Annotated in this window: 90 protein-coding genes, 8 tRNA genes and 2 pseudogenes; 59 read left to right on the forward strand and 41 right to left on the reverse strand. The window is 31.2% G+C overall.

Going from position 1 to position 100981, the window contains the following annotated elements:
- The 6 genes from N5E64_RS02280 to typA all read left to right on the forward strand — a co-directional run.
- Nucleotides 1-2745 (forward strand): AsmA-like C-terminal region-containing protein (locus N5E64_RS02280; protein ID WP_280035516.1); only part of this gene is annotated, 2745 nt, incomplete at its 5' end.
- 60 nt (nucleotides 2746-2805) lie between these two features.
- Nucleotides 2806-3657: a hypothetical protein gene (locus N5E64_RS02285; RefSeq protein ID WP_280035518.1), complete on the forward strand. Its 852-nt coding sequence runs from the start codon at nucleotides 2806-2808 to the stop codon at nucleotides 3655-3657.
- Between the two features lie 134 nt (nucleotides 3658-3791).
- Nucleotides 3792-4364 carry a DUF2306 domain-containing protein gene (locus N5E64_RS02290; protein WP_280035520.1) on the forward strand — a complete coding sequence of 191 codons (573 nt, stop codon included), beginning with the start codon at nucleotides 3792-3794 and terminating at the stop codon, nucleotides 4362-4364.
- Nucleotides 4361-5287: a YARHG domain-containing protein gene (locus N5E64_RS02295; protein WP_280035522.1), complete on the forward strand. Its 927-nt coding sequence runs from the start codon at nucleotides 4361-4363 to the stop codon at nucleotides 5285-5287. Before N5E64_RS02290 ends, N5E64_RS02295 begins: the two co-directional genes overlap by 4 nt.
- 185 nt (nucleotides 5288-5472) lie before the next feature.
- A tRNA-Lys gene (locus tag N5E64_RS02300) sits at nucleotides 5473-5545 on the forward strand.
- Nucleotides 5546-5807: 262 nt separating this feature from the next.
- Complete coding sequence (typA, locus tag N5E64_RS02305) at nucleotides 5808-7610, forward strand: translational GTPase TypA (RefSeq protein WP_280035524.1); 1803 nt, start codon at nucleotides 5808-5810, stop codon at nucleotides 7608-7610.
- A gap of 56 nt (nucleotides 7611-7666) precedes the next feature.
- Here typA and N5E64_RS02310 read toward each other — a convergent pair whose 3' ends face one another.
- From N5E64_RS02310 to N5E64_RS02320, 3 genes are all read right to left on the reverse strand, one after another.
- Nucleotides 7667-7987: a hypothetical protein gene (locus N5E64_RS02310; protein WP_180904948.1), complete on the reverse strand. Its 321-nt coding sequence runs from the start codon at nucleotides 7985-7987 to the stop codon at nucleotides 7667-7669.
- Nucleotides 7987-10281 carry a choice-of-anchor L domain-containing protein gene (locus tag N5E64_RS02315; protein WP_280035528.1) on the reverse strand — a complete coding sequence of 765 codons (2295 nt, stop codon included), beginning with the start codon at nucleotides 10279-10281 and terminating at the stop codon, nucleotides 7987-7989. Before N5E64_RS02315 ends, N5E64_RS02310 begins: the two co-directional genes overlap by 1 nt.
- A 93-nt stretch (nucleotides 10282-10374) precedes the next feature.
- A complete protein-coding gene (locus N5E64_RS02320; protein WP_038334509.1) occupies nucleotides 10375-10773 on the reverse strand; it encodes a hypothetical protein in 399 nt (132 codons plus the stop codon).
- 41 nt (nucleotides 10774-10814) lie between these two features.
- Between N5E64_RS02320 and N5E64_RS02325 the strand changes: the two genes are divergently transcribed.
- The 5 genes from N5E64_RS02325 (at nucleotide 10815) to N5E64_RS02345 (ending at nucleotide 13235) form a co-directional block, all read left to right on the forward strand.
- Nucleotides 10815-11411 (forward strand): NUDIX hydrolase, encoded by a 597-nt coding sequence (locus N5E64_RS02325; RefSeq protein WP_219033584.1) that lies wholly within the window; start codon nucleotides 10815-10817, stop codon nucleotides 11409-11411.
- Between the two features lie 11 nt (nucleotides 11412-11422).
- Nucleotides 11423-11989 carry a DUF4920 domain-containing protein gene (locus N5E64_RS02330; RefSeq protein WP_280035533.1) on the forward strand — a complete coding sequence of 189 codons (567 nt, stop codon included), beginning with the start codon at nucleotides 11423-11425 and terminating at the stop codon, nucleotides 11987-11989.
- A 54-nt stretch (nucleotides 11990-12043) separates the two neighbouring features.
- Nucleotides 12044-12493, forward strand: coding sequence for a hypothetical protein (locus N5E64_RS02335; protein ID WP_280035535.1), 450 nt, complete (start codon nucleotides 12044-12046; stop codon nucleotides 12491-12493).
- Nucleotides 12494-12546: 53 nt separating this feature from the next.
- The gene (locus tag N5E64_RS02340) at nucleotides 12547-12741 is read left to right on the forward strand and encodes a hypothetical protein (RefSeq protein ID WP_280035537.1); all 195 of its coding nucleotides are present in this window, start codon (nucleotides 12547-12549) and stop codon (nucleotides 12739-12741) included.
- A gap of 107 nt (nucleotides 12742-12848) precedes the next feature.
- On the forward strand, nucleotides 12849-13235 hold the full coding sequence (locus N5E64_RS02345) for a hypothetical protein (protein WP_280035539.1): 387 nt from the start codon (nucleotides 12849-12851) through the stop codon (nucleotides 13233-13235).
- Nucleotides 13236-13284: 49 nt separating this feature from the next.
- On the opposite strand, the gene N5E64_RS02350 is transcribed toward N5E64_RS02345, so the two are convergent.
- Both N5E64_RS02350 and N5E64_RS02355 read right to left on the reverse strand, forming a co-directional pair.
- Entirely contained in the window at nucleotides 13285-13887 is a 603-nt protein-coding gene (locus N5E64_RS02350; RefSeq protein ID WP_125348793.1) for a hypothetical protein, read from the reverse strand.
- Between the two features lie 4 nt (nucleotides 13888-13891).
- The gene (locus N5E64_RS02355; RefSeq protein WP_280035545.1) at nucleotides 13892-15115 is read right to left on the reverse strand and encodes a DUF1343 domain-containing protein; all 1224 of its coding nucleotides are present in this window, start codon (nucleotides 15113-15115) and stop codon (nucleotides 13892-13894) included.
- A 74-nt stretch (nucleotides 15116-15189) separates the two neighbouring features.
- On the opposite strand from N5E64_RS02355, the gene N5E64_RS02360 reads away from it, so the two are divergent.
- From N5E64_RS02360 to N5E64_RS02375, 4 genes are all read left to right on the forward strand, one after another.
- Nucleotides 15190-16419, forward strand: a complete 1230-nt coding sequence (locus N5E64_RS02360) for an ABC transporter permease (RefSeq protein WP_280035547.1) — start codon at nucleotides 15190-15192, stop codon at nucleotides 16417-16419.
- Between the two features lie 33 nt (nucleotides 16420-16452).
- On the forward strand, nucleotides 16453-17814 hold the full coding sequence (locus N5E64_RS02365; protein WP_280035549.1) for a pyridoxal-phosphate dependent enzyme: 1362 nt from the start codon (nucleotides 16453-16455) through the stop codon (nucleotides 17812-17814).
- A gap of 30 nt (nucleotides 17815-17844) precedes the next feature.
- Complete coding sequence (lptB, locus tag N5E64_RS02370) at nucleotides 17845-18573, forward strand: LPS export ABC transporter ATP-binding protein (protein WP_125348857.1); 729 nt, start codon at nucleotides 17845-17847, stop codon at nucleotides 18571-18573.
- Between the two features lie 161 nt (nucleotides 18574-18734).
- Nucleotides 18735-19514 carry a polysaccharide deacetylase family protein gene (locus N5E64_RS02375; RefSeq protein WP_038334520.1) on the forward strand — a complete coding sequence of 260 codons (780 nt, stop codon included), beginning with the start codon at nucleotides 18735-18737 and terminating at the stop codon, nucleotides 19512-19514.
- Nucleotides 19515-19545: 31 nt separating this feature from the next.
- Here N5E64_RS02375 and N5E64_RS02380 read toward each other — a convergent pair whose 3' ends face one another.
- The 3 genes from N5E64_RS02380 to N5E64_RS02390 form a co-directional block, all read right to left on the reverse strand.
- Complete coding sequence (locus tag N5E64_RS02380) at nucleotides 19546-19785, reverse strand: hypothetical protein (RefSeq protein ID WP_038334521.1); 240 nt, start codon at nucleotides 19783-19785, stop codon at nucleotides 19546-19548.
- Nucleotides 19786-19912: 127 nt separating this feature from the next.
- The gene (locus tag N5E64_RS02385; protein WP_115001357.1) at nucleotides 19913-20431 is read right to left on the reverse strand and encodes a nucleoside 2-deoxyribosyltransferase domain-containing protein; all 519 of its coding nucleotides are present in this window, start codon (nucleotides 20429-20431) and stop codon (nucleotides 19913-19915) included.
- A gap of 127 nt (nucleotides 20432-20558) precedes the next feature.
- Nucleotides 20559-20693, reverse strand: a complete 135-nt coding sequence (locus N5E64_RS02390) for a 30S ribosomal protein THX (RefSeq protein ID WP_084106891.1) — start codon at nucleotides 20691-20693, stop codon at nucleotides 20559-20561.
- 153 nt (nucleotides 20694-20846) lie between these two features.
- Between N5E64_RS02390 and N5E64_RS02395 the strand changes: the two genes are divergently transcribed.
- The 3 genes from N5E64_RS02395 (at nucleotide 20847) to N5E64_RS02405 (ending at nucleotide 25557) form a co-directional block, all read left to right on the forward strand.
- Nucleotides 20847-21002, forward strand: coding sequence for a hypothetical protein (locus N5E64_RS02395; protein ID WP_162835350.1), 156 nt, complete (start codon nucleotides 20847-20849; stop codon nucleotides 21000-21002).
- A gap of 2 nt (nucleotides 21003-21004) precedes the next feature.
- Nucleotides 21005-22210 (forward strand): exonuclease subunit SbcD, encoded by a 1206-nt coding sequence (locus N5E64_RS02400; protein WP_038334675.1) that lies wholly within the window; start codon nucleotides 21005-21007, stop codon nucleotides 22208-22210.
- 305 nt (nucleotides 22211-22515) lie between these two features.
- Nucleotides 22516-25557 (forward strand): SMC family ATPase, encoded by a 3042-nt coding sequence (locus tag N5E64_RS02405; protein ID WP_280035555.1) that lies wholly within the window; start codon nucleotides 22516-22518, stop codon nucleotides 25555-25557.
- 74 nt (nucleotides 25558-25631) lie between these two features.
- On the opposite strand, the gene N5E64_RS02410 is transcribed toward N5E64_RS02405, so the two are convergent.
- The gene (locus N5E64_RS02410) at nucleotides 25632-26711 is read right to left on the reverse strand and encodes a TerC family protein (RefSeq protein ID WP_280035556.1); all 1080 of its coding nucleotides are present in this window, start codon (nucleotides 26709-26711) and stop codon (nucleotides 25632-25634) included.
- A gap of 111 nt (nucleotides 26712-26822) precedes the next feature.
- On the opposite strand from N5E64_RS02410, the gene N5E64_RS02415 reads away from it, so the two are divergent.
- The 4 genes from N5E64_RS02415 (at nucleotide 26823) to lon (ending at nucleotide 33505) form a co-directional block, all read left to right on the forward strand.
- Nucleotides 26823-28571, forward strand: a complete 1749-nt coding sequence (locus N5E64_RS02415; protein ID WP_260391930.1) for a glycoside hydrolase family 3 protein — start codon at nucleotides 26823-26825, stop codon at nucleotides 28569-28571.
- Nucleotides 28572-28573: 2 nt separating this feature from the next.
- Nucleotides 28574-29704, forward strand: coding sequence for a serine hydrolase (locus N5E64_RS02420; protein ID WP_125348799.1), 1131 nt, complete (start codon nucleotides 28574-28576; stop codon nucleotides 29702-29704).
- A gap of 23 nt (nucleotides 29705-29727) precedes the next feature.
- On the forward strand, nucleotides 29728-30864 hold the full coding sequence (gene bshA, locus N5E64_RS02425; RefSeq protein WP_125348800.1) for an N-acetyl-alpha-D-glucosaminyl L-malate synthase BshA: 1137 nt from the start codon (nucleotides 29728-29730) through the stop codon (nucleotides 30862-30864).
- A 202-nt stretch (nucleotides 30865-31066) separates the two neighbouring features.
- Entirely contained in the window at nucleotides 31067-33505 is a 2439-nt protein-coding gene (gene lon, locus N5E64_RS02430; protein WP_280035558.1) for an endopeptidase La, read from the forward strand.
- Nucleotides 33506-33565: 60 nt separating this feature from the next.
- On the opposite strand, the gene N5E64_RS02435 is transcribed toward lon, so the two are convergent.
- The 4 genes from N5E64_RS02435 to rlmD form a co-directional block, all read right to left on the reverse strand.
- Nucleotides 33566-33847, reverse strand: a complete 282-nt coding sequence (locus N5E64_RS02435; RefSeq protein ID WP_125348802.1) for a GIY-YIG nuclease family protein — start codon at nucleotides 33845-33847, stop codon at nucleotides 33566-33568.
- A 205-nt stretch (nucleotides 33848-34052) separates the two neighbouring features.
- A complete protein-coding gene (locus N5E64_RS02440) occupies nucleotides 34053-34739 on the reverse strand; it encodes a DUF6048 family protein (RefSeq protein WP_280035559.1) in 687 nt (228 codons plus the stop codon).
- Nucleotides 34693-35310, reverse strand: a complete 618-nt coding sequence (locus N5E64_RS02445; protein WP_280035560.1) for a DUF6452 family protein — start codon at nucleotides 35308-35310, stop codon at nucleotides 34693-34695. Before N5E64_RS02445 ends, N5E64_RS02440 begins: the two co-directional genes overlap by 47 nt.
- An 18-nt stretch (nucleotides 35311-35328) precedes the next feature.
- A complete protein-coding gene (gene rlmD / locus N5E64_RS02450) occupies nucleotides 35329-36747 on the reverse strand; it encodes a 23S rRNA (uracil(1939)-C(5))-methyltransferase RlmD (RefSeq protein WP_221856669.1) in 1419 nt (472 codons plus the stop codon).
- Nucleotides 36748-37167: 420 nt separating this feature from the next.
- Here rlmD and cysD point away from each other — a divergent pair, with 420 nt between their 5' ends.
- Genes cysD through N5E64_RS02480 form a run of 6 tightly spaced genes read left to right on the forward strand, consistent with a single transcriptional unit; the run spans nucleotide 37168 to nucleotide 45000 of the window.
- Nucleotides 37168-38076: a sulfate adenylyltransferase subunit CysD gene (cysD, locus tag N5E64_RS02455; RefSeq protein WP_114999573.1), complete on the forward strand. Its 909-nt coding sequence runs from the start codon at nucleotides 37168-37170 to the stop codon at nucleotides 38074-38076.
- Nucleotides 38077-38127: 51 nt separating this feature from the next.
- Nucleotides 38128-39363, forward strand: a complete 1236-nt coding sequence (locus N5E64_RS02460) for a sulfate adenylyltransferase subunit 1 (RefSeq protein ID WP_280035563.1) — start codon at nucleotides 38128-38130, stop codon at nucleotides 39361-39363.
- Between the two features lie 42 nt (nucleotides 39364-39405).
- Complete coding sequence (gene cobA / locus N5E64_RS02465; RefSeq protein ID WP_280035564.1) at nucleotides 39406-40218, forward strand: uroporphyrinogen-III C-methyltransferase; 813 nt, start codon at nucleotides 39406-39408, stop codon at nucleotides 40216-40218.
- On the forward strand, nucleotides 40208-41866 hold the full coding sequence (locus tag N5E64_RS02470) for a sulfite reductase flavoprotein subunit alpha (protein WP_280035565.1): 1659 nt from the start codon (nucleotides 40208-40210) through the stop codon (nucleotides 41864-41866). The genes cobA and N5E64_RS02470 overlap by 11 nt, the downstream gene beginning before the upstream one ends.
- A 19-nt stretch (nucleotides 41867-41885) precedes the next feature.
- Nucleotides 41886-43538, forward strand: coding sequence for an NADPH-dependent assimilatory sulfite reductase hemoprotein subunit (locus tag N5E64_RS02475; protein ID WP_280035567.1), 1653 nt, complete (start codon nucleotides 41886-41888; stop codon nucleotides 43536-43538).
- Nucleotides 43539-43557: 19 nt separating this feature from the next.
- The gene (locus tag N5E64_RS02480) at nucleotides 43558-45000 is read left to right on the forward strand and encodes a TSUP family transporter (RefSeq protein WP_280035569.1); all 1443 of its coding nucleotides are present in this window, start codon (nucleotides 43558-43560) and stop codon (nucleotides 44998-45000) included.
- Nucleotides 45001-45084: 84 nt separating this feature from the next.
- Here N5E64_RS02480 and N5E64_RS02485 read toward each other — a convergent pair whose 3' ends face one another.
- Nucleotides 45085-45609, reverse strand: a complete 525-nt coding sequence (locus N5E64_RS02485) for a hypothetical protein (RefSeq protein WP_280035570.1) — start codon at nucleotides 45607-45609, stop codon at nucleotides 45085-45087.
- An 809-nt stretch (nucleotides 45610-46418) separates the two neighbouring features.
- On the opposite strand from N5E64_RS02485, the gene N5E64_RS02490 reads away from it, so the two are divergent.
- Together N5E64_RS02490 and N5E64_RS02495 are read left to right on the forward strand one after the other, a co-directional pair.
- Nucleotides 46419-48119, forward strand: coding sequence for a tetratricopeptide repeat-containing sensor histidine kinase (locus tag N5E64_RS02490; protein WP_280035571.1), 1701 nt, complete (start codon nucleotides 46419-46421; stop codon nucleotides 48117-48119).
- A gap of 14 nt (nucleotides 48120-48133) precedes the next feature.
- A complete protein-coding gene (locus N5E64_RS02495) occupies nucleotides 48134-48799 on the forward strand; it encodes a response regulator (RefSeq protein ID WP_280035572.1) in 666 nt (221 codons plus the stop codon).
- On the opposite strand, the pseudogene N5E64_RS02500 reads toward N5E64_RS02495, so the two are convergent.
- The 5 genes and pseudogenes from N5E64_RS02500 to N5E64_RS02520 all read right to left on the reverse strand — a co-directional run.
- A pseudogene (locus N5E64_RS02500) lies at nucleotides 48796-49329 on the reverse strand (LysR family transcriptional regulator); the annotation flags it as partial. The gene N5E64_RS02495 and the pseudogene N5E64_RS02500 sit on opposite strands and share 4 nt — an antisense overlap.
- 15 nt (nucleotides 49330-49344) lie before the next feature.
- Nucleotides 49345-49479 (reverse strand): hypothetical protein, encoded by a 135-nt coding sequence (locus tag N5E64_RS02505; RefSeq protein ID WP_280035573.1) that lies wholly within the window; start codon nucleotides 49477-49479, stop codon nucleotides 49345-49347.
- Nucleotides 49480-49569: 90 nt separating this feature from the next.
- Nucleotides 49570-50226 (reverse strand): SCO family protein, encoded by a 657-nt coding sequence (locus N5E64_RS02510; protein WP_219035054.1) that lies wholly within the window; start codon nucleotides 50224-50226, stop codon nucleotides 49570-49572.
- Nucleotides 50219-50515 carry a YHS domain-containing protein gene (locus tag N5E64_RS02515; RefSeq protein ID WP_038332307.1) on the reverse strand — a complete coding sequence of 99 codons (297 nt, stop codon included), beginning with the start codon at nucleotides 50513-50515 and terminating at the stop codon, nucleotides 50219-50221. Before N5E64_RS02515 ends, N5E64_RS02510 begins: the two co-directional genes overlap by 8 nt.
- A gap of 68 nt (nucleotides 50516-50583) precedes the next feature.
- A complete protein-coding gene (locus N5E64_RS02520) occupies nucleotides 50584-50889 on the reverse strand; it encodes a hypothetical protein (protein WP_125348816.1) in 306 nt (101 codons plus the stop codon).
- 254 nt (nucleotides 50890-51143) lie between these two features.
- Here N5E64_RS02520 and ppk2 (N5E64_RS02525) point away from each other — a divergent pair, with 254 nt between their 5' ends.
- The 6 genes from ppk2 (N5E64_RS02525) to N5E64_RS02550 all read left to right on the forward strand — a co-directional run bounded on the left by ppk2 (N5E64_RS02525) (nucleotide 51144) and on the right by N5E64_RS02550 (nucleotide 58942).
- Nucleotides 51144-51950, forward strand: a complete 807-nt coding sequence (ppk2, locus tag N5E64_RS02525; protein ID WP_312150877.1) for a polyphosphate kinase 2 — start codon at nucleotides 51144-51146, stop codon at nucleotides 51948-51950.
- Between the two features lie 17 nt (nucleotides 51951-51967).
- The gene (gene ppk2 / locus N5E64_RS02530; protein ID WP_125348818.1) at nucleotides 51968-52786 is read left to right on the forward strand and encodes a polyphosphate kinase 2; all 819 of its coding nucleotides are present in this window, start codon (nucleotides 51968-51970) and stop codon (nucleotides 52784-52786) included.
- A 17-nt stretch (nucleotides 52787-52803) separates the two neighbouring features.
- Nucleotides 52804-53607, forward strand: a complete 804-nt coding sequence (gene ppk2 / locus N5E64_RS02535; RefSeq protein ID WP_280035575.1) for a polyphosphate kinase 2 — start codon at nucleotides 52804-52806, stop codon at nucleotides 53605-53607.
- Nucleotides 53608-53722: 115 nt separating this feature from the next.
- Nucleotides 53723-54073, forward strand: coding sequence for a 50S ribosomal protein L19 (gene rplS, locus N5E64_RS02540; RefSeq protein WP_019975296.1), 351 nt, complete (start codon nucleotides 53723-53725; stop codon nucleotides 54071-54073).
- A 296-nt stretch (nucleotides 54074-54369) separates the two neighbouring features.
- On the forward strand, nucleotides 54370-57285 hold the full coding sequence (locus N5E64_RS02545) for a SusC/RagA family TonB-linked outer membrane protein (protein ID WP_280035605.1): 2916 nt from the start codon (nucleotides 54370-54372) through the stop codon (nucleotides 57283-57285).
- Nucleotides 57286-57295: 10 nt separating this feature from the next.
- On the forward strand, nucleotides 57296-58942 hold the full coding sequence (locus N5E64_RS02550) for a RagB/SusD family nutrient uptake outer membrane protein (protein ID WP_280035578.1): 1647 nt from the start codon (nucleotides 57296-57298) through the stop codon (nucleotides 58940-58942).
- Between the two features lie 67 nt (nucleotides 58943-59009).
- Here N5E64_RS02550 and N5E64_RS02555 read toward each other — a convergent pair whose 3' ends face one another.
- Genes N5E64_RS02555 through rlmH form a run of 4 tightly spaced genes read right to left on the reverse strand, consistent with a single transcriptional unit; the run spans nucleotide 59010 to nucleotide 61811 of the window.
- A complete protein-coding gene (locus N5E64_RS02555) occupies nucleotides 59010-59933 on the reverse strand; it encodes a ribonuclease Z (protein ID WP_125348822.1) in 924 nt (307 codons plus the stop codon).
- On the reverse strand, nucleotides 59930-60511 hold the full coding sequence (gene rdgB / locus N5E64_RS02560; RefSeq protein WP_125348823.1) for an RdgB/HAM1 family non-canonical purine NTP pyrophosphatase: 582 nt from the start codon (nucleotides 60509-60511) through the stop codon (nucleotides 59930-59932). The genes N5E64_RS02555 and rdgB overlap by 4 nt, the downstream gene beginning before the upstream one ends.
- A complete protein-coding gene (locus N5E64_RS02565; RefSeq protein WP_052217743.1) occupies nucleotides 60512-61345 on the reverse strand; it encodes a CPBP family intramembrane glutamic endopeptidase in 834 nt (277 codons plus the stop codon).
- A complete protein-coding gene (rlmH, locus tag N5E64_RS02570; RefSeq protein ID WP_038334530.1) occupies nucleotides 61338-61811 on the reverse strand; it encodes a 23S rRNA (pseudouridine(1915)-N(3))-methyltransferase RlmH in 474 nt (157 codons plus the stop codon). The genes N5E64_RS02565 and rlmH overlap by 8 nt, the downstream gene beginning before the upstream one ends.
- Nucleotides 61812-61837: 26 nt before the next feature.
- On the opposite strand from rlmH, the gene N5E64_RS02575 reads away from it, so the two are divergent.
- A complete protein-coding gene (locus tag N5E64_RS02575) occupies nucleotides 61838-62809 on the forward strand; it encodes a YihY/virulence factor BrkB family protein (protein WP_125348824.1) in 972 nt (323 codons plus the stop codon).
- Here the strand turns inward: N5E64_RS02575 and N5E64_RS02580 are convergent.
- Nucleotides 62806-63681, reverse strand: coding sequence for an ion transporter (locus N5E64_RS02580; protein ID WP_125348825.1), 876 nt, complete (start codon nucleotides 63679-63681; stop codon nucleotides 62806-62808). The genes N5E64_RS02575 and N5E64_RS02580 overlap by 4 nt on opposite strands.
- Nucleotides 63682-63726: 45 nt before the next feature.
- Here N5E64_RS02580 and N5E64_RS02585 point away from each other — a divergent pair, with 45 nt between their 5' ends.
- Complete coding sequence (locus tag N5E64_RS02585) at nucleotides 63727-64617, forward strand: TIGR01777 family oxidoreductase (RefSeq protein WP_280035582.1); 891 nt, start codon at nucleotides 63727-63729, stop codon at nucleotides 64615-64617.
- A gap of 70 nt (nucleotides 64618-64687) precedes the next feature.
- Nucleotides 64688-66556: a DUF3857 domain-containing protein gene (locus N5E64_RS02590; RefSeq protein ID WP_280035584.1), complete on the forward strand. Its 1869-nt coding sequence runs from the start codon at nucleotides 64688-64690 to the stop codon at nucleotides 66554-66556.
- Nucleotides 66557-66598: 42 nt separating this feature from the next.
- Here the strand turns inward: N5E64_RS02590 and N5E64_RS02595 are convergent, their stop codons facing one another.
- The 3 genes from N5E64_RS02595 to N5E64_RS02605 all read right to left on the reverse strand — a co-directional run bounded on the left by N5E64_RS02595 (nucleotide 66599) and on the right by N5E64_RS02605 (nucleotide 69856).
- Nucleotides 66599-67582 carry an acyl transferase gene (locus N5E64_RS02595; RefSeq protein ID WP_280035585.1) on the reverse strand — a complete coding sequence of 328 codons (984 nt, stop codon included), beginning with the start codon at nucleotides 67580-67582 and terminating at the stop codon, nucleotides 66599-66601.
- Between the two features lie 208 nt (nucleotides 67583-67790).
- Complete coding sequence (locus N5E64_RS02600) at nucleotides 67791-68180, reverse strand: hypothetical protein (RefSeq protein WP_115001331.1); 390 nt, start codon at nucleotides 68178-68180, stop codon at nucleotides 67791-67793.
- A 29-nt stretch (nucleotides 68181-68209) separates the two neighbouring features.
- Nucleotides 68210-69856, reverse strand: a complete 1647-nt coding sequence (locus tag N5E64_RS02605) for a Na/Pi symporter (protein ID WP_280035586.1) — start codon at nucleotides 69854-69856, stop codon at nucleotides 68210-68212.
- A 277-nt stretch (nucleotides 69857-70133) separates the two neighbouring features.
- On the opposite strand from N5E64_RS02605, the gene N5E64_RS02610 reads away from it, so the two are divergent.
- From N5E64_RS02610 to N5E64_RS02630, 5 genes are all read left to right on the forward strand, one after another.
- A tRNA-Thr gene (locus tag N5E64_RS02610) sits at nucleotides 70134-70207 on the forward strand.
- 17 nt (nucleotides 70208-70224) lie between these two features.
- A tRNA-Tyr gene (locus N5E64_RS02615) sits at nucleotides 70225-70305 on the forward strand.
- 7 nt (nucleotides 70306-70312) lie between these two features.
- Nucleotides 70313-70389 (forward strand) — tRNA-Thr (locus tag N5E64_RS02620).
- 41 nt (nucleotides 70390-70430) lie between these two features.
- Nucleotides 70431-70504, forward strand: a tRNA-Thr gene (locus N5E64_RS02625).
- A 32-nt stretch (nucleotides 70505-70536) separates the two neighbouring features.
- A tRNA-Tyr gene (locus N5E64_RS02630) sits at nucleotides 70537-70617 on the forward strand.
- Between the two features lie 98 nt (nucleotides 70618-70715).
- On the opposite strand, the gene N5E64_RS02635 is transcribed toward N5E64_RS02630, so the two are convergent.
- Entirely contained in the window at nucleotides 70716-71474 is a 759-nt protein-coding gene (locus N5E64_RS02635) for a 5'-methylthioadenosine/adenosylhomocysteine nucleosidase (RefSeq protein WP_280035587.1), read from the reverse strand.
- 218 nt (nucleotides 71475-71692) lie between these two features.
- Here N5E64_RS02635 and N5E64_RS02640 point away from each other — a divergent pair, with 218 nt between their 5' ends.
- The 3 genes from N5E64_RS02640 to N5E64_RS02650 all read left to right on the forward strand — a co-directional run bounded on the left by N5E64_RS02640 (nucleotide 71693) and on the right by N5E64_RS02650 (nucleotide 73591).
- Nucleotides 71693-72346: a YceI family protein gene (locus N5E64_RS02640; protein WP_115001325.1), complete on the forward strand. Its 654-nt coding sequence runs from the start codon at nucleotides 71693-71695 to the stop codon at nucleotides 72344-72346.
- A 74-nt stretch (nucleotides 72347-72420) separates the two neighbouring features.
- A complete protein-coding gene (locus tag N5E64_RS02645; RefSeq protein WP_038334569.1) occupies nucleotides 72421-72747 on the forward strand; it encodes a multidrug efflux SMR transporter in 327 nt (108 codons plus the stop codon).
- Nucleotides 72748-72766: 19 nt separating this feature from the next.
- A complete protein-coding gene (locus N5E64_RS02650) occupies nucleotides 72767-73591 on the forward strand; it encodes a helix-turn-helix domain-containing protein (RefSeq protein WP_280035590.1) in 825 nt (274 codons plus the stop codon).
- Between the two features lie 393 nt (nucleotides 73592-73984).
- Here the strand turns inward: N5E64_RS02650 and murC are convergent, their stop codons facing one another.
- From murC to N5E64_RS02665, 3 genes are read right to left on the reverse strand one after another with little or no spacing between them, the layout of a single operon-like run.
- Nucleotides 73985-75337, reverse strand: coding sequence for a UDP-N-acetylmuramate--L-alanine ligase (murC, locus tag N5E64_RS02655; RefSeq protein ID WP_125348833.1), 1353 nt, complete (start codon nucleotides 75335-75337; stop codon nucleotides 73985-73987).
- An 18-nt stretch (nucleotides 75338-75355) separates the two neighbouring features.
- The gene (locus tag N5E64_RS02660) at nucleotides 75356-76240 is read right to left on the reverse strand and encodes a 1-acyl-sn-glycerol-3-phosphate acyltransferase (RefSeq protein WP_038334575.1); all 885 of its coding nucleotides are present in this window, start codon (nucleotides 76238-76240) and stop codon (nucleotides 75356-75358) included.
- Nucleotides 76241-76259: 19 nt separating this feature from the next.
- Entirely contained in the window at nucleotides 76260-76904 is a 645-nt protein-coding gene (locus N5E64_RS02665) for a CoA pyrophosphatase (protein ID WP_115001319.1), read from the reverse strand.
- Between the two features lie 225 nt (nucleotides 76905-77129).
- Here N5E64_RS02665 and N5E64_RS02670 point away from each other — a divergent pair, with 225 nt between their 5' ends.
- From N5E64_RS02670 to N5E64_RS02685, 4 genes are all read left to right on the forward strand, one after another.
- Complete coding sequence (locus N5E64_RS02670) at nucleotides 77130-79238, forward strand: M3 family metallopeptidase (protein ID WP_280035593.1); 2109 nt, start codon at nucleotides 77130-77132, stop codon at nucleotides 79236-79238.
- A gap of 95 nt (nucleotides 79239-79333) precedes the next feature.
- Nucleotides 79334-80074, forward strand: a complete 741-nt coding sequence (locus N5E64_RS02675; protein WP_280035595.1) for a YebC/PmpR family DNA-binding transcriptional regulator — start codon at nucleotides 79334-79336, stop codon at nucleotides 80072-80074.
- Nucleotides 80075-80159: 85 nt separating this feature from the next.
- Nucleotides 80160-80567 (forward strand): hypothetical protein, encoded by a 408-nt coding sequence (locus tag N5E64_RS02680; RefSeq protein WP_280035596.1) that lies wholly within the window; start codon nucleotides 80160-80162, stop codon nucleotides 80565-80567.
- Between the two features lie 132 nt (nucleotides 80568-80699).
- Nucleotides 80700-80784 (forward strand) — tRNA-Ser (locus N5E64_RS02685).
- A 94-nt stretch (nucleotides 80785-80878) separates the two neighbouring features.
- On the opposite strand, the gene N5E64_RS02690 is transcribed toward N5E64_RS02685, so the two are convergent.
- From N5E64_RS02690 to N5E64_RS02710, 5 genes are all read right to left on the reverse strand, one after another.
- Complete coding sequence (locus N5E64_RS02690; protein WP_125348834.1) at nucleotides 80879-81766, reverse strand: Ppx/GppA phosphatase family protein; 888 nt, start codon at nucleotides 81764-81766, stop codon at nucleotides 80879-80881.
- Nucleotides 81756-83822 carry a polyphosphate kinase 1 gene (gene ppk1 / locus N5E64_RS02695; RefSeq protein ID WP_219034771.1) on the reverse strand — a complete coding sequence of 689 codons (2067 nt, stop codon included), beginning with the start codon at nucleotides 83820-83822 and terminating at the stop codon, nucleotides 81756-81758. The genes N5E64_RS02690 and ppk1 overlap by 11 nt, the downstream gene beginning before the upstream one ends.
- Complete coding sequence (locus tag N5E64_RS02700) at nucleotides 83819-84304, reverse strand: histidine phosphatase family protein (protein ID WP_038336593.1); 486 nt, start codon at nucleotides 84302-84304, stop codon at nucleotides 83819-83821. The genes ppk1 and N5E64_RS02700 overlap by 4 nt, the downstream gene beginning before the upstream one ends.
- 93 nt (nucleotides 84305-84397) lie before the next feature.
- A complete protein-coding gene (locus tag N5E64_RS02705; RefSeq protein ID WP_052217929.1) occupies nucleotides 84398-84829 on the reverse strand; it encodes a thioesterase family protein in 432 nt (143 codons plus the stop codon).
- 23 nt (nucleotides 84830-84852) lie between these two features.
- Nucleotides 84853-85887 (reverse strand): AI-2E family transporter, encoded by a 1035-nt coding sequence (locus N5E64_RS02710; protein ID WP_114999770.1) that lies wholly within the window; start codon nucleotides 85885-85887, stop codon nucleotides 84853-84855.
- 113 nt (nucleotides 85888-86000) lie between these two features.
- Between N5E64_RS02710 and N5E64_RS02715 the strand changes: the two genes are divergently transcribed.
- From N5E64_RS02715 to N5E64_RS02725, 3 genes are all read left to right on the forward strand, one after another.
- Complete coding sequence (locus tag N5E64_RS02715) at nucleotides 86001-87020, forward strand: isoaspartyl peptidase/L-asparaginase family protein (protein ID WP_114999768.1); 1020 nt, start codon at nucleotides 86001-86003, stop codon at nucleotides 87018-87020.
- A 37-nt stretch (nucleotides 87021-87057) separates the two neighbouring features.
- Complete coding sequence (locus tag N5E64_RS02720) at nucleotides 87058-87840, forward strand: hypothetical protein (RefSeq protein ID WP_114999766.1); 783 nt, start codon at nucleotides 87058-87060, stop codon at nucleotides 87838-87840.
- Nucleotides 87841-87924: 84 nt separating this feature from the next.
- The gene (locus tag N5E64_RS02725) at nucleotides 87925-88500 is read left to right on the forward strand and encodes a hypothetical protein (protein ID WP_125348839.1); all 576 of its coding nucleotides are present in this window, start codon (nucleotides 87925-87927) and stop codon (nucleotides 88498-88500) included.
- 70 nt (nucleotides 88501-88570) lie between these two features.
- Here the strand turns inward: N5E64_RS02725 and N5E64_RS02730 are convergent, their stop codons facing one another.
- Nucleotides 88571-89452, reverse strand: coding sequence for a NifU family protein (locus N5E64_RS02730; RefSeq protein WP_125348840.1), 882 nt, complete (start codon nucleotides 89450-89452; stop codon nucleotides 88571-88573).
- Nucleotides 89453-89511: 59 nt separating this feature from the next.
- On the opposite strand from N5E64_RS02730, the gene N5E64_RS02735 reads away from it, so the two are divergent.
- Nucleotides 89512-90024: a gamma carbonic anhydrase family protein gene (locus tag N5E64_RS02735; RefSeq protein WP_125348841.1), complete on the forward strand. Its 513-nt coding sequence runs from the start codon at nucleotides 89512-89514 to the stop codon at nucleotides 90022-90024.
- 442 nt (nucleotides 90025-90466) lie between these two features.
- Nucleotides 90467-91723 carry a DUF3748 domain-containing protein gene (locus N5E64_RS02740; protein WP_280035598.1) on the forward strand — a complete coding sequence of 419 codons (1257 nt, stop codon included), beginning with the start codon at nucleotides 90467-90469 and terminating at the stop codon, nucleotides 91721-91723.
- 172 nt (nucleotides 91724-91895) lie between these two features.
- On the opposite strand, the pseudogene N5E64_RS02745 reads toward N5E64_RS02740, so the two are convergent.
- Nucleotides 91896-93406, reverse strand: a pseudogene (locus N5E64_RS02745) (GNAT family N-acetyltransferase).
- Between the two features lie 104 nt (nucleotides 93407-93510).
- On the opposite strand from N5E64_RS02745, the gene N5E64_RS02750 reads away from it, so the two are divergent.
- On the forward strand, nucleotides 93511-94548 hold the full coding sequence (locus N5E64_RS02750) for a hypothetical protein (RefSeq protein ID WP_280035600.1): 1038 nt from the start codon (nucleotides 93511-93513) through the stop codon (nucleotides 94546-94548).
- A gap of 50 nt (nucleotides 94549-94598) precedes the next feature.
- On the opposite strand, the gene N5E64_RS02755 is transcribed toward N5E64_RS02750, so the two are convergent.
- From N5E64_RS02755 to N5E64_RS02765, 3 genes are all read right to left on the reverse strand, one after another.
- The gene (locus N5E64_RS02755; protein ID WP_280035601.1) at nucleotides 94599-94847 is read right to left on the reverse strand and encodes a hypothetical protein; all 249 of its coding nucleotides are present in this window, start codon (nucleotides 94845-94847) and stop codon (nucleotides 94599-94601) included.
- Nucleotides 94848-94854: 7 nt separating this feature from the next.
- Nucleotides 94855-97827 carry a hypothetical protein gene (locus N5E64_RS02760; protein ID WP_280035602.1) on the reverse strand — a complete coding sequence of 991 codons (2973 nt, stop codon included), beginning with the start codon at nucleotides 97825-97827 and terminating at the stop codon, nucleotides 94855-94857.
- A 181-nt stretch (nucleotides 97828-98008) separates the two neighbouring features.
- Nucleotides 98009-99448 carry a glyceraldehyde-3-phosphate dehydrogenase gene (locus N5E64_RS02765; protein ID WP_280035603.1) on the reverse strand — a complete coding sequence of 480 codons (1440 nt, stop codon included), beginning with the start codon at nucleotides 99446-99448 and terminating at the stop codon, nucleotides 98009-98011.
- Nucleotides 99449-99787: 339 nt separating this feature from the next.
- Here N5E64_RS02765 and N5E64_RS02770 point away from each other — a divergent pair.
- Nucleotides 99788-99872 (forward strand) — tRNA-Ser (locus N5E64_RS02770).
- Between the two features lie 326 nt (nucleotides 99873-100198).
- Nucleotides 100199-100492 (forward strand): hypothetical protein, encoded by a 294-nt coding sequence (locus tag N5E64_RS02775; protein WP_280035604.1) that lies wholly within the window; start codon nucleotides 100199-100201, stop codon nucleotides 100490-100492.
- The last annotated feature ends 489 nt before the right edge of the window (nucleotides 100493-100981 follow it).

A 100981-nucleotide genomic window follows, 5' to 3' on the forward strand; every position in this document is an offset into this window, starting at 1 on the left:
AATAATTTTGATATTGTTAAGCCTTCTGATGAGGTTGAAAAAGAAGAAGAATCGAGTGTAGGATTAGCGTTGAATAATTTTAAAATTGCTAATTCTAACTTTTTATACGATGATCAATCATCTAAAACCTATTTAAAATTAGATCAATTTGATTACGATGGACTGATAGATTTTACAGAAAATCAGTTAACATTAAATGCAAAAACGGATATCAAAAATGTCAATTTTAGTTTTGATGAGCAGAAATATGTTAAGAATTTACCTTTAAAAGGAAAAATCAATTCGAAAATTGATTTAAATAATTTATCTTTTTATTTTACTGAAAATAATCTCGAATTAGGTCAATTTCCTTTTTCGTTGAAAGGTTCTTTGTTGATGCCAAATGAAAGTAAAGTTTTTGATTTAACAATTTCATCAGAGAAAAATGATTTGCAATATATTCCTGCGATTATTCCAGAAGCGTATCAAGAATGGGCAAAAGACGTGGAACTGAAAGGTTCTTCGACGATTCTTTTCACGATGAAAGGGGTAATGAATTCGATGACGAATCAGAATCCAGATATTCATATTGATGCAAAAATTGATGATGGATGGATGAATTATAAGAAATCATCTTCTCCAATCAAAAATATAAATCTTGTTTCTACTGTTGATTTACAAGCGTTAGATCCTGATAAAATGCGTGTGAAAATGGATAATCTTGATTTCAAATTGTTAGATGGAACAACTAAAACTAATTTCACGTATTGGGCGGGAAAAACAATGTTTTCGGAAGGAATTATCGAGTCAAGTATTGATTTGGAAGCCTTGAAAAATGCAACAGGTTTCAATCAATTTGACGCAAAAGGAATTCTTGATATGGAAGGAAGTTGGAAAGGTTCAATCGTTCAAAATGCGAAAAATCCTTTAAAAAAAATTCCAACGTTTTATCTAAAAGCTAATCTTGAAAATGGTTATTTCAAAATGAATGAAATGCCTGCGGCTTTGGATCACATTAATTTGGATTTGACGATGAAAAATACAGATGGAAATATCAAAAATACGTCTGTTTTGGTTCATAAAATTGATGCAAAAGCGATGGATAATTATATGATTGGACGATTAGAATTGAAGAATCTGAATAATTTTCCGATTAATGCAGATTTTGGTGCTAAAATTCATTTAGAGGATATCTACAAAATTTATCCAATAAAGAATATTGATATGCGAGGCGATTTGCTTGTGAAAATGAAAGCAAACGGGACGTATGAGCCAAAACGTAAAAAAGTTCCGGTTTCTAATTCGGTCGTTATTTTGAAAAATGGTTACATCAAATTACACGAATATCCGAATTTACCTTTAGAAAATATTACGGTAGAAACGCATATAAAATCGGGTAGAGGTTCGTTTAACGATTTGTCAATAGATGTTTTGCCAATCAAATTTACGTTGGCAGGAAAACCATTTATGGTGAATGCAAATCTGAAGAATTTAAACAATTTAGATTATCGAATTCATTCAAAAGGTGAATTGAATTTAGCGAATATTTACAAATTATTTCCAATTGAAGGTTTAGATGTTGATGGATTAATTGAAACTAATTTTGGTGTAAAAGGAAATAATGGAGCGCCTTTGGAGAGTTTTCAAAACAAAGGTTTTGTGAAAATTCAGAACATTAAGATTAATACAAAATTCTTTCCGAGCAAATTTGTTATCAAGCAAGGAGATTTCCGATTTGAAGGAAGTCATTTGACTTTTAAAGATGTAAAAGCGCGTTATAAAAAGAATGTTTTTGTATTTGATGGAGATGTTTCGAATTATATCAATTATGCGTTAAAAGATAATGAAATGCTAAAAGGAACGATTAATTTCAAAACAAATCGTGTCAATATTGATGATTTTATGGCATTTAATACCGAATCGACAGCGACTAACTCGATAGCTGCGGAAGAAGGTGTGGTTTTGTTGCCGGAAAATGTAGAATTATCGATAAAAGGTCAAGCAAAAGAGGTTTTATTTAAAGATATTACGTTGCAAAATTTCGAAGGAGATTTAGGTTTGAAACAAGGGAATCTTGAACTTCAAAATACTAAATTTAATTTGATTGGTTCTGAATTTACAATGAACGGAAATTATGTGCCAACAAATGCGAAAAAAGCGAAGTTTAATTTTACTGTAAAAGCCAATAATTTCGATATTCAGCGCGCTTATCACGAAATTACGTTGTTTAGAGAATTGGCAAGTGCAGCGGAAAAAGCGCACGGGAAAGTTTCAATGGATTATCAGCTCGAAGGTGATTTGGGCGCAGATATGTTCCCGAAATTGAAAACCATAAAAGGTGGAGGGGATTTTACGTTAGAAGAAATTAAGTTTTTAGGATTTAAAGTATTCAATTCGGTTGCAGAAAAAACGTCGACAGATGCGTTGCATGATGCGAATGTGAAGAAAGTGACGTTCAAAACGAAGATCGAAAATAATGTAATTACGATAAACCGTACGAAATTCAAAATTGCAGGTTTTCGTCCACGAATAGAAGGTCAAGTGACGTTAGACGGTTATATGAATCTTGGTATGCGACTTGGTTTGCCTCCATTTGGAATTATCGGAATTCCGATCAAAATTACTGGTCCAGCGGATACGTTTGAGGTTGAAGTGGGGAAATATCATAAAGAAGATTTAAATGAAACGGATGACGAATTCGGTGAATATCAAAAATCATTAGAAGAAGAAAAAGCGAAACAGGAAGCTGCTCAAGTCAAACAATAAATATAAAATCCTTCAGAATTTCTGAGGGATTTTTGTATTTTAGGAGATTATATTTAAAAGATGAAAGACTATTCTAATTTATTTAAAGATACCTTCAATAAAATTTTAAAAGAGAGAATACAAGCTCAATTTGTAATGAAGAGCTTAGAGATAAAAATAGACGAGTTACATTTTGATGGTCATGCATTATCAATAAGAGACCCTTTTATATTAATTTATGATGAAAAATCTAATACTAATTTTACAGATAGTTTTCAAATTGAAGGTGCTAAAATAATAATAGAAAAAGGAGATAAATTTGGTTTTTACAAAAAAGTAGTTTCTGATATTTATTGTCAACAAATAGCTATTGTTTTTGAGAATTTAATTAATTTATTTTTAAAAATATTTAAACAATTCAGAATTGAAAATAGGGATGAGTTTGAATTAATTTTAGATGAGTATGTATCAAATCTAAATTTTGTTAAAGAAAAGATTGATGAAGGTTGTTTTGACTATAAAAAAATAATTCTAAAAAATTATAGAAATGATATTAAAAAAGAAAATCTAAAATCACATCAGTGTTTAGAATTATTAGAACTTTATCTTAGTTCTGAGATTAAAGAAAATAATTTAAGAGTTTTAACAAATAAGTTTTTAAGTCAGAATATTTTTGAGTTTTTAACTTTTATGAAAGATTGTAGAAATTCTATTATTCACAATGATAATATAATTAAGCGAAATCAAAATACTCATTTCAAAAAGTATTTTATAATTGAAGATTTAGAAAATGGTTCTGAAAAGATTAGTTTAAATTTTGAAAAAACTAAGAAAATACTTGAGGATTACTCCTTTGTAGTTTATTTGATATATTGTGCGTTAAATTCAAAGTATAATAATGAAGATGTCTTAAAGGTTATTCATCAAAAATAGAGATTGTAAATTTTCAATAAAAAGTGTATTTTTAGATTCAAAATCAACTAAATCTGAAACTTGCAACTGCAATAAAAAATACCTCGTGGTGGAAAATACTACTTTTCCTTGTTTGGCTTTACTTCTTCGGATTAATGCTGCAAATCACGTTGCGTTATATTCCGATTTCGTCGGATGTTTCTTTTTTAGCCATCAAACAAGATGAGGTGACAACAATTCCAAGTTATTTAACCATTTTTTACATTCACGTTTATTCAGCAATATTTACATTGTTTTTTGGAATTGTTCAATTCATTAAAATTACCAATCAACAAATCAGAAAAACACATCAGTTTTTCGGTAAATTTTATTTTTATATTACTGTTTTATTTGCTGCGCCGAGCGGAATTTATATTGGGTTTTATGCAAATGGAGAATTAATTGCGAAAACTGCTTTTGTAATTCTCGGTATTCTTTGGTGGATTTTTACTGTGATTGCAGTTGTTAAAATTAAGCATAAAGATATTCAATCGCACCGAAATTTTATGCTTCGTAGTTATGCGTTGGCTGTTTCTGCACTTACGTTACGCGCTTGGAAAGTGATTTTGGTTTATTTTTTTCATCCTGCGCCCATGGATGTTTATCAAATTATAGCATGGTTGGGATTTGTACCTAATTTATTGCTCGTAGAATATTATATTTATAAAACTAAACAATCTAAAATATGAAAAAAATAGGACTACTTATTTGCACTACGCTTGTTGTTTTTAGTTGTAAAGAAGACAAAAAAGATGCCGTTAAAAATAATGATATTAATGATACAATTTCATCGATTCATATCGAGCCAACGCAAGAAGATATCGGGCTTTGGTCTGGAATTTTTGAAGCAGATTCTGTTGATTATGATAAAGGTAATAATTGGTCGCTTCGAAATCGAATTAGTATTGTTATTCAGAAAATAAATAATGATAATACGGTTGAAGGTTATAGTGTTTCAGCGGGAAACATCAGACCATTTAAAGGTGATTTGGTGAAAGAAGGAAATTCACGTTATGTGATGGCGAATGAACCTGGCGATCAAAAATATGATGGAACTTTTAAGTTTAATATTTCTGAAAAAGATGATTCAATTTATGGAACTTGGATTTCGAAACGTACTGATTTACCTGTACTTTCTCGAAAATTTAGTTTGAAAAAAACAATGTTTAACTATGATCCTAAAAATATTTTAATTCAGCCAAAATATGGTGTAGATGAAGAGTATGCGGATGAATATGATAATGTAGATTGGGTGAATTCTAAAAAGAAAAAATACGACGAATCAGATGGGGAAGAGTATTTTGTAGATGTGCAACGTGCTGCTTCGGATGAAATTTATAAGATAAATGGATCAACGCAAAAGTTGACGGAAAAACAATTGAAAAATCTACATAAGTTAGATTTAGAGATTATTCGCAATACAATTTATGCGCGTCATGGCTATTCGTTTGCGAATCGTGGCGCACGACAATTTTTTGATTATGTAGATTGGTATGTGCCGTTGTATACAAATGTTGAGGATAAATTGTCGCCAATCGAGAAAGATAATATTGCGTTATTGAAGCGTTTTGAGAAATATGCAACCGATAATTACCAACAATATGGACGTTAAAATTTAGAATTTTGATTAAGATAGAATGAGTTAAAACTCAATCCGAAAATAAGATAGTAGGATTATCATTTTGCTTTATAGGTTAAATTTAATAATACAATTGTTTTTATTCGATAAAACCTCTGGTCTGAAAGAACTTTGCAGAGCAAATCAAGATAATTTTGTTTGTTGTGTTTATTAATTTTGGCTCGTTAGCTTAGTTGGTAGAGCACGAAACTCTTAATTTCGGGGTCCTGAGTTCGAGCCTCAGACGAGTCACGAAAAATCTGTTACACAAAAGTGTAGCAGATTTTTTTTGTTTTTTGTAATTATGATGAAGAATTATAAGTGAAATCATTAAAATCTTTCAATGAAAAAACTAGTTTTTCATTAATCAATCTGCAAATAAATCAACGTTTTAGTAAAAAGTATTCAGTAATATTAAATTTTTCTAAATTAATTATTGCTAAAATTAAATAAAATAAAAAGTATAGTAATAAAAAATAAATTTGTCGTAAATTTGCACCCATAATTTTCAAGGATGCAAAACATTAGAAATATTGCGATTATCGCACACGTTGACCACGGTAAAACTACATTGGTTGACAAAATTCTTCACAGCGGAAACGTTTTTAGAGAAAACCAAGAGTCTGGTGAATTAATCATGGATAACAATGATATCGAGCGTGAGAGAGGGATTACGATCTTTTCTAAAAATGCTTCGGTAGATTACAAAGGTATAAAAATCAATGTGATTGACACTCCTGGTCACGCGGATTTCGGTGGAGAAGTTGAGCGTGTATTGAAAATGGCTGATGGGGTTATCTTATTAGTTGATGCTTTCGAAGGACCAATGCCACAAACGCGTTTTGTTTTGAGTAAAGCATTAGAATTAGGATTAAAACCATTAGTTGTAATTAACAAAGTTGACAAAGAAAACTGTCGTCCTGATGAGGTATATGACAAAGTTTTCGAATTATTCTTCAACTTAGATGCAACAGAAGAGCAATTGGAATTCCCAGCATTCTATGGTTCATCTAAACAAGGATGGTTCAATACAGAAAATGTACGTGTAGACGATATTTCTCCATTAATGGATGGTATTCTTGAACATGTTCCTGCTCCAGAAGCTTACGAAGGTTCTTTACAAATGCAAATTACATCTTTAGATTATTCTAAATTCTTAGGACGTATTGCAGTTGGTAAAGTAAGCCGTGGTGTTATTAAAGAAGGGGATTGGGTTGCTTTAACAAAACCTGATGGAACGTTCAAAAAACATAAAATCAAAGAATTATATACATTTGCTGGTTTAGGTAAAGTAAAAGCTACTGAGGTAAAAGCGGGTGATATTTGTGCTGTTGTTGGTATCGATGGTTTCCAAATTGGAGATACAATTGCAGATCCAGAAAATCCAGAAGCATTACCAGTTATGCATATCGATGAGCCTACAATGAATATGTCTTTCGGAATTAACAACTCTCCATTCTTTGGTAAAGATGGTAAATTTGTTACTTCTCGTCACTTAGTAGAACGTTTAGAAGATGAGTTAGAGCGTAACTTAGCTTTACGTGTAGAACCAACAGAAGATTCTAATACACAATTAGTTTACGGACGTGGTATCATGCACTTATCTGTATTAATCGAAACGATGCGTCGCGAAGGTTATGAGTTAACAGTTGGACAACCACAAGTAATCTTAAAAGAAATTGATGGTGTAAAATGTGAACCATATGAAACATTAGTAATTGATGTTCCAGATGATTATTCTTCTAAAGCAATCGACTTAGTAACTCAACGTAAGGGTGATTTATTAGTTATGGAGGCGAAAGAAGGAATGCAACACTTAGAATTCGAAATTCCATCTCGTGGATTAATCGGATTACGTTCTCAAATGTTAACTTCTACTGCTGGTGAAGCTGTAATGGCACACACTTTCTTAGAATATAAACCATTCAAAGGAGCAATCGCTGGTCGTTCTGCAGGTGTAATTATTTCAAAAGATCAAGGTACATCAACTCCTTATTCTATTGATAAATTACAAGATCGTGGAAAATTCTTTATCGAGCCAGGTGAAGAAGTTTACGAAGGAATGATTATCGGAGAGCATTCTCGTAACAATGATTTAGTAGTAAATGTTGTTGAAGCTAAAAAATTAAACAATATCCGTGCAGCTGGTAAAGATGATTCATCTTCTATCGCTCCAAAAACAGAAATGACTTTGGAAGAATGTATGGAATATATCCAAGCTGATGAATGTATCGAGGTAACTCCAAATTTCATCCGTTTACGTAAAATTCACTTAAAAGAAGTAGATCGTAAACGCTTCGAAAAATCAATGAGCTAATCATTTGAAATTATATATCACAAAAAAACCAGAAGTTAATCTTCTGGTTTTTTGTTTTAAATAGATTCGATTTTATTTTTAAGCGCTTCAATTGCGAAATTTAATTCATCTTTAGAAGCGTTATATTCTACTATTTCACCTTTAATTTTGAATCTTGAAACATTAAAACCTTCTTCAATATCATTGTACCAAATCAAATAATTTTCGTATACAGCAACTACCCAAAAATTATCCTCAATAACATCATCACATTTCCATATTTCAGGAGAAATTTTAATTTGATTCCAAAATAATAAAGTTTTGTCCTCCATATTTTGTTCAGAAAAATAAATTTCGAGCATCAAATCCTTTTTAGGAAAATTTATCCAATTATTCATTAATAAGTACTTTTTAATAAAATCCAATCTTCAAATTTTTGAGTTTGAGTTGAATTTGGTTCAGTCCATTCGATAATATACCAATAACTATCGGAAGGTAGCGCTTTTCCATTCAGTTTTCCATCCCATGTATAATTGTTTGCTTCCGAACCAGTAAATAATAATTTTCCTTTTCGATTATAAATGATAAATTTCGGATTGATTTTACTTTTTAATTGCGAATAATCCAACACATCATTTTTACCATCACCATTTGGAGAAATAAAATTGATTAGTTTAATCAGCGAAAATTCTTTCGAAATAGGCAAACAATTATCTGCCGATTTCACAGAAATTGTATGAGTTCCTAAAGTTACATTTGTGAAAATATTTGAAGATTGAAAAGTGCCATTATCCAATGAATACAGATATGGAAGCGTAGATCCAGTGACTTTTATGGTCACCGTAGAACCTTGAATTTCGATAGATTGAATAGTTGGATCTTCGGCTTCAATAACTTTTACTTCTTGTGTATAAAAACAACCATTCAATCCTAATTTCACATAATAAGTTCCAACAGGAACATTTGTAATTGATTGATTTTTGTCGCCATTATGTAACCATTCGTAAGTTTTAAATCCTGGACCTGCGTCTAAAGTCGTTGTTGTTCCTTTGCAAATTGTAAGATCTTTTAAGGTTGATGATTTTCCAGATTGTTTGAAAATAAAATGCAATGGAGCAACGTTTTCGCATAATCCATTTTGTTTAAATCTTACCCAAAATGTTTGATCTGAATTTATAATTTGTGTTGTGTTGATATTATTTTTTTTATTTTTAGCATCAATTTCATTTAAGTAATATGTCGGTGAGCCTTCAAGATTTGTAACCAAGTCATCAACATAATCGGATAAAACAATTTCTTCATCATTGCTTAAATTCTCATCACAAATTTCTATTGGAGGAATTACGTTTGCAACACTTAAATGATTTAATGTAAAAGTAATTTCTTTAATAACAGGCTTACAAGTTCCGATTTGGACACGAATCCAAACTTCTTTAGACGTCTGAATTTCATTTAATTCGAAATTTGTTATCCCAGCAGAAATATTATTATTTGCATCTAGTTCGGTTTCAAAATATTTCACTTGATGAGCAGAATAATAATCTTCTACAATTCGATCAGTATATTCGTCTAAATTTATTTGTGTTTTTCCATCTAAATCATCATCACAAATAGAAAAACGATCTTGATATATTTGAGGTTCTTCTTGTACAGAAACATTAATATGACCTTTCAAAGAACAACCAGTATTCAATGTGATTTCTACTTCGTAATAACCTGTTTCATCTACCACTAATGTTGCATTTGTTTCACCACTAATTTCCACACCATCTTTGTACCATTTATAGGTTGTAGCATTTGTCGTTGTCGCATCTATTGTTTCAGATGTTCCAGGACATAATACAACATCAGAACCTAAACTTTTTGAACCTATAAAACTTCCAGCTTTCAAGAAAACAGCAGAATCATAACGACCTTTTGAATCTCCATGATCAGCAATTACCAATTTGATATGATATTTTGTGTCAGCTTCTATTTGTGCATTTGCTTTCAAAACTTTTGTTTGTCCATTGAAATTCGTTGGACTATTCCTAGTATTAAAACTTCCAAAATATGATGTGTTTCTCGGACAATCTCTTGCGCCATTTATGGTTAATGAAGTAACAGGAATAGTTGTATTTGGAACTAATGCGATATTTTGATAGGGTTCAGAATTATCTGCTTTTTTGATTAAGAAGGCAAAAGCATCAGAGTATTGGCAATTACTTGATTGATATTCTTCTGAAAGAAACATATATTCGAAACTAATTTGATCTGTTGTTAGATTTGATACAAAATCAAATTCAAGATAAGTTGCATTTAAAATCTTGTCATGAGGTAAATTAGATTGTATCAAAATATCAATTAAATCTTGATCTCCTCCCCAATTAGTTCCATAAAAACTTTGTAAAGTAGCATTTGGACCTTCAGCAGCTTTTGCTTTTCCAGTAGATAAAATAATTCCTTCAGAAAGATCAAAATTACTAGTTCCTTTTGTAAAATAACCATAGCTTATTTCATCATAAGCTCTATTGTATCCTGAAATATTAATATTAGAAATAGTAATACAACCTGTGTTTGTTCCAATAAATTTATCAATTAATTCTTCTTTCGGTAAAGATGTATCTACCTGAATATATTGACCAAATAAAAAACTATTTAGTGTAAAAGTAAAAAAGAGTAGGAGAATTATTTTTGAGTAAAAGTGTTTCATAAAAAATAATTTAGATAAAAAAACTGCTAAATAACTTTAAAATATAAAGTTTATTTAACAGTTTTAGAAATTTTATTTACCGAAAAAATGGTTTTACCCTATTTTTCCTAAATTTTCTGCAATAGTTTCAATGAAAGATGTCAATGGTTTTTTCGCCATCATTTCGATCATCATATTGAAATTTCCATCAAAATCTAACGTAACATCAGACGAATTCTCATCAACAGCATCAATAGAAATTGTCAAAGTATATTCAAAAGCAGGTGCAGGAGATTCGAAAACAATTTTCGATGGCTCAACTGTCTCTTTCAAACGCATTCCAACCTTTGGTAAAGCACCAACACCAACCGTAAATCCTTTTCCAGATTCGTGAATTTCAAACGATTTTGTATCCTCTGGCATCAATTGCTCATAATTCTTCATATCCAACAAAAAAGTGTATGCTTCTTGTTGATTTTTTGCAAAACGGACTTTATTTGTATTTACCTTCATATCCTTGTGAGTTTTTTATAAATTTGTAACAAATCGTTCAAATGTACAAAGTTTTTTTTAATGAAAGTTTGTTAACTTTCAGCAACCAATCTAATCCAGAAGCAAAAAATATTTTGTTTCAAAATGAAGCTCAATTTGATGAATCTTTTCATTTATTATCATCAAAAGCAGCCGCTTTAGTCAATATTTTTAGTGAAGATATTGATGTTGTTTGGACGAAATTCTTAAAATATTACAAACATATTCAAGCCGCGGGCGGAATTGTTCGTAATCCGCAAGACGATTATTTGTTCATTTTCAGACTTGGGAAATGGGATTTGCCAAAAGGTAAAATGGAGAAAGGAGAATCGAGAGAAGAATCTGCAATTCGCGAAATTGAAGAAGAATGTAGTTTGACAAATTTAGAGTTGAAACGATTTTTGATGCCTACTTTTCACATTTATTTTTTGAGAGAATATATTATCAAAGAAACATTTTGGTTCGAAGTTTTTTATGACGGTGTTGAATTGCCTTTGCCGCAAACTGAGGAAGGAATTGAATCGGTTGAATGGAAAAAAGAGAATGAAATTCCTCAATTATTAGAAAATTCATATCCAAATATAAAATTGTTAATGGACAATTATTTAAATTTGAACTAAATAAGACTCTTATGAAAAAATATATTTTAACTCTTTGTGCTTTAACTTGTTTTGTATTGACAACAAATGCACAAACAAGAAAAGAAACGAAGGCTAAAACTGAAAAAGCTTCTAAAGTTCAATCAAAAATTTTAGATAACGGAACGGCTAAAATAGATGATTTATACGCGTATCAAGTGTATGGAGAATCGTTTGATATCAAAAATACATTGACGAAAAGCGAACTTGGAAAGTTATACGATAACATGAAAAGTGGTGATTCTTTGGAAAATGTTCAGTTTGTTTCGACGATAGAATCTGTTTGTAAAAAGAAAGGTTGTTGGATGAAAGTTGATCTTGGAAAAGGCAATGAACAGTCGTTTGTGCGTTTCAAAGATTATGGTTTTTTTATGCCTTTAGATGGTGAAAAAGCGAATGTTGTCGTGCTCGGAAAAGCTTTTGTTAGTGAAATTTCCGTTGAGAAATTGCGCCATTATGCAGAAGATGCAGGACAATCGAAAGAAGAAATTGCGAAAATTACAAAACCTCAGTTGCAATATAATTTTGAGGCAGATGGAGTTTATTTGAAAGAAAACTAAGATTTTTAAATCAATAATTAATCAAAACCTTTCTATTTTTGGAAAGGTTTTTTTATGAAATCAATTCTATACAATATGACAAACTTATTTCAAGCCAATCCAAATCAGTATTTTTCATTGATCGGAAAATCGATGAATGATGAATTATTTCAATCATTTCAAACTGAATTTGAATCTAATATTTCAGAGCAGAATATCGCTCAAGGAAAAATTGTGTTGTACAAGGAAAAAGGCATTTCTGTGAAAATTGTTGATGAAATGATTACTTCGATTAAGTTTTATCTTTCTCCAAATCCAATTTGTAAGGTTTATGAAGGTCAAAATATTTTTGATTTAAATCGAAATGTTGATGAGACGCATGTTCGTAAAAGTAATGATTATCAAAGAATTATTAATAATGATCCAAATCGTTTGGCAAATGATTATAGTCGTCTAAACTGTTTATTTTCTTTTGATTCGATGACTGGAGAATTCTTAACAATTGAAATATTAAACGAATTATAAGATGTTTTTCTGCTGAAAATTTTAGATATTTATCGTTTAATAATAAACCTTAAATGAAAAAATCTTTAAGTATTGTTCTGTTTATGTTAACTCTTTCAGCTTTTGCGCAGTTGAAAGTTAATAATACAGTATCTTATTATTCGATGAAAGCAACTTTTAATCTAGATAATCAAGAAATTGTAGATAAAATTAAAAATCTTGGAGACAAAATTCTTGCGACAAAAAATATAAATAATACAAATACGTAAAAAATGAGCTACAATTATTTTGTAGCTTTTTTTGTGTTAACGCTTCGTTAACCGTTCATTAACCTACGCAAATTAATCTTTTTCAGAATTTTATAAAAAATAAAAATATGAAAAAGATACTATTAATTGGAGCTATTTTGATAACAGCTTTTACTTGTCAAGCCCAGACTGCAACTGCGGTCACGAAAACAAAAACATCGGGGACAACAACTCATTCTACAGTTTCGATAAATGTGAGCGATAGCAACGAAGTTTATTCGTATTCGGCAATTTTTGATAAACCAAAATCTAAAGCTGCAATAAATGAAATAGAGAAATCTTTTGGAAAGCCAACGACTGAAGGAAAAAACTATGTTTGGCGAGAAGGAGATTCTTTAGAAATAAAGGCACGTGAAGGAAAAATTACAATTGAATTTGAAAAAGGTTCAACAAAATTATATGAAAAAGTAAAAGAATTAGGCGAATCTATTTCTGCTGTTGTAGGAGAAAAATAATCATTCTAAAACATAAAAACGGAAGTCAAATTTGACTTCCGTTTTTTTATTATTTTAATTCTCTATACTTAAAATCTTTTCCAAAAAAGTAATTCCATATCAAGCTAATAAGAATCAAATTTGCTATTCCACGAATTGTTATAAATATCCCGAAATTACCAAAACGTTTGTATTTAATATGTGATAATTCTTCTTGATGATTAACTATATATTCGTATAAATAATAATCAAAAACTAACATCGAAAGGCTAAAAAGAGCTAAAATAACATAATGAAAGCGTATTATGTCTTTAATTTTTTTTAGATTTTTATAGAATAATACAGCTCCAATAAAAGAAAAAAATACGCTTGAATGAAAAACAATTTCAGTTTTAGTATGAAGTTTTGGAACTTCATTATTCTCCTCAATGTCTTCAACTAAATTTGGTTCGAAAGAATTTTTCTTTTTTTCTTTTTCATGATAAATAATTTTAGATGAAATTAAATTTTTAATTCGAGTTGTTTCAATTTCAGAAAACTGAACATTTCGTTCATTTTTTAAAATTTCGAAAGCCATTTCTATTGCTTCAGGAACAAATCTAGAATCATCTTTGATATAAGAATTTAATTCATTTGTAGACAGTTTTTGAAGAACGCTTCTTTTAACTTGCATTAATTTAATTATAAATCAAATATTTTGCTCTTATCTTCTTGAAAGCTTCTAAATCTTTTTGCCAAGTTGCTTTTATTTCTTCTTCTGATAAACCTGCTTCTATTTGTTTGCGCAATTCATCAGTTCCAGAAAGTTGATCAATCCACAATTTTTTACCATTCATCGTCCAAAAAGGTTGCTTCGTATTGTTTTTATACGCATTGATTAACCATTTCAAATTGATGGAAGATTGATACGGAACATCCGATAAATCCTCGCCATAACAAACATCATCTTTGAATTTTGGACTTGTTGCACCAGGTTTTGAAGTTGGCGTATATTGATAAGGCATATTTTTTAGGAATGGTGAACCATAAACCTGAAACTGAATATCTGTTCCACGACCTTCGTTAACGTTTGTCCCTTCAAACAAACAGGTACTTGGATATAAATTAATCGCGTGAGCATTTGGTAAATTTGGCGATGGTTTTACAGGTAAATTATACTTGGATTGATGCGTATAATTGATCAATGGAATAATTTCCAAATCTGCTTTTACACCATTTGCTAGCCAACCTTCACCGTTTATCATTTGTGCATATTCGCCAATCGTCATTCCATAAACAATCGGAACATTGTGCATTCCAACAAATGATTTGTACTCGTTTTTCATTACAGGTCCGTCCACATAATGTCCGTTCGGATTTGGTCTATCCAATACAATTACTTTCTTACCATTTTCAGCCGCAGCCTCCAAAACATAATGCAAAGTAGAAATGTAAGTGTAAAAACGCGCACCAACATCTTGCATATCAAAAACCAAAACATCTACATCAGCAATCTGATTTGCTTTTGGTTTTTTATTATCACCATAAAGCGAAATAATTGGCAAGTTAGTTTTAACATCAACACCAGATTTTACCTTAGCGCCAGCATCAGCATCTCCACGAAAACCGTGTTCTGGGGAATAAAGTTTAACCACATTGATGTTATTTTTTAATAACAAATCAACTGTATGCATCGTAGTTCCATTAATGGTTACAATTCCTGTTTGATTAGAAATTAATCCAACTTTTTTACCTTTTAATTTCGAAAGATAGTTAGCTGTATTTTCTGCTCCAACAAGAATAGTTGAATGATTTTCTATCGTTTTTGATGTATTATTTTGAGCTAAAATTGGAGTAGAAAAGCCGAAAAAAATAACTGAACTAAGTAAACCAATTGATGTATATTTGACAAAGTTTTTCATTTCGTTTTGAATCATTTGAATTTAGACGAATTTAAAGCCTAAAGTTAGTTTTAATCTTATAAAAAATATATAATTTGAGTTTTTCTTGGTGGTTTTCAAAAAAAATTGCGCTTGGTAAAAATACTAAAAATAACTTATCGAGTATTATTATTCGAGTAGGTCAAATTGCGGTAGCATTAGGGTTGATTGTTTCTTTGGTGACGATTTCGACTGGTGTTGGAGCAAGAATGGCAATAAAAGAAAAATTGGCCGATTTTAATGGTCATATTACGATTAGAAACTACAATAGTAATACGTCATTAAATTCTGATTCATTATCACTTCATCAAGCTTTTTATCCAAAGTTTAAATCGATTCCAGAAATAGAACATGTACAAGCAATTGCTAATAAAAGTGGTGTAATCCGAACGGATGAAAACTTTAGTGGTGTTGTGTTCAAAGGAGTTGGAACAGATTATGATTCGGTTCGTTTCGAGAAATTTATGGTAAAAGGACATTTTCCACGAATCAATAAAGATTCGATTATGGATGAGGTTTTATTATCGAAAAAGATTGCGGACGAAATGAAATTAGATGTGGATAGTTCGTTTGTGATGTATTTTATTCAAGAAGATACAAAGCCTATTTATCGTCGATTTACCATTTCTGGATTGTTCAAAACAGATATCAAAAATTTTGACGATCAAATTATGTTTGGTGATATCAAGCATGTACAACGTCTTAATCGTTGGGATTCGACAACTGTTGGTGGATTTGAATTATTTGTAAATGATGTCGAAAATATTGACCCAATTGCAAAGCGTGTGCAAGAAAATATTCCGTATAATTTATATGCAGAATCAGCAACAGCATCTTTTGCTCAGATCAACGATTGGATTTCAATTTTCGATAAAAATATTGTCATTATTCTTTTTATCATGCTTTTTGTGGTGTTAATTAATATGGTGATGGTTTTATTGATTTTAATTTTAGAACGCACACATTCAATCGGAATTTTAAAAGCATTTGGTGCAACAAATTGGCGAATCCGAAAATTATTCATCAATTACGCATTATTTATTATGCTGCCAGGATTAATTGCTGGAAATGCAATTGGACTTGGATTATTATTGATTCAGAAATATTTCGGAATTATCAAACTTCCGGCAGAAAACTATTATTTATCAACAGCTCCAGTTTATTTAGATTTTGGCACAATTGTTTTATTGAATGCAGGAGCGTTATTAGTTTGTGCAATTGTATTACTTTTGCCATCGTATATGATATCTAAAATTACACCTGCAAAAGCGATTAATTTTAGATAAAATTTAATGTTTTAATTTAAAAGTTAGAAAAAAATGAAATACGCAAACAATATATTAGAAACGATTGGGAATACACCTTTGGTTAAAATTAATAAGATTACAAAGGATTTGCCATGTACAGTTTTAGCAAAAGTTGAATATTTTAACCCTGGTCATTCTTGTAAAGATCGTATGGCATTGAAAATGGTCGAAGATGCCGAAAAAGATGGTCGTTTAGTTCCTGGAGGTACAATTATCGAAGGTACTTCTGGTAACACAGGAATGGGGTTAGCTTTGGCTGCTGTGATCAAAGGTTACAAATTAATTTGTGTGATTACAGACAAACAATCGAAAGAGAAAATGGATATTTTGCGCGCTGTTGGAGCAAAAGTTGTCGTTTGTCCTACAGATGTTGAGCCAGATGATCCACGTTCTTATTATTCAGTTTCGAAACGTTTGGCACAAGAAACGCCGAATGGTTGGTATGTCAATCAGTACGATAATCCATCGAATGCACAAGCGAATTATGAGCAAACTGGACCAGAAATTTGGGAACAGACAGAAGGAAAAGTAACGCATTTTATTGTTGGAGTAGGAACTGGAGGAACAATTTCAGGTGTTGGAAAATACTTGAAAGAAAAAAATCCTAACATTAAAATTTGGGGAGTTGATACGTATGGATCAGTTTTCAAAAAATATAAAGAAACTGGAATTTTCGATGAAAATGAAGTGTATTCTTATGTAACAGAAGGAATTGGTGAAGATATTTTACCTGAAAACGTAGATTTTGATATTATTGATGGATTTACAAAAGTGACTGATAAAGATGCAGCGGTTTATACGCGTCGTTTAGCTTTAGAGGAAGGTTTGTTTGTCGGAATGTCTTCGGGTTCTGCGATCAAAGGATTATTACAAATGAAAGACGAATTCGGACCAGATGATGTTGTAGTGGTTTTATTCCACGATTCAGGTTCTCGTTACGTAGGAAAAATCTTTAATGATGATTGGATGCGTGACAGAGGATATTTGGACGAAGAAATCAAAACGGCTGTGGATTTGATTAAAGAACATGTCGATAAACCTTTGGTAACGGTTCGTACAGAGGAATTGGCTTCTCATGCAATTGATCGTATGCGTCGTTTCAAAATTTCTCAAATTCCAGTAATGGATGTAAATGGAATTGTTGGTTCTTTGGATGAATCAGATTTGTTTCAAGCATTTTTAGAAGATAGAAATGTTGCTGAAAAACCTGTTCATGAAATTATGGGAAAACCTTATCCAGTTGTTAAAGCAGGAACATCTATTGAAGAAGTTTCGAAGTTAATTACAAAGGATAATCAAGCTGTTTTAATAGAATTAGAAAACGGAAAATATCATATCATCACAAAATATGATATTATTAACTCGATTAAATAACAAAAATCCTATCTTTGAAGCGATATGGGAATTGTATTAAAAGGTCAGAATTTAGTAAAAGATTACGGTAAAAAACACGTCGTAAAAAATGTGTCTTTTCAAGTAGAACAAGGAGAAATTATTGGATTATTAGGACCAAATGGTGCTGGTAAAACGACTTCTTTCTATATGATTGTTGGTTTAGTAAAGGCTACGCAAGGAAAAGTTTTTTTAGATAAACAAGATATCACAAACGATGCGATGTACAAACGCGCGCAAAAAGGTATTGGATATTTGGCGCAAGAAGCCTCTGTTTTTCGTAAACTTTCTGTAGAAGATAACATCAAATCTGTTTTACAATTCACGAAACATTCCAAAAAAGAACAACAAATGCGTACAGATGCTTTGATTGAAGAGTTTTCGTTAGAGCATGTTCGTAAAAATCGTGGAGATTTACTTTCTGGAGGTGAGCGTCGTCGTTGCGAAATTGCACGTTGTTTGGCAACAGAACCTAATTTTATCTTATTAGATGAGCCTTTTGCTGGAGTTGACCCAATTGCGGTTGAGGATATTCAGAAGATTGTACGTTCGTTAAAAGATAAAAATATCGGAATCTTAATTACCGATCATAATGTATCGCAAACGCTTGCAATTACCGATAAAACGTATATTATGTTCGAAGGTAAAATCTTGAAAGAAGGTTCGCCAGAAGAATTAGCAAATGATGAAGATGTTCGTCGCGTTTATTTAGGTGAAAACTTTATGTATCAGCAGATATAAATTACACTATAGTATTTTCTAAACCACTCAATTTTGAGTGGTTTTTTTGTTTTAAATCACTTCAAAATGATCTAAAATTAAGATTTGCTTAATTTTAAAAATTTCTCATTTTAGCAGTTACTTTTTCGATATATTTAAGTACTAAAACTTACTGATAAAGAATGCTAAAACTTAATTATTATTTTATTTGCTTAATTTCAATTTTTGTGTTGAATAGCTGTACACACGAAGAAGATGCGATAAAAGAACCAAAAAAATCTACAAATAGAGCAGGAGTGGTGCTTACGTTTGATGATGATTATGTGGACGAATGGTTCAATGCGAATATAAAATTGAAACAATACAATTGGAAAGGAACGTTCTATGTAACGCATTTTGATAAGCTTTCGGAGAGTCAAATACGTGAGTTAACTTATCTGCAACAAAACGGAAATGAGATTGCTGCGCATGGTTTAAATCACGTTCATACAACAAAGTATATAAAAGAATTTGGAGGAAAAGAATTTATTGATAAAGAAATCGCTCCAATGCTAACTTTGATGAAAAACAAAGGTCTTGATGTAACCGATTTTTCTTATCCTTATGGCGATCGAAGTGTAGAATCGGATCAATTACTTTTCAATCATTTTAAAACATTAAGAGGAACAACTTATGGAAACGAAGCGCCTAATTTTCAGAACTGTTATTATCAAAATAAACCGTTATTTTTTGGTTTAGGAATCGATAATAGTTACGCGCATTTTAGTGTACCTTATTTTATTTCGTTGTTGCAATACGCAAAGGATAACAATAAGATAGTCGTTTTTTATGCGCATAAAACAGTTGCAAAAGCAACTAATAATTATGAAACTGAATTTAAAACCTTAGAAGAGATTTGCAAGTTTGTAAAGAACAATGATATGAAGTTTTATACGGTTAATGACTTACAAAAATTGAAATAAAAAAATGCTCAAATTCTTGAGCATTTTTCGTTTATTCTATAAAAAGTAAATCTCCTTTTTGGTTAACAGCTTCTTTGAAATAAAGATAAACATCTTGTATATCAAAACGTCTAAAATTGATTGCATTAGAAATATTTTGTTCAGGAAGTTGATAAATCATTTCAAAATTTAACATGCTACCAAAACCAGAACTCTCGATTTTTTCGACCAAAATTCCTAAAGATTCTAATCGTTCAATCAACCGATTAATTTCCAAATCATTATGTTTCATAATCTCTAAAACTTACTATTAAAGCGGTCTCAAAGCTAAAACATAAATTTTTAAAATAAGATTTTGAGAAATAAAATTATATGTTAAACCTTTCATGTTTCAACTTAAATCTCTCTTTTTTAATTATTTATTTTAGATTATTTTTTAAATAATCTAACACATTTTCTATTGAATCAAATTGTTTTACACCATATTTTTCTGCTGTAATATCAACATTCCCTTTTCGCCAAAAACCATCTGGACAAATCACCAAAAGTTTTCCACTTTTTGCATACAATCCCATTTCCAACAAACTAATCGGACTTTTAGAATCTTTTCCAAAAAACATAATAATATAGTCTGCTTTTTCCAATGCATTCAATTCCCACTCCACTTGTTTGCGAAATTCGGGCTCTTCTTTCACAGGCTTCCAAGCAGTATTCCAATCATCACGACGAGGATTTAGCAGGATGACTTTTTCATTTTTCAGTTCTTTTGAAACTTTCGCTTGCCAATCTTCAGAATTTCCCATATCAATCGTTCCTCCTAAAAATATCTTTGTACGTTGATCATTTTTAGGAAGTTCATTCGGTGATTTTATTTCAAGAGATTGAGCAAAAATTGTAGTATTCAATAATAGAAATAAGGCAAATAAAATTGCTTTCATGTTATTTTTGTTTCGGCAAATATAATGAGGTTGTTGATTTTGTATTCAATGACTTTTGTTAGAATGTCTAAAAATTCAATAAAATAAAAAAGCTGAAAATCAATCGTGATTTTCAGCTTCAAAAAAATTACTTTTTAGCTTTTTTGGTTGGTTTTTCTTCAACCACATCTTCCTCATAATAATACTTATGTCTCAGACGTTTTACACCATAAGAGCCATTCACAATTTTTCCTCTTCTCGATTTTTTATCGCCTTTTCCCATTATAAATGTTTTAAAATTAATAAATTCGATTACTTTCTACCCAAGTTAATAATTTCAATTTAGTTAGACAAAAGTTTTACAATTCTTTATCATTTAATCTAACTTTGCGACATCATTTGGCGTGGAGAATAATTAATTTTAAACCAAATAGAAATGAGTAGAAATACAGACGCAAATAAAAAAGCGCACAAGAAAAAGTTAGATCAAAAGAAGCGTAAAGCGCAAGAAGCTGAGGCCGAACGAAAAGCTCGATTGAAAGCAATTAATCAGCAATTTAACGATAAAAATAAACCAGAAACGGAAGAATAATGATAAAAATTCTACATACAGCCGATTGGCATTTGGGTAAAAAATTAGATAGTTTTTCGCGATTAGAAGAACAAGTTTTAGTGATGAATGAAATTGTCGAAATTGCAGATCAACAACAAGTCGATTTGGTACTTATTGCGGGCGATTTATTTGATAATTTTAATCCAAGTGTAGAAGCTGTAGAATTATTTTATAAAACATTAAAAAGACTTTCGAATAACGGAAAACGTCCTGTTGTAGCGATTTCTGGTAATCACGATTCTCCAAGTTTGATTGATGCGCCAGATCCGTTGGCACGTGAATGTGGAATTATTTTGATTGGTTATCCAAATGCAAAAATTCAGGAATTTGAATTAAATGATTTCAAAATTTCGAAATCTGTAGAAGGAATGATTGAATTGAAATTAAATTCTTTCAATTTTCCGATTCGAATTATTCATACGCCTTATGCAAACGAAATCCGTCTGAAACAATATTTTGGAGAGAATAAAGAAGAAGCTTTGAATGAAGTTTTAGCGACAAATTGGAAAAATATTGCGAATGAATATTGTGACGAAAATGGAGTTAATTTGTTGATGGCGCATTTGTATATGAATCAAAAAGGTGCTGAAATCTTAGAAGAACCAGAAGGCGAAAAACCGATTAAAATTGGAAATGCAGATATGATTTTTTCCGAAGCTATTCCGCCTCAAATTCAATATACAGCGCTTGGACATTTGCATGGTTTTAAGAACATCGGAACGAAAGAAAAGCCTGTTGTGTACAGTTCTTCGCCTTTGTGTTATAGCTTTTCCGAAGCTGGTCAAACGAAATATGTTTCGATAATAGAAGCAGAACCAAATCAAACTATTTCTTATCATAAAGTTGAATTAAAGAACGGAAAACCACTTATTCGAAAAACTTTTGATGATATAAATGTGGCTGTAGAATGGTTAAATGAAAATCAAAATGCATTGGTTGAATTGACTTTAGAAAGTGATTCTTTTTTGAAAGTTGATGAACGAAAATTGATTTATCAATCACATGATGGAATTATTCATTTGATTCCGAAAGTTAAAAATCAAGAGATTGAAACAGTCGAATATAAGTTTGCAGATCAAACAAAAGATATGAAAGAATTGTTTGCAGATTATTTCAAATCGAAGAATGGAAATCAAGAACCAAACGACGAAATAAAGGATTTGTTTAACGAAATTTTGAATTCGTAATTTAACGAAATTGTCATTCCGACGTTAATTTAGCTATTTTAAGAGAAGACAAATAAAAGGTTGGAATAGAGAAAAGAAAGAATTGTTAATAAATAACTTTAATTCAGAATGGAAATTTTTGATTGATGAAATTGAATAAATACATTAGTGAAATTGTCATTCCGACGTTAGGAGGAATCTAAGATTCTTCATTTTGCTGAAGCTGCATTCAGAAAGACAAAATAATGTAACTATCATTGTGAGCTTGTTGAAGAATCAAAAACTTATTTTATCCTCAACCTAAATTTTAATTTAAAACTTTAAAAATGATTCCAGTAAAATTAACCATAGAAGGACTTTATTCGTATCAAGAACGTCAAACAATTGACTTTTCTGAATTAACAGAAGCAGGATTATTTGGAATTTTCGGGAATGTAGGTTCCGGAAAATCGTCAATTTTGGAAGCGATTATGTACGTTTTGTATGGCGAAACAGAACGTCTAAATTCCAAAGATAAGCGTGCTTACAATATGATGAATTTGAAATCGAATTTGGCATATATCGAGTTTGATTTCTATAATTTTGAACAAAAATTATTCAGAGCAACACGTGAATTTAAAAGAAATTCGAAACGTTTTGAAGATGTAAAATCGCCAATAGTTGTTTTTTATGAACAAAAAGACAATGAATGGATTCCGCTTAATCATTCGAAAGCAGAAGAAATAATTGGGTTGAGTTACGAAAATTTCAAACGAACAATTATTATTCCGCAAGGGCAATTCAAGGAATTTATTGAGTTGGGTGCAAAAGATCGAACACAAATGATGAAGGAAATTTTTGGACTTCATCGTTATGATTTACAAGATAAAGTTGCAGCTTTAAATTCTCAAAACTTAACGAATTTGAATCAACTAGAAGGGAAATTATCTGGATTTGAAGAAGTTTCGGAAGAAAAAATAAAAGAGCTTGAAGAAAATTTGATTGAGCAAACAAAAGTTACCAATCAAGTTCAAGAAGAATATAATCAAATGAATGAATCATTTCAACGTTTAAAAGCGTTGAAATCAGATTTTGAGACTTTAAAACAAAAGAAAATTGATTTTGAAAAAGTTTCAGTTCAGAAAAATGAAATGGATCAACGAAAACTTGAAATTGAGCGCTATGAATTGATTTTTAATGCGTTTTCTCAACTTTTAGAAAATCATAAAAAACTTTCAAATCAGATTGAAGAAAAGTCAATTTCAGTTGAAAATCAACAAAAACAACTGACTTTAATCGAGAATCAAATCAAAGAAATTTCGAACCAAATTGAAGCGATTAAAACTGATTATGAAACTTTACCAATAAAACGAAAAGAAGAAACAGATTTAGAATTAATAGTTCAAATTTTAACTTTTTCAGAGGAGATAGAAAAGTTAAAAGTAAGAACAGCAAAAGGTTTGAAAGAAGTTGAAGAGGTTCAGAAAAATGAACAGAAAATTGAAGCTTCAATCAAATTATCTGAAAAAGAAGTCAAAACTTTAGCTGAGTCAAAAATAGATGCGCAAACATTGATGGAGGTTGGAAATTGGTTTGTTCAGAATCAAAATTTGCAACAATCTATTCAGAAACAACAAACTAAAATAGATGAGCAAAAGCAACAAATTAATGTTTTCGAAGCTCAATTCAAAACAGATAATATTGAAATTTCAAGTTTTGAAAATTGGTTTAGTTCTGAATTTGAAAAGCTTGAATCAACTAAAAAATCAATTCAAAAACAGAAAAATGAATTAGAAGTTCAGCAAAAGTTGGCTCATTTTGCACATAATTTAAACGAAGGTGAATCTTGTCCGCTTTGTGGCGCTTTAGAGCATCCGAATATTGTTGAAATTGATGATATTTCCACGAAATTTGAAGTTGTAAATAATGAATTAAATCAAATTGATGAAAAGTTAAAATCGCTTCAGAAAAAACAAAATGAAGTTCAGAAAATGATTGATCAAAAACAGTTTATTGAAAAACAAATTGCACAAGAAAATCAAGTTTTGAATGATCTGAAAATTGAACAAGAAAATCATCTGAATTTGTTTGTTTGGAAAGATTTTGATTCGAAAAATGTTGAATTATTTGAAGAAAAAAAGAAAGCAGCTATTGCTTTGGACAAAACAATTTCGAATAAAAATAAAGAGATTGAAACTTTTCGTGAAACTTTAGAGAAAGAACGTGAATCTGTTGAAAAATATAAAAATGCTTTAGAAAAATTTAGATTAGAAGAAGCTGAAAAAGCTTCTCAAATCAAGCAAAATCAAGCAAATTTGAAAGTCTTGAAATTTGAAGATTTTCAAAATCAAACAACAGAAAATGTGCTTCAAAATTTGAATGATTTAAAGTTAAATAATACAAAAATTGAACAAGATTATATTCAATTTACAGACAGTTTAAATCAATTGAATCCAAAATTAGCTTCTCAAAAAACTTCAATTGAATTAGTTGAAAAACAACTTATTGAGTTAAAAGAAGAGTTGGCTATTAATCAAAATCAAATAGAAAAAGCATTAGAAAAATATCAAATACAAAACATTGAAGAGGTTCAATTTGTTTTAAATCAGAAATTTAATGTTTCTCAAATCAGAAAAGAGTTGGAAGATTTTCGAATTTTGTATGAAACGTTGAAAAATTTAATTCATGAATTAGAGCAAAAATTATCGGAAGTTTCTTTTGATGAAACGATTTATAAAATACAAGAAGAAAAATTGATTTTTGTGATAAATCAATTGAAAGAAGCTACTGAAGTTGTTACTAAAATAAAAACTGAAATTGAGCGATTGAATAAATCTTTTACAGAAAAGAAAGATTTGTTAATTGAATTGGAAAAGTTGAAAAAGCGAGCGGCTAATTTACAAACGATGCGAAATTTGTTTAATTCAGCAGGATTTGTGCAATATGTTTCGTCAATTTATTTGAAACAATTATGTGATAACGCAAATGTGAGATTTCATCGAATGACGAGAAATCAATTGAGTTTACAAATGAATGACAACAATGATTTTGAGATTATAGATTATTTGAACGAAGGTCGTTCACGTAGTGTGAAAACGCTTTCTGGAGGACAATCTTTCCAAGTTTCGTTGAGTTTGGCTTTGGCTTTGGCAGAAAGTGTGCAAACAAATGCGAAGTCGGAAAAGAACTTCTTCTTTATTGATGAAGGTTTTGGAACGCAAGACGCAGATGCGGTAAATATCGTGTTTGAAACGTTGATGAGTTTACAAAAAGAGAACCGAATTGTCGGAATTATTTCTCATGTTGACGAATTAAAAGATCGAATTCCAGCTGCGCTACAAATCACAAAAGATGAAGAAAAAGGTAGTTTGATAGAAGTTGTTTCGTAAGGTATAATGATTATAAAATAAACCCCAAGATTAATTCAATCTTGGGGTTTATTCATTATATGATGATAATAATCTTATTCCGTAACCTCTGATTTATTCGAAATTAACGACCAAATAATTGTTGTTAATAAAACTCCACCAATTATTGACAATGAGATAGTCGATTCAAAATGATAGAATGGCATAATAATCATTTTAATTCCGATAAAACTTAAAATAATCGCTAAGCCGTAATGTAGTTTATTGAATTTATCCATTGAATTTGCCAACAAGAAATACAACGATCGTAGTCCTAAAATTGCAAAAATATTAGATGAATATAGAATAAAAGGATCGTCTGGAGCAACAGCGAATATAGCGGGAATACTATCTACAGCGAAAACCAAATCAGTTACTTCAATTACCATTAAAGCGACGAAAAGTGGTGTTGCCATTTTAATTCCGTTTTGTACAGAAAAGAATTTATCTCCATCAAAATTTGGTGTAACTTTAAAGAATTTGTGTACCAATTTAACACCAAAATTTTGTGATAAATCTTGATTTTCATCATCATCACTTGATTTCCAAGATTTGATTCCGGCGACAATTAAGAAGAAACCAAACAGTGTTAAAACGACATTTGGACGGAAGAATTGTTTTGCTTCAAAATTTGCATGAGTTGCTTCATCACCAAGATTAAAGTGCCAATCTCCAATAGAAAAAGCTGGTAAATAAGTCATTTTAATTAATTCAACTCCTGCAAAAATAAAGATTGCTCTAAAAAGAAGAGCACCTAAAATTCCCCAAAAAAGGACTTTATGTTGATATTCTTTTGGAATTTTAAAGAATCCAAAAACGAGTATGAAGACGAATAAATTATCTACGGATAAGGCTTTTTCTATCCAATACGCCGCCTGGAATTGCGAAAATTTATTGATGGCAAATGCATGTCCATCTGCTTCTTTAAAAACGAAATAAATCACTCCACTAAAAATCATCGCCAAGGAAATCCAAACGATGGTCCAAGTAAGCGCTTCTTTGTTCGAAACCACGTGCGCATTTTTATTAAAAACACCTAAATCAAGTAGTAACATAATAATTACTGCAACCCCAAAAACAGTTATTAGTCCAGGATGATTCAACATGCTATCCTGTACAACACTGAAAATACTCATATAAATTTATTTAATTTGACAATTTACTATAAATTTACCAATCCTAACTTGATTGGCCTTTAAAAAATGTTTCTAAAAAAGAAAAAACAAGCAAAATTAATTTATTCCGGAATGAAAAGAGTAATCGCATACGTATTCTTAACAATTATTTTACCTATAGCTTCGAAAGCGCAACACGTTTCGCCATTGTACAAAGATTCTATTCAGATGAAATGGGTGAATGAGAAGTATAATTCAATGTCATTGGAAGAAAAAGTAGGTCAGTTATTTATCGTTGCAGCCTATACAAATAGAGATGTGGTGCATGAAAATGATATTCAAAAATTAATTGAAGAAGAACATATCGGAGGATTAATTTTTATGCAAGATCAAGCGGCTCATCAAATTGAGTTGACAAATAAATTTCAATCTATTTCTAAAATTCCATTGTTAATTGGAATGGATGCAGAATGGGGATTGGCAATGCGTTTGAAAGGAGTGGAGCGTTTTCCTTGGAATATGACGCTTGGTGCTCTACGCAATAATAAGTTGGTGTATCAAGTTGGAAAACAAATTGGTATACAAGCGAACAGAATGGGTGTTCAGTTTAATTTTTCACCTTCAGTTGATGTCAATGTTAATCCAAATAACCCAATTATCGGGAATCGTTCTTTTGGTTCAAATCCAGATCGAGTTGCAGAAAAAGGAATTGCTTATATGGATGGAATGCGTGCGCAAAACGTATTATCGTCTGCAAAACATTTTCCTGGACATGGAAATACAGATCAAGATTCGCACAAAGTTTTGCCGTTGATTCCAGATAATAAAGCAGATTTAGAGAAATATCACATTGCACCTTTCAAGAAAATGATTGATGAAGGTGTACAGTCAATTATGGTGGCGCATCTAAATGTTCCAGCTTTAGAACCAGATCCAAAAATACCTTCAACTTTATCTAAAAATATTATTACAGATTATTTGAAAGGAGAATTACAATTCAAAGGAATTGTGATTACAGATGCGTTGAATATGGATGGTGTAGCAAAAATGTTTCCTGCTGGTGATGTAGATTATAGAGCATTTGTAGCGGGAAATGATATTTTATTGTTTTCGCAAAATGTACACGTTGGGAAACAAAAAATTATTGATGCAATAAATAAAGGTCAGATTTCTGAAGCACGTTTAGAAGAAAGTGTGAAGAAAATTTTGATGGCAAAATATATTACAGGTTTAAATGAAATAAAAACTTTAAATTCTGCAAATGTTTTAGAAGATTTAAATTCTCCTGAAAATTTAGCGTTAACAACTAAAATTTTTGAGAAAGCTTCGACAGTTGTAAAGAATGAACACAAACTTTTACCAATTAAAAAATTGAATCAAAAAATAGCTTTTGTTCCCCTTGAACAAACAGATTATGATCAATTTTTGAGACATTTACAAAAATATACAAATGTTGAGTTGGTGAAGATTTCAAATCCAAATCAGATCAATTTATTGAATGATTATGATGTGATTATTTCGGGAGCGTTTTTATCGAATGAAACGGTTTACAAACCATATAAATTGTCAGATAACTCGAAAGCAATTTTGAAAGCATTACCAAAAGATAAAAAGAAAATCTTCTCATTATTCACAAGTCCTTATGGTTTGAAAGATCTTGATTTATCAAATTTAGATGCGGTTACAGTTCATTATCAAAATACAAAAGATGCGCAAGCAGCTGCTGCGCAAGTTATTTTTGGAGCAATTGATGCAGATGGAACATTTCCGGTAGATATCAATCAAAACTTGAAAGAAGGGCAAGGAATTGTAACAAAACACATCAAACGTTTAGGATTTACTGCACCTGAAAATGTGAATTTAGGAAAAAAAAACTCTTAGAAATAGATAAACTTGCCGAAGAAGCAATTGCAAATCATTACACGCCTGGAATGCAAATTTTAGTCGCAAAAGACGGGAAAATCGTGTATGATAAAAGCTTTGGAACTCAAGATAAAAATTCTTTAAAAAAAGTGAAGTGGACAGATTTATATGATGTCGCTTCTGTAACAAAGGTGACGGCGACGTTGCCTTTGTTGATGCTGGAGGTAAACGAAGGAAAATTAAACCTTGAGCAAACAATTGGAGAAATTGATAATGATGCAAAAAACTCGAACAAATCTTCCTTAAAAGTTCGTGAAGTATTAGCGCATCAAGCTGGTCTTAAGCCATGGATTGGTTTTTACAATGAAACTGTCAATGTAAAAAATGCGCGATTATATTTAGATTTCTATTCGAGAAAGCAAGATGAGGAACATCAGATAAAAGTTACAGATAACATTTATATTATCAACTCTATTAAAGATACGATTTACGAAGATATTTATAAATCATCTTTAGGCCGTAAATCATACGAATACTCAGACTTAGGCTATTATATTTTCAAGAAGAAATTAGAAAAGGATTTTGGGAAAGATTTGAATCAACTGACACAAGAAAAATTTTATCAATCATTGGGAATGTATCGCACAACTTTTAATCCAAAAGAAAAATTTAGTTTAGAAGATATTATTCCAACCGAATACGACAAAACCTATAGAAATCAATTGGTACATGGTTTTGTACACGATCAAGGAGCTGCGATGATGGGCGGAATTGCTGGTCATGCTGGTTTATTCTCTAACTCGATTGATTTGGCAAAATTGATGCAAATGTATTTGAATGGTGGAGAATATGGCGATGAGGTTTATTTGAAGCCAGAGATAGTTGCGGAATTTACAAAACAACAATTCAAAGGAAATCATCGTGGAGCTGGTTTTGATAAAATGCAACATATTTCTAAAGTTGGCCCATCTGTCGAAAGTTTTGGTCATACAGGTTTTACTGGATCTATGGTTTGGGCTGATCCTAAATATAATATAGTGTATATTTTTCTTTCGAATCGTGTCAATGAAACCGTCGAACCAAATTATCTTTCCATTAAAAAAGTGAGAGAAAATATTCGACAAGTAATTTATGAAGCAATTTTACCTTAAATTTGTCTAAATAAAAATCGCGAATGAAAATAGGAATTGTATGCTATCCAACCTATGGAGGGAGTGGAATTGTGGCAACAGAACTGGGAATGGATTTAGCGGAAAAAGGTCATGAAGTACATTTTTTTAGCACAAATGTTCCTGCGAGATTAAACATCAAATTACCAAATATATACTTTCATCGAATTCATGTCGAAACGTATCCATTGTTTCAATATCAGCCATACGATTTGGCGTTGAGTACAATTTTGTATGATAAAGTTTTGCATTACGAATTAGATTTGGTTCATGTACATTATGCGATCCCGCATGCGTATGCGGCGTATTTTACGAAACAAATGTTGGCTCGAAAGGGGTATAAATTACCAATTGTAACAACGTTGCACGGAACAGATATTACGTTGGTAGGGAAACATCCTGTGTATAAAACGGCTGTTGAGTTTTCGATCAATGAATCGGATGCTGTAACGTCAGTTTCCGAAAGTTTGAAACAAGATACTTTACAAGCATTTGACATTACAAATGAAATAGAAGTAGTGCCAAATTTTATTGATAATGATCAATATTTGCCAGAGAAATGTGTGTGTTGTCGTGATAATTTTGCGCAACCAAAAGAGAAGGTAATTTTGCACACTTCAAACTTGAGAAAGGTAAAACGTATTGAAGATGTAATTGGAACGTTTAATTTGATCCAGAAACAAATTCCATCGAAATTGATTATTGCTGGAGAAGGTCCTGAATGGGATATGGCGGATCAAATGATTCAAGAATTTGGAATTCAAGATAAAGTGAAAAGTCTTGGAATGGTAAGTGACTTGAATGATGTTTTGAAAGCGGCAGATTTATTCCTTTTACCGTCTGAACAAGAAAGTTTTGGATTGGCAGCACTTGAAGCTATGGCGGCAAGTGTTCCGGTTATTTCGTCCAATGCAGGCGGAATTCCAGAAGTAAATATTAACGGAGTCACTGGTTTTGTTTGCCCAGTAGGAGATATCGAAATGATGGCAGAAAAAGCGATTTATATTTTAGAGGACGAAAAGCGTTTGGCAGAGTTTAGTTATCAAGCAAAAGAACAAGCGATACGATTTGATAAAACGAATATTCTTCCGCAATATGAAGAATTGTACCGCAAAGTAATTGCAAAATCTAAAATCGGGTAAATCCCGATTTTTTTTATTCATCCTCATTCAAAACCTTTATTGAAAAACTGACAATATATTTTATTGGCATAACGTTTGACTTATTTATACTCGCTTTTCTAAATGCTTTAGACAAGATTCAAATCTTAATAATGTTGTTATTATGAAAGGCTTTCGTCAGTTAAAAATAGTTTTACTGACACTTTGAACGTATAAAAAAATTATGAACATAGACAATTTGTCATTAGCACAAGTAATGGAAGAAGAAATCGAATTAATTCCTTTGATGAGTAAAGACGAAGAAAGTAAGCTAAATAAGCAAGATATTTCTTCGGTATTGCCTATTTTATCGTTAAGAAACACTGTCTTATTTCCGGGTGTGGTTGCGCCAATTACCGCGGGTAGAGATAAATCTATACAACTTTTAACACAAGCTTACAAAGAAGATCGCATTATTGGAGTGCTTTCGCAGAAAGAAATTGCTGTGGAAGATCCTACACAAGACGATTTGTATACAGTTGGTACAGTTGCGAAAATCATGCGAATGATAAAATTGCCAGATGGAAACATTACGGTGATTTTACAAGGGATGAAACGCTTCAAAGTTAAAGAATTTGTTTCAAATGATCCTTATTTTAAGGCAGAAGTAGAAATTCTGACAGAAAAAGTTCCGACTTCACGCAACAAAGAATATCCAATTATTATTGAATCAATTCGTGATTTGGCTTTTCAGATTGTAGAAGAAAATCCGATGTTGCCTTCGGAAGCTGCAGGAGCTATAAAAAGTATTGAAAGTAATACGTTTTTAATCAACTTTGTCGCGTCTAATTTGACGTTGAGTTTAGATGAAAAACAATTGTTGTTAGAAATTTCTGATATGAAACTTCGCGCAATGGAAGTGATGCGTTTTATGAATGTTGAGCTTCAGAAATTGGAGTTGAAAAATACAATTCAGAATAAGGTTCGCAAAGAATTAGATCAACAACAAAAAGAATATTTCTTAAATCAACAAATCAAATCGATTCAAGAAGAATTAGGAGGAAATTCGACAGAAGAAGAAATTAATGAAATGCGCAAACGTGCTTTAACGAAAAGTTGGAGCGAAGATGTAGCAAATCATTTTGATAAAGAAATCAACCGTCTTTCTCGTCTAAATCCGCAAATGCCAGAACATAATATTCAGCGTAATTACCTTGAATTTATGTTGGATTTACCTTGGAATACCTTGACAAAAGATAACTTTGATATCAAGAATGCAAAGAAAATTTTAGATCATGATCATTATGGTTTAGAAGATGTGAAAGAACGCATTTTGGAGCATCTTGCTGTGTTGAAATTGAAAGGAGATATGCGTTCGCCAATTCTTTGTTTGTATGGACCTCCGGGTGTTGGTAAAACATCGTTGGGGAAATCTATTTCAGAAGCGATTGGGCGCAAATATGTACGTATGTCGTTGGGTGGTTTACACGATGAATCTGAGATTCGTGGTCATCGTAAAACCTATATTGGAGCGATGCCAGGAAGAATTTTACAGTCAATCAAAAAATCTGAATCGTCGAATCCGGTTTTTGTTTTAGATGAGATTGATAAAATGTCGGCTAGTGCGCATGGAGATCCTTCATCAGCAATGTTAGAGGTTTTAGATCCAGAGCAAAATTCAACTTTTTATGATAATTTCTTAGAAATTGGCTACGATTTATCGAAAGTATTTTTCATTGCGACAGCTAATAATATTGGAGATATTCCAAGTCCGTTACGCGATCGTATGGAGATGATTAATATTGCAGGTTATACAATCGAGGAAAAATCTGAAATCGTAAAACGTCACCTTCTACCAAAACAATTAACAGAACATGGCTTAAAAGAGAAAGATGTTGTGTTAGGTAAAAAAGAAATCGAATATTTGATTACGGGTTATACGCGCGAATCGGGAGTTCGAAAATTGAATCAGAAAGTTGCAAAATTGGTTCGTTCAGCTGCAAAACATATTGCGTTGGAAGAAGAGTTTAATGCTAAATATTCAATCGAAGATATTTCTAAAATTTTAGGACCTTCTATTACACCAGATCAATATGAGAATAATGAGGTACCTGGAGTTGTAGTAGGTTTAGCTTGGACAAGTGTTGGTGGAGATATTTTATTTATCGAATCTATTTTATCAAAAGCGAAAAATGGAGGACTTTCGATTACAGGAAATCTTGGAACTGTGATGAAAGAATCTGCGACAATTGCGTTAGAATATATCAAATCGCATGCGGATGAATTGGGAATTAAACCAGAAGTTTTCGAGAATTATAAAGTTCATATTCACGTTCCGGAAGGAGCAACGCCAAAAGATGGACCATCTGCCGGAATTACAATGTTGACGTCTTTGGTTTCGTCTTTTACACAACGAAAAGTAAAAGCAAAATTAGCAATGACAGGTGAGATCACACTTCGTGGAAAAGTGTTGCCAGTTGGCGGAATTAAAGAGAAAATTTTAGCGGCAAAACGTGCAAATATCAAAGAAATTATTTTGTGCGAAGATAACCGAAAAGATATTGAAGAAATTAAAGCAGAATACGTAAAAGGAATGACTTTTCATTTTGTAAAAGAAATGAAAGAAGTTTTGGATATTGCTTTAACGAATCAAAAAGTAAAAGGAGCAAAGGTTTTGGATTAATCTATAAATCTTTTTAGAACATATAAAAAGGAACTCAATTTAGAGTTCCTTTTTTGTTTATTATAGAATACTAATATCTTCTAAATTTGGATTTTTAGATTTAATTAAATTAATTTTCCATTCCCGTTTCCAATTTTTCAATTGCTTTTCTCTTAACATATCTTGACTAATTGAAGTAAAATCTTCAAAATAAATTAATGATTTTACATTGTATTTTTGAGTGAAAGCTGAACCAATTCCTTCTTTATGAGCTTCTATTCTTTTAATTAAATTGTTGGTAACTCCAATATAAAAAACAGTTCGATATTTGTTTGTAAGTATATAAACATAATATATTTTCATAAGAATTCCTTATATGATATGTTCCTGAAACGAGTTCAGGATGACTTCGTTAGATAAACTAATTTAAGGATTATTAATGATAATGTAGAGAAAGAATGTCAAGCTGAATTCATTTCAGCTTCGCATCAACATAAAAGGAACTCAATTTAGAGTTCCTTTTTTTGTATACTTTATCTTAACTTTAGTCTAAATCTTAACCTTAGTTTTACTTTATCTTATAAGCAATTCCCCAAAAAACAGGCATATTAAAAGGACCACTATATTTCCCATAACCAGGAATAACCAAAGGATCAATTCCTTGATCTTTTTTACCACCAATATAAGCTGCAGGATGTAAGGCTAATTCACCATAAAAATTCTTAAAAATCTCTACACGTCCACCGACAACAGCTTCTATCCAATAACTACTTACATTCGCTTTTGGCAAACTTCCTGTCCCTATAATCTCATTTGATTGTAAATCTCTAATCGGATAACTATTGATGGTTTGCGAATATTTAGAATACGCAATTCGTCCACCAATGTAAATTCCGTTCGATTGATTTTCGATATCTTGCGTTATAAACCAGTTTGCACCAAGTTTTGCAAAAACGCCGTCAACATCAACATCCCAATTGATTTCATTGAAATTATTTTTCTCGAAACCAGCTTCTACAACGGCATGCCACTTATTATTGATTTGATAAGAAGCATAAGCGCTAACTCCTTTTTTATCGTTGAAAGCAGAAACAATTGGATTGAAAACGTCTACACCGATAAAAATATCGTGGTATTTTTTTTTGAGAATAGAATCTGTAACCGAAACTTTTGTTGAATCAGTTTTATTTTCTTGACCAAATGCAAAATTAATTGCGCTCGTCAGCAAAAAGCTTAATAATAGTTGTCGAACCATCTTTAATTTCAGTATTTACAGTTTCTATTTTCTTTATCCAATTTCCAGCTCCATTTCCAGTTTTTGTTACCAATTTTACATCAACTCCTTTAAAAGTTAATCCAAAACCACAAGCTTTAGAAGTATAGCCATTTCCAAGCGTATCGTATTTTAAAATCAATCGATCACGTTTTGCAGGAATTGTTCTGATGACTTTACCCGTTATAGAATCTTTTACATCTATATCTGGACCTTGCGCTATAGTATAGTAAATCTCTTTTTTACTATTTTGACGCAAAGCAATTCCGAAACTTGTTTTCCCTAAAGCAGAATTTTTTTCGATTAAGACAGTATCTTTACTCGTTCCTGTAGCTTCTCTAATTCCTTTCGTAATCGAATCATTATAAACATACGCCCAATAATAAATAGAATCTTCCAAAGGAACATTAGTTCCATCATAATACATATCAGCAACCATGCGTGGAACATCACCTTCGTCGGTACAAATATCATCATCTTCACAACTATAAAATGCTAAAGAAATTATAGAAGCAAAAATTGAGTAGGCTAGAAAACGTTGAATATTTTTCATTTTTTTTTTGATTGAATTTTAAATTCGCTCTAAAAGTACAATATTTTCTACATGATGTGTTTGTGGAAACATATCAACTGGCTGAACTTTAACAATTTTATATTGATCTTTCATCAATTCTAAATCACGCGCTTGAGTAGCAGAGTTACACGAAACATAAACAACACGTTTTGGATTCATGAACAAAATATTTTCAACCACTTTTTTATGCATTCCATCACGTGGAGGATCAGTAATAATTACATCTGGAATTCCGTGTTCGTTAATGAAATCTTGATTCAATACATCTTTCATATCACCACAATAGAAATCACAATTATCAATTCCATTAAATTTTGCTGCCGCTTTTGCTGCATCAATTGCTTCTTGAACAGATTCTACACCAACTACTTTTTTCGCTTTTTTCGAAACGAATTGCGCAATTGTTCCAGTTCCAGTATATAAATCGTATACTAATTCATCTCCAGTTAAACCTGCAAAATCACGTGTTAATTTATATAATTCGTAAGCTTGTTCTGGATTTGTTTGATAGAAAGATTTTGGACCAATTTTGAAGTTCAAATCTTCCATCTTTTCCATAATATGATCATCTCCAGCAAAAACTTCGATATCTAAATCATAAACAGAATCGTTTTGTTTTGGATTGATTGCATACAATAAAGATGTGATTTCAGGGAATTTATCTTTCAAGTTTTGTAAGAAAGCTTCACGATTTTCTTTCTCTTCTCGGAAGAATTGAACCAAAACCATTACTTGTCCATTCTGAGAAGTACGAATCATTAATGTTCTTAATAAACCTTCTTGATTTTTTAAATCGAAGAAATCTAAATGATGCTCTAATGCAAAACGTTTTGCTTCGACACGAATCGCATTAGAAGGATCACGTTGCAAGTGACATTTTGTAACATCCAAAACTTTAGACCAAGCACCAGGAATATGGAATCCAACTACGTCACGGTCGTCAAATTCTTTCCCTGATTGAATTTCTTCTAACGTTAACCAACGTGCATTAGAAAAAGTAAACTCTAATTTATTACGGTAAAAATATTGTTCTTTAGAACCTAAAATTGGAACAATTTCAGCATCTAAATCTTTGAAACCTCCGATACGAACCAAATTGTTAACCACTTCGTCATGCTTAAATTTTAATTGCGCATCATAGCTCATATCTTGCCATTTACAACCACCGCAAACACCAAAATGCTCACATTCTGGCTGAACGCGATAAGGAGATTTTGTGTGAATTTCGATTGCTTGTCCTTCTAAATAGCTGCTTTTTTTCTTCAAAACGTGTACATCTACAACGTCTCCTGGAATTGCGCCTTTTATCAGAACCGTTTTCCCTTCCTCTGTTTTACCAACCGATACACCTTTTGCACCAGCACGTAAAACTTCTATATTATTTAATATGATTTTTTGTTTCGCTTTTCTTGACATTTTGCAAAGGTAAGGAAGTCCCCGAAATATTCAATTTTTTATCTTTTTTTGGAATCAATCTTTGTATTTTAAATAATATTTTTATTTTTACAATATAAAATCTATCGGTTTTATAGGTTATTATTTTGTTTGATAAATTTATTTAGAATAATTTTCATAAAATAGTTTAAAAAATAGGTTTGTTATTTAAATTATTCTATTAATTATATTTATTTAGAAAAATAATATAATTTTGAAATCAGAAATAAAACAAGAAAAAATGAAAAATTTAGTATTTAATATGTCAATGTATATGTGCCACTCGTTAAAAGAGGAGGAATATATTGTGACGTATTAATTACGAAAATAATAATTCATGAACTCCTCCAAAATTTTGAGGAGTTTTTTATTGTCAAAAAATAAGTTAGAAAGTTAGAAAGAATGTCAAGTCAAGAAAAAAATTATTTAAATCAACTAGAAGACGAAGCAATCTACATTTTGAGAGAAACAGCTGCTCAATTTGAGCGTCCAGCATTGTTATTTTCAGGAGGAAAAGATTCTATTGTTTTGATTCATTTAGCTTTGAAAGCCTTTCGTCCAGGGAAATTTCCTTTTCCTTTAGTACACGTAGATACAGGACACAATTTTCCTGAAGCGATAAAATTTAGAGATTATTTAGTCAATAAAATTGGCGAAAAATTGATTGTTGCTTCTGTAGAAGATGCTATAAAAAAGTATAATCTGAAAGAAACTGCTGGCCGTTTTCCTTCTCGTAATGCCTTGCAAACGTATGCGTTGTTAGATGTAATCGAAGAAAATGAATTTGATGCATGTATTGGAGGAGCACGTCGTGATGAAGAAAAAGCACGTGCAAAAGAACGTATTTTCTCGGTTCGTGATGATTTTGGTCAATGGGATCCTAAACTTCAGCGTCCAGAATTGTGGAATATTTTGAATGGAAGAATTGAAAAAGGACATAATGTACGTGTTTTTCCGATTAGCAATTGGACAGAATTAGATGTTTGGAATTACATAAAACAAAATAACATCGAATTACCAAATTTATACTTTGCCCACGAGCGCGAATGTATTGTTTACAATGATAAATTAATTGCGACTTCAGATTTTATTCAGCCAAATGCAGACGATGAGGTTGTCGTAGAAAAAGTACGTTACAGAACGGTTGGTGATATGACGTGTACAGCGGCTGTACCTTCGGATTCTTCTACGATTGACGATATCATTACTGATATTATTAATACAAGAATTAGCGAAAGAGGACAAACTCGTTTGGATGATCAATTATCAGAATCGGCAATGGAAGACCGTAAAAAACAAGGTTATTTCTAAGTCAAAATTTTTTTAAACAAAACTCTATAATATCTATAGGAATTAAGTAAAATGATTACATTAAAATTTATAACAGCAGGAAACGTAGACGATGGTAAAAGTACTTTAATAGGACGTTTACTTTACGATTCGAATAGTATTCACACCGATCAATTGGGTGTTTTAGAAAAACGTAAATCAAATGAAGACGACGAAATTGATTTGTCTTTGATCACAGATGGTTTACGTGCCGAGCGCGAACAAGGAATTACAATAGACGTAGCGTACAAATATTTTTCGACTGCAAAACGAAAATTTATTATTGCAGATGCGCCTGGACATGAGCAATACACGCGAAATATGATTACAGGTGCTTCAAATTCAGAGTTGATTATTATTTTGGTTGATGCACGTAAAGGAATCACTTCTCAAACAAAACGTCATGCAAGTATTGGATCGTTAATGGGAATTAAAAAAGCAATTATCGCCATTAATAAAATTGATTTGGTTGATTATTCACAAGATATTTTCGAAAAGATAAAAAATAATTTTCAACAAATTCAAGATCAATTGAATTATGATGAAGTAACTTTTATTCCAGTTTCTGCTTTGGTTGGCGATAATATTGTCGAAAAATCTGCAAAAACGCCTTGGTACAATGGAGAAACATTATTGCATCAATTGGAAACAATTTCGATTGAAACAGATAAAAATTTAGCAGCTCGTTTTCAGGTTCAATGGGTAATTCGTCCAAAAGATGAAGAGCATCACGATTATAGAGGTTATGCGGGGCAAATTTTGAGTGGAGCCTACAAAGTTGGGGATTCTATTAAAGTTTATCCATCAAATATCGAATCAAAAATTGTTAAAATAGAACGTCATTTGGAAGAAGTACAACATGCTGAAGCAGGAGAAAATGTTGTGATTCATCTCGAAAATAATATAGATATCAGTAGAGGAGACACAATTGTAAAAACTTCCGAAGAACCGCAAACTACAAATGTGCTAAAAGCGTGGATTTGTTGGTTAGACAATAATGCATTACAACAAGGAAAAACGTATGTGTTGCAACATCGTTTTCATTCGGTTCGTGCAAAAATCAAAACAATCGATCAACAATGGGATATTAATAATTGGGAATTTATTCCATCTGAAGAAATCAAGTTAAATGATATTGGACAAGTGGTTTTAAAAACAAATCAACCTTTATTTTTTGATTCTTTCAAAGAAAATATTCATACAGGAAATGCCATTTTGATTGACGAAACAACAAAAAATACAGTCGCAGCTTTGATGTTTATTGATTAAAACATCAATTAAATCTTATCAATCAACTAATTTATTACAAACATGCAAACAACAATAGGAAAAGTAATTTTGGCCGGTGCTGGTCCAGGAGATCCAGAATTGGTGACACTCAAAACATTAAATTATATCAAAAAAGCCGATGTTATTTTGACAGATCGTTTGGTTTCTCCAGTGTTAATAGATGTATATGCGGCGAAAGATGCGTTGGTTATTTATGTCGGAAAACAATGTTCGAAAGGAATTCACACGCCTCAAAAAGATATCAACGACTTGATGATTGAGTTTGCAATGCAAGGAAAATTAGTGGTTCGATTGAAAGGAGGTGACGCTTCGCTTTTCTCTAATATTTTGGACGAATTAGAAACCTTGAAAAAAAATCATGTTCCGTACGAAATAATTCCAGGGATTTCGGCTGCTTTTGGTGCTGCTGCTTACACGGGAATTCCGTTGACAGCACGAAATCATTCGAAAGGAGTTCGCATGTTGACGTTGTGCGATTTGAAATCTATTGACGATAAACAATGGAAAGATTGGGCAAAAACGTCAGATACATTGGTTTTTTATATGAGTGGACAACGTTTACAAACTTTAGCCGATCAGTTAATTTTGAATGGAATTGATACCGAAAAAGGTTTAGCAGTTATTCAACAAGCGACAACTCCAGATCAGAAAACGCAAGTGTTTACTTTTGAAAATATTGTAGAAAATCATTTACCAACCTTTGATTTTGTACCAACTTTAATTATCGTTGGTCATGTTGTCAATTTGCATCAATCATTCGCTTGGTTAGATGAACAACCAACTTCCAATTCATATTTTGATAACTATAAAACAACAATTTCTTATGCTAGCTAACGAAAAATTGAACTTAGTAAAAAGTTTAGTCAAAGAATTATCACGTGACGAAATTATTTGGACAAATGGTTATTTGGCTGGATTAGTTGCAAATCAAACACAAGAAGTACCGCAAGAACAAAGAGTTTTAACCTCAATCAAACCTACAATAATCTATGGAACTGAAACAGGAAATGCGAAGAAATTAGCTAATCAATTACTTGGAATTTTTAAGAAGAATAAAATTCAAGCCAAAGCGATTGATGCGTTTCAATATCCACTGGAAAAAATTGAAAAAGAAGAATTTTTAATTCTAATTTTTAGTACGCAAGGAGATGGAGATTTACCTCAAAATGCACAAAAATTTTATGATAATTTGAGCAATTCTGACCTAAAATTAAATCAAACAAAGTTTGCTGTTTTTGGTTTGGGCGATACGTCTTATCCGTTTTTTTGTAAATCAGGAGAAGAAATTGATGAATTATTCGAAAAACTTGGTGCGCAACGCGTTTTTGATTTGGTAAAAGTAGATTTAGATTATCAGGAAATTGCCGAAAATTGGTTTGCTGAAATTTTAAAAACTATTCAATCAGAAAGAAGTTCAACAAATGTTCAACCTCAAAAATTACAAAGTTCTTCTACGCAGAAAAAATCGTACGAAGGAATTGTAAAGCATAAAATTGTTTTGAACGATAGAGGTTCAAACAAAGAAACATATCATATCGAAATTGCAGTTGATGAGCAAGTAGATTACGAACCTGGCGATGCTTTGGGTGTTTATCCAAAAAATAATCAAACCGAAATTTTAACGATTGCAAAATTTTTCAATGAAGAAAATCGCGCAAAAGAACTTGAAGAAAAAAATATTAGAGCACTTTCTAAAAAATCAATCGATCAATTTGCAACAATTTTGAATGTAGAAATTCTTGAAACTAAGATTGATTTAATTGATTTATTATCAAAATATTATTCGTCAGAATCTACAATGAAATTTGATGATATTTTAGATCTTTTGCATCCGATTGCGCCACGTTTATATTCGATTTCATCATCGAATGAAGCACATGATAACGAAATTCATTTAACGGTTAGTCTGAATACTTTTTCAGTTTCAGATCAACAAAAAACTGGATTATGTTCTCAGTTTTTAGCAGATTTTGAGCAAGATAAATCCATAGAATTTTACATTCATAAAAATATAAACTTCAAACTTCCAGATGAAAATCAGTCGGTGATTATGATTGGTCCGGGAACTGGAATTGCGCCTTTTCGTAGTTTTTTGACACATCGCGATGCAATTGGCGCAGAAGGTAAAAACTGGTTGTTTTTTGGTGAGCAACATTTTGTTTCGGATTTCTATTATCAAACTGAAATTCAGGAATGGCTTTCAACAGGAGTTTTAAGCAAATTAGATACAGCTTTTTCGAGAGATCAAAAACATAAAATTTATGTGCAAGATCGAGTGAAAGAACGAGGAAAAGAACTTTACAATTGGTTAAACGAAGGTGCGTATTTGTATGTCTGCGGTCAAAAAGACGGAATGAGTACAGATGTAGAAAGTGCTTTGATCGAATTAATAGCAAAAGAATCAAATCAAGATGAGGTTTCAGCGAAAAATTTTCTGGAACAATTGGAAGAAGAAGGTCGCTACCAAAAAGATGTTTACTAATCAACCAATAACTAATAAAATGAGTATAGAAAAACAATCTCCTATAGAAGGAATTAAAATAAAAAGTGACGGACTTCGCGGTACGTTAAAAGAAAGTATAGAGCTAGATAATCACACTGGAAATGTACGTGCAGATGACGAAGCTTTGGTGAAATTTCACGGAATGTATGTGCAAGATGATCGCGATAGACGAGAAGAACGCGCAGAAAAAAAGTTAGACAAATTGTATTCGTTTATGATTCGTTTGCGTATTCCGGGTGGAATTATTGACGCTGATAAGTGGTTGGCAATTCATGAAACTTCTGAACAATATGGAACAGGCGTTTTGAAAATTACAACGCGTCAAACCATTCAATTGCACGGAATTTTGAAACATCAATTGCGCCCAACTTTACAATCTTTTGACCAAGCAAAGTTAGATTCTATTGCGGCTTGTGGTGATGTGAACCGAAATGTAATTGCGAGTTCTCATCCGTTGGTTTCGTCTATTCATGCTCAAATTCATGCATATGCAGATAAATTATCAAAACATTTGTTGCCTAAAACACAAGCTTATTATGAGATTTTTGTGGATAATGAAAAGATTTACGAACGCGAAACAGAGAAAGATGATTTGTACGAAGACCGCTATTTACCCCGAAAATTTAAAATTGCAATTGCTATTCCGCCAACTAATGATGTAGATGTTTTTGCAAATGATTTGGGACTGATTGCGATTATCGAAAATAATGAATTGAAAGGTTTCAATATCGCTGTTGGTGGAGGTTTGTCTACAACTCACGGAAATCCAAATACATATTCGCGTTTAGCAACCGAAATTGGTTTTGTTGATTCTGAAGAAAAAGTGTTGAAACTGGCTTATGAAGTGTTGACAATTCAGCGTGATTTTGGGAATCGTGGAGATCGAAAATTAGCGCGATTAAAATATACAGTTGATAAATTAACGGTTGATGGTTTCAAGTCTGAATTAGAAAAACGTGTTGGTTTTAAATTAGAGCCTTCTCAGTCCTATCAATTTACGGAGCGTTCTGATATTTATGATTGGCGACAAGTGAATAACGGAATGTGGTATTACACTTTGTTTGTGGAGAATGGAGTTGTTCAGCCAAATCAGAAAGCATTTTTACATGAATTGGCTTTATTAAATATCAATAATTTCATTTTTACAGCGAATCAAAATTTATTGTTAGGTGAAATTTCAACTGAAAATAAAGCTAAAGTTGAACAGCTTTTAGAAAAATATTCTATTCACAAAGATATTAGTGAACTTCGAAAAAATTCGATGGCGTGCGTGGCTTTACCAACTTGTCCATTGGCTTTGGCAGAAGCACAGCGTTATTTACCAGAATTAGTGACTAAAATAGAACCTTTGCTAGAAAAACATCAACTTCAAAATGATGATATCTCGATTCGTATGACGGGCTGTCCAAATGGTTGTGGTCGTTCGTATGTTTCGGAGATTGGTTTTGTCGGAACTTCTGCTGGACATTATAATTTGATGTTGGGAGGAGATCGATATGGTGTTCGTTTGAACAAAATTTACAAAGAAAAAGTAAATGAAGCAGAGATTTTGAATGAATTAGATCAAGTTTTCGAAAGTTATACAAATGAAAAAATAGACAATGAAACATTCGGAGATTTTACCTATCGAAAATATTTTTCGGTTAATTAGTTAAATCGCTTTAAGAACAATGAAAAATAATTTATTCCCGATATTTTTAAAAACAGAACATTTGCGCTTCCTGATTGTTGGAGGAGGAAATGTAGGATTAGAAAAGGTTTCGACGCTAATCAAACAAAATCCTTCAGTCAATTTGAAAGTTGTAGCAAAGGAATTTAAACAAGAATTGAAAGATGTTTTTTTGCAATATCCATCAATTCAACATGAAACTCATGCGTTCGAATCGAGTGATTTGGAAGATGTAGATTTAGTGATTGTCGCAACCGATAATAATGAAACTTCGAGAGAAGTGAAGCAAAAAGCAAATGCAAAAGGAATTTTGGTTAATGCAGCTGATCAGCCCGATTTGTGCGATTTTTATTTAGGTTCGATTGTGAATAAAGGTCATCTTAAAATTGCGATTTCCACAAATGGACAATCTCCTGTTATGGCAAAACGTTTGAGAGAATATTTTTCTGATGTTATTCCAGATTCAATTGATGAAAACATTGAAAGTTTAAATAAAATTAGAAATAATCACAAAGGAGATTTTAATCAAAAACTAACCGATTTGAATCATTTAACTTCTTCATTTGAAGGAAAAAAATCGACTAAAAAATACAAACGTTTAGTAACCGAAATTACATTGATATTTTTTGCATTATTCTTAGGATATGCTTTGTCATCAATCGTAAGTTTTTCGGAAGCGAAAGATTTTGTGATTCACATTCCAAATGTTTTTTACATTATGTTGGCTGTTGGTTTTTTCGCTCAAATGGTCGACGGAGCCGTTGGTTTGGGATATGGTGTAACCTGTTCCACAAGTATGATGTTGTTTGGCGTTAATCTGCCTTCAATAAGTGGTAGTATTCATACTGCCGAAATGTTTTCGAGCGGAATTAGTGGTTTTTCGCATTATAGATTTGGAAATGTAAACAAAAAATTATTGGTTGCTTTGGCTATTCCAGGCGTTATTGGAGCAGTTTCGGGATCATTATTATTGGTTTATTTGGGAAACAAATACGAAACCATTACTTACGGAATATTGGCTTCGTACACCTTAATCATCGGAATTCGATTAATTATTTTAGCATTCAGAAAAAAAATCGAACGCAAAAAAGTAAAACGAGTTGGATTTTTAGGATTTGCCGGAGGTTTTTTAGATGCTTTTGGTGGTGGAGGTTGGGGACCTGTCGTGACATCAACTTTATTAGCAAAAGGAAAAAAATCAAACTTAGTAGTAGGAACAGTTAGTTTAGCCGAGTTTTTTGTGACACTTTCTGCATCGTTGACTTTTTTTGCAGCTTTGGGTGTAAGTCACGGTTTTATCATTGCAGGTTTAATAATTGGAGGAGCTTTAGCAGCGCCAATTGCAGCGAAATTAGCAGGCAAAATACCTCAGAAAGTTGCTATTTTGGCTGTAGCTTTTTTAGTTATCACATTTAGTATTCGTATTCTTTTTAAAATTTTCTAAATTTTATATATCATTTCTAACAATCAAAACACTCTTCATCTCGCATGTTGAGTGTTTTTTTATTGTTCATTATTTAAGACATATTTAGTTAAAAATATATTTTGTGACAGGTTTCAATGTTTTGCCATTTTCAGGATGTAAACCGTAATTTGTATAAAATTCTACTTCACTATTTTTCTTTGTATACCAAACTTTATCAAGTGCATTTTCAAAATTTAAAGTATCAGGTTTTGTGATTTTCTTCAATTGAAAAACAGTTTCGTTATATGGAACAGCATTCATTTGAGGTGAAGTTTCTTCGCATTCGATTTCTTCATAATGATTTTCTTTCCAAACCATACAAGACGAATTTTGATTGATTGAATTAAGAAATAATCCTCCGCTAGCCAAAATCATAGCAATACCACTTCCAGCAATTACTTTATTTCGTTGAAGTTTTATTTTCTGAAAGAAATTATTCTTTTTTGATGGAAGATTAATTATTGATTCTTCTTCAGAAATATTATTATCTATTATTGGTTCTACGGATGCGATTTCTTCTACATTAACTTCTTTTTCTTCATTTTTTTGTCTGCTGATTTTTTTGATTAAAATCTCCAAAACTTTCATAACCGATATAATGAGCAAGAATGTTTAATAAATCAGGACTTATTTCCTTCTTTAAATTATTTTCTTTCACGAAATCATCAAAATATCTTGAAAAAGATTTGCTTGTTATAGGATAATTATAATCATCTGAAATTACTTTTTCTAAATGCACAGACATTCCATTTTTACTTCAACTCCCAAATTCATTTTTTGCTTTCTCAAAAACTTTTTCGAATAGATATTTTTTCGTAGACATTTCATTTTTAATTCTTTTACAAAGTAGACAAATTTTGGACAAAATAAATTACGGTTTCCCGTAAAACGGGCTGTCCAATAATTGTCCAAAACTTGTCCATTGTTTGTCTAACAGCGACTTTGTGTTCTGTATTTACTTTGCAATAGAAATCAAAACAAAAACAAAAAACTTGATTTCTGAAAACGTAGTCTCGAAAATAGTTGAGGTGATTTGAAGGGAAGCATTTTTCCTGAATTGTTCTCAAGGCTACAAAAAACTTCCCACTAAAGAAGCGCTTCTTTTTTTCTCGTGTACACTACTTGCAATCTGTTTTGTGAGGAAGAGCACCTATATCAAAAAATTAAAAATTTAAGCTATGTTACAATTATTATTCGCTTTATTAGGATTCTTTTTTCCAAATCAAAATGCAAACACAATTTAACAAGATCAACATCCAGTTGTACAAACTTCATCAGATAGTATAGATGGTGATACAAATGGTGAAACAGGAAGTACACCTCCAAAAAAATAAACTAAATGCGGATAGAGAAATCTATCCGTTTTTTATTTAGCTTTATTGAGTAAATACAATGATTTGAGAAAAATTTTATTTTTTTATTTTATACTTTTTATTATTTCATGTCAACAGTCTAAAAACAAAGAGATTGAGCAGGATAATTTAGATAATAAAGCTTATGATAAAGCATGGAAGTTTTATGAAAAACAAGAGAATGATAGTGCTTATGTTTATTTTAATAAAGCATATTCAGAATTTATAAAACTGAATAACAAACATCAAGCATCAAAATGTTTGATAAATATGGCTTTTATTTCTAAAGATCAAGGAGATTGGTTTGGAAGCCAAGAATTAATTATTTCTTCGGTAAAATTATTAAACCCTAAAATAAGTGAAGAAAAAGAAACACTTTCTAGTGCATATAATATTTTAGGGCAAACTTCTCATGATTTAGGAAATTTTAATGATGCTATAGATTATTATCAAAAAGCAATTGATTTTTCTAAAGAAAAAGATGTTTATATTATCAATCAAAATAACATTGCAAATAGTTATCGTTACGATAAGCAGTATGATGAAGCGATAAAGATTTACCAAGAATTACTAAAAGATAAGAATACAATTGAAAATCCAAAAGAATATGCGCGAATTACTGATAATTTAGCATATACCAAATGGTTAAAAGACAATAAGTCCAATGTTATAAATGAATTAAATAAAGCGTTAAATATTAGATTAAAGGAAAATGATTTGTGGGGACAAAATGCAAGTTATGCGCATTTAACAGATTATTTTTCAAATTTAGATCATAAAAAAGCCTTGGACTATGCTTATAAAAGAAAACAAATTGCTTTCGAAAATAAGAGTGTGGGCGATAAATTAGAAGTTTATCAACAACTTATTTTATTAGAAAATCCTACAAATGCAAAACAATATTTTGAAGCTTATCAAAAGCTAAACGATAGTATTCAGTTAGAACGTAACAGAGCGAAAAATCAATTTGCGTTGGTGCGTTATGATTCGGAGAAAAATCGTGCAGATTTTTTGAAAGCTGAAGCAGAGAATGAAAAGAAGAAAAATGATATTTTAAAACTTTATATTCTAATCGGTTTATTGATCGTTTTGTTTGTTTTTGGATATTTTTTGTACAGAAAAAGAAAGCAAAAATTAGAGCAAGAGAAAGTTTTGTTGCAACAAGAAAAGGTTTTGGAAGTCAAAAAAACAGAATTGAAATATTCTAAAAAAGTACACGATAAAGTGGCGAACGGAATTTATCATGTGATGTCTGATATTGAGAATAAATCAGAATTTAATCGTGATCAAATTTTAGATAAATTGGAAGTTGTTTATGAAATTTCGCGCGATATTTCTTATGACAAAATCGATGAAAATCAACAAGAAAATTTTGCAGAAAAATTAGCACAATTGATAAGTTCTTATGATTCGGAACAAGTCAAAATATATTTGATTGGAAATGAAAAAGAACTTTGGAGAAACGTAAAAGATTATGCTAAAACAGAGGTTTTTTTGGTGATGCAAGAATTGTTGACGAATATGAAAAAACATAGCGAAGCTTCACGAGTTATATTAAATTTTAAAGAAGAAAATCAGCAAATTATCATCAATTATTCGGATGACGGAATTGGAATTTCGGATTTAAAACCTAAAAATGGTTTGCAAAATACGGTTTCACGTATTTCTAATCTAAACGGAGATGTTATTTTTGAAACTGAAAATGTGAATGGTCTAAAAATTAAGATCAAATTTCCAATTCAATAACCTAAATAAAAAGTATGTTTAAAAAAGTATTAATTGCAGAAGATTTTGAGAGTTTTAATATTTCGGTTCAGAAAGTTTTAAAAGATTTACATGTAGAAAATCCTGATTATGCTTTTTATTGTGATGATGCATTCTTGAAAGTAAAAAAAGCATTACACGACAATCAACCTTATGATTTATTGATTTCTGATTTGTCTTTTGAAGAAGATCATCGCGAGCAAAACTTGAAAGGAGGAAGAGATTTAATTGAAGCAGTAAAAGCGATTCAGCCAAATTTGAAAGTGATTGTTTTTTCGGTAGAAAAGAAAGCGGATATGGTAGATAATCTTTTCAAAGAATACCATATAGATGGGTTTGTGGCGAAAGGAAGAGAAGATTCGAAAGAGTTGAAAAAAGCGATACAAACTGTTTTTGCGGGCGGAATGCATTTGGAATTGGACATGAAACGTAGTATCAAACAAAAAAATACGTATGAAATAACTTCGTATGATGTTACGTTAGTTTCTTTGCTTTCGAATGGAATTTTGCTAAAAGATATTTCAAATCACTTAAAACAAAATAATATCAAACCTGCAAGTCTAAGTAGTGTAGAAAAGAGATTGGGCTCATTAAAAGAGTCGCTACAAATTACAAGTAATCATCAATTGGTTGCGTTTTTCAAAGATTTGGGAAGTATTTAACCCAAATCTTTACACCATTTATCTACAAAAATCTGTTGCAATTGCTCAATTTCTTTTTCGTAAATCGTATTTTTTCGTGAACCAAAATAGAGTGTATTTTCCAACGGTTTTTCACCTTGCCAAACCAATTTTATTTTACCAGAATTTAGTGCTTCTTGACATAAAAAGTCGGGAACAATAGAAAAGCCATTTCCATCGCTCAAACAACGAATAATAGAACTGATATTTGGGACAATATAATTTGGTTTGAAATCTGGATGTTCTTTAAAATTTTCTTTCCAAAAATGTTGCTCCGCAGCAGCTAATTTTTGAATCGGTTCTAAAATAAAATTATACAAAATTTTTCCTTTTTCAGTCGGAACCATTTTTCGCGCCGATCGATCAAATAATTTGTAGCCTGTATAGGCTTCTAACGAATTGAGATGTAAGATAACACCAGGTTGTGAAATAAATAATTGTTGTGCAGCAGCAGATAAAGTTCCAGTTTCGTAAATTGCTTTAAACGTTCTGAACCATTCAAGATTTGATTGCTTAACTTCTAAATTTTAATTTTCATCATAAGGTAAATCGTCAGGATCTACATCAATATAATCGGGGTTTGGTAAGGTCGAAAGTCGATACGCTTTTATTGTTTTCAAATCCAATAAATTTGCTTTTACAACATGATGCATTCCGTCCATCAATTTTCCATAAGGACAAACAATAATTTGCTGTGATTTAGAAAATTATAATTAAAACAAAACCCTCCATTTTTAGGAGGGTTTTAAATTTTATTCTGCAAGAAGTTTTTTTATATCTTCTTTTAAAAATTCTATTTCAGGATGATATTTTCCAGCTAGAGAAGGTTCTTTTCCTTCAGGATCTTTGTAATTCAGTCCCGAATAAAACAGTATTGGAACACCCATTTTATCATATCGACTTCTGATATTTCCTTGTTTATCAACCAATGCAAGTTTTCCGCTGTGATTTAGACCTTCGGCAGTTGTTTCGTCTTTTCCAACATAAATATTGAATTTATCCGAAAGTTGCTCAATTTCTTCTCGATCCGAAGTCAAATAATGCCAATTCGGTGATTTTACACCAATTTGTTTTGCATATTCTAACAATCGTGCAGGTGTATCTCGTTTTGGATCAATTGTAATCGAAATAAAACCAAGGTTTGCATCATTTATTTCATCTTCTATTGTGCGTAAATTGTTACTCATTACTGGGCAAATCGTTGGACAACTTGTAAAGAAAAATTCTACAACGTACACTTTTCCTAACATATCACGATTTGTAATCGTTTGATTATTTTGATTTGTCATCGAAAATTCCGGAACTTTCATTACCGTGTAAAGTTCATCTTTAGGCTTATTTTTTAGCCAAAAAACAGTTCCTATAACGCCTAAAATAATAACAATAACGGCTATTAATTGTTTATTCATGGATATGTTTTTCAGGATTTTTTAGAAACTCTTCTTTGCACATTGTCGAACAAAAACCATACGTTTTTCCTTGGTAATTAGCTGTGTCACTCAAATGATCTGCAGTTTTCATTCCGCAAATTGGATCAACTTCGTTCACAACCGCAATATCCAATTTAGTTACAGCTTTCATTTCTTCGTGAGAAACATGCTTTACTTCAAAATTCTCTTGTTTTGTTTGCTCTTTATTACAAGAAAATAATGCAAACCCTAATACTATTAAAGAGAATATATTTTTTAAATTTTTCATTTTAAATTGTTTATTTGTTTTTAATTAATTGTTATCTGATTCTATAGTTTAGATTTATTAAAGAAAAATTAAACAATTGGAGGATGAAAAACTAAACGAATAATATAGTTAGAATTAATATCTTGATAATGATCAGTTGATAATTTATTTTTTTGCGTAAAATACTTTTTTGGAGAAATAATTTGTTTTTGAGGAACAATCGCATCTAAAATTTTGACCGAATTTTTGACAAAATGATTTTCTGGCTGATTCTTTTCACTTTTCGAAATTTCTTCTTTCAAATAGCAAAAACCATTACAAAGTAATTCGGGTTTTTCTCGATTTTCACAAAGTTCATTTGCGATTTCTTCATAATTCAAAACATAATCTATCATCGGCATTAAAGGACGAAATGCGATAGAAAATATGAGTGATATGAAAAATAGTATGCGCAAAAAACTAATTTATTGTCAAATTTAACCAAATTGATTGAGGTTGAATATGATAAAATTTATGATTTTAAAAGAAAGATTTATCATAATCTTCACTTTTATGTTCTGTAAAATTTTTACCTTAAAAAAGATTTTACAATCTATAAATATTTATGAAAAAAAGTAAGATTTTAGATTTTACAACAACCGAAGAACTAATGCATTTTTTGGTCGAAAATCAAGAAGAAAATCCTCTCTATAAAAATGTGATAAAGAAGTTTGAATATGAAAATGAGTTACTAAAACTGCAATCAGAGTTAGTAAATCTTCAAAATTGGATTTCGACAGAAAAGAAAAAAGTTGCAATCATTTTCGAAGGACGAGATGCTTCAGGAAAAGGAGGTACAATTCGCCGTTTTCGCGAGCATCTTAATCCGCGTTCTATGCGTGTTGTTGCATTGAATAAACCTACAGAAGTCGAACAAAATCAGTGGTATTTTAATCGTTATATCAAAGAGTTACCAAATGCTGGTGAAATTGTTTTTTTTGACAGAAGTTGGTACAACAGAGCAGTTGTAGAGCCAGTTATGGGATTTTGTACCGAGCAACAATATGAGCAATTTATGGTGCAAGTTTCAGAATTTGAACATATGTTGTACGAATCAGGGACATATATTGTCAAATTGTGGTTTTCTGTGACTAAAGAGGAGCAGCAAACACGTTTTGATTCGAGGTTAAATAATCCGCTTAAAAAGTGGAAATATAGTCCAGTCGATGCAAAAGGACAAGAGCTTTGGGATGAATTTTCGCATTATATCAATCAAATGTTTACGCGCACGCACAACTCTTTTTCGCCTTGGATTATTGTCAACGCAAATGATAAAAATACGGCAAGATTAGAATCTATTCGTTATGTGCTTTCTTTGTTTAATTATAAAGGAAAAGAGGATGCCGAAGTAAATTTAATGGTAGATCCAAATGTGATTGAACGTTATTATCGAATGGTAAAAGAATTGAATCATTAATTTTAAATTGTAAGAAAATGGAGCTAAAACCGAAAGATTTAAAATTAATCGAAACCAAAAAAGGTCTTGTTGGACTTTTACAATCTGATCATGGAAAGTTGAATTTTGCGAAAGCCTTGCGTACTGTAAAATATGAAAATAGGATAGAGCAATTACAAGAAGAATTGATAAAATTACAAACTTGGGTAGCCGAAAATAAACGAAAAGTTGTGATTGTTTTTGAAGGTCGAGATGCAGCTGGGAAAGGAGGTGCAATTCGTCGAATTGTAGAACATCTAAATCCTCGTGAACATAGAATTATAGCACTGCCAAAGCCTAATGAAGTAGAACGAGGACAATGGTATTTTCAACGTTATGTTCGTCAGTTACCACGTGCAGGAGAAATTGTTTTTTTTGATAGAAGTTGGTACAATAGAGCTGTTGTAGAGCCTGTAAATGGGTTTTGTACACAAGAGGAATATGAAACTTTTATGAACGAGGTAAATGATGTCGAGAAAATGTGGATTAATTCGGGAATATATTTGATTAAAATTTATTTTTCGATTACAAAAGAACAACAAGCAAAACGTTTTGCAGATATTGTAAATTCACCAACCAAACGATGGAAGTATAGCTCTGTAGATCAAAAAGCGCAAGATTTGTTTGATGTTTATTCAGCTTATAAAGATGTAATGTTTACGAAAACAAATACAGATTTTGCTCCTTGGAAAATCATTGATGCCAACAAAAAGTACAAGGCTAGAGTAGAGGCGATGGAATATATTTTGTCTAAAATACCTTATGATGATAAAAATAAACGTATTTTGAAACATCAAAACTTAGAAGAAGAAAATTAATTATCAAACCTAAAACTATGGCTGAATTTGATTTAAATGATTTAGAAAAAATAAATAATAATCAAGAAATCATTGATTTTTTGGTTAGACATGATATTATAAAAGAAAAGAAGTTCAAAGAACAACTCGCTTATGAGAAAGAATTAAAAGAACTTCAAGAAAAATTGTTAGAAATACAATCTAAAGTTATTCAAGAGAATAAACGTGTGTTAATTATTTTTGAAGGTCGTGATGCAGCTGGAAAAGGAGGAACAATTTCGAGAATAACAGAATTTCTAAACCCTAAAAAATATCGTGTTGAAGCATTACCAAAGCCGACTGAAATAGAACAAGGACAATGGTATTTTCAGCGATATTTTAAAGAATTACCAAATGCAGGTGAAATTGTATTCTTTGATCGTTCTTGGTATAATCGTGCTGTTGTAGAGCCTGTTTTCGGATTTTGTACGGAAGAACAACATACAAAGTTTATGAAACAAGTAGTAGAAGTAGAAAAGCTTTTGCAAGATGATGGAATTATTTTGGTTAAAATTTTCCTGTCGATTTCGAAAGAAGAACAAGCAGAACGATTACAAGATCGGAAAGATGACGAAATGAAACAATGGAAATTAGGAACATTGGATCAAAAGGCACAAGAGTTATGGGATGTTTATACCAATTACATTGACAAAATGTTTCAGCAAACAGGAACAGAAAGTTCATCTTGGCTAGAAATTGTGACAGATGATAAAAAAACTGCTCGACTTTTAGCGATGAAATCAGTCGTAGCACAATTAACAAATCAATCTTTTGAAAATGATTTAATAAAAATTCATTCATAAAAGAAAGAGAATCATTTGTATAATCAAGATTTTTGATTAATTTTGCACCCACATTGTTCAACCTCTGACGAAAGACGTTTAAGTTGCTCAATTCAAATAAATTGAAATTATAATAATGGAAAATTTAGTAAAATACGTACAAGAGAAATACGTAGCTAAAAAAGAGTTCCCAGCTTTCGCAGCAGGTGATACTATTACAGTTTATCAAGAAATTACAGAGGGTGGAAAAACTCGTGTTCAGTTCTTTAAAGGGGTTGTTATCCAAAGAAGAGGACAAGGAACTACAGAAACTTTCACAATCCGTAAAATGTCTGGAGATGTTGGTGTAGAGCGTATCTTCCCAGTTAACATGCCAGCGTTACAAAAAATTGAAGTAAACAAAAAAGGTAAAGTTCGTAGAGCTCGTATCTTCTACTTCAGAGCATTACGTGGTAAAAAAGCTCGTATCAAAGACGCTGCTTACTAAAAACTGCTTTTTTAGGAAAAATATAAAATCCGTTCGATAATCGAACGGATTTTTTTTGGCTGATTTTGAAAGTTTAATATAAAATATTAAATTTTACCATTTCTTAACATTCTATTAAGAGTTGAAAAAATAGTTTAATATTTTATTGAAACAAGTAATTCCTAAAATTATTCTATATATTCTTTTATTACTTGGTTTATTTTTGTATTTGAATTGTAGAGTAATTCTTAAGTGTTTTTTTTAAATACTTTTATTATTAACAATTTTAACACAAGAGATGAGAAAAAAAAATTAGAATTTTTAGTCTTCTTTTTGTTCTTGGATCGTTTGCTTATGCTCAAACTACAGGTCATGTAAAAGATTCTGTTGGTTTTCCAGAAGCAGATGTAGAGGTAAAAATAAAAGGGACTGATAAGGCAGCTTACACAGATGAAAATGGAGATTTTAATATTGATGCCAAAATCGGTGATATTTTAATTATTAAAGGCAAGGAAATTACTGTTACTTCTGGAAATTTAGGAGATTTATCTAGTTATTTTCAACAAGATAAAGTTGTAGATTTAGGAACTGCAGTTGTAATTGGATATTCTACACAGCGTAAAGAAGAAGTAACCACAGCAGTTTCAGTTGTAAGTGCAAAAGATTTAGTTGATACAAAATCTCCAAATATTACAAATTTATTGCAGGGTAAAGATGCGGGATTAACAATTATAAATAACTCAGGAAAACCTGGCTCAACAGGAAGTCTAAAAATTAGAGGAAAGTCTTCTATTTATGGAAATCAGGATGCACTTTGGGTTGTTGATGGAGTTATTTATCATAAAACGCCTGTTTTAAATCCAAATGATGTTGAAACGATTTCTATTCTAAAGGATGCTGCAGCGACTTCTCAATATGGTTCTCGTGGAGCAAATGGAGTTGTTATTGTAACAACAAAGAGAGGACGTGGAAAAGGGCTAACAATTAATGTTGATTACGCTTCTAGTTGGAATAAATTTAATCCAGGAAAATTTGAAGTGATGAATAGTCAAGAAATGTATGATAATTTCTTATCTATGAGTAAAGTTCCTACAGATCAGATTCCTTCAAAGGAGTTAGCTACTCAAAATTTTGATTGGGTAAAAAATGGAACAACTGTAGGTGTTGTACAAGATGCTTCAGTTAGCATTGCTTCTAATACAGAATTAACAAATCTTTATTCAACGATTAATTATTATGATGAGAAAGGAACTGTAAAAGGCTATGAATATGAACGATTATCTGCAAGAATTAATCTTGATCATAAACTTTCTGATCGTTTAACTTTCAAACCAAAATTAAACGCTACCTATACGACAGAGAAAGATCGTGAGCATTCATTGTATGATATGTATCTAAATATGCCTTGGGATAGTCCTTATGATAAAAATGGTAAGTTAATTAATCCAAATACTTGGGACGGAGGTACTTGGTATGGAAGAGATTATTCGAATTATTATTATGATTTGAGTACTAATTATGGTGAAGGAAATAAATTTGATATTCAAGCAAATATGGATTTTGAATGGAAAATTTCGAATTCATTAACTTTTCAATCAACAAATAATGTACAGTATTACTCAGAAACATCTATGTATTATGTAGATCCTAAATCTATCTCAGGAGCAGATTATGATGGATCTATTTATCAATATTCAGACAGAAGAATTGTACGCTTGTTTAACCAAATGTTACGTTATAACCGCAAATTTGGTTTACATAGTTTATCTGGATATGTAGCTTATGAGTATTCTGATTATGATTATAAAAATTTAGGAGCTACAAAACAAGGTGTTCTTCCTGGAACAACAGTTTTAAATAATGGTGTTACTCCGTTTAAATCTGAAGGTTTAAGAAATGATTATGCATTCCAAGCTGGTTTAGCACAAGTGAATTATGGTTATGATAATCGTTATTATGCGCAAGCTTCTTATCGTTATGATGGATCATCTAGATTTGCAAAAGGTAATCAATACAAAGGTTTTTATGCAATTAGTGGAGGATGGAATGTTAGCAATGAAGCTTTTTTGAAAGATTCTAATACAATTTCGAACTTAAAATTAAGAGCTTCTTATGGTATTGTAGGTAATGTTGGTCCAGACAACAATCTATATATGTATTATCAATTATATTCTAACTCAGGGCAATACAATAGTTTGCCTGCATTAACACAAGGGCAGTATGGAAATAATGCAGTTTCTTGGGAAACATCTAAGGATACAAATATAGGTTTAGACATAGGTTTATTTAACCGAATTAATATGACTCTAGATGTGTATAATAAGAACACAGATGGATTATTGTTCTTCGTTAAATTCCCTGATACATCTGGATGGTCAGGCTATTGGGATAATGTAGGGGTTGTAAATAATAAAGGTATAGAATTCTCTATTAATGCTAACTTATTTAAGCCTTCTAGCGAATTTCAATGGAATTTAGCCTTCAATATAGCGAAGAATAAAAATAAAGTAAAAGAGTTGTATGGTGGTACTCCAATATTTGTAGATGCTACTGCAAATGGATACATGAAACGTATCGAAGAAGGATACGATATGGATACTTGGTATATGCGTAAATGGGCTGGTGTAGATGTTGCAACAGGTAAGCCAATGTGGGAAAAAATAGATGAAAAAACAGGAGAAATAACAACAGTTACCAATTATAATCAAGCAAGTCTACAAAGAATAGGAAATACTACTCCAGATTTTAATGGAGGATTTTCTTCAACAATGTCATACAAAGGATTTACATTAAGTGCAGATTTTGTGTATTCTAAAGGAGGATTAGCCTATAATGTTGGTAGAGAATTATTTGATTCTGACGGAGCATATCCATATTATAACCAAATGAAAATGCAAAGTGGTTGGAAACGTTGGACTGCTGCAGATCCAAACAATGCAACTCATCCAGAATTGGTCTACAATGGTAATGCTAACTCAAATAAAATCTCTAGTCGTTATTTAGAAGATGCTTCATTCTTAAGAATGAGAAGTTTAAGATTAGGATATAATTTTGATCAAAAAGATATTGAATCAATTGGTCTAAAAGGATTAGGATTATATATTTCAGGAGATAATTTGTGGACTGCTACAAAATATACAGGAGCTGATGTAGAAGCTGTTATTTCAGGAGATAGAACTTCAAATTATCCAAATCCGAAACGTTTCACATTTGGTTTAAATCTAACTTTCTAAAAAATTAAAAATGAAAAAAATAGTATATATATTGGCATCTGTAACTTTTTTGAGTTTAACATCATGTGACTTAGGTTATGAGCCTTATACAAGTATACCTGAAGGAGAAATTGATCATATTGATGGTTCTCCTAAAAACCTAACGTTAGGTAACTATAGCTTAATGAAGAATTGGGTAGAAAATTGGCATAGAATTACTGAATATCCAGGAGACAATGTTGCATTGAGTGGTTCTACAACAGATAATTTAATGAATAATTACAATTATCAACGAATTGTAAATAATAGTAGGGTAAATAACTATTGGGCATATTCTTACAAGATTATTGCTGGTGTTAATAGTACCTTGACGAAATTAGAAGAAGGTAAATCGCAAGAGGATGATCAATTAATTGCGGAAAATTTATATATCCGTAGTTTAATGTACTTTTATTTAACAAATGTATTTGGACGTCCTTATAATCAAGGTGCAAGTACAAATTTAGGAGTGCCAATTAAATTAAAAGATGATCCGTACGAAAATTTACCAAGAAGTACTGTAAAACAAGTATATGATCAGATTTTAACAGATTTAGATAAAGCAGAAGCTTTAATTAATGATGAAAGTCGTGATAAAGTGTACGCATCAAAAGAAGCAGTTTATGCATTATTGTCTCGTGTTTATCTTTACATGGAGAATAATCAAAAAGCAATTGAATATGCAAATAAAGTAATTGATTCAGGAAAATTTACATTAATTTCTAAAAATGAATATAAGAACTTTGCAGTTAATGCTCCTGAAAAAAATCCAGAAAATATCTTTTCAATCAAGTTTGTAAAAAATATTGATTACCCAGATGGAGGATGGTATACAATTGGTTCTATGTATGCAAATATTAATGGTTCTGGTTGGGGAGAAATGTATGCTTCACGTAAATATTTAGAGTTAGTTCGTAAATATCCACAAGATGTTAGATATTCTTTAATTAAACCAGTCTTAGATGCTGAAAAACCTAATGAATTACATGCATATTATGTAAAAGATAATTATCAATACGCTAGTGTAGTGGTAACTAAGTCAGGAACTGATTATAACTATACTGAATCTGGAGTAACGAAAACATTAATTAAAAAATCGAATGGAGCAGATGCTTTCCAATATTTTATTAATATTGAAGGAAAAGAAAGAACAGTTTTAGTCGATAATAAATTAGCAAATAGAAATGGATATTTAAAATATTATATTTTAAAATGTTCAGGCCAAGAAGATCAATCTCATTTATGGTCTCCAGTTATTTCTCGTTTAAGTGAAATGTATTTAATCCGTGCAGAAGCAAATGCAAAATTAGGAAATACAAATGCAGCTTTAACAGATGTTAATGTTATTCGTGAAAGAGCAGGCATTCCTACAGGAGGATTGTGGACTACAGCTAATTTAGGAGGTCTTTCCGCATTAGATGTTGTGATGCAAGAGCGTCAATTAGAATTGGCTTGGGAAGGTCATCGTAAATTTGATGTTTTCAGAAATGGATTAACAATGGAACGTCAATATCCAGGAACTCATTTATCAGGAAATAATCCATTTTATACAATTGCACCAACGGCAAATGAAATTGTAGAATATATTCCAGAACAGCAAATAAACTTATCTAAAGGAGTTTTAGTTCAAAATCCTTAATAGGTAAAACATTTATAAAACAAAAAAAATCCGTTCGATTATTCGAACGGATTTTTTTATATTTTAATTACAAACTTTTTATTTTTATTGTTTTCAACAATTCAGGTAAAGCGGTATTCGTAAATTCTTCTTGGGCTTCGATTAATAAAGGTTTATAATCGTGATAACGATTAGAAAAATGACCTAAAATTAATTTTTTTACATTGGCTTGTTTCGCAATCATTCCAGCTTCTTTTGCAGTTGTATGTCCAGTGTAAACTGCTAAATCTTTCAATTCATGCAAAAATGTTGATTCATGATACAACAAATCGACATCTTTTATAATAGGAACAATATCCGGTTTATATTTTGTGTCTGAACAAAACGCGTAACTCAATGATTTTTGAGCATCAAACGTTAAATAATCATTCGGAATTATTTCTCCGGATTCTAATGTAAAATCTTTTCCATTTTTTAAATTTTGATAATCGCAGATTTCAATTTCAGGAAATTCCTCGATTGTATCCATATTCAATTTTCGAGGTTTTGGCTTTTCTCGAAAAAGATAACCATTTGTATAAACTCGGTGATTTAGTGGAATAGAATAAACTTCAACTTTATCATCTTCAAAAACTAAAACAGATTCTTTTGTATGTAATTCATTGAAAATAATCTCGAATGAATTATTAGATTCTGTTAAGCGCAATTGTGTCGTAATAAATTCCTCAATTCCTTTCGGACCATGGATATGCAAAGGCATATCGCGACCAAGCAATTGAAGTGTAGAAATTAATCCAATCAATCCAAAAACATGATCACCATGCAAATGCGATATAAAAATGTGATTTATTCGGTTGAATTTAGCCTTCGCTTTTCGCAATTGTACTTGTGTTCCTTCGCCACAATCGATCAAAAAATAGCGTTCTGCTATATTTAATAATTGAGCGGTCGGATGCGTAAAAGCTGTTGGTAATGCCGAATTAAATCCTAATATTGTTAGTTGTAAACTCAATTTACGTTTAGATTAGTTAAAAAATCGTTTAATTTTTCGACAGCTTTTCCTCGGTGGCTAATTGCATTTTTTTCTTCAGGAGACATTTGTGCAAAAGATTTTGAAAAACCATCAGGAATAAAAATCGGATCGTAGCCAAAACCATTGTCACCCATAATTTCAGTTGCAATAGTTCCGTTCACTCGTCCTTCGAAAAAATATTCCTTTCCATCTAAAATTAAACAGAAAATAGAAATAAAATACGCTTTTCGATTCGTTTTTCCTTCCAATTCTTTCAACGCTTTTGCGATATTATCTTCGTCTTTTCCAGTACCTGCATATCGAGCAGAATATACACCAGGCGCACCATCTAACGCTTCTATCACTAATCCAGAATCATCTGCAAAGATATTTTTACCCGTTTTATCGAAAATAGTTTTCGCTTTTAATTGCGCATTTTCTTCGAAAGTTGTTCCAGTTTCTTCAATTTCATCAAAGAAATTAATATCAGTCAACGATTTCATCGATAGGTAAGAAGGTAACATTTTTGTAACTTCTTTTACTTTATTGTTGTTATGTGTGGCAAAAATTAATTCCATTTATATTGTTTTTGTTCTGTTTTTTTTGATTAATAAATAGACAGATAAAATTCCGATAAGTGTCATTCCTCCAATTAATAAATAATCTCTTTGCGCAAAAACTTCGCCTTCCATATCGCCTTGCATTAACATTAACGAGTAGGAAAGTGTATTGTTTAAGAAATGTAATAACATAGGCAAAAACAACGATTTTGTGCGGTAATAAACTATTCCAAAAATGATTCCTAAAAGTCCGGCGCCTATAAATTGCCAAGGATTCATGTGTGCGCATCCAAAAATAAAACCATTGATTAAGATTGCAGTGGTAGGATTTACATTGAAATTTAGCATTCCTTTCAAGATTATTCCTCTGAAAATAATTTCTTCGAAAATTGGAGCTAAAATACAAATCATAATAAACCCTGCGATTTTATAATCTAACATCATTTCAAAAGAAGCTTGAAAAATTTTATAGATTTCTTCTAAAGGTCCAGTTGTTGGGATTAAACTTGTTGCAACTTCGGCTAAAGGCAAAAGAAATAACCAACAAGCTATTGATAATATAAGCTGAATTGGTGTAAAAGAGTGTTTGATATCTTTTAAAATTGATGCAAATTTAGTTTGTGTCAACATCAATAAAATAACAATTGCACAAACCGTTCCTGTTAAAAATCCTAATGGTAAAAGAACGTGATTAAGCGGTTTGTAAAAAAGTGCAGGAGCAGAAACAAGTCCGCCAGCAAATTGCATCATAATCACTGCAATCGCGCTATACAAAAGTGCTTTTCCAATGCCAAAACTTAGTTTATTTTCTTGCTTTGGAACAAATTCTTCAAACGGAGAGGTGTTATTCATGATGATAAGGTTTACCCTGCAATATACTAAATCCTCGGTAAATTTGCTCTGTTAAAAATAAGCGAACCATTTGATGCGTAAATGTCATATTGGATAAAGACATTTTTTTATTTCCACGATTGTAAACAGATTCGTCAAAACCATAAGGACCACCAATCACAAAGACAAGATTTTTGACAGATTGATTCATGTAATTTTGAATATCATCTGCAAATTGCTTCGAAGTAGGCTGTTTTCCTTTTTCATCCAAAATGATCACAAAATCTGTATTGACGATTTTACTCAAAATTTGCTCAGCTTCTTTTTGTTTTTGTTGAATTTCGGACAAATTTTTACGATTTTTGATGTCAGGAATTTCAATTCTTTGATAATTAATGTGCGAAGGCAATCGATTTTCATACTTTTGTAATAGCATTTCGATGGCTTTTTCGTCTGTTTTACCGATACAAATGGTCGTAATATTCATTCAAAATTATTTATTGAGACAAAAATATGCGCATTCTACAAGATTTTAAAACATATACAGGAATAAATTATTTTCGAGCTTGGTCGAAAACAAAATTGATGAACAAAAATACAGGTATCACGGTATATGATTTCTTGAAAGTTTTTTGGATTCGCGTCATGAAAGGTAATTTTCCGTTGCGTTCGGCAGCAGTTTCATGGATTTTATTTTTTAGTATGTTTCCATTTTTGCTTTTTTTGTTTAGTATTTTACCGCATTTGGTTTATTACCAAGAGATAAAAAACTTGTTATTTACACAACTTCTTCCGCAACTTTTGCCTAAACATGTGAGCAATGAAGTGATTTCGTATATTGATAAAACGACGGCTGTACAAGGAAAACGTAAAGTGAATTATTTCTTGATTTTGATTACAATTTTTATGTCATCTAACGGAATACAAGGAATTATAAATGGGTTTAATGTTTCGTATCAAGATGTTTATGTAAAGCGAAAAAACTCAAAATCGAGAATGATTTCGATAATTTTAACCTTGTTTTTTACAGTTTTTATTGTGTTACAAGTGTTTTTATCTTATTCGACATCAATTATTTGGAAATACTTAACCAACGTTTCATTTTTAAGTAAACTTGGACAGTTTTCGTATCTAATCAACTATTTTTCGGTATTTCTTTTCTACTTTGTTTCGATGTGTATGTTGTATTATTTCGGACCAAATCACAAAAAATCGCGTAGCACAGTTTTACCTGGTGCTATTTTGACATCAGTTTTGTTCTTGTTAACTGTGATAGGTTTTAATTCGTATTTAAGTTATTTTACAAACATTGATTTGTTGTATGGATCGCTTGGATTAGTAATGATTATGATGATTTTTGTATACATCAATGTGATTTTGATGTTAGTTGGTTATGAATTGAATATGTCAATTAATTACACCAAAAATTACGAATACGTTAATCATATTGACAATAATCGATTCATTAATTTGGATAAATTTTAAGGTTCATTTAAAAGATGCCCGCAGGTTTTGCAATAAATAGCACCATCTAGGTGGTAATCATCGCCACAATTGCGACATCTTTGCGTGTTTGTAGGAATATCTTCCTTATGTTTAGCCGCTTTATTCATTTCCATAGTTACAATACTTGTGGGAACAGCAATTACACCATAACCTATAATCATTACAACAGAAGCTAAGAATTGTCCTAAACCTGTAACAGGAGAAATATCACCATAACCTACAGTTGTTAAAGTGACAATTGCCCAATAAATACTGATTGGTATACTTGTGAAACCAGATTCAGGATGATCGTGTTCGACCATATACATGATAGATCCGATAACGACAACAATTAAGAGAACAAATGATAAAAAAACAATGATTTTATCTTTACTTTCTTTCAGTCCAAGTACCAATACATTTTTTCCTCGTGTGAATCGTGTAAGGTTAAAAATTCTGAAAATACGTAGCAATCTTAAAATACGAATACTTGCTAGGTATTTACTTGTAGGTAAAACTAAACCAAGATAAAACGGTAAAATAGACAATAAGTCAATAACTCCATAAAAACTAAAAATATATCGCCAACGATTTTTAACACAATAGATTCTTAATAAATATTCTATAGTAAACAAAAAGGTTAAAATCCATTCTAAAGATACTAAAACTGTATGGTGTCTCGCATTAATTGCTGGAATAGACTCCAACATAACCAAACCTACACTTAATAAAATTAAAAGTAATAACGAGATATCAAAAAGTTTTCCATAAGGTGTATCAGCTTCAAAAACTATATCGAATATTTTTTGTTTTAGCTTCTTTTCTTCATCAGCCCCCATTCTTTTTAGATAAGGAAATCTACCTTTAAACATTGGTTTATATTTTTGGAATGAGCTAAATTAGGAAAAAATTTTAGTATGAATATTCTATTGACTGGTGGAAGTGGATTAATTGGTTCAGAATTAACGAAGATTTTAATTGAAAATGGTCATCAAGTTCGCATTTTGACAAGAGAAAAACAGATTGAACATCCTTTTTATCATTGGGAGAAAGATACAATTGATGAAAAAGTTTTTGAAAATTTGGATGGAATTATTCATTTGGCTGGAAGCTTAATTGCGAAAAGATGGACAAATTCTTACAAAAAAGAAATTTTTTCGAGTAGAGTTGATACAGCGAATTTACTTTTTGAGTATGTCAAAAAATTAGAAATCCCGCTAAAGTTTTTTATTTCAGCCTCTGGAACTGCTTATTATGGACAAATTACTTCGAACAAGATTTTCAAAGAATCTGATGAACCGAACATTGATTTTTTAGGTAAAGTTTGTGTTGCGTGGGAAAATGCAGCTTATCAGTTTGAAAAAATAGGTGCAAGAGTGGTTTGTCTTAGAACTTCTTTGGTTTTGTCAAAGAACAGCGAAGGTTTCAAATTATTAAAAAAACCTATTCAACTTGGTGTAGGAGCAAATCTAGGTAACGGAAAACAATGGATGCCTTGGATACATATTACAGATTTGATACAAATGTATGCGGAAGCTGTAGATAATGATAAAATAAAAGGAAGTTATAACGCATCTTCACCGCAATATATAAATCATTCGGAATTCAATCATAGGTTAGCGAGAAAAATGAATAAACCTTTTTTTATTCCTAATATTCCTGCTTTTGTTATGAAATTAGCGTTAGGTGAGATGAGTAGTTTAGTCCTAAATGGATCTAGAATTGATGCAACTAAAATTCAAGAAACAGGCTTCGAATTTCAATATCCTACTTTAGAAAAAGCGTTAGAAGAATTGATAGAAAAGTAACGAAAATTTTATTTAGATTATTCTTTATGTATTATTGTGTATTGTACTTTTGCAGGAATTACAAATTGAAATGAAATTAAAAATTACTTTACTCTTTTTATTTATTGCATTATATACAAATGCGCAATCGAAAGATTTAAAATTCGGAAAAATTTCGGAGCAAGAAATTAACTTAACTCAAGTTCCTTTTGAGAAAAATGTAGATGCTGTTATTCTTTCGGAAGAAGGAAAAATGGATTTAACTTCGTCTAATTATTATTTGACTGTAAAACGAAGAATCAAAATACTGACTGATAAAGGACTTGATGAAGCAAATATACAACTGAATTATTACAGCAAGAATAGAAATGAATCTATAAGCGGAATCAAGGGAAGTACGATAAATATTGTAAATGGAGTAGAGCAAATGACTCCGATTGATGAGAAAGAAATTTTTGATGTTTCTTTAAATGAATTGTATGCTGTAAAACGTTTTACTTTTCCAAATGTAAAAGTTGGTTCTATTATCGAATATACTTATATCAAAAGTAGCGAACACAATTTTTCTATTGATGCGTGGAATTTCCAACATGATATACCAACGCTTTCGAGCAAGTTTCGATTAAATAATCAGGCTTATGGTACATATTCGATTATTACAATTGGTGATGGTTTGAATACAAAGTATAAAGGCAAATCAAGTTCAACGGAGTGGTTATTACATAATATCCAAAGTTATAATCAATTAAAATACGTTTATAATCCTGAAGATCAGAGTGAACGTATCAAAATTCAGGCTGCTACTTATCATACAGATGGAGCGAAAAAAACTACAATGAGCGCGTGGAGAGATTTGATTCAAGATATAAATGCACAATATGATTTGTATCGAAATCCTTCTGCAATCAGAGATTTAGCGCAAAATATTCCGAATGGAAAAGATGAGGTAGAAACCTTGAAAAATGTGATTGAATATATTGATTCAAATGTAAAATGGAACAGATTTTATGGAATTATTCCAACGCGTTCAAACAAAACTTTATTGAAAGAAAAGTCTGGTTCTACGGCAGATATGAATCTTTTATTGAATGAAATTTTAACAGCCAAAGGTTTCGAAACTTCGATGGTTATGTTTAGTAGTCGTCATCATGGACAAATTTTGTTTTCTTATCCAATTGTCAATCAATTCAATTCTGTTTTAACAGTTGTGAAAATAAATAATGGCGCTTCAAATATTATTTTGGATGCTTCGAAATTAAATAAAGAACAAATAGAATTTGGACCTTTAGATGTATTTAATTATCATGGAATTGTCATCAAAAAAGGTGATGCTTCGTTTGTAAAGTTGAATCAAAAATTGTCTTATTATGAATCATCATTAAAGTATGATTTTATGAGTAATGGAAATTTAGTTCTCTATCGTAAAGACAAATTCAATGGTTATTTTTATGATGATGATGTAGACGAAAAAAATGTTTTGAATAGGTATTTGACTGAATCTTTAGATGTGCGTTTGGACGAAGAAATTAATGATAAAACGTTTTTTGATACTGATTCTTACGTTAAAAATTATAAAGCAAAAGCTGTAATTCCGAATGCTCCATTTTATACATTTATTAATCCTTTGCGCGAATTTCTAAAACAATATACTTTTGAAGATAAAAATCGTCAGCGCAAAATAGAATTTAATTATCCTTATTTGTTTAATATTCAGGTGAAATCTAAAATTCCAGAAGGTTATGAAGTGATAATTGATGAAAAATACAAAGCGCATCACAAAACTGAGCTTGGTTTAGAGTATTATCAGGAAGCAAAAGTGAAAGATGGACAATTGATACTAGCAATTCAATTTTTATTGCCAGAAGGTGTTTATGAAGCGGATAAATACAATGAATTGAAACAATTTTTTGAGAAAATAAAAACAGAATCTCTGAAAGAAGTTTTAATGAAAAAGAAATAAACAAAATCCCGCACTGAATTTTTCAGTGCGGGATTTTGTTTATTATTCAATCACCATCAAATTACAACCTCGCACATCCGAATGATCGAAACGTCCTAATATTTCAAATTGATTGTGAGTTATTTTTTTACCTAAATCATCAGTTGCAATAAAACTAATCGAATTGTAATTTGCTAAATCAATCACATTTACGCCACCTGTTTTTCCTTCTTCAACATACTGGAAAGGATCTTCGGTTTCTCTAATCAGAATTCGCATCCAATTTGGCGATTTAAATGTCAAATCTCCTCTAGAATATCCTTGCGAAAGCAATTCCGTCATTCCATATTCCGAATGAATTTCATTTGTGCCGAAACCATTTTTCAAAATTGAATGCAATTCTTCGCGCGTAATTTCCTTCTTGCGACCTTTCATTCCGCCAGTTTCCATCACAATTGTATGCTGCAAATTCATTTTATAATTTTCAACAAAATCTAATAAAGCAAACGAAACACCAATCAAAATAGCTTTTTTACCCGTTTTTTCATGCGCGAGAATATTTTCGTACAATTCATCGTGATTATACAAATAAAAACCACTTTTATCGCTGCCAGATTTCTCAATCCAATACTCCACCATATCAATTAAAGACGAACCTGTACGCTCCAAATACGAAGGTAAAAGCGCGAAAATAGTGTAATCGGAAAGAGGTCCGTAAAATTGTTCAAAACATTTTTCTAAACTATAATGATACAATGCCAAATCCGTTACTAAATGTTTACTTGTCGCCATTCCAGTTGTTCCAGAACTTGTAAAAATCTTTTCCACTTCACGATTTCCTGAAATCAATTCAAATTTTTTAAAAAACTGAATCGGTAAAAAAGGAATTTCGTTGGTGTGTTTTACAGTAGAATAATCAACGTTCAAGAAATTTAAGAAGTTTTTGTACACCTCATTTTCTTGCGCTTGATAACGGAAAACTTCCAATGCAACGTTTTGGAAATCTTCTTCGGATTGAATAGAAAAAATTTGCTTTGAATCAAACATTTTGCAAAATTACAAAATAGAGTAGAAGTGAGCGAAGTAATTATATTATTTTATAAATAAAACCGTCAATTCGAGTGAAATTCGTTTAGAATTTTGTGTCGAGAATAAGGTTTTAGAAGATAAAATTCATCTTAATTCTCGATACAATTTTTAGAAATATATTTCTAAAAATCACTCGAATTGACGAATTTTAATTCAAGACAAGTTATTATTTAAAATATTCATCAAAATGATGTTTGAATAAAGTTGACATCGTTTCAGATTCTAAACCATATAAAGTAATTTCAAATTCAAATACGTCATCAGAAATTTCAATTCCAGAAATAGAACTTCCCCAACTTTTTAATTCTTCTTTAAAATCATTATAATAAATTCTAAGATTTGGAATAATCGCTGTGTCTATCAATCTTTCTTTTTCAGAATCATAATTTATATGGATGTTATTTGCTAAACAATAATTTTTGAATAATAAATAAGGAGATTCAATATCTATAAAATTTATTTTGCCATAAACAACTCCCATCGGAACATCTGCAAATTCAAATTCTGTAGTTCCAATAATTTGTTCTTCAAGCTTTATTGTAAATGTAGTAGCCATGCAATAAATTTCTTTAAACTTACAAAAATCTACTGATTTTTTAGCTTAACAATTGTTGCATTGGCTTTGTAAAGATGATCGCCAAGAATTTCGTAATTCTGAATTAGATCTTTGTAGAAAAGCGCACTTGTAGTCAAAAGTTTCTCTTTTTCGATCGTCTTCATTAAATTTGCTTCGGCTTCTTTGTAAATTGTATTAATCGTTTTTTCGATAAACTCCGCTTGTTTGATAGAAACTTCTTCTTGTGTTTCGTTCAAATTTTGATTTAGAATACGCGTTGTTTGATCCAAATTATTTTGAAATTCGACCAAATACGTTCTCATTTTTGGTGTAAAATAACTATTTGTCATTCTACGACGACGATGAATAGAAGAAATCTTAATCGCAATATCGCCCACACTTTCCAGATGATGACAAAGTGTAATTAGTTGATGAATCGCAATTGTATTTTCGTTTGGTAAATCTAAATCAGCAATTTCATTCAAAAATTCATTGACTTCTCTCTCCAATTGATCACCTTCTTTTTCCAGTTCCAAAATTCGTTCACGAAAAACCAAAATCTTTTCTTCATCACTTTCAGTAATCATTCGTCCAAGCGTATAAATCGTTTGTTTCGTTGTAGAAGCAAGTTTCAGAAGTTTTTTATTGGCTTCATTTTTATATAGGTCAGAATTTGTACCGAATGGAATTGCATAAAATTCTAATTTATTGTCAGTAGATTTTACAGAGAAATATTTTTTCTGACAATAGAAAGCTATTTTATTGATAAAAGGAGTAAATAAAATTACACCAACCAAATTACTAATCGTATCAAAAGTAATCAGCTGAACAGCGATATTTGATGAAATTGTTGAGCCAATAAATTTTAAAACAAAATTTGCAATCAACATAAAAATCAACGCAATTACAATATTGAAAAATGTATGAAATGCTGCGACAACTTTCGTGTATTTATCTCCAATTGCTGCAACTAAATGCGCTGTAAAAGTTGTTCCGATATTTGCTCCCAAAACAATCATTGCAGCTAATTCGATAGGTAAACCTTTGCTCGCTAATAAAATTGCAATCGTAATGGATGCAGATGAAAAGTGGACTAAAACCGTTAATAATATTCCGAATAGAATAAACAACAAATTAGTCAATAAGCCATAATGTGATAATTGCTGAAAGAATTCTTGTAACTTCTGATGACTTTCGATAGAAGGTAAAAAAGTTTTCAGGAAATAAAGTGAAAGAAAAAGTAAGGAAAGCGAAAATAAAATTCCACCTACTTTTCTTTGGTTACGTTTTTTCGATAAATAAAATGGAAAAGCCACCAGTATAAGAGGCAATGCAATTTGTACCAAATCGAATTTCATTCCGAAATAGACCAACCATAATGTAAGCGTAGTTCCGATATTTGCGCCTAATATTAAGCCAAATGCTTTTCGCAAATTAATCAATCCAGCATTTACAAATCCCAATATAAACACACTCGCAGCCGACGAAGATTGTATGGCTGTTGTAAAAAAAGTACCTGTAACAATTGTCGATAAATTGTTTTTGGTTAATTTGTTTAGAGTACGTTTAAAATTCGATCCAGATAACGCTTGTAAATTTTCGCTTAATAGTTTTATCGCAAAAATGAACAAAGCAATTGCTCCGAAAAGTTGCAAAATTTGTATGATAAGATGCATTAATGATTAATTGACTACAAAAATAGGGACTCTAATGTAAATAGAATATTATCTTTTTTACTTTTATTGAAAAAAAGTTTAATTTTTTTTTGAATTCTAAAATTCTGATTTTCAAAATTGAAGTGATTTTTTAGAAAAAACTTCTACTTTTTTTTGAAAAAACATTTGCGAGTTTCGAAAAACTGCCCTAATATTGCACCACGAAAAAGGAACAACACTTCTTTCGAGAAATGAATCTCCTGTTTTCAATTTGAAATATTCAAATAATAATATTTTTGCCGATGTAGCTCAGCTGGCTAGAGCAGCTGATTTGTAATCAGCAGGTCGTGGGTTCGAGTCCCTCTATCGGCTCAACAAAAATATAGGTCGGGGAGATACTCAAGCGGCCAACGAGGACGGACTGTAAATCCGTTGGGTAACCTTCGCAGGTTCGAATCCTGCTCTCCCCACTAAAAAGCCGATGTAGCTCAGCTGGCTAGAGCAGCTGATTTGTAATCAGCAGGTCGTGGGTTCGAGTCCCTCTATCGGCTCCAAAAAAGTTTATATTTTACTTTTAAAACAAAAATAAAAAATCGCCGATGTAGCTCAGCTGGCTAGAGCAGCTGATTTGTAATCAGCAGGTCGTGGGTTCGAGTCCCTCTATCGGCTCTTCTTTTTTGAAGAATACTTTATTATTAGGCGGGGAGATACTCAAGCGGCCAACGAGGACGGACTGTAAATCCGTTGGGTAACCTTCGCAGGTTCGAATCCTGCTCTCCCCACAATCCATTTTAAATATTTGGAAAGCAAATCATCAAATCTTTTGATGATTTTTTTTATTAATGTGTGCATCATAAAAAAGCCCTTTTTAAAGGACTTTTTACTTGATGATGTTCTTAATAATCTCTATTGAATATACATTCGAAATTTTTTCTATAAAACTATTAAAATCTAATGTAGAATGATCGTCGGCATCGTCTGATATTGTTCTGATGATGATAAAAGGAATATCAAATTCATAACAAACTTGTGCTACAGCAGCGCCTTCCATTTCGACACAAAGCATTTCGGGTAAGTTTTGTTGTAATTTTTCTTTCTGAGAATTTGTCGAGAAAAATAAATCTCCAGAACCAATTAAACCGACATGTAGTTGAGGTTGATGAATATTAAATTTATCCAAATCTTTTTCAGAAATCACATTATGCAGATGTTGCTCTTCTAAAATTTCTAAAATCGCTGTTGTCGCAACTTGTAATTGAGAAGAATCAGCCTCAAAATAAGCTTTTCCTAACATCGGAATTTCGTAAGCAGGAAAAAGAGGTTGAGCATTCATGTCATGTTGAATCAAACTTTGCCCTAGAACAATATCTCCAATTTTTACATCAGCATGAATTCCACCTGCAACACCTGTAAAAATCAATTCAGAAACGTTAAATTCAAGGATTAAGGTTGTAACCGTAGCAGAGGCAGCAACTTTACCAACACGAGAATAAACGACCACAACTTTTTGATTGTTTAATTTTCCAGTAAAATAACTTCTTCGACCAATTTTATGTTCTTGCTTGTTTGTTAATAAATTGACTACACCGTTTATTTCTTGCGGTATAGCGCCTATTATTCCTATTATTCTTTCGCTCATCTTTCCAATTTGAAAGCGAAGTTACCAATTTATTTTCTGTATTTGTAAACCGAACAATAAATCTCATAAATTAAGATAAATGGCAAACAAATGATAATCAAACATGTATTTAGAAGATTTTTTATCATCTTACAAAAGTAGAGTTTTTTCAGAATATGTTAAAAATCAATTGTGAATTAGTCTTGGCTTGTTGTATTTTTGTAGCATAAAAGTTTGAAATGAAAAAATTATCTATAGCGATTATATGCTGTGCATCAGTAATGCTGATGAATTGTACGAATAAAACAGAAGAAAAACCAGTTGAACAACCTGCTAAATCTGCTGTTACAGTGGAAGAACCAACGGAAATTGTAGAGGGTGTAATTAGAAAATCTGGAGTTGAGTGGACGGCTTATAAAACAACAGAAAAAGTGGCTGTTTCAGGACGTTTTGATGTTGTTTTGGTGAAAGACGCAAAAGAAGATGGAAAAACGCCTCAAGAAGTTTTAGAAGGTGCAAATATTATAGCGACAGTTGCTACATTAAATTCAGATCAAATTGATCGTGATCAAAAATTGAAAGATATTTTGTTCGGAAATATGATCAATACAAGCGAAATCAAAGGTCAATTACATTTCAGAGATGGTAAAACTTTCTTGAATTTAACGTTGAATAATGCTTCTAAAGAATATGAAGTAAAATCGACGTTTGAGAACAATGTTTTTACAATTGAAACAGATGTTGATTTGATGGATTTTAACACAGGGAAAGCGATGGAAGCTCTTAATCAAGCTTGTTTCGAATTACACAAAGGTGCAGATGGCGTTTCTAAAACATGGAGCGAAGTACACATCAAAGGTCAAGTAGAATTTAGCGATAGTTTCGGTAAATAATTCAAAAAATAAATAATTAATTTTAAGGCTACAATTTTTTGTAGTCTTAATTTTTATAAACAAATCAGTAAAAAATGAATTGGGTAATTTTACTAATCGCAGGATTGTGCGAAGTCGGTTTCGCATCATGTCTTGGAAAAGCAAAAGAAGCAACCGGAAATGACACCTATTTATGGTATGGCGGTTTTTTATTTTTCTTAACGGTGAGCATGGTTTTGTTGGTAAAAGCAACGCAAACATTACCAATCGGAACGGCTTATGCAGTTTGGACGGGAATTGGAGCAGTCGGAACAGTTTTGGTCGGAATTTTTATTTTTAAAGAACCAGCAAGTTTTTGGCGCGTTTTCTTCTTAACGACTTTAATCTGCTCAATTATTGGATTAAAATTTGTGTCAAATTAATTGAATATTGTGTTGATTTATGGAGAATTTTAATGTTTTTGATCAAGAGGAATTTATTCAGCAAACTGTCGAGAATAAACGTTTGAAAAAAGATTTGATTCAAACGATTTTTATTCAACATGGTTATTTAATTATTTCTCAAAATAATCAAGAAATTAAACTTAAACAACACGATGTTTTCTTCCCAGAACCTAATAAATCTTACCAAATAATTTCAAAATCATCTGATTTAGAATTGTTGAGTTTAGTTTTAACCAAAAAGATTTTAGATACATCGATTATCGATTTGAGTGGTTATGAATACAACCAATTTTTTGGTGAAGGTAGAATCAATAATTATCATTTCAATGAAATAGAATTTTCTGCTTTAATCGAACTTTTATTGCAATTGAAGTTGCGTTTGCAAGAGAAATTGACCAAATTCGTACGCTATTTACAGTTCAATTTATTTTATGCGATTGTTTACACAACGTTTAGCGAACTTTCGAAACAACAAACAATTATTGTAAGAAAAGGAACGCGAAAAGATGATATTGTAAAGCGTTTTTTGAATGACTTAAATAAGGGTTATACAGAAAATAGAGATGCAAAATATTATGCAGATAAATTGAATATCACGGTGCGTTATTTAACAGAATGTTGCAAATCAATAACAGGTAGAACGACAAAAGAATTGATCAGTTCTGTTGTGATTCGTGAATCGAAAATATTGTTGAGTGATACATCTAAAACAATCTCTGAAATTTCGAATGAGTTAAACTTTTCTGACCAATATTCATTCGGAAATTTTTTCAAAAAACATCTAAAAATTAGTCCAACTCAATTTAGAAAAAGTTTACAATAACTTCCGTTTTGGACATCTTTAGGCTACTTTTCAAACTTTTTTTAATCTCGATTTTTATCATCTTTGTTACTATCAAAAGGGTCACTATAATTTTATAGTAAAAACAGAGGTGTTTTTTGATGGCGAAAGCTAACAAAAGTGAGTAGAGTATTACTAAAAGTTTATATCACCTCTGTTTTTTTCTAAAATAATGTTTTTAAAATTAATAGTTCCGAAAAAGTTTAAAATAGTTCTAAGTTTACTGATATTTGAAAAGAAGTAATCCAAAAACCCAAAATGATTATTTTGACCATTTGAGAAAAAATAAAAAGAGAACCTAAAAAATTAAGTTCTCTTTTTCTATATTTTATAGATATTTAAGTGGAAATCACCTTTCAAAAAAGGTGATTTTTTTTATGCTTTAAATAATTCATTCAAGTTTACTCCACCAAAGTTTCCTGAACTCATCATCAAAAATACTTTATCTTTTTTATCTAAACTTTCGATATAATCTTGCAATTGTTCACCATTTGTAAACACCAAAATCGAATCGTCTCCAAACGCTTTTTTGATATCTTCTGGAGAAATCATTTCCATACGTTTTATTTCTAACGCTTCTGGGCTATACATCACAATTTTGATATCAGCTTTGTCTAAAGCGCCTTTGTATTGAACCAAAAACTCAGGATTTAAAGACGAATAGGTGTGGATTTCTAAACATCCTACAACTGTTTTATCTGTATATTGTTCTTTTACTGCATTCGTAACTGAAGTTACTTTACTTGGCGCATGGGCAAAATCTTTATACGCAACAAAATCAGAAGTACGATTAATTAATTCCAAACGTTTAGATGCTCCTTTGAATGATTGAATTGCTTCGTTGAAATCATCATCCATTACACCTAATTGTTTACAAATTGCACGAGCACCTTCTAAATTCATCAAGTTATGATTACCAAAGACTTCTAACGGAATTGGTCCATCTTCTGTTTCGATAAAAGTGATTCCATTTTCGATAAAATGTTCTGGTAAATGATAAGGGAATTTCTTGATTGCTTTCTCCGTTTCTTCTACCACTTTAACAACTTCTTCGTCTGTTTCGTTGTAAATTAAAGCACCTCCATTCACGATAGATTCTACGAATTTTGAGAATTGAGAAGTGTAATCTGCAAACGTTGGAAAAACATTGATATGATCCCAAGCAATACCTGAAATCAACGCAATATTTGGTTGATACAACAAGAATTTTGAACGACGATCTAAGGCAGATGATAAATATTCATCACCTTCCATAATCATAAATTCGTTGTCTTCTGTCAATTTTACCATCACATCAAAACCATCCAATTGCGCACCAACCATATAATCAACATCGATATTATGATAATGCAAAACGTGAAGAATCATTGATGTAATTGTCGTTTTTCCATGCGAACCACCAATTACAACACGCGTTTTATCTTTTGATTGTTCGTACAAATATTCTGGATATGAATAGATTTTTAAACCTAATTCTTGAGCACGTAACATTTCAGGATTATCAGCGTGAGCATGCATTCCCAAAATCACAGCATCTAAATCTGTTGTAATTTTTTCTGGAAACCAACCCATTTCTTCTGGTAAAATTCTACGTTGGTCCAAACGTGTTTTCGAAGGTTCGAAAATTGCGTCGTCAGACCCCGTTACTTGATAACCTTTTTCGTGCAAAGCAATCGCCAAATTGTGCATAGCACTTCCACCAATTGCAATAAAATGAACTTTTTTCATTTTGTATGTTGTATTCTTTTAGTCTTTTTTATTTTCTTCGTCGTAGCCCATTTCTTCGAAATCATCAAACTCTTCGTCATCTTCATTCAAATAATCATCCAATGATTTTTCACTATTTTCAGCAAGAATTTCGTCCATTGGTCGAACCTTATTAAACTCTGGCGCTTGCTCAATTGCATTCATAATTTTTTTCATGATAGCATCGCTCGAATCATTTTCATAATCGATTTCCAAAGGCTCTTTGAATGTCATTGTCGCATTAATGCCACGTTTTTTGATGCGTAAACCTTTTTTATCAAAAGCTCTACGAAAACCATCAATCACAACTGGAATTACAATTGGTTTATTTTTCTTGATTAAATGTGCAGTTCCACGACGACCAGGCGCAAACGCAGTTGTAGTTCCTTGCGGAAATGTTACTACCCAACCACTTTGCAACGCAATATCGATATTGTTAATTTCGCTTAAATCAACTTTTCTATTTACATTTTCTCCTTTTGCACGCCACGTTCTTTTTACGGTAACTGCTCCTGTGTAGGCAAATAATTTCGTCAAAAGATTATCTTTCATTGTTTCTTCAGCGGCAACGTAATAAAAGTCAATCTTAGGATTAAGTAAATAAATTGGATTTTTGATGGTATCAATAAAACCATTTTTTACACTACAAAATACATGATACATCGCGAAAACATCAGCAAAATAAGTTTGATGATTCGAAACGAATAATACATTTTGAGCTGGCAAATGAACCAAGTTTTTTGTACCGCTAACTTTTAATTTATTAAAACCATTGTAACGGTTATAAGTAAATGATCCTAATAAGAAAATTAACGTCCTTTTTAGGAAATATAAATGTCCAAATGAATCGCGAAATGCGTTCTTTTTCTTTGCTTTTTGAGACACGAGTTCTTAATTGTTTAAGTTACAAATTTAATACGATTTTTAGATAATCTTTAAATTCTTCTAAAATCATTGCCGTTGCGCCCCAAAGAAATTCATCATCACCAATGTTATAACCAGGAATTTCGACAACTTGACCAGAAAATTCTCTCTCAAAAACTTCGTAATCAGCATTCAAAAAAGCTTCCAAATTTAATGGAACAACGTATTGTACTTCGCGCTCATCTGGATTGAAATGTGGTTCTCCATGATAAATTCCGATGTAAGGATAAACCAAGAAATTACTTGGCGGAATATACATTTCGCTCAATTGTCTTACAATCTCAATGTTTTCGTACTCTACACCAAGTTCTTCCATAGTTTCGCGAATAGCAGTTTCGTCAAAACTAATATCTTGTTCTTCAAATTGTCCACCTGGCAAAGAAAACTGATGTGAATGCGCTCCTTCGTAAGAAACACGCATGGTTACTGGGAATTCAACTTCTCCATCTTCGTTTTGATACAATAAAATCATCACAGACGCACTTCTAGGATTGGTACGTTTTACATATTCTAAATCAAATTTTTGACGATATGGAGGTGAAAGCTTTTGGTGTGATTCCCAACTTGGCAATTCTTCAACACTTTCAGCTAATAAATATTTTAATTCTTCTAAATCTAAATACAAAATGGATTGATTTTTAGGGTAATAAAAAAGAGTGAAATTTTTCCTCACTCTTTTTCAAAGATAATTATTTTCGTTGAAGAAAATTCAACCTTTTCGGTAAGGTTTATTAATTATTTAACTTTTAAGATTTAGCTTAAATATTTCCCATTGTTTGAATGAAAAATTGAATATTTTTGAAATTTAACATTATAAGTTTTAACTTCGTTAGGTCTAAAAATTATAAAAATGTTTAATAAAAAACTTTTTTACGGAATGATGGTTGGATCGTCAATCCTTGCCACTTCTTGTAGTGAAAAGTCAACAAATAGTATGTGGAACGATAAAAATCCTTTTTTTGAAGTGAGCACTTTGCCTTATCAAACTGCTGATTTTTCGAAAATTAAAAACGAAGATTTCAAACCTGCTTTGTTGCAAGGAATGGCTGAACAATTAGTCGAAATCAATAAAATTGCTAATAATTCTGAAGCACCAACTTTCGAAAATACGTTGGTGGAAATGGAAAAATCTGGTCAATTATTGTCGAGAGTTAGCCATGTTTTTGGATTATTGACAGGAGCAAATACAAACGAAACGTTGCAAGCAGTTGAGGAGGAAATGTCGCCTAAATTTGCGGCTCATAGCGATGCCATTTATTTGAATGATAAATTATTTCAACGTGTAAAAACTTTACATGACAATAAAAAATCATTGAATTTAGATAAAGAGTCATCTCGTTTGTTAGATGTATATTATCAACGATTTGAATTGGCTGGCGCAAATTTATCTGCTGCACAAAAAGATGAATTGAAAAAATTGAATGGAGAAATCGCTTCTTTAGAAACTAAATTCTCCAATCAATTATTAAAAGGAACAAAATCTGGTGGCGTTACTTTTACGAAAGAAGAATTAGCTGGTTTGAGTGATGCTGATTTAGAGGCTTTCAAACAAGCTGATGGTACATATTTAATCAGTTTATTGAATACAACGCAACAACCTGAATTACAAAATATGACCAATGCAGTTTCAAGAAAAAAATTATTTGATGCAGCTTGGATTAGAACAGAGAAAAAAGATGAAAATGATACACGTTCTACAATTTTAACTTTGGTTAAAAAACGTGCGGAGAAAGCTAAATTATTAGGTTTTGCAAATTATGCAGAATGGAATTTGCAAGATCAAATGGCGCAAAATCCTACAGCAGCAAAAGGATTTTTAAATCAAATGATTCCGGCAGCAACTGCAATGGCACAAAAAGATGCAAAAGAATTTGAAGCCTTAGCGAAGAAAGAAAATCCAGCAAATACATTAACAGCTGCGGATTGGAACTATTATGCAGAGAAAGTTCGTAAAGAGAAATATGATATCGACGAAAATGAAATGAAACCTTATTTCGTTTTAGATTCAGTTGTAGAGAATGGAATTTTCTTTATGGCGAAAGAATTATACGGAATTTCATTCAAAAAACGTACAGATATACCAACTTGGCATGAAGATGTAAAAGTGTACGAATTGTTTAATGAAGATGGTTCGCAATTGGGATTATTTTATACAGATTATTTCAAAAGAGATTCTAAACAAGGGGGAGCTTGGATGAGTAATATTGTGGAGCAATCGCACTTATTTGGCACAAAACCTGTTATTTATAATGTCGGAAACTACACAAAACCTGCAAATGGTCAACCTGCATTGATTTCGTATGATGATGTGGTAACAACTTTCCACGAATTTGGACATGCGTTGCACGGTTTCTTTGCGAATCAAAAATATCCAACTTTATCTGGAACAAATGTTTCAAGAGATTTTGTAGAGTTTCCATCTCAATTTCACGAGCATTATGTAACGGAACCATCTATCTTAAAAAATTATGCAAAGCATTATCAAACAGGAGCTGCGATTCCTGATGCGTTGGTAGAAAAAATGAAAAAAGCATCTAACTTTAACAAAGGTTATACGTTAACAGAATTACTTTCTGCTGCAGCTTTAGATTTGTCTTGGCATACAGTTTCAGTTGATAAAACAATTACAAGTGTAGACGATTTTGAGAAACAAGCCTTAATTGATAATAAAACAAATTTACCACAAGTTCCGCCTCGTTACCGTTCTTCTTATTTTAGCCATATTTTTGGTGGAGGATATGCAGCGGGATATTTTGCATATATCTGGGCAGAAATGTTAGACCATGATGCCTACGAATGGACAATAGAAAATGGAGGAATGTCACGTAAAAATGGTCAAATTTTGAGAGATAAAGTATTTTCTCAAGGGAATTCGGATGATTTGAATGTGATTTACAAAAATTTTAGAGGTAAAAATCCTTCAATTGAACCAATGTTGAAATACCACGGATTGAAATAATCATTCTAAAATATTAACAACTTAAAAATCCAAGACATAGTTCTTGGATTTTTTTCGTTTTATGAATAAATTTGCAACTATTAAAACAAGTATAAATGGGAAGAGCATTTGAATTTAGAAAAGGACGTAAAATGAAACGTTGGGCGGCAATGTCTAAAGCGTTTACTAAAATTGGGAAGGATATCGTAATGGCAGTAAAAGCAGGAGGACCTGATCCGCATTCAAATTCTCATCTTCGCGCGGTAATTCAGAATGCGAAGGCTGTAAATATGCCTAAAGATAATATCGAACGCGCAATCAAAAAAGCATCTGATAAAAATACAGAAAACTATAAGGAAGTTATTTTTGAAGGTTATGGACCTCACGGAATTGCCGTTTTAGTTGAAACTTCTACAAATAACAACAATCGTACAGTAGCTAACGTTCGTTCTTATTTCAGTAAATGTAATGGACAATTAGGAACGCAAGGTTCTGTTGAATTTATGTTTGATCATATCTGTAATTTCAAGATTCAAAAACCTGCAAATCTAGATTTAGAGGAATTAGAATTTGAAATGATTGACTTTGGAGTAGAGGAGATTTTTGAGGATGAAGATGGAATTGTATTAATTGCACCTTTTGAAAATTATGGAACAATCTATAAATCGTTGGAAGAAGGTGGATACGAAATTATTTCGTCAGAATTTGAAAGAATTCCACAAACGACAAAAGAATTAACAGAAGAACAAAAAGCTGACATCGAAAAATTGTTAGAGAAATTTGACGAAGATGAGGACGTAAATAACGTTTATCATACGATGAAAGAAGAGGAAGAAGAGGAAGAAGAGGAAGAATAATCTTTTTTGAAAAGAATAATATGAAAACCGTTTAATTTATTTTAAACGGTTTTTTTTATCTTTAACTATAATTGAATTTTTGAGAATGATAAAAATTTTTACTTTACTTGGTTTGATATTACAATTTGTAGCATTTTGGATGGCTGCGCCAGAAATTCTTGGAGTTGATTGGTTAAGTAAAACTGAAGAAATGATTCGGAAAGCAATTAATCAATTACCACAATTGATACTAGCTGTATTAGGAATGGCGATGGGAATGATGTTTTATCATTCGATGAGTTCTATTTTGGTATTTACAGTTGTTATGGTGATTATAATTCTATTATTGATTTTTTATAAAAAAGTAGAAAAGCTTTTGGACGAAAAAATCTCGAAACCATTGGTCAATAAGCTAATCATAAACGAAACATTTCGCTTTACTTTATTGAAGTTTGCAGCCTTGTTTTTCACGCTTGGCTTCCTTATTCAGATAGCTTTGGTAATAATTGTATAAAATTTTTTAAAAATATTTATTTGATACTGAATAAACTATGTTTTTGTATTAAAAAAACTTTAAATTAAGGTTTGCAAATTCGAAAAAGCGTTCTATATTTGCACTCGCAATACCGCAATAAACTGCGTTATTGGAGAGTTGGCAGAGTGGTCGAATGCGGCAGTCTTGAAAACTGTTGAGGGTCACACCTCCGGGGGTTCGAATCCCTCACTCTCCGCTGAAAGCTTGAACATTTGTTCAAGCTTTTTTTGTTTTATAAAATTTTAATCAAAATAAAAGGCCAGATTAATCTGACCTTATAATAGAAGTATTTATTTTTCTAAATCTTTATATACTTTTCGAATAATTCCGTCCGAAAGTCCAATTTTCGGAACATGAATTTTCTTTGCATGCGACCATTTTAGTACATTACTATAAATTTCTAATGCATAAACCACTACATCAGCACGGTCGGGTTTCATATTGAAATTCTGCATACGTTCTTCAGCAGTCATTGTTTGTAAAATTTGATAATGTTTTTTTACATACATGCTACTCAAAGGCATTCCTAGTTTTACGCCAGAATATTTGTACACATGGTTGATATTTCCTCCAGAACCAATTAATTCTACTTCATCATGACCAATGTTTTCATGAATCCATTCTTTCATTTCGTTAAAAGTATTTGGCGAAACTTTATTTTCTAACAAACGTACAGTTCCTACTTCAAAAGATTTTGACGTAAAAACCTTATTATCTTTTAATAACGTTAATTCGGTACTACCACCACCAACATCTACATACAAATAGATTTTTTCGTCTTGTATAAAATCACCTAATTCCGTATTAAAAAGTAATTCAGCTTCGGTTTTTCCATCAATAATTTCGATGTTAATTCCAGATTTTTTCATCACTTTTTTTACAACATCTTTTCCGTTTTTTGCTTCGCGCATGGCAGAAGTTGCATAAGCTTTATAGATTTCAATATCATAAACCTTCATCATTAATGCATAAGACAACATAGCATCACAAATACGATTTATATTTGTTTCGGAAATTTGTCCATCAATAAAAACGTCGTGTCCCAAACGAATTGGCATCCTCACAATACTGGTTTTATTAAAAATTGGCGCACGACCTTCTTCTTCGTAAACATAATTAATCAACAATCGCATGGCGTTAGATCCAATATCTATTGCTCCTAATTTTCTAATCTTCATTTTCTTGTTCGTTTAATTTTTTAAAATATTCGTAGGTCGTAAACTGAGAGCGGTTTGGTTTTTTATTGTTTCGTTTGTATTCTAAAGAAGATTCAGCCGTTATTTGGCGACCTTTTACGTTATCTTCAAAACTCAAATTAAACGTATCCATAACTATTTTTTTGAATTTATGATCGTAAATCGGACACGCTACTTCCACACGATTATCCAAATTACGTTCCATCATATCTGCAGAGGAAATATAAACTTTGTCATCGCCTGCATTTTTAAACCAATACACACGCGGATGTTCCAAAAATTTATCAATAACGCTGACACATTCAATATTTTCGGAAAGATTTTTAACTCCAGGAATCAAACAATTAATTCCACGCACAACCAAACGGACTTTTACTCCTTTTTGAGAAGCTTTATACAATAAATCAATGATTTGTTTATCGCTTAAACTGTTTAATTTCATGTTGATCTCCGCAGGTAAACCAGCTTGATGATTTTTGATTTCTCGTTTAATCATCTTGACAATTTTTTTACGCGTTCCATAAGGTGAAACCAATAAATGATTGTACGTTAAGTTCAAGTAATTAGCTCCAAAAAATTTAAAAATCTGTTCAACATCCTTTGTTATTCCCGGATTAGTTGTGAAATATGTATAATCTGTATAAATTTTTGCTGTTCCTGCATGAAAATTTCCTGTACTGATAAACACATATTTCTGTGCCAACATTCCTTCTGGTTTACGTTCGATATAACCAATTTTTGAATGTACTTTCAGTCCCGGAACTCCAAAAATAACATTCACACCAGCTTCTTGCAATTTTTTCGACCACATCGCATTATTGGATTCATCAAATCGCGCACGAAGTTCCAAAACAGCTGTTACTTCTTTTCCGTTCATCGCCGCGTTTATCAACGAGTGCATTACTTGCGAATCTTTTGCAACACGATAAATAGTAATTTTTATTTTGGTTACTTTCGGATCAATTGCGGCTTCACGAAGAAATTTTAACAACAAAGAATAATCATGATAAGGCGCCATCATCATTTCCTCATTTTCCGTAAAAGCTTGAAAATAACTGTTATATTCAAAAGGTTTTTTCTGAATAATTGGCTTTATTTTTTCATACGTTAAATTAGGAATATCAAAACTTGGAAAGCTCATCAAATCTCGTTTGTTGTGATATTTTCCACCAGGGTTGATACTATCATATTCGTCTAATCGTAATTTTTTTAAGAAAAATTTCAACGTATCTGGTGCAATTTCAGCATCATAAACTAATCGGACAGGAACTCCTTTTTTACGATTTTCTAAACTATTAATGACTTTTTCTAATAAACTATGTTCCAAATCATTATCAAAATCAAGTTCGCTATCTCGCGTAATTTTGATGGAATGAGCTTCAATTGTTTCGAAATCAAACATTTTGAAAATATCTTTCAAATGAAAACGAATAATGTCTTCCAAATACATGACATACGTATTTTGATCATACTTTGGAAGCACAATAAAACGCGAAAATAAATGCGTTGGAACAATCAAAAGTGCATATTGAACTTTGTCTTTTAATTGCATTTTCACCGCTAAATAGAACGATCCATCGCGTAAAGGCGGTGCTTTTTTAATATCATCTAAAATAAAAACTCCAACCGTATGAATAAATTCGTTGTAAAAATATTCGGAAATAAATTCTAAATAATTCTCAGGAATCGATGTATCATCTATCACAAAAATATTGTGATTCTCTAATTCTTTGAATAATTGATTATGCAAATCATCGTACTGGACTCGCTGCTGACGCACAATTTCATTGATTTCATCGATCAATTCTTCGTCCGTTTGATCTGGTACAATATTTTGATAAACAATTTCTACATCTTTGAACTGTATCGAGCGCAAAATTGTAGAATATCGAACCGAATAAAATTCATCTAAATTGTTCGAATAAATTCCTAAAAAACGAATTCGTTCTAACAACGGAACTGTTTCGTCAGAAGCCTCTTGCAACACGCGCGCATTGAAAGAAAGCCAACTGATTTCGCGGTTTATATATTTTTTCATTTAATTTCTTTAGGTAAAATTATTTTTATAGTTTTTCCTTTTTGAATCGATTTCCAATTATCAGAATCAAACTGTATCCAGACAAATCCAGAAGTCGAAAGATTGTAAATCATTTCATTTCCTAACTGATTGGTAATATCTGTAAACGCAGGATTATGTCCAAAAATAAGAACATTTTGCAATTCATTATCCAAATTTCTAATCCATTTGTCTAATAAATAATGCGAAAAAGTATACAAATCATCTTCGATATGAATGGTTTGATTAGGAAATAAAATAGGTTTGACAAGTAGAGAAGTTTCTTTTGCTCGAACTGCTTTGCTCGAAAATATTTGATCAAATTTCAATTCAAAATTTTGATGAATATAATTTGCTACTTTCTTCGTTTTGAATTCACCAATCTCTGTGATAGAACGAAATTGATCTGAAACATTTTCGTTCCATTTACTTTTTGCATGACGCATTAAAAACAAATTTTTCATAACGCAACGAGTTTAAAAAGAAAAAGTAGTTAAATCTAATCATTATCTAATGAAAAGACTTAACTACTGTTGTATTTTTTTTAGGATTATTTTCTAAAGATTACCTTCGTAATTCTTAAAATCATTTTTTACCCAATCTGGCAATTCCATCGATTTTTTCTCTTCCATATCGTACATTACTTGTGTACTTTTTCCGATACAATGAATAACATCTTCACCATTTTCGCTTTTACTTGTGACAATATATTCAAAATCGAAACTCTTATTTCCTAATTTTGTAACTCGTACACCAATACGAGGTTCTATCGCATTTGGACGTAATTCTTTTTGGTAACTCGCTTCCATATGTGCAATGACAAACATGTGTCGCGTCCATTGCCATTTTTTGCTCGAAGCCATCATATAATAGGCTCTACCGATCTGGAAATACTCGAAATAAAATACATTATTTACATGACCAATTGGATCAAAATCGCTCCAACGTGGTTCTAAAGGTTTAAAGAATTTAAAGTTTTCTATACTCATTTTTAATTGGTTTTTAATAATAATTAATCTTCAGGATTTGGATCAATAAATTCGTATTTGTACAATTTGACTAACCAAAAGAATACTGAAAATAAGATTGGTCCGAAAATAATTCCAATAAATCCGAATAAATTTATTCCAACGATTACTCCAAAAATAGTAATTAATGGATGAACATCCGCCATTTTTTTCTGTAAAACTAAACGAATCAAATTGTCTGATAATCCAACAATAACAAAACAATAAATCAATAATCCGATCGCTTGTCCTGTATCACCGCTTGCTAATAAAAATAATGCCAAAGGAACGTAAATTAAGGCTGCTCCAACTACTGGTAACATCGCCGCAAAAATCGTTAGAATAAACCATGTAAAGGCATCATCAACTCCAAAAATAAGATATCCAATGTAGGCAATAATTGCTTGTAGAAAGGCTGTTAACGGCATACCTACTGCATTAGAAATGACCAAATCTTTCAAATCTTTGTTCATCTTCACTAAATTACTTGTTTTAAGCGGAATAGTTCTGTAAAACCAATTTTCAAGTTTTTGATGATTCATCAACATAAAATACAAAATAAGGAAAGCAACCCCCAACTGAACTGTCATATCCATTGAAGCATTCAGTGTTTTTTCTAATAATTTCCCTCCAACTTGAGTTATTTTTTCAATGTTAGTCGCACTAAAAACATCAATATGAAATTTGGTTTGCAACATTTCAATAATTTTATTGACATCTTTTTTAATTTGAGCTGTGTCATTTAATAGCACCATAACCTTATTCGTTAACATTTGAATTAATAAATAAAGAGGTCCTATAATTAGAATTGCACTACTAATCATTAAAAAGATTACACTTCCTAATTTGTTCCATTTTTTTACTTTAACTAACCATTGCAAAGGATTCAGGAGCAAAACGTACAAACACAAAGCACCAAGAAAACCTGGAAAAAAAGCCAATAAATTTTTGGTAATTAATCCAAAAACTAAAAGTATAATTGCAATAAAAGCTAATTGCAATAAAATGTTATTAGAGAGATAGTGTTTATTAGAGTTCATAGGTATTTATTTGTTTAATAACAGTTGTTGATATTTCGTTATCAAATTCAATGCTAAAAATAGTTAATTTCTATAAACTTTTCTATTTTTAGGCGTTGAATAAAATTTTACACATGAAAAAAATAGTTGGTTTAATCTTATCCGTTTTGACGATGACGACATATGCACAAACGAAACAAGACAAAGTTGTTTTGGTAATTCATGGTGGTGCTGGTACAATTTTGAAAAAAAATATGACACCCGAAAAGGAAAAAGCGTACCGAGATGCTTTAGCTGAATCTTTGACAAAAGGCTATGAAGTCATCAAACAAGGTGGCGAAAGTGAAAATGCGGTGATAGAGGCTATAAAAGTAATGGAAAATTCGCCTTTGTTTAATGCTGGAAAAGGAGCAGTTTTTACACATGAAGGTAAAAATGAATTAGACGCTTCGTTGATGATCGGAAATACAATGCAAGCTGGAGCTGTGGCTGGAGTTACCACGATTAAAAACCCTATTTTAGCAGCAAAAGCTGTTTTACAAAATTCTGCTCATGTGATGATGGTTGGAAAAGGAGCAGAAGAATTTGCTCAAACTCAAGGTTTAGAAATTGTTGATCCAAGTTATTTCAAAACAGAGGAACGTTGGAATTCTCTTCAAAAAGTTTTAGAAAAAGACAAAGAAAAAATGGAATTAGACCACGATGCTAAAACACAAGCGTATGTTCCATTCAATTTTGTTGACGAAAAATTTGGTACAGTTGGCGCAGTTGCTTTGGATAATAAAGGTCATATCTCGGCAGGAACTTCGACGGGCGGAATGACAAACAAACGTTTTGGGCGTGTTGGTGATTCGCCAATTATCGGAGCTGGAACCTATGCAAATAGCGAAGTTGGTGTTTCGAGTACAGGTTGGGGTGAATATTTTATAAAAGCTGTTGCGGCATATGATGTTGCGGCTTTGATGAATTACAAGAAACTTTCTTCGAAAAAAGCTGGTGAAGAAGTTATTAAGAAAATTGGTGATTTAGGAGGCGATGGCGGAATGATTATTTTAGATAAAAATGGTCAAGCAAGTTTTCCTTTTAACACTGCCGGAATGTATCGCGGAAGTATTACGCAATCAGGTAAGATAACTATCGAAATTTATCAATAAATTTGGAACACATTATTAAAATAAAGATATACAATACATGATAAAACAAATTTTACTTACAGCCACTGTTGTTCTTGCAAATTTTGCAACAGCGCAAGTAACCTCTATGATTAATGATAAAAATGTAGATGCTTCGACAAAAGTATATGGAATGGCTCCTTTAAGCGATGAAACAAAGGCTTATGAGAAGTTTAATTTTATGTTAGAAAATGCTGCGGCTATACAATTAGGAAAACCAATTTTGGAGTACGGATATCAATCGTCTACTTTTCAAGCACAAGATAATGGAGTGATGATTTATATGGTAAAAGATAAGAAAATTGTCGATCAATGGTTGGTGAATCCTGCGTTGTACAATGTTTTTCACGATGGAATTCCATATTCTTATGATGCCGATAAATTAGCTGTTCTTGCTGATAAATATCCGTTGATTTATAAAGAAGAAAAACGTCAATATAAAACCGAAAAAGAATATCAAAAACAGCGTCCTGCTTTGTTTGCTGATCCTTATAATTTGATTATTACAGAGCCAGATTTTACATACGAAGGATATTTTGATGTGCAATTTCCACAAAACGAACAATTCAAAAGTTCTGAAGCTGCGATTGCTTATTTAAAACCAATTGTGGAGAAATTGACAAAAAAGAAATTTGATATTAATTATACAATTACTGAAAAAAATATTTTAGATCGTACACAATTTACAATAACAGTTGCGGGAGAAGAAAATATCTACAAAAAAATAAAATTAGATAATCTGCAAAAAGGAGATTGGCAATCATTAAGTTATGAAGCTTCGATTTTCCGAAAAGCAAATTAATAGTAAGAAAAGGTTTTTGAAATAATCAAGAACCTTTTTTTTATCCACAAAGATTCGTAATTTGAGTCTTTAACCCAAAGAAATATGAATTCTAACTTCTATAAAATATTACAACACTCAAAAGAAAATCAATCAATTATTGCCGTTTACAATGATCCCGAAGGAGATAATTTTTGGGCTGGATATATTTTAGATTTTAATGACGAATTTTTTACGATGCAACACATTTCGAAATATGGTAAAAAAGATGGAATTTTAATCGAACCTTATTTTAAAATTAGTCGAATAGATGTTGATGATTACTGCAAATGTCTCAATTATTTGAAAGAACATCACACCGATTTGGATCAAGAAAATCCAATCACATTTAATGCAACAGCAGAAGAAAATTGGGTTCGTCAAATTTTAGGCGAAATAAATGATCAAACCGAATATGTATCACGTATTCAATTAAATAACAATAGTCGTTTTGCAGGTTTTATTCGGAATTTAACTGAAGATGATTTCGAGTTAAAATGTATTGGTTCGGAAGGAACGGACGAAGGCTCTTTGTATTTTCAGATTGATGATGTTTCGTCGATTCGTGTCAATGATTTAGAAGCTCGCAGAAGGTTATTTTTTTATAATTATCGTCGTTCTATCGACTTTTTTGATGAATAATCGAGAGATATTAAATAAAAAAAATCCAACTCAAAACGAGTTGGATTTTTTTGATACTATGTGTTTAATCTTATCCATTTACAGCTTCAACGTTGTCTACAACATCAGGCATCATTTGTTTTAAAATACCTTCGATACCATTTTTAAGCGTTGCTGTAGAAGATGGACAACCAGAACAAGCACCTTGTAATAACATTTTTGCTGTTCGCGTTTCTTCATCAAATTCAATTAATTCGATATTTCCACCATCATTTGCAACTGCTGGTTGAACATATTCGTCTAAAATAGCTTTGATTTGTTGCTCAACAGAAGAAAACTCTTCAGCAGGTTTTACCACAACATGCTCAGGAGCTTCTGTTGTGAATTCATAAAATTCATCAAAAACAGGACCTCCAGCTTGTAAATAATTCGTAATAAACGAACGAACATCCATCGCCCAAAGTGACCAATCTTCTGTTTCGTTTTTCGTTAAAGAAACATAATTATCAACAATAAAAACTTCTTCAACAAAAGGATATTCTTTGTAAATCGCAACAGCTAATGGAACTCCAGCAGCTTTTTCTCTCGATTTTATCTCGATGATTTCTGGCGCTAACATAGAATTTGAAACGAATTTCATCGCAGCAGGATTAGGCGTCATTTCTGCATAAATAGAAATAGGAGCCTTTTTCATTGGTGCTAAAATTGCATTTTCTTCTAAATGTTCATTGATAATTTCTTTCAAATCTTCTGTAACATCAGCCCAATCAACAGCATCTATTTTTTCTATCGCAACAAAATTCGCTGTGATAAATATTTTTTGAATAAATGGTATAGTCAATAAAACTTGCGCTAAAGGAGATTCGGTAGCTGTAGATTCTTTATCGAATTCCACGCCACCTTGTGTTAAAGTCTCGTCACAAACGAACTTCATCACGTTATTATTTGGTGTAATTTCTTCGTATACTCTCATAGTTCTACAAAAATACGCTATAAAAATGTATCTTTATCATTAGAATTATAGATTTTGTTATGGCAATAATTAAAGAATTAAATGGGCATACGCCAAAGTTCGGTGAAAACTGCTTTTTAGCGGATAATGCTGTGGTTGTAGGAGAGGTAGAAATGGGAGATGATTGCTCAATTTGGTTTTCAGCAGTTGTGCGTGGAGATGTACATTATATCAAAATGGGGAATAAAGTAAATATTCAGGATAACGCAACAATACATGCGACGTATCAAAAATCGCCAACAACAATTGGAAATAACGTTTCGATAGGGCATAATGCTATTGTACATGGTTGTACAATATACGATAATGTTTTGGTTGGAATGGGCGCAATTGTGATGGATGATTGCATTGTTGAATCTAATTCTTTGATTGCTGCTGGTGCAATTTTAACCAAAGGAACGCATGTAAAAGAAGGAGAATTATGGGCTGGAATTCCAGCGAAAAAAATTAAAGATGTTCCAAAAGAATTGAAAGAAGGCGAAATAGAAAGAATCGCCAATAATTATTTGATGTATAGTAGTTGGTATAAATAAAAGAAAGCTCAGTCTGTAACTGAGCTTTTATTTTCTACTTCCAGAAATTCCAAACTTTACCATCAAAAAAGGCAATTGTTTTGGATAAGGAGAAATAATATCATTGACAACATGTCTATACGAGGTAAAACTATTCAATTGTTGTTATCATTTCCAGATTGTGGAACATATTGCGAATCAATTCTGGTTGTAGATTTTCCAAAATCTTCATTAAATATTACCTTTGTTGTTTAAGGTTTAACAAAACTTATACTAAGGAAAATAAAAACATTGAAAAAAGTATATTATTAATCATAATTAATCCAGACAAAAAAAATAAAATGCAGTTTTGTAACAAATTTTTATAAAGAATGTTGAAATGTTTCTAGTAATCAAATAATTACGTTTTTAGTTGCTTGTTAAATGTTTATTAAGTAAATAAAATATTATTAAACAATACGATATGGTAAAGCAGTTAACTTATGATGATTTTGGACATACGCTTCATCATAATCAAATTCAATCGGTTGATGGTAATTATCTTGTTTTTGATAGACGAAATGATGATACAAAAATTGGAGAAACTTCTTCCATTTGTTTACTTCATACGAGAACTTACGAATCCGAAATTATTTATACAACAAATAATCAAACAGAGTTTGGTCCTGGAGTAGGTGCAGCCTCTTTTTCACAAATTGAGAATAAAGTTATTTTTATTCATGGTATTCGAAATGCGAATCAAGCAAATCCGTATTCGGCAACAAGAAGGACAGGTGTCGCAATTGATTTAGAATTTCCAAATCAGCCTATTTTTATGGATGCCCGAAATATAAATTTTCCCTTTACAAATGGTGCTTTGCGTGGAGGAACGCATTCGCATTCATGGAAAAAAGAGAAGAATTGGATTAGCTTTACCTACAACGATTATGTTTTGGAGCAAGAATCCAAACACAATTCTACCATAAAAGATCAGCGAGTAGTTGGATTGATGTTTCCCAAAAAAGTTGAGGTTGATTTTGATGAAACATTAGAAAATAATTTTGGAGAAATGTTTTCAATTATCGTTTCTAGAGTAGTGATAAATCCTAAAAATGGAAGTGATGAAATCGAAAAAGCTTTTGATGAATGTTGGATTAACTCAACAAACAATATCGCATTTCAGGGACATGTGCGTGATGAAAAAGGGAATTTGAAAACGGAAATTTTTATTGCTGAAATTCCAAATGAAATAAGGTTTGATGAAAACGATAATTTAAAAGGAACTTTAACTACTTTGCCAGATGTGCCAAGTTGTATTTCGCAGAAACGAATCACTTTTACTCAACATGGAATTAGTAATTTTAGACATTGGTTACGTTCTTCTCCTGATGGGAAAATCATCTATTTTTTGATGGAAGATGAATTTGATAAGACGCAATTATTTGGTGTAAATTTAGTTTCGAATGAAATTATTCAATATTCTTTTTTAGAAAATTCGATTACCTCTCCATTCAATCTTTCACCAAACGGAAAATATGCTATTTATTTTGTTAACGATAAAATATATCTAAATGATTTAACCGAAAAAAAATCTAAACAAATCTATCAAGTTCAAAAAATCAATAATGAATTAACGGGAATTCCGCATTTTTCTAACGATGGAAAAAAAATCTATTTTAATCAATTTGTTTCAAATAATTTCAATGAAAAGTTTATTCAAATCTTCGAATTAGAGTTATAAAACAAAATTGAAATATGTTAAAGTTCAAAGTTTTCTAAAAAATATTTGTCCCTTATAAAAAATATTTCTAATTTTAGTACAGATACTTAACCGAACCTAAGGTCTATGCTCTTATTCGAGTCTAACCAATGGGAATAAGAACTAAAAAAAACCTCCAATTTGGAGGTTTTTTTTATGTTTTTATTAGTCTTACTTCATACAAATCCTTGCGTCTGTCTTTCATCGTTTTTACAGTTCCATACTCATGCAACTCTTTTAGAAGATAAAGATCAACATCAGAAATCAGTACCATTTCTGTATTCGGAGTTGCTTCTGCTTTAACTCCATTGTTTGGAAAAGAGAAATCTGAAGGTGTGAAAACTGCCGATTGTGAATATTGAATATCCAATTATTCACACGCGGTAAATTTCCCACAGAGCCTGCAATAGCCACATAACACTCATTTTCTATTGCACGAGCTTGCGCACAACTACGTACTCGCGTATAACCATTTTGCGTATCAGTCATAAATGGAACAAATAAAATTTCCATTCCTTGATCGGCTAAAATACGGCTCAATTCAGGAAATTCGACATCATAACAAATTAGTAAACCTACTTTTCCGCAGTCGGTATCAAAAACTTTTATTTCATCGCCACCATTCAATGCGTAATATTTGAACTCATTTGGTGTAATGTGTATTTTACTATACGAATCTAATTTCCCCGAACGATGACATAAAAATGACGTATTATATAGTTTTCCTTCCTTTAGATGAGGCATAGATCCTGAAATAATATTGACATTATATGTAATTGCAAATTCTTGAATTTTCTTCACAATATCGTCCGTCATCGTTGCTAATTGATGCATCGCTTCAATCTCTTTCAAATGATTATATGGACTCATCAACGGCGAATTGAAAAATTCTGGAAACATAATAAAATCAGAGCCATAATCGCTTACCGCACTTACGAAAAACTCAATTTGATCATAAAAATCTTGTAAACCATTAAATAAACGCATTTGCCATTGCACCAAACCAAGACGAATAGTACGTTTTGTCGGTGAATTAGATTTCAATTCAGGTTCGTAATAGATATTATTCCATTCTAATAAAGTGGCGTATTCTAAGGATTCTTTATCATCTTTCAGATAATTTTTCAAGATTTTTTTAACATTAAAATCATTCGAAATCTGAAAAGCTAAAGTTGAATCATAAATTTCTTTACTTTTTACTTTTTCTATATATTGTCTAGGAGATAATTCTTGCGAATATTTATGATAATTTGGAATACGTCCACCAGCTACAATTGATTTTAGATTCATTTCTTCACAAAGCGCTTTACGTTCGTCATATAAACGTCTTCCCAAGCGCAATTGACGATAATTTGGATGAACAAAAACTTCAATTCCATACATTACATCACCTTCTGGATCATGTTTTAAAAATTTACCATTAGATGTTATCGTATCATAATTCGATTCGATATTCGTTTTTTTCGAATTAACCACAATACTTAATGCCGAAGCAACAACTTTTCCATCCACTTCAACACAAAGTTGACCTTGCGGAAAAATAGCTAATAATTCTTTAATTTCGTCGACAGTCCAAGTTCCAAGCTGATTGTGATAGGCTTCTTTTGTAGATTCAGTCAAATCACTATAATCTTCAAGAGTCAAATTTCTGACCTGAATATTCATTTTATTTAGATTTAGATTATGCTTGAATTTAGCAAATATTAATCCAATAAACAATTTTAAAAAATAAATTTAGACCTATCTTCGTATAGATTAATAAGCATGAAATGAAAGATGTAAAAATAGAGTTTAGAAAGCCTATTTATCCTGTGAGTGACGAATTAAATCATTATTTAGAGAAATATCATCGCAAAACAAAAGCGAGTATAGAATATGATGATTTGATGCGTTTTTCGGGTTGTGTAGCGTTGGAAGATAAAGAAGGGAATGACACGCATTGGTTAGGTGTTTATTATACCGACTCGGAACATCAGGAAATTCAAGATAGTCTAAACAGAATTTACACCTACTTACATTCAGACGGAGATGAGGAGTCTTTGCCTTATCTTGTTGTTGATTCTATTGATTATTGTACGTTCGGAAATTCGAAACCTTTTCGTATTCGGGTTCGTAATATTTTGAATGATAATTATACCAATTTTTACATCAAAAAAGCAGATGCTTCGCGTATTTATGGTTTAGAATTAGAAGATATTTTGTCTCCACATCGAATCAATTTTTTGGTCTACAAAAATACATTGATTGAAGAGCATATTTTAGGAATTCCAGGAGATGTTTTTATCAAAGATTATTTGGATAAATGTAATGATTTAGAGAAAAATCAGATTGCGAAAGAGTTTGTAAAGTTCAATGAACGCTGTTTTATTGGTCTTTTAGGTGATATGCGATCGTATAATTATGTGGTGATTCCAATTCACGATTTTGATCAAGTTATCTATAGAATTCGACCAATTGATTTCGATCAACAATGCTATGAAGGAAATTTAAAAATTTATCGACCACAGTATTTTAAAGAAAATAAAATTATGGTTGATTTGGTGAATAATCGTTTGAAACCAAATTCTGTCGATCAATATAGAAAAGAAGTAAAATCCTTGATTTCGAAAAGAATTTCGAATAGTTCGAAACGTTTTCGTGATTTAATGAAAATCATGAAAAATGATCATATTTCTAAACCAGAAAATGTTGCACAATTACGAACTGGTTTTGCAAAGTTTTATAAAGATCAATCTTACGAAAATTGTGAAAGAATGGGTGAAGTTCTATATAAAGCAATTGCGAATAGTTTGGAACAGATAAAATAAGAAAAGCTTCTCAAAAATAGAGAAGCTTTCTTTTTTATATAATTTAGAAATTAGTTTTTTAATAACTGCTTTCTGAAACGTAAAGCAACCAATCCTGCCCCTATTACCAATAAAGGAAAATAATCATTTATTGGAGTTGGATCTGGATCTGTACTAGGACCATTTGGATCATCTGTATTATCAGCTTTTTGAGTAGTGTTATTACTTTCAAAAAAACGAATTCCACCTTCTTCAGTATTTGCAAAAGTCACAGTAGACATCAAACAAAATAATAAAGTTATTTTTTTTATATTTTTCATACGTTAATTATTTTAAAATTACTTTTCTAGATTCAATTGTACCATTTGTATTCTCTACAACAACTACAACAACTTGAGGATTTACATTCAAATTGATTACATAATTTTTTGTATTTATGTTTTGAATATTTTGTAACTGTCTTCCTGAAATATCAACTAATTTTATTGATTTAATTGATTCTTTAGATGAAATTGTAATTTGTTTATTTTGAGCATAAACTACCAATCCTTTTTTAGACAAATCATTTGTTGATAATGTTTTATTTTGATAATTTATAGAGAAACGATCATTAATTTCACCTGCTTCTGTATCAAAAGAGTAAGATTTTAATTCGTTTAAATTAAATGCTTTATCTAATTTTTTGTCTACCAAATAGATATTTTGATTTTCGAAAACACCTTCAAATTGTTCTAAATTAATTTGATAAGTTCCTGCTTTTTTAACATTGAAAGTTAAATCAAAAGAATCTTCGTTATTGAAATCTCCACGTCCTTGAATTACAAATAAATCATTGTTCAAAACAGAATATAATCCTTCATTATTGTTGTCAAATGGCTGAGCATCAAAATTTTGATCAAATTTATTTGTCGATCCGTTTACATATCCTATTAAAGAAGAATTTATTTTACCTTGATTATTTGATAAACTTAACCAATATCTATCTTTTTGTTCTTTGTAATAAACTGGACCATTAGCAGAGGTACGCATCGCATTATTAAGTACTAAATTACCAGCGTTTGCTACTTTTACTATAAATCCTTGTGCAATATCAATATTTTGAGAAGTTACGCTATTATCATTCCATCCTGTTCCATTGTAAATAGCCCAGTTAGAACCTTGATATGCTCCATCTACAATTGGTTTAGAATGCGTCCAAACATAAACAGAGTTTATCCCTACTGATGTATTAGCAGCAATTAAAGCATCTAAACTAATTGGTGATGCATAAGGGTTTCCTACTGCATTATTTCCTTTAGAAGCTTTAGTTACAGGAATCGTTACTTCTCCATTAAATAATTGACCTCTGAATGAACTATCAAATACCTGAGCTTCACCTTCTCCATAATTATTATAATTATTAGGAGCTCTAAAAGAAATTAATTCTCCTGCTTTAAAATTATCTGCTGCTGTTACATTCTCTGTCCAATCATTTGTTGATTCTAAAAATCTTGCAAAACGATTTGTTAAAGTATTTGGAGAAATTTCGAAAATATTTTGATTAATAACTGGTGAAGACCACATTAAATTTTCTAAACGGTAAATAGGTGTTGATGATCTATCAAACATTGCAGGACCAACATTTACTGCGCTATTATTCTTTTGAATCAAATAAGCACCGTGACTAAATCTAAATGTTACATCATTTTGATTAACAACTTCATTTTCTACAGTAATTGTAATTCCTGCAGGAATAATCATATCTCTCTCAACTGTTAATTTCTTAGCAGAAAAACTTTCTGTTGGAGTTGCATGTAAAATAACTTCTTTTGTTAGATCTGGTGTTCCGTTAGACCATGCAGTTCCGTCCCATGTTGTAGAATTATTACTAGAAGCACATTGGATTCTTACATTATCAATAAATGCTCTTTTCGCTGATGTTTCTAATTTTAAAGTAGAACCTGCTGCAACGTTTTCAAAACTTACAGTTACATTCTCAAAAGCATCAGCCATTTTAGCTGTGTAAACAACATTTTTAGTTTCTGAACCTAATGTAACATTGACACTTCCTTCAATTGTTGTCCAGCCTTTTACATCAAAAGAAACTGTTACATTACCAGCTATTTGATCTAACACTTTTGATGTTATCCCCCCTTTGTTATTACTTGAACCTAACCTAATAGCATTTCCTGCTTGATAAACAGTAGCTACAGTAGGAAAATTAGAATTCCCATTCCAACTTACTGATGAACCTGTTGTCGATGTGTTATTTCCTGATACCCCTTCAAAGTCTTCTTCAAAACAATACGTTGCATTTGGATCTGTTACTGAAACATCAAAAGTTGTATTAAATTCGTTATAATTATTATTACTAACGGCAGTTGCAGTAATAGTTGTAGAACCAATTCCGTCAAAAGATAGAATATTTCCATTTGTAGAAACAACAGAATTATCAGCAGAAGTATACACAATATTTAACCCTTGATCTGTTTGTGATGGTAAACCAGAAAAAGTAGTTCCTTGGTTTTGAGTTAAATGCTCAAAAGTATAATTGACTGTTTGATTTGCTTTTGCTATTTCAAAAGTTACATTAGCCGGATCAGAAGTTCCATACTGATTTGTGGCTGTTACCTGTGCTGTAAATGTTCCTGGTTGTTCAGGTGTACCTGAGAAAACGCCATTGTCAAAGGTAATTCCTAAAGGTAATGTCCCTGTTTGCGTCCAAGAGGTAGGGTTATTAGTCGCTGTCACAGCTCCATCAGACAACAATACACCATAAGTTCCTGTAATTGTTCGTGGAGACACAACTGGTTTTTCCGTTGCTACTCCAGCAGCAGTCCAAGAAATATTATCTAAAGTAAGTTGTGGTCCTGCATTTCTAAAAGTTACAGTTACTACTCCTGTTTTGTTTATTTCTACTTCATAATTGTGAATAGTTGTATCGGTACTAGTTGTACCAAAAGTAGGAGAAGTAAAAACAACTACGTTATCTACTAAGATTTCAATCTTTCTATTATTTGAACCTCCAGTAAAAGCTTTTCTGACATCAAAAGTTAATTTTCCGATTCCATTAGAAATTGTTGTTTCTAATGTATTTCCTGAAGCTTGAAATAGGATTCCTTTATTTGTGATAGGATATGTACCTTCATTTCTTGCTTTTGTATAATTCCATACAATTCCACTTGTTTCACCGTTAAATGATCCTGTTTCATAAGAATTACTTAATGCAGTTTGGGACTCAAAAGTTTCTGTTCCCTGCCCAAAAGCAAATCCTGATAACAATAAAGTTAGCAAGGATGATCTAAAGTAAAATTTTTTCATAAATAAAATGTTTTTTTTAGTTGTTCAAAAATAGTGTTAATTTTTATAATCAACATTAATATAATATTAACAAAAATAAAACAATTAATTTATTTAGCTGTTTTTAAACGAATAGGTTACAAAAAAATCCACTAACTAAAAAAGCTAGTGGATTAATTTTAAATAAAGGGAAAAAATACTATTAATAGTATGTATATCTTCTAACACCCGCAATGTGTTTCGCCAAACGCATTACTTGGTGGCTATATCCATATTCGTTATCGTACCAAACGTACATTACAACATTTTTACCATCTGCAGAAACAATTGTTGCATTACTATCAAAGATAGATGGAGCAGTAGTTCCAACGATATCCGAAGAAACCAATTCATTGTTCAACGAATATTTAATTTGTTCTACCAATTCTCCGTTCAATGCAGCATCTTTCATGATGTTGTTTACATTTTCTACAGACGTATCTTTACCAACTTCTAAATTCAAGACAACCAAAGAACCATTTGGAACAGGAACACGAATTGCATTCGAAGTTAATTTACCTGTTAAACTTGGTAAAGCCTTCGCAACTGCGCTACCAGCACCAGTTTCAGTAATTACCATATTCAAAGCAGCAGCACGTCCACGACGGTATTTTTTGTGCATATTATCAACCAAATTTTGGTCATTTGTATACGCATGAATAGTTTCTAAATGTCCTTTTACAACACCTAAATTATCTTCAACAACTTTCAAAATAGGCGTAATTGCATTTGTTGTACAAGAAGCAGCTGAGAAAATATTTACATTTTCTGGGCTATATTCTTCATGATTAACACCGTAAACAATATTCGGAACACCTTTTCCTGGCGCTGTTAATAAAACTTTATCAGCACCAACAGATTTTAAATGACGAGATAACGCTTCTTCATCTTTAAAAACACCTGTGTTATCAATAATTAAAGCATTATTAATTCCGTAAGCAGTATAATCAATATCTTCTGGTTGAGCTGCAGAAATCATGTAAACAGAAACTCCGTTGATGATTAACGCATTATTTTCGTGATCAGCTACAACGTTTCCATCAAAATCACCATGAACAGAATCATGACGTAACAAAGAAGCTCTTTTTTCTAACAAAACAGGATCGTTTTTATCACGTGTTACAACAGCGCGTAATCTTAATTGTTGACCTTTTCCCATTTGAGAAGCCAACTCACGAGCTAATAAACGTCCGATACGACCAAAACCGTATAAAACAACGTCTTTTGGTTCAACACTTTTTACATTTTTGCTTGCACCTAATTTCTCTTCAACGAAAGCTTCTGCCGAAGCGTAATTCCCAGAAATATATTCTTTAGCTAATTTTCCAACATCAAGTCTAGAAGCTGGTAATTTAGCTTCAGAAATAGCTTTAGCAATCGCTAATGTATCGTCGATAGCAATCTTTTTTTCTACAAATTCCTCAGCATACTGATGTAGATTTACGATGTCACTAACGTTTTTATCAACTAATTGATTACGGAAAATTACCAATTCAACAGATTGATCATACCATAAATCTGAAACAATTTTAATGAATTCTACAACCTTTTTGCTCATTTCATTGAAAGATGCAAGTTGTTGATCATAAGAAGAGTGGTTCATTTAATAAATGTTTATTTGTGTTTATTTACTTAATTCTTGGCAAAAGTAATCAATTATAACGATTTCGTACATTTTTTTTACAAAAACTAATTATTGTCATAAAAACACAACTATTCCTACGAAAATACTAAAATATAGAAAAAAAATAAATTTTTAATAGGAAATTTTAAATTTTATGAATACTAATAAGTAGCTATTAACCATTATTTTATTGTTTAATTTAAATTGAATTGAATTTTACGAAAACGTTTTCGTAAAATAATTGTTAAAAATTTTTATTTGCAAATTCGAAAAAGCGTTCTATATTTGCACTCGCAATACGGCAATAAACGCTGTGTTGGAGAGTTGGCAGAGTGGTCGAATGCGGCAGTCTTGAAAACTGTTGAGGGTCACACCTCCGGGGGTTCGAATCCCTCACTCTCCGCTGAAAGGGATTCTATTACTTAGAATCTCTTTTTTTGTATAAATAAAAAAGTTTTCTTCCTTTATTTTCAAATGGTTACTCGAAAATAAATCCATCATTGTAGGTATTTGATAAATCCCATTTTCATAGTGTAAACTGCTGTCGAACACTATGTTTACAAATTCTTTTTTCTGTAAAGTATTAGCTGGAAAATCTGGAAATATTGACTACCCTATTCTGGCGAAAGTGATCACCTGATTCTGTTTCAACTTGACCATGTCATTCTGGTAAAAGTTATCATCAAGGAAGCTGACGATTATATTAAAAATAATAAAAATGGAGCTTCTTTGAGATTTGGACACGATGGAAATATTATTGTTTTACTTGCTTTTCTAAATATCGAAGGAATGAATGGAGAAGAAACAGATCCTAAAGAAGTCTATAAAGTTTGGAATACGTTTAAAGCTGCACCAATGGCCGCCAATCTTCAAATGGTGTTTTATAAAAATAAAAAGAATGATGTTTTAGTAAAATTCCTTCACAACGAAAATGAAGTACATATTCCAATTAATACCAACAATTTTCCATTTTATCAATGGAAAGACGTGAGAACTTATTTGGATAAATTAACGAATCCTTAGTGATTTATATGAAATAATAAACTTCAAAGTAAAAAGGGGAAAATTTACTTTTATTGTAAAACAATATATAAAAATCGGATGAAAAGTTTCATCCGATTTTTTGGTAGTGTATCAAATGTGTTGCTGGGTAATTTTAACACAATTTATCATTAACAATATATAACAAAATCAGCTTTTATCATTGATTATCAAACAAAAATATGTTCTAATTGTTTTGATTTTAGAGTTAATATTTTATAAACAATGAATGCTTAATAAAGAAAGGAAATGCCATTAATATATCTCTTCAAATAAATCTTGTAAATTATTATTAAACTCAGGAATGTTTTATAATCTAAAACTTTATGTTTTCTATTTCCATAAATCATTTCAGTCTTTAAAATACTGATTTCTAAAATTAAATTTATTTTTATATTATTTTGTATTTATAGATTTCTCATCCATTTATTAAGGTCAATTTTAGAATCTATATCATATTTTTTTCTAAGT

It is taken from the genome of Empedobacter sp. GD03739 (assembly GCF_029843245.1).
GTDB lineage: Bacteria > Bacteroidota > Bacteroidia > Flavobacteriales > Weeksellaceae > Empedobacter > Empedobacter falsenii_B.

What these genes read in the sequence shown, in the direction of transcription:
- N5E64_RS02285 (WP_280035518.1), top strand. Translation starts at nt 2,806, where the DNA reads ATGAAAGACTATTCTAATTTATTTAAAGATACCTTCAATAAAATTTTA.
- N5E64_RS02290 (WP_280035520.1), top strand. Translation starts at nt 3,792, where the DNA reads ATGCTGCAAATCACGTTGCGTTATATTCCGATTTCGTCGGATGTTTCT.
- N5E64_RS02295 (WP_280035522.1), top strand. Translation starts at nt 4,361, where the DNA reads ATGAAAAAAATAGGACTACTTATTTGCACTACGCTTGTTGTTTTTAGT.
- typA (WP_280035524.1), top strand. Translation starts at nt 5,808, where the DNA reads ATGCAAAACATTAGAAATATTGCGATTATCGCACACGTTGACCACGGT.
- N5E64_RS02310 (WP_180904948.1), bottom strand. Translation starts at nt 7,987, where the DNA reads ATGAATAATTGGATAAATTTTCCTAAAAAGGATTTGATGCTCGAAATT.
- N5E64_RS02315 (WP_280035528.1), bottom strand. Translation starts at nt 10,281, where the DNA reads ATGAAACACTTTTACTCAAAAATAATTCTCCTACTCTTTTTTACTTTT.
- N5E64_RS02320 (WP_038334509.1), bottom strand. Translation starts at nt 10,773, where the DNA reads ATGAAGGTAAATACAAATAAAGTCCGTTTTGCAAAAAATCAACAAGAA.
- N5E64_RS02325 (WP_219033584.1), top strand. Translation starts at nt 10,815, where the DNA reads ATGTACAAAGTTTTTTTTAATGAAAGTTTGTTAACTTTCAGCAACCAA.
- N5E64_RS02330 (WP_280035533.1), top strand. Translation starts at nt 11,423, where the DNA reads ATGAAAAAATATATTTTAACTCTTTGTGCTTTAACTTGTTTTGTATTG.
- N5E64_RS02335 (WP_280035535.1), top strand. Translation starts at nt 12,044, where the DNA reads ATGAAATCAATTCTATACAATATGACAAACTTATTTCAAGCCAATCCA.
- N5E64_RS02340 (WP_280035537.1), top strand. Translation starts at nt 12,547, where the DNA reads ATGAAAAAATCTTTAAGTATTGTTCTGTTTATGTTAACTCTTTCAGCT.
- N5E64_RS02345 (WP_280035539.1), top strand. Translation starts at nt 12,849, where the DNA reads ATGAAAAAGATACTATTAATTGGAGCTATTTTGATAACAGCTTTTACT.
- N5E64_RS02350 (WP_125348793.1), bottom strand. Translation starts at nt 13,887, where the DNA reads ATGCAAGTTAAAAGAAGCGTTCTTCAAAAACTGTCTACAAATGAATTA.
- N5E64_RS02355 (WP_280035545.1), bottom strand. Translation starts at nt 15,115, where the DNA reads ATGAAAAACTTTGTCAAATATACATCAATTGGTTTACTTAGTTCAGTT.
- N5E64_RS02365 (WP_280035549.1), top strand. Translation starts at nt 16,453, where the DNA reads ATGAAATACGCAAACAATATATTAGAAACGATTGGGAATACACCTTTG.
- N5E64_RS02375 (WP_038334520.1), top strand. Translation starts at nt 18,735, where the DNA reads ATGCTAAAACTTAATTATTATTTTATTTGCTTAATTTCAATTTTTGTG.
- N5E64_RS02380 (WP_038334521.1), bottom strand. Translation starts at nt 19,785, where the DNA reads ATGAAACATAATGATTTGGAAATTAATCGGTTGATTGAACGATTAGAA.
- N5E64_RS02385 (WP_115001357.1), bottom strand. Translation starts at nt 20,431, where the DNA reads ATGAAAGCAATTTTATTTGCCTTATTTCTATTATTGAATACTACAATT.
- N5E64_RS02390 (WP_084106891.1), bottom strand. Translation starts at nt 20,693, where the DNA reads ATGGGAAAAGGCGATAAAAAATCGAGAAGAGGAAAAATTGTGAATGGC.
- N5E64_RS02395 (WP_162835350.1), top strand. Translation starts at nt 20,847, where the DNA reads ATGAGTAGAAATACAGACGCAAATAAAAAAGCGCACAAGAAAAAGTTA.
- N5E64_RS02405 (WP_280035555.1), top strand. Translation starts at nt 22,516, where the DNA reads ATGATTCCAGTAAAATTAACCATAGAAGGACTTTATTCGTATCAAGAA.
- N5E64_RS02410 (WP_280035556.1), bottom strand. Translation starts at nt 26,711, where the DNA reads ATGAGTATTTTCAGTGTTGTACAGGATAGCATGTTGAATCATCCTGGA.
- N5E64_RS02415 (WP_260391930.1), top strand. Translation starts at nt 26,823, where the DNA reads ATGAAAAGAGTAATCGCATACGTATTCTTAACAATTATTTTACCTATA.
- bshA (WP_125348800.1), top strand. Translation starts at nt 29,728, where the DNA reads ATGAAAATAGGAATTGTATGCTATCCAACCTATGGAGGGAGTGGAATT.
- lon (WP_280035558.1), top strand. Translation starts at nt 31,067, where the DNA reads ATGAACATAGACAATTTGTCATTAGCACAAGTAATGGAAGAAGAAATC.
- N5E64_RS02435 (WP_125348802.1), bottom strand. Translation starts at nt 33,847, where the DNA reads ATGAAAATATATTATGTTTATATACTTACAAACAAATATCGAACTGTT.
- N5E64_RS02440 (WP_280035559.1), bottom strand. Translation starts at nt 34,739, where the DNA reads ATGGTTCGACAACTATTATTAAGCTTTTTGCTGACGAGCGCAATTAAT.
- N5E64_RS02445 (WP_280035560.1), bottom strand. Translation starts at nt 35,310, where the DNA reads ATGAAAAATATTCAACGTTTTCTAGCCTACTCAATTTTTGCTTCTATA.
- rlmD (WP_221856669.1), bottom strand. Translation starts at nt 36,747, where the DNA reads ATGTCAAGAAAAGCGAAACAAAAAATCATATTAAATAATATAGAAGTT.
- cysD (WP_114999573.1), top strand. Translation starts at nt 37,168, where the DNA reads ATGTCAAGTCAAGAAAAAAATTATTTAAATCAACTAGAAGACGAAGCA.
- N5E64_RS02460 (WP_280035563.1), top strand. Translation starts at nt 38,128, where the DNA reads ATGATTACATTAAAATTTATAACAGCAGGAAACGTAGACGATGGTAAA.
- cobA (WP_280035564.1), top strand. Translation starts at nt 39,406, where the DNA reads ATGCAAACAACAATAGGAAAAGTAATTTTGGCCGGTGCTGGTCCAGGA.
- N5E64_RS02470 (WP_280035565.1), top strand. Translation starts at nt 40,208, where the DNA reads ATGCTAGCTAACGAAAAATTGAACTTAGTAAAAAGTTTAGTCAAAGAA.
- N5E64_RS02475 (WP_280035567.1), top strand. Translation starts at nt 41,886, where the DNA reads ATGAGTATAGAAAAACAATCTCCTATAGAAGGAATTAAAATAAAAAGT.
- N5E64_RS02480 (WP_280035569.1), top strand. Translation starts at nt 43,558, where the DNA reads ATGAAAAATAATTTATTCCCGATATTTTTAAAAACAGAACATTTGCGC.
- N5E64_RS02485 (WP_280035570.1), bottom strand. Translation starts at nt 45,609, where the DNA reads ATGAAAGTTTTGGAGATTTTAATCAAAAAAATCAGCAGACAAAAAAAT.
- N5E64_RS02495 (WP_280035572.1), top strand. Translation starts at nt 48,134, where the DNA reads ATGTTTAAAAAAGTATTAATTGCAGAAGATTTTGAGAGTTTTAATATT.
- N5E64_RS02505 (WP_280035573.1), bottom strand. Translation starts at nt 49,479, where the DNA reads ATGGACGGAATGCATCATGTTGTAAAAGCAAATTTATTGGATTTGAAA.
- N5E64_RS02510 (WP_219035054.1), bottom strand. Translation starts at nt 50,226, where the DNA reads ATGAATAAACAATTAATAGCCGTTATTGTTATTATTTTAGGCGTTATA.
- N5E64_RS02515 (WP_038332307.1), bottom strand. Translation starts at nt 50,515, where the DNA reads ATGAAAAATTTAAAAAATATATTCTCTTTAATAGTATTAGGGTTTGCA.
- N5E64_RS02520 (WP_125348816.1), bottom strand. Translation starts at nt 50,889, where the DNA reads ATGATAGATTATGTTTTGAATTATGAAGAAATCGCAAATGAACTTTGT.
- ppk2 (WP_312150877.1), top strand. Translation starts at nt 51,144, where the DNA reads ATGCATTTTTTGGTCGAAAATCAAGAAGAAAATCCTCTCTATAAAAAT.
- ppk2 (WP_125348818.1), top strand. Translation starts at nt 51,968, where the DNA reads ATGGAGCTAAAACCGAAAGATTTAAAATTAATCGAAACCAAAAAAGGT.
- ppk2 (WP_280035575.1), top strand. Translation starts at nt 52,804, where the DNA reads ATGGCTGAATTTGATTTAAATGATTTAGAAAAAATAAATAATAATCAA.
- rplS (WP_019975296.1), top strand. Translation starts at nt 53,723, where the DNA reads ATGGAAAATTTAGTAAAATACGTACAAGAGAAATACGTAGCTAAAAAA.
- N5E64_RS02550 (WP_280035578.1), top strand. Translation starts at nt 57,296, where the DNA reads ATGAAAAAAATAGTATATATATTGGCATCTGTAACTTTTTTGAGTTTA.
- rdgB (WP_125348823.1), bottom strand. Translation starts at nt 60,511, where the DNA reads ATGGAATTAATTTTTGCCACACATAACAACAATAAAGTAAAAGAAGTT.
- N5E64_RS02565 (WP_052217743.1), bottom strand. Translation starts at nt 61,345, where the DNA reads ATGAATAACACCTCTCCGTTTGAAGAATTTGTTCCAAAGCAAGAAAAT.
- rlmH (WP_038334530.1), bottom strand. Translation starts at nt 61,811, where the DNA reads ATGAATATTACGACCATTTGTATCGGTAAAACAGACGAAAAAGCCATC.
- N5E64_RS02575 (WP_125348824.1), top strand. Translation starts at nt 61,838, where the DNA reads ATGCGCATTCTACAAGATTTTAAAACATATACAGGAATAAATTATTTT.
- N5E64_RS02580 (WP_125348825.1), bottom strand. Translation starts at nt 63,681, where the DNA reads ATGTTTAAAGGTAGATTTCCTTATCTAAAAAGAATGGGGGCTGATGAA.
- N5E64_RS02585 (WP_280035582.1), top strand. Translation starts at nt 63,727, where the DNA reads ATGAATATTCTATTGACTGGTGGAAGTGGATTAATTGGTTCAGAATTA.
- N5E64_RS02590 (WP_280035584.1), top strand. Translation starts at nt 64,688, where the DNA reads ATGAAATTAAAAATTACTTTACTCTTTTTATTTATTGCATTATATACA.
- N5E64_RS02595 (WP_280035585.1), bottom strand. Translation starts at nt 67,582, where the DNA reads ATGTTTGATTCAAAGCAAATTTTTTCTATTCAATCCGAAGAAGATTTC.
- N5E64_RS02600 (WP_115001331.1), bottom strand. Translation starts at nt 68,180, where the DNA reads ATGGCTACTACATTTACAATAAAGCTTGAAGAACAAATTATTGGAACT.
- N5E64_RS02605 (WP_280035586.1), bottom strand. Translation starts at nt 69,856, where the DNA reads ATGCATCTTATCATACAAATTTTGCAACTTTTCGGAGCAATTGCTTTG.
- N5E64_RS02635 (WP_280035587.1), bottom strand. Translation starts at nt 71,474, where the DNA reads ATGAGCGAAAGAATAATAGGAATAATAGGCGCTATACCGCAAGAAATA.
- N5E64_RS02640 (WP_115001325.1), top strand. Translation starts at nt 71,693, where the DNA reads ATGAAAAAATTATCTATAGCGATTATATGCTGTGCATCAGTAATGCTG.
- N5E64_RS02645 (WP_038334569.1), top strand. Translation starts at nt 72,421, where the DNA reads ATGAATTGGGTAATTTTACTAATCGCAGGATTGTGCGAAGTCGGTTTC.
- N5E64_RS02650 (WP_280035590.1), top strand. Translation starts at nt 72,767, where the DNA reads ATGGAGAATTTTAATGTTTTTGATCAAGAGGAATTTATTCAGCAAACT.
- murC (WP_125348833.1), bottom strand. Translation starts at nt 75,337, where the DNA reads ATGAAAAAAGTTCATTTTATTGCAATTGGTGGAAGTGCTATGCACAAT.
- N5E64_RS02670 (WP_280035593.1), top strand. Translation starts at nt 77,130, where the DNA reads ATGTTTAATAAAAAACTTTTTTACGGAATGATGGTTGGATCGTCAATC.
- N5E64_RS02675 (WP_280035595.1), top strand. Translation starts at nt 79,334, where the DNA reads ATGGGAAGAGCATTTGAATTTAGAAAAGGACGTAAAATGAAACGTTGG.
- N5E64_RS02680 (WP_280035596.1), top strand. Translation starts at nt 80,160, where the DNA reads ATGATAAAAATTTTTACTTTACTTGGTTTGATATTACAATTTGTAGCA.
- N5E64_RS02690 (WP_125348834.1), bottom strand. Translation starts at nt 81,766, where the DNA reads ATGAAGATTAGAAAATTAGGAGCAATAGATATTGGATCTAACGCCATG.
- ppk1 (WP_219034771.1), bottom strand. Translation starts at nt 83,822, where the DNA reads ATGAAAAAATATATAAACCGCGAAATCAGTTGGCTTTCTTTCAATGCG.
- N5E64_RS02700 (WP_038336593.1), bottom strand. Translation starts at nt 84,304, where the DNA reads ATGAAAAATTTGTTTTTAATGCGTCATGCAAAAAGTAAATGGAACGAA.
- N5E64_RS02705 (WP_052217929.1), bottom strand. Translation starts at nt 84,829, where the DNA reads ATGAGTATAGAAAACTTTAAATTCTTTAAACCTTTAGAACCACGTTGG.
- N5E64_RS02710 (WP_114999770.1), bottom strand. Translation starts at nt 85,887, where the DNA reads ATGAACTCTAATAAACACTATCTCTCTAATAACATTTTATTGCAATTA.
- N5E64_RS02715 (WP_114999768.1), top strand. Translation starts at nt 86,001, where the DNA reads ATGAAAAAAATAGTTGGTTTAATCTTATCCGTTTTGACGATGACGACA.
- N5E64_RS02720 (WP_114999766.1), top strand. Translation starts at nt 87,058, where the DNA reads ATGATAAAACAAATTTTACTTACAGCCACTGTTGTTCTTGCAAATTTT.
- N5E64_RS02725 (WP_125348839.1), top strand. Translation starts at nt 87,925, where the DNA reads ATGAATTCTAACTTCTATAAAATATTACAACACTCAAAAGAAAATCAA.
- N5E64_RS02730 (WP_125348840.1), bottom strand. Translation starts at nt 89,452, where the DNA reads ATGAGAGTATACGAAGAAATTACACCAAATAATAACGTGATGAAGTTC.
- N5E64_RS02735 (WP_125348841.1), top strand. Translation starts at nt 89,512, where the DNA reads ATGGCAATAATTAAAGAATTAAATGGGCATACGCCAAAGTTCGGTGAA.
- N5E64_RS02740 (WP_280035598.1), top strand. Translation starts at nt 90,467, where the DNA reads ATGGTAAAGCAGTTAACTTATGATGATTTTGGACATACGCTTCATCAT.
- N5E64_RS02750 (WP_280035600.1), top strand. Translation starts at nt 93,511, where the DNA reads ATGAAAGATGTAAAAATAGAGTTTAGAAAGCCTATTTATCCTGTGAGT.
- N5E64_RS02755 (WP_280035601.1), bottom strand. Translation starts at nt 94,847, where the DNA reads ATGAAAAATATAAAAAAAATAACTTTATTATTTTGTTTGATGTCTACT.
- N5E64_RS02760 (WP_280035602.1), bottom strand. Translation starts at nt 97,827, where the DNA reads ATGAAAAAATTTTACTTTAGATCATCCTTGCTAACTTTATTGTTATCA.
- N5E64_RS02765 (WP_280035603.1), bottom strand. Translation starts at nt 99,448, where the DNA reads ATGAACCACTCTTCTTATGATCAACAACTTGCATCTTTCAATGAAATG.